General features: G+C 64.2%; 102 protein-coding genes, 1 tRNA gene and 2 pseudogenes (1 of these 105 running past the window's edge). 64 read left to right on the forward strand and 41 right to left on the reverse strand.

From position 1 onward, the window contains the following. Positions 1-23: 23 nt before the first annotated feature. Both QZM35_RS01855 and QZM35_RS01860 read right to left on the reverse strand, forming a co-directional pair. The gene (locus QZM35_RS01855) at positions 24-1,166 is read right to left on the reverse strand and encodes a slipin family protein (protein WP_301775293.1); all 1,143 of its coding nucleotides are present in this window, start codon (positions 1,164-1,166) and stop codon (positions 24-26) included. A gap of 258 nt (positions 1,167-1,424) precedes the next feature. Further along, positions 1,425-1,495, reverse strand: a tRNA-Cys gene (locus tag QZM35_RS01860). A 336-nt stretch (positions 1,496-1,831) separates the two neighbouring features. Between QZM35_RS01860 and rtcR the strand changes: the two genes are divergently transcribed. Next, positions 1,832-3,448, forward strand: coding sequence for an RNA repair transcriptional activator RtcR (rtcR, locus tag QZM35_RS01865; RefSeq protein WP_089432259.1), 1,617 nt, complete (start codon positions 1,832-1,834; stop codon positions 3,446-3,448). 67 nt (positions 3,449-3,515) lie between these two features. Here the strand turns inward: rtcR and QZM35_RS01870 are convergent, their stop codons facing one another. Continuing rightward, positions 3,516-4,103, reverse strand: coding sequence for a nuclear transport factor 2 family protein (locus QZM35_RS01870; protein WP_089428160.1), 588 nt, complete (start codon positions 4,101-4,103; stop codon positions 3,516-3,518). Positions 4,104-4,231: 128 nt separating this feature from the next. Between QZM35_RS01870 and QZM35_RS01875 the strand changes: the two genes are divergently transcribed. Next, positions 4,232-4,774 (forward strand): MarR family winged helix-turn-helix transcriptional regulator, encoded by a 543-nt coding sequence (locus QZM35_RS01875; RefSeq protein WP_069252868.1) that lies wholly within the window; start codon positions 4,232-4,234, stop codon positions 4,772-4,774. A 58-nt stretch (positions 4,775-4,832) separates the two neighbouring features. Here the strand turns inward: QZM35_RS01875 and QZM35_RS01880 are convergent, their stop codons facing one another. Beyond that, a complete protein-coding gene (locus QZM35_RS01880) occupies positions 4,833-6,026 on the reverse strand; it encodes an IscS subfamily cysteine desulfurase (protein WP_301775294.1) in 1,194 nt (397 codons plus the stop codon). Between the two features lie 255 nt (positions 6,027-6,281). Between QZM35_RS01880 and QZM35_RS01885 the strand changes: the two genes are divergently transcribed. The 4 genes from QZM35_RS01885 to QZM35_RS01900 all read left to right on the forward strand — a co-directional run bounded on the left by QZM35_RS01885 (position 6,282) and on the right by QZM35_RS01900 (position 9,542). Beyond that, entirely contained in the window at positions 6,282-6,830 is a 549-nt protein-coding gene (locus QZM35_RS01885) for a flavin reductase family protein (protein WP_089428158.1), read from the forward strand. Positions 6,831-6,866: 36 nt separating this feature from the next. Then, entirely contained in the window at positions 6,867-8,345 is a 1,479-nt protein-coding gene (locus QZM35_RS01890; RefSeq protein ID WP_089432263.1) for a 4-hydroxyphenylacetate 3-hydroxylase family protein, read from the forward strand. A gap of 48 nt (positions 8,346-8,393) precedes the next feature. After that, entirely contained in the window at positions 8,394-8,780 is a 387-nt protein-coding gene (locus tag QZM35_RS01895) for a hypothetical protein (protein WP_011356002.1), read from the forward strand. 72 nt (positions 8,781-8,852) lie between these two features. Next, positions 8,853-9,542 carry a DUF2848 domain-containing protein gene (locus tag QZM35_RS01900; protein WP_089428156.1) on the forward strand — a complete coding sequence of 230 codons (690 nt, stop codon included), beginning with the start codon at positions 8,853-8,855 and terminating at the stop codon, positions 9,540-9,542. Positions 9,543-9,562: 20 nt separating this feature from the next. Here QZM35_RS01900 and QZM35_RS01905 read toward each other — a convergent pair whose 3' ends face one another. Beyond that, a complete protein-coding gene (locus QZM35_RS01905; RefSeq protein WP_301775295.1) occupies positions 9,563-10,327 on the reverse strand; it encodes a bifunctional 2-polyprenyl-6-hydroxyphenol methylase/3-demethylubiquinol 3-O-methyltransferase UbiG in 765 nt (254 codons plus the stop codon). A gap of 13 nt (positions 10,328-10,340) precedes the next feature. Continuing rightward, a complete protein-coding gene (locus tag QZM35_RS01910; protein ID WP_069250940.1) occupies positions 10,341-10,967 on the reverse strand; it encodes a LysE family translocator in 627 nt (208 codons plus the stop codon). Between the two features lie 172 nt (positions 10,968-11,139). Here QZM35_RS01910 and QZM35_RS01915 point away from each other — a divergent pair, with 172 nt between their 5' ends. The 3 genes from QZM35_RS01915 (at position 11,140) to QZM35_RS01925 (ending at position 13,578) form a co-directional block, all read left to right on the forward strand. Then, positions 11,140-11,940 carry a helix-turn-helix domain-containing protein gene (locus tag QZM35_RS01915; RefSeq protein WP_089432265.1) on the forward strand — a complete coding sequence of 267 codons (801 nt, stop codon included), beginning with the start codon at positions 11,140-11,142 and terminating at the stop codon, positions 11,938-11,940. Positions 11,941-12,065: 125 nt separating this feature from the next. After that, positions 12,066-12,485 (forward strand): ATP--cob(I)alamin adenosyltransferase, encoded by a 420-nt coding sequence (locus QZM35_RS01920; protein ID WP_089428153.1) that lies wholly within the window; start codon positions 12,066-12,068, stop codon positions 12,483-12,485. A gap of 97 nt (positions 12,486-12,582) precedes the next feature. Beyond that, positions 12,583-13,578, forward strand: a complete 996-nt coding sequence (locus tag QZM35_RS01925; protein ID WP_256978367.1) for a LysR family transcriptional regulator — start codon at positions 12,583-12,585, stop codon at positions 13,576-13,578. A gap of 263 nt (positions 13,579-13,841) precedes the next feature. Here the strand turns inward: QZM35_RS01925 and QZM35_RS01930 are convergent, their stop codons facing one another. Beyond that, complete coding sequence (locus QZM35_RS01930) at positions 13,842-14,750, reverse strand: LysR substrate-binding domain-containing protein (RefSeq protein WP_089428152.1); 909 nt, start codon at positions 14,748-14,750, stop codon at positions 13,842-13,844. A 108-nt stretch (positions 14,751-14,858) separates the two neighbouring features. Here QZM35_RS01930 and QZM35_RS01935 point away from each other — a divergent pair, with 108 nt between their 5' ends. Further along, the gene (locus QZM35_RS01935; RefSeq protein WP_089497529.1) at positions 14,859-15,941 is read left to right on the forward strand and encodes a tartrate dehydrogenase; all 1,083 of its coding nucleotides are present in this window, start codon (positions 14,859-14,861) and stop codon (positions 15,939-15,941) included. 243 nt (positions 15,942-16,184) lie between these two features. Then, positions 16,185-17,495, forward strand: a complete 1,311-nt coding sequence (locus QZM35_RS01940) for an MFS transporter (protein ID WP_174975858.1) — start codon at positions 16,185-16,187, stop codon at positions 17,493-17,495. Positions 17,496-17,572: 77 nt separating this feature from the next. Here the strand turns inward: QZM35_RS01940 and QZM35_RS01945 are convergent, their stop codons facing one another. The 5 genes from QZM35_RS01945 to QZM35_RS01965 form a co-directional block, all read right to left on the reverse strand. Further along, entirely contained in the window at positions 17,573-18,367 is a 795-nt protein-coding gene (locus QZM35_RS01945; RefSeq protein WP_089428149.1) for a polysaccharide lyase family 7 protein, read from the reverse strand. A gap of 341 nt (positions 18,368-18,708) precedes the next feature. Next, positions 18,709-19,206, reverse strand: a complete 498-nt coding sequence (locus QZM35_RS01950) for a shikimate kinase (protein WP_301775296.1) — start codon at positions 19,204-19,206, stop codon at positions 18,709-18,711. 221 nt (positions 19,207-19,427) lie between these two features. Further along, positions 19,428-20,762 carry an argininosuccinate synthase gene (gene argG / locus QZM35_RS01955; protein ID WP_069250949.1) on the reverse strand — a complete coding sequence of 445 codons (1,335 nt, stop codon included), beginning with the start codon at positions 20,760-20,762 and terminating at the stop codon, positions 19,428-19,430. A gap of 329 nt (positions 20,763-21,091) precedes the next feature. Next, a complete protein-coding gene (locus QZM35_RS01960) occupies positions 21,092-22,162 on the reverse strand; it encodes an FUSC family protein (protein ID WP_089428147.1) in 1,071 nt (356 codons plus the stop codon). Between the two features lie 163 nt (positions 22,163-22,325). Beyond that, entirely contained in the window at positions 22,326-23,858 is a 1,533-nt protein-coding gene (locus QZM35_RS01965; RefSeq protein ID WP_174975855.1) for a sensor domain-containing diguanylate cyclase, read from the reverse strand. Here QZM35_RS01965 and QZM35_RS01970 point away from each other — a divergent pair. The 5 genes from QZM35_RS01970 to QZM35_RS01990 all read left to right on the forward strand — a co-directional run bounded on the left by QZM35_RS01970 (position 23,797) and on the right by QZM35_RS01990 (position 28,584). Continuing rightward, entirely contained in the window at positions 23,797-24,039 is a 243-nt protein-coding gene (locus QZM35_RS01970; RefSeq protein WP_179255076.1) for a hypothetical protein, read from the forward strand. The genes QZM35_RS01965 and QZM35_RS01970 overlap by 62 nt on opposite strands. Before the next feature lie 409 nt (positions 24,040-24,448). Beyond that, complete coding sequence (locus QZM35_RS01975) at positions 24,449-25,984, forward strand: amino acid permease (RefSeq protein ID WP_089433263.1); 1,536 nt, start codon at positions 24,449-24,451, stop codon at positions 25,982-25,984. Between the two features lie 264 nt (positions 25,985-26,248). Beyond that, positions 26,249-26,494 (forward strand): DUF3717 domain-containing protein, encoded by a 246-nt coding sequence (locus QZM35_RS01980; protein ID WP_043178075.1) that lies wholly within the window; start codon positions 26,249-26,251, stop codon positions 26,492-26,494. A gap of 250 nt (positions 26,495-26,744) precedes the next feature. Next, on the forward strand, positions 26,745-27,662 hold the full coding sequence (locus QZM35_RS01985; RefSeq protein ID WP_011355987.1) for a LysR family transcriptional regulator: 918 nt from the start codon (positions 26,745-26,747) through the stop codon (positions 27,660-27,662). Positions 27,663-27,771: 109 nt separating this feature from the next. Next, entirely contained in the window at positions 27,772-28,584 is an 813-nt protein-coding gene (locus QZM35_RS01990) for an alpha/beta fold hydrolase (protein ID WP_301775297.1), read from the forward strand. Between the two features lie 37 nt (positions 28,585-28,621). Here QZM35_RS01990 and QZM35_RS01995 read toward each other — a convergent pair whose 3' ends face one another. Both QZM35_RS01995 and QZM35_RS02000 read right to left on the reverse strand, forming a co-directional pair. Continuing rightward, entirely contained in the window at positions 28,622-28,975 is a 354-nt protein-coding gene (locus QZM35_RS01995) for a hypothetical protein (RefSeq protein ID WP_301775298.1), read from the reverse strand. A gap of 398 nt (positions 28,976-29,373) precedes the next feature. Beyond that, complete coding sequence (locus QZM35_RS02000; protein WP_301775299.1) at positions 29,374-29,994, reverse strand: TetR/AcrR family transcriptional regulator; 621 nt, start codon at positions 29,992-29,994, stop codon at positions 29,374-29,376. A gap of 93 nt (positions 29,995-30,087) precedes the next feature. Between QZM35_RS02000 and QZM35_RS02005 the strand changes: the two genes are divergently transcribed. Beyond that, positions 30,088-31,329, forward strand: coding sequence for a glycosyltransferase (locus tag QZM35_RS02005; protein ID WP_301775300.1), 1,242 nt, complete (start codon positions 30,088-30,090; stop codon positions 31,327-31,329). 20 nt (positions 31,330-31,349) lie between these two features. Here QZM35_RS02005 and hutC read toward each other — a convergent pair whose 3' ends face one another. From hutC to QZM35_RS02020, 3 genes are all read right to left on the reverse strand, one after another. Continuing rightward, on the reverse strand, positions 31,350-32,045 hold the full coding sequence (gene hutC / locus QZM35_RS02010; protein WP_089428141.1) for a histidine utilization repressor: 696 nt from the start codon (positions 32,043-32,045) through the stop codon (positions 31,350-31,352). 182 nt (positions 32,046-32,227) lie between these two features. Further along, positions 32,228-33,355, reverse strand: coding sequence for a porin (locus tag QZM35_RS02015; RefSeq protein WP_089428140.1), 1,128 nt, complete (start codon positions 33,353-33,355; stop codon positions 32,228-32,230). A gap of 186 nt (positions 33,356-33,541) precedes the next feature. Next, positions 33,542-33,856 carry a hypothetical protein gene (locus tag QZM35_RS02020; RefSeq protein ID WP_301775301.1) on the reverse strand — a complete coding sequence of 105 codons (315 nt, stop codon included), beginning with the start codon at positions 33,854-33,856 and terminating at the stop codon, positions 33,542-33,544. A 336-nt stretch (positions 33,857-34,192) separates the two neighbouring features. Between QZM35_RS02020 and kdpF the strand changes: the two genes are divergently transcribed. The 13 genes from kdpF to QZM35_RS02085 all read left to right on the forward strand — a co-directional run bounded on the left by kdpF (position 34,193) and on the right by QZM35_RS02085 (position 46,399). After that, positions 34,193-34,273 carry a K(+)-transporting ATPase subunit F gene (gene kdpF / locus QZM35_RS38130; RefSeq protein ID WP_076841383.1) on the forward strand — a complete coding sequence of 27 codons (81 nt, stop codon included), beginning with the start codon at positions 34,193-34,195 and terminating at the stop codon, positions 34,271-34,273. Between the two features lie 138 nt (positions 34,274-34,411). Then, positions 34,412-36,115 carry a potassium-transporting ATPase subunit KdpA gene (gene kdpA, locus QZM35_RS02030; protein WP_301775303.1) on the forward strand — a complete coding sequence of 568 codons (1,704 nt, stop codon included), beginning with the start codon at positions 34,412-34,414 and terminating at the stop codon, positions 36,113-36,115. 10 nt (positions 36,116-36,125) lie between these two features. Beyond that, complete coding sequence (gene kdpC / locus QZM35_RS02035) at positions 36,126-36,827, forward strand: potassium-transporting ATPase subunit KdpC (RefSeq protein WP_301775304.1); 702 nt, start codon at positions 36,126-36,128, stop codon at positions 36,825-36,827. 56 nt (positions 36,828-36,883) lie between these two features. Next, entirely contained in the window at positions 36,884-38,932 is a 2,049-nt protein-coding gene (gene kdpB, locus QZM35_RS02040; protein WP_301775807.1) for a potassium-transporting ATPase subunit KdpB, read from the forward strand. A gap of 80 nt (positions 38,933-39,012) precedes the next feature. Continuing rightward, complete coding sequence (locus QZM35_RS02045) at positions 39,013-40,719, forward strand: DUF4118 domain-containing protein (protein WP_301775305.1); 1,707 nt, start codon at positions 39,013-39,015, stop codon at positions 40,717-40,719. Continuing rightward, on the forward strand, positions 40,716-41,468 hold the full coding sequence (locus QZM35_RS02050; RefSeq protein WP_301775306.1) for a response regulator: 753 nt from the start codon (positions 40,716-40,718) through the stop codon (positions 41,466-41,468). The genes QZM35_RS02045 and QZM35_RS02050 overlap by 4 nt, the downstream gene beginning before the upstream one ends. A 273-nt stretch (positions 41,469-41,741) precedes the next feature. Continuing rightward, entirely contained in the window at positions 41,742-42,515 is a 774-nt protein-coding gene (locus QZM35_RS02055; protein WP_089428133.1) for an ABC transporter substrate-binding protein, read from the forward strand. A gap of 174 nt (positions 42,516-42,689) precedes the next feature. After that, positions 42,690-43,379, forward strand: a complete 690-nt coding sequence (locus QZM35_RS02060; RefSeq protein ID WP_089428132.1) for an ABC transporter permease — start codon at positions 42,690-42,692, stop codon at positions 43,377-43,379. After that, the gene (locus QZM35_RS02065) at positions 43,376-44,089 is read left to right on the forward strand and encodes an ABC transporter permease (RefSeq protein ID WP_301775307.1); all 714 of its coding nucleotides are present in this window, start codon (positions 43,376-43,378) and stop codon (positions 44,087-44,089) included. The genes QZM35_RS02060 and QZM35_RS02065 overlap by 4 nt, the downstream gene beginning before the upstream one ends. 33 nt (positions 44,090-44,122) lie before the next feature. Beyond that, positions 44,123-44,890 (forward strand): ABC transporter ATP-binding protein, encoded by a 768-nt coding sequence (locus QZM35_RS02070; RefSeq protein WP_301775308.1) that lies wholly within the window; start codon positions 44,123-44,125, stop codon positions 44,888-44,890. A gap of 93 nt (positions 44,891-44,983) precedes the next feature. After that, positions 44,984-45,418, forward strand: a complete 435-nt coding sequence (locus QZM35_RS02075; protein ID WP_089432283.1) for a cupin domain-containing protein — start codon at positions 44,984-44,986, stop codon at positions 45,416-45,418. Between the two features lie 314 nt (positions 45,419-45,732). After that, a complete protein-coding gene (locus tag QZM35_RS02080) occupies positions 45,733-45,870 on the forward strand; it encodes an HHHH-motif protein (RefSeq protein WP_167347852.1) in 138 nt (45 codons plus the stop codon). Between the two features lie 61 nt (positions 45,871-45,931). Next, positions 45,932-46,399: a DUF3761 domain-containing protein gene (locus tag QZM35_RS02085; protein ID WP_089432284.1), complete on the forward strand. Its 468-nt coding sequence runs from the start codon at positions 45,932-45,934 to the stop codon at positions 46,397-46,399. Positions 46,400-46,504: 105 nt separating this feature from the next. Here the strand turns inward: QZM35_RS02085 and QZM35_RS02090 are convergent, their stop codons facing one another. Continuing rightward, positions 46,505-47,860 carry a polyhydroxyalkanoate depolymerase gene (locus tag QZM35_RS02090; protein WP_301775309.1) on the reverse strand — a complete coding sequence of 452 codons (1,356 nt, stop codon included), beginning with the start codon at positions 47,858-47,860 and terminating at the stop codon, positions 46,505-46,507. 289 nt (positions 47,861-48,149) lie between these two features. Here QZM35_RS02090 and QZM35_RS02095 point away from each other — a divergent pair, with 289 nt between their 5' ends. From QZM35_RS02095 to QZM35_RS02125, 7 genes are all read left to right on the forward strand, one after another. After that, positions 48,150-48,815 (forward strand): glutathione S-transferase family protein, encoded by a 666-nt coding sequence (locus QZM35_RS02095; protein WP_089428127.1) that lies wholly within the window; start codon positions 48,150-48,152, stop codon positions 48,813-48,815. 237 nt (positions 48,816-49,052) lie between these two features. After that, positions 49,053-50,294, forward strand: coding sequence for a cyclic nucleotide-binding domain-containing protein (locus tag QZM35_RS02100; RefSeq protein ID WP_301775310.1), 1,242 nt, complete (start codon positions 49,053-49,055; stop codon positions 50,292-50,294). Positions 50,295-50,307: 13 nt separating this feature from the next. Then, complete coding sequence (locus QZM35_RS02105) at positions 50,308-51,072, forward strand: flagellar motor protein (RefSeq protein WP_174975841.1); 765 nt, start codon at positions 50,308-50,310, stop codon at positions 51,070-51,072. 39 nt (positions 51,073-51,111) lie between these two features. Beyond that, positions 51,112-51,786: an OmpA family protein gene (locus QZM35_RS02110; RefSeq protein ID WP_174975840.1), complete on the forward strand. Its 675-nt coding sequence runs from the start codon at positions 51,112-51,114 to the stop codon at positions 51,784-51,786. Between the two features lie 169 nt (positions 51,787-51,955). Then, positions 51,956-53,818, forward strand: a complete 1,863-nt coding sequence (locus QZM35_RS02115) for a methyl-accepting chemotaxis protein (protein WP_089497503.1) — start codon at positions 51,956-51,958, stop codon at positions 53,816-53,818. Positions 53,819-53,923: 105 nt separating this feature from the next. Continuing rightward, entirely contained in the window at positions 53,924-54,712 is a 789-nt protein-coding gene (locus QZM35_RS02120; protein ID WP_301775311.1) for a hypothetical protein, read from the forward strand. 385 nt (positions 54,713-55,097) lie between these two features. Beyond that, the gene (locus QZM35_RS02125; protein WP_301775312.1) at positions 55,098-58,190 is read left to right on the forward strand and encodes a TrlF family AAA-like ATPase; all 3,093 of its coding nucleotides are present in this window, start codon (positions 55,098-55,100) and stop codon (positions 58,188-58,190) included. Positions 58,191-58,548: 358 nt separating this feature from the next. Here the strand turns inward: QZM35_RS02125 and QZM35_RS02130 are convergent, their stop codons facing one another. After that, on the reverse strand, positions 58,549-59,508 hold the full coding sequence (locus tag QZM35_RS02130; RefSeq protein WP_301775313.1) for a helix-turn-helix domain-containing protein: 960 nt from the start codon (positions 59,506-59,508) through the stop codon (positions 58,549-58,551). Positions 59,509-59,612: 104 nt separating this feature from the next. Between QZM35_RS02130 and QZM35_RS38135 the strand changes: the two are divergent. Further along, positions 59,613-59,837 (forward strand): annotated as a pseudogene (locus QZM35_RS38135) (hypothetical protein); the annotation flags it as partial. Here the strand turns inward: QZM35_RS38135 and QZM35_RS02135 are convergent. Next, positions 59,784-60,545: a hypothetical protein gene (locus QZM35_RS02135; protein ID WP_301775314.1), complete on the reverse strand. Its 762-nt coding sequence runs from the start codon at positions 60,543-60,545 to the stop codon at positions 59,784-59,786. The pseudogene QZM35_RS38135 and the gene QZM35_RS02135 overlap by 54 nt on opposite strands. Beyond that, complete coding sequence (locus QZM35_RS02140) at positions 60,542-60,802, reverse strand: hypothetical protein (RefSeq protein ID WP_301775315.1); 261 nt, start codon at positions 60,800-60,802, stop codon at positions 60,542-60,544. Before QZM35_RS02140 ends, QZM35_RS02135 begins: the two co-directional genes overlap by 4 nt. 1,381 nt (positions 60,803-62,183) lie before the next feature. On the opposite strand from QZM35_RS02140, the gene QZM35_RS02145 reads away from it, so the two are divergent. Next, complete coding sequence (locus QZM35_RS02145; protein ID WP_301775316.1) at positions 62,184-62,471, forward strand: hypothetical protein; 288 nt, start codon at positions 62,184-62,186, stop codon at positions 62,469-62,471. A gap of 161 nt (positions 62,472-62,632) precedes the next feature. On the opposite strand, the gene QZM35_RS02150 is transcribed toward QZM35_RS02145, so the two are convergent. The 3 genes from QZM35_RS02150 to QZM35_RS02160 form a co-directional block, all read right to left on the reverse strand. After that, complete coding sequence (locus QZM35_RS02150) at positions 62,633-63,868, reverse strand: amidohydrolase family protein (protein WP_301775317.1); 1,236 nt, start codon at positions 63,866-63,868, stop codon at positions 62,633-62,635. Between the two features lie 12 nt (positions 63,869-63,880). After that, complete coding sequence (locus QZM35_RS02155) at positions 63,881-65,197, reverse strand: MFS transporter (RefSeq protein ID WP_301775318.1); 1,317 nt, start codon at positions 65,195-65,197, stop codon at positions 63,881-63,883. A gap of 128 nt (positions 65,198-65,325) precedes the next feature. Further along, the gene (locus QZM35_RS02160; protein WP_301775319.1) at positions 65,326-66,237 is read right to left on the reverse strand and encodes a LysR substrate-binding domain-containing protein; all 912 of its coding nucleotides are present in this window, start codon (positions 66,235-66,237) and stop codon (positions 65,326-65,328) included. A gap of 184 nt (positions 66,238-66,421) precedes the next feature. On the opposite strand from QZM35_RS02160, the gene QZM35_RS02165 reads away from it, so the two are divergent. The 3 genes from QZM35_RS02165 to QZM35_RS02175 all read left to right on the forward strand — a co-directional run bounded on the left by QZM35_RS02165 (position 66,422) and on the right by QZM35_RS02175 (position 68,243). Further along, entirely contained in the window at positions 66,422-66,832 is a 411-nt protein-coding gene (locus tag QZM35_RS02165) for a TIGR02594 family protein (protein WP_301775808.1), read from the forward strand. A gap of 143 nt (positions 66,833-66,975) precedes the next feature. Next, complete coding sequence (gene yfcF, locus QZM35_RS02170) at positions 66,976-67,608, forward strand: glutathione transferase (protein WP_301775320.1); 633 nt, start codon at positions 66,976-66,978, stop codon at positions 67,606-67,608. A 128-nt stretch (positions 67,609-67,736) separates the two neighbouring features. Then, positions 67,737-68,243 carry a hypothetical protein gene (locus QZM35_RS02175; protein WP_174975794.1) on the forward strand — a complete coding sequence of 169 codons (507 nt, stop codon included), beginning with the start codon at positions 67,737-67,739 and terminating at the stop codon, positions 68,241-68,243. Here the strand turns inward: QZM35_RS02175 and QZM35_RS02180 are convergent. Next, positions 68,238-68,412 (reverse strand): annotated as a pseudogene (locus QZM35_RS02180) (IS3 family transposase); the annotation flags it as partial. The gene QZM35_RS02175 and the pseudogene QZM35_RS02180 overlap by 6 nt on opposite strands. A 181-nt stretch (positions 68,413-68,593) precedes the next feature. On the opposite strand from QZM35_RS02180, the gene mauJ reads away from it, so the two are divergent. Further along, complete coding sequence (gene mauJ, locus QZM35_RS02185) at positions 68,594-69,817, forward strand: methylamine utilization protein MauJ (protein ID WP_301775321.1); 1,224 nt, start codon at positions 68,594-68,596, stop codon at positions 69,815-69,817. Between the two features lie 1,218 nt (positions 69,818-71,035). Here mauJ and QZM35_RS02190 read toward each other — a convergent pair. Continuing rightward, on the reverse strand, positions 71,036-71,227 hold the full coding sequence (locus QZM35_RS02190; protein WP_174975886.1) for an integrase core domain-containing protein: 192 nt from the start codon (positions 71,225-71,227) through the stop codon (positions 71,036-71,038). 178 nt (positions 71,228-71,405) lie between these two features. On the opposite strand from QZM35_RS02190, the gene QZM35_RS02195 reads away from it, so the two are divergent. Then, on the forward strand, positions 71,406-71,768 hold the full coding sequence (locus QZM35_RS02195; RefSeq protein ID WP_174975829.1) for a hypothetical protein: 363 nt from the start codon (positions 71,406-71,408) through the stop codon (positions 71,766-71,768). 177 nt (positions 71,769-71,945) lie between these two features. Here the strand turns inward: QZM35_RS02195 and QZM35_RS02200 are convergent, their stop codons facing one another. From QZM35_RS02200 to QZM35_RS02220, 5 genes are all read right to left on the reverse strand, one after another. Further along, entirely contained in the window at positions 71,946-73,382 is a 1,437-nt protein-coding gene (locus QZM35_RS02200) for an efflux transporter outer membrane subunit (RefSeq protein ID WP_301775322.1), read from the reverse strand. Between the two features lie 19 nt (positions 73,383-73,401). Then, positions 73,402-74,976 (reverse strand): DHA2 family efflux MFS transporter permease subunit, encoded by a 1,575-nt coding sequence (locus tag QZM35_RS02205; RefSeq protein WP_301775323.1) that lies wholly within the window; start codon positions 74,974-74,976, stop codon positions 73,402-73,404. A gap of 13 nt (positions 74,977-74,989) precedes the next feature. Further along, positions 74,990-76,084, reverse strand: coding sequence for an HlyD family secretion protein (locus tag QZM35_RS02210; RefSeq protein ID WP_089432304.1), 1,095 nt, complete (start codon positions 76,082-76,084; stop codon positions 74,990-74,992). 64 nt (positions 76,085-76,148) lie between these two features. Next, positions 76,149-76,580, reverse strand: a complete 432-nt coding sequence (locus tag QZM35_RS02215; RefSeq protein WP_069250988.1) for a MarR family winged helix-turn-helix transcriptional regulator — start codon at positions 76,578-76,580, stop codon at positions 76,149-76,151. 81 nt (positions 76,581-76,661) lie between these two features. Continuing rightward, positions 76,662-77,582, reverse strand: coding sequence for a LysR family transcriptional regulator (locus QZM35_RS02220; RefSeq protein ID WP_089428110.1), 921 nt, complete (start codon positions 77,580-77,582; stop codon positions 76,662-76,664). Positions 77,583-77,673: 91 nt separating this feature from the next. Here QZM35_RS02220 and QZM35_RS02225 point away from each other — a divergent pair, with 91 nt between their 5' ends. From QZM35_RS02225 to QZM35_RS02235, 3 genes are all read left to right on the forward strand, one after another. Continuing rightward, positions 77,674-78,102: a MarR family winged helix-turn-helix transcriptional regulator gene (locus QZM35_RS02225; protein WP_089428109.1), complete on the forward strand. Its 429-nt coding sequence runs from the start codon at positions 77,674-77,676 to the stop codon at positions 78,100-78,102. A gap of 189 nt (positions 78,103-78,291) precedes the next feature. Further along, positions 78,292-79,539 carry an aconitase X gene (locus QZM35_RS02230; protein ID WP_301775324.1) on the forward strand — a complete coding sequence of 416 codons (1,248 nt, stop codon included), beginning with the start codon at positions 78,292-78,294 and terminating at the stop codon, positions 79,537-79,539. Next, positions 79,532-79,996 carry a DUF126 domain-containing protein gene (locus tag QZM35_RS02235; RefSeq protein ID WP_301775325.1) on the forward strand — a complete coding sequence of 155 codons (465 nt, stop codon included), beginning with the start codon at positions 79,532-79,534 and terminating at the stop codon, positions 79,994-79,996. Before QZM35_RS02230 ends, QZM35_RS02235 begins: the two co-directional genes overlap by 8 nt. Before the next feature lie 49 nt (positions 79,997-80,045). Here the strand turns inward: QZM35_RS02235 and QZM35_RS02240 are convergent, their stop codons facing one another. Continuing rightward, positions 80,046-80,465 (reverse strand): ester cyclase, encoded by a 420-nt coding sequence (locus QZM35_RS02240; RefSeq protein ID WP_301775326.1) that lies wholly within the window; start codon positions 80,463-80,465, stop codon positions 80,046-80,048. A 170-nt stretch (positions 80,466-80,635) separates the two neighbouring features. Here QZM35_RS02240 and QZM35_RS02245 point away from each other — a divergent pair, with 170 nt between their 5' ends. Further along, positions 80,636-81,511 carry a LysR family transcriptional regulator gene (locus tag QZM35_RS02245; RefSeq protein ID WP_301775327.1) on the forward strand — a complete coding sequence of 292 codons (876 nt, stop codon included), beginning with the start codon at positions 80,636-80,638 and terminating at the stop codon, positions 81,509-81,511. Here QZM35_RS02245 and QZM35_RS02250 read toward each other — a convergent pair. Then, entirely contained in the window at positions 81,508-82,608 is a 1,101-nt protein-coding gene (locus tag QZM35_RS02250; RefSeq protein ID WP_301775328.1) for an AraC family transcriptional regulator, read from the reverse strand. The genes QZM35_RS02245 and QZM35_RS02250 overlap by 4 nt on opposite strands. A gap of 85 nt (positions 82,609-82,693) precedes the next feature. Here QZM35_RS02250 and QZM35_RS02255 point away from each other — a divergent pair, with 85 nt between their 5' ends. Beyond that, positions 82,694-84,727, forward strand: a complete 2,034-nt coding sequence (locus QZM35_RS02255; protein ID WP_301775329.1) for an NADPH-dependent 2,4-dienoyl-CoA reductase — start codon at positions 82,694-82,696, stop codon at positions 84,725-84,727. A gap of 195 nt (positions 84,728-84,922) precedes the next feature. Here QZM35_RS02255 and QZM35_RS02260 read toward each other — a convergent pair whose 3' ends face one another. Both QZM35_RS02260 and QZM35_RS02265 read right to left on the reverse strand, forming a co-directional pair. Further along, positions 84,923-85,327: a DUF2471 family protein gene (locus tag QZM35_RS02260; RefSeq protein WP_089428103.1), complete on the reverse strand. Its 405-nt coding sequence runs from the start codon at positions 85,325-85,327 to the stop codon at positions 84,923-84,925. A gap of 164 nt (positions 85,328-85,491) precedes the next feature. Further along, positions 85,492-86,385 carry a LysR family transcriptional regulator gene (locus tag QZM35_RS02265; protein WP_089432311.1) on the reverse strand — a complete coding sequence of 298 codons (894 nt, stop codon included), beginning with the start codon at positions 86,383-86,385 and terminating at the stop codon, positions 85,492-85,494. Between the two features lie 86 nt (positions 86,386-86,471). On the opposite strand from QZM35_RS02265, the gene QZM35_RS02270 reads away from it, so the two are divergent. Then, entirely contained in the window at positions 86,472-87,257 is a 786-nt protein-coding gene (locus QZM35_RS02270; RefSeq protein WP_089428101.1) for an NAD(P)H-dependent oxidoreductase, read from the forward strand. Between the two features lie 10 nt (positions 87,258-87,267). Here QZM35_RS02270 and tssE read toward each other — a convergent pair whose 3' ends face one another. The 6 genes from tssE to tssK all read right to left on the reverse strand — a co-directional run bounded on the left by tssE (position 87,268) and on the right by tssK (position 94,948). Next, positions 87,268-87,690, reverse strand: a complete 423-nt coding sequence (tssE, locus tag QZM35_RS02275) for a type VI secretion system baseplate subunit TssE (RefSeq protein ID WP_089428100.1) — start codon at positions 87,688-87,690, stop codon at positions 87,268-87,270. Beyond that, positions 87,687-90,395, reverse strand: coding sequence for a type VI secretion system ATPase TssH (gene tssH, locus QZM35_RS02280; RefSeq protein ID WP_301775330.1), 2,709 nt, complete (start codon positions 90,393-90,395; stop codon positions 87,687-87,689). The genes tssE and tssH overlap by 4 nt, the downstream gene beginning before the upstream one ends. Before the next feature lie 93 nt (positions 90,396-90,488). Beyond that, positions 90,489-90,974 (reverse strand): Hcp family type VI secretion system effector, encoded by a 486-nt coding sequence (locus QZM35_RS02285; RefSeq protein WP_006750272.1) that lies wholly within the window; start codon positions 90,972-90,974, stop codon positions 90,489-90,491. 94 nt (positions 90,975-91,068) lie between these two features. Then, on the reverse strand, positions 91,069-92,847 hold the full coding sequence (locus QZM35_RS02290; RefSeq protein ID WP_301775331.1) for an OmpA family protein: 1,779 nt from the start codon (positions 92,845-92,847) through the stop codon (positions 91,069-91,071). Next, positions 92,844-93,599 (reverse strand): DotU family type IV/VI secretion system protein, encoded by a 756-nt coding sequence (locus QZM35_RS02295; RefSeq protein WP_179255103.1) that lies wholly within the window; start codon positions 93,597-93,599, stop codon positions 92,844-92,846. The genes QZM35_RS02290 and QZM35_RS02295 overlap by 4 nt, the downstream gene beginning before the upstream one ends. Further along, entirely contained in the window at positions 93,599-94,948 is a 1,350-nt protein-coding gene (gene tssK, locus QZM35_RS02300) for a type VI secretion system baseplate subunit TssK (RefSeq protein ID WP_301775332.1), read from the reverse strand. The genes QZM35_RS02295 and tssK overlap by 1 nt, the downstream gene beginning before the upstream one ends. A gap of 577 nt (positions 94,949-95,525) precedes the next feature. On the opposite strand from tssK, the gene tssB reads away from it, so the two are divergent. The 14 genes from tssB to tssJ all read left to right on the forward strand — a co-directional run. Beyond that, the gene (gene tssB / locus QZM35_RS02305; protein WP_089428097.1) at positions 95,526-96,038 is read left to right on the forward strand and encodes a type VI secretion system contractile sheath small subunit; all 513 of its coding nucleotides are present in this window, start codon (positions 95,526-95,528) and stop codon (positions 96,036-96,038) included. A 73-nt stretch (positions 96,039-96,111) separates the two neighbouring features. Beyond that, positions 96,112-97,662 (forward strand): type VI secretion system contractile sheath large subunit, encoded by a 1,551-nt coding sequence (gene tssC, locus QZM35_RS02310; RefSeq protein WP_089432315.1) that lies wholly within the window; start codon positions 96,112-96,114, stop codon positions 97,660-97,662. Positions 97,663-97,741: 79 nt separating this feature from the next. Continuing rightward, positions 97,742-100,093: a type VI secretion system Vgr family protein gene (locus QZM35_RS02315; RefSeq protein WP_301775333.1), complete on the forward strand. Its 2,352-nt coding sequence runs from the start codon at positions 97,742-97,744 to the stop codon at positions 100,091-100,093. Beyond that, positions 100,093-101,085 (forward strand): DUF4123 domain-containing protein, encoded by a 993-nt coding sequence (locus QZM35_RS02320; protein ID WP_301775334.1) that lies wholly within the window; start codon positions 100,093-100,095, stop codon positions 101,083-101,085. Before QZM35_RS02315 ends, QZM35_RS02320 begins: the two co-directional genes overlap by 1 nt. Then, positions 101,060-101,842: a DUF3304 domain-containing protein gene (locus tag QZM35_RS02325; RefSeq protein ID WP_301775335.1), complete on the forward strand. Its 783-nt coding sequence runs from the start codon at positions 101,060-101,062 to the stop codon at positions 101,840-101,842. Before QZM35_RS02320 ends, QZM35_RS02325 begins: the two co-directional genes overlap by 26 nt. 123 nt (positions 101,843-101,965) lie before the next feature. After that, positions 101,966-102,757: a hypothetical protein gene (locus tag QZM35_RS02330; protein WP_301775336.1), complete on the forward strand. Its 792-nt coding sequence runs from the start codon at positions 101,966-101,968 to the stop codon at positions 102,755-102,757. A 322-nt stretch (positions 102,758-103,079) separates the two neighbouring features. Beyond that, positions 103,080-104,990: a DUF2235 domain-containing protein gene (locus QZM35_RS02335; RefSeq protein ID WP_301775337.1), complete on the forward strand. Its 1,911-nt coding sequence runs from the start codon at positions 103,080-103,082 to the stop codon at positions 104,988-104,990. Positions 104,991-105,054: 64 nt separating this feature from the next. Then, positions 105,055-105,312, forward strand: coding sequence for a PAAR domain-containing protein (locus QZM35_RS02340; RefSeq protein WP_301775338.1), 258 nt, complete (start codon positions 105,055-105,057; stop codon positions 105,310-105,312). A 3-nt stretch (positions 105,313-105,315) separates the two neighbouring features. Further along, entirely contained in the window at positions 105,316-106,617 is a 1,302-nt protein-coding gene (locus QZM35_RS02345; RefSeq protein WP_301775339.1) for a hypothetical protein, read from the forward strand. Continuing rightward, positions 106,595-110,383, forward strand: coding sequence for an ImcF-related family protein (locus QZM35_RS02350; protein WP_301775340.1), 3,789 nt, complete (start codon positions 106,595-106,597; stop codon positions 110,381-110,383). Before QZM35_RS02345 ends, QZM35_RS02350 begins: the two co-directional genes overlap by 23 nt. An 8-nt stretch (positions 110,384-110,391) precedes the next feature. Beyond that, positions 110,392-111,975, forward strand: a complete 1,584-nt coding sequence (tssA, locus tag QZM35_RS02355; protein ID WP_174975808.1) for a type VI secretion system protein TssA — start codon at positions 110,392-110,394, stop codon at positions 111,973-111,975. A 9-nt stretch (positions 111,976-111,984) separates the two neighbouring features. Further along, a complete protein-coding gene (gene tssF, locus QZM35_RS02360) occupies positions 111,985-113,799 on the forward strand; it encodes a type VI secretion system baseplate subunit TssF (protein ID WP_301775341.1) in 1,815 nt (604 codons plus the stop codon). Between the two features lie 17 nt (positions 113,800-113,816). After that, on the forward strand, positions 113,817-114,920 hold the full coding sequence (gene tssG / locus QZM35_RS02365; protein ID WP_089428089.1) for a type VI secretion system baseplate subunit TssG: 1,104 nt from the start codon (positions 113,817-113,819) through the stop codon (positions 114,918-114,920). 13 nt (positions 114,921-114,933) lie between these two features. Continuing rightward, on the forward strand, positions 114,934-115,343 hold the 5' portion of the coding sequence (gene tssJ, locus QZM35_RS02370; RefSeq protein ID WP_089432320.1) for a type VI secretion system lipoprotein TssJ. 109 nt of this gene lie beyond the right edge of the window; 410 of the gene's 519 nt are visible here — the first part of the coding sequence; it begins with the start codon at positions 114,934-114,936; its stop codon lies beyond the right edge, outside the window.

The following is a 115,343-nucleotide window of genomic DNA, read 5'->3' on the forward strand; positions in this document are numbered from 1 at the left end:
GCGCGTGCGCCGTGCCTGTCCATTCATTGCGCGCCCTTGATGCTGACGAGTCCGTTCAGCACCTGGTCGAGACCGCCGAACACCGAGATGCGGTCGATCCGTTCCGCGACGCGCTCGAGCGTTTCCAGCTCCTTGAGCCGCAGCGCGGTCGGGTTTTCTTCCATCACCTTCGCGGTGTTCAACAGCGAACGCGTGGCCGCCGTTTCCTCGCGGCGGCGAATCACGTTCGCCTGCGCGGATTTCTCCGCTTCGACCACCTGCGCGAGGATCGTCTTCATGTCGCCCGGCAGCACGATATCCTTCACGCCGACGCTGCGCACGTCCACGCCGGAATGCTCGAGACGGGCACGCACCTGCGTGATCACGACGTCGTCGATCGACTGCTTGTCTTCCAGCAGTTCGTCGAGCGAGCGCGTGCCGACGGCCGATCGCAGTGCGAACTGCAGCTCGCGATACAGGTGCTCGACCGGCTTCTGCAGCTGGCCGAACGCGTGCAGCACGTCCGCATAGCACCACGTCGCCGACAGGTTCAGCCGCAGCGCGACCTTGTCGCGCGTCAGGATTTCCTGTCCGCCGACTTCGATCGCCTGCAAACGCAGGTCGACGAGTTCGACCGCGACGTCGCGGTTGAAGCGCCAGAACGCCGCAACGCCCGCGTCCAGCAACCGTTCGATCTTGCCGTCGATCTTCAGCACGCCGACGTGGTACGCCGGCACCTGCGCCAGCAGCACGCCCGTCAGGCCCGCCACGCCGCGCGCACGCAGCGCCGGTTGCGCGATGCGCTTCACGAGCGCGGCCGGCAGCAGGCTGTCCTGCGCGAGATCGACGCGTTCGAGACGGTGCGCGGTCAGGCCGCGCCAGTACAGCCGGCGCGTGCCCGGCGCCAGGATCTCGACGAGCACGTCGTCTTCGTAGCGCAGGCCGGCTTCATCATCGGCGAGGTCCATCGCGACGAAGTGCTGCGCGAGCACGTCCGGCGCGTCGTGACGCAGGTAATCGGCCAGTGCCGCATCGGCGAGCGGCGCGTCGAGACGCGCGGTCTGCACCGACAGGCGCTTGAACGGATCGAAGGCCTTGAACACGCCCGGTTCCAGCACCTTCACGAAATCGCCCTCGTTCATCAGCAGCGCGCGTTCGTTCTTTTTCACAACATGTCGCATCCACATATTCTTGTCCTTTTCTTCAATGACCGCCGGGTGACACGCATCGTGCGGATCGCGGGGCGACGCAACCGGGCGGGCGGCGCGCTGGCCCGGCGTCGACGTGCACGGCGACGCATCCTGCATCGCGTCGTCGTGCGCGTTCGCGCGGGCCGTGCGGCCGTCCGGCCGATCGCGCGGAACCGCAACCGGTCCGACGCGCGGCGGGCCTTGCGGCCCGCACCGGCGGGTACTGCTTCTATCAAGAGACTGTCCTTGCGGACAGTGTTCGAGCGGGATTCGAACCCGCTACACACCGGCTTGCGCCGGCTGCTCTACCTATGAGCTTCCGAACGGAGGGCGCCCCGGGACTCGAACCCGGGCGAAGTTCCAGTACGCGCCCGTTTGCCTTCGTCTGCCCATGGCGACATGCGCTGCCGCGACGAACGAGGTTCGGCGGCGGCGCACCAGCAGGGCTTTGTGAACCCTGACTCGTGGGCCAGCGGGACATCCGGCGCTTTCTATTTAGCGAGGAGCGTGCCAGCGGGTGACTCGATGCTCGAGAAAAATCTCAAGCCATTGAAGTAAAAGGGAAAATTATTTCAAGCGGCAGGTGAGGCTTGAATCTCCGATGGTGGCTCGATCCGGAATATTCGATACAATCGGATCGCTTCTTATCCTATGAGATAAACATGCGAAAGACTGTTGCGATCGGTTTTCTCGGTACCGTGCTCGACCAGGGCGGCGGCTCGCAGCGCCGATGGCGCAACTGGCGGCCGACGATTTCGCTGTGCGAGCAGCGCGACACGCCGATCGACCGGCTCGAACTGTTGCACTCGCCAAACTACGCGCGGCTCGCGAACCGCGTGAAGCAGGATCTCGAGCGTGTGTCGCCGCACACCGACGTGCGGCTGATCCCGATGGAGATTCGCGATCCGTGGGATTTCGAGGAGGTCTACGCCACGCTGCACGATTTCGCGCGCGCGTACCCGTTCGATCTCGACCGCGAGGACTACCTGATCCACATCACGACGGGCACGCACGTCGCGCAGATCTGCTGGTTCCTGCTGGCGGAGGCGCGCTACCTGCCTGCGCGTCTCGCGCAGACGGCGCCGCCGCAGAAGACCGACGAAGGGCCGAGCGGGCCCGGCACGATGTCGGTGATCGATCTCGACCTGTCGCGCTACAACCGCATCGCGCAGCGCTTCACGCGCGAACGCGACGAAACGGTGTCGTTCCTGAAGGCCGGCATCGCGACGCGCAACGCGCGCTTCAACGCGCTGATCGAGCAACTGGAGCGCGTGGCCGTGCGTTCGCGCGCGCCGATGCTGCTGGTCGGGCCGACGGGTGCCGGCAAGTCGTTTCTCGCGAAGCGCGTGTACGAGCTGAAGCGCGGCCGTCATCGGCTCGCGGGGCCGTTCATCGAGATCAACTGCGCGACGCTGCGCGGCGACGCGGCGATGTCGACGTTGTTCGGTCACGTGAAGGGCGCGTTCACGGGCGCGCAGTCGGCGCGGGCCGGGCTGCTGCGCGCGGCGGACGGCGGGCTGCTGTTTCTCGACGAGATCGGCGAACTCGGGCTCGACGAACAGGCGATGCTGCTGAAGGCGATCGAGGAGAAGCGTTTCCTGCCGGTCGGCGCGGACGTCGAGGCGACCAGCGATTTCGAGCTGATCGCGGGCACGCACCGCGACCTGCGGCAGATGGTGGCGGCCGGCACGTTCCGCGAAGATCTCTACGCGCGGATCAACCTGTGGACGTACGAACTGCCGGGGCTGGCCGAGCGGCGCGAGGACATCGAGCCGAACCTCGAATTCGAACTCGACCGTTTCGGCCGCGAGCAGGGCGAGCAGGTGCGGTTCAACGTCGAGGCGAAGCGGCGCTATCTCGCGTTCGCCGCGTCGCCGCGCGCGGCGTGGGCCGGCAACTTCCGCGAGCTGTCCGCGTCGGTCACGCGGATGGCGACACTGGCCGATGCGGGGCGGATTACCGAAGCGCTCGCCGAGCAGGAAGTCGAACGGCTGACGCGCACGTGGTCGTCACCGGGCGGCGCGGAGGCGTCCGAGGCATGTGTCGACGCGGTGTTCGGTGCGCGTGCGGAAGAACTCGACCTGTTCGACCGTGCGCAGCTCGAACGCGTGCTGGACGTGTGCCGCATGTCGGCAAGCTTGTCGGAGGCGGGACGCACGCTGTTCGCGGTGTCGCGGCAGAGCAAGAAGCAGCCGAACGATGCGGACCGGCTGCGCAAGTATCTGGCGCGATTCGGGCTGGATTGGGACGGGGTGCGGCAGGCGCTCGACGGAGCGTGACGCGTACGGCGGCGAGGGTGCCGCGTGCAGCTGGAGCGCGCGGCACGCGGCCATCGATCGGGCAGGGTTACGCCGCCGCTGCCTCGTGAAACGGCGCCAGGAATGCCCACTCCGGCTGCGCAGCCGCCACATCCGCGAGCCCGCGCGCGAATGCGTGCGCCGGTAGCCACGGATAGCCGAACGCCGCATGCAGTGCATCGAGCTTCACCGACTGCGGATCATCGATCGTATCCATCCGTTCGATGTGAATATGCAGCGCGGCAATCCGCGCGGCGTGGTCGCTTTCGCCGTTGCCCGCGAACTGCCAGCGGTACGTGCCATGCCCGATCCGCAACGCGCCGTTGTCCTGCTGACGCATCACGACGAGCCACGACATCTCGCTGGCACTCTCTGAGTCGACTTCGGGCGCCGTGCAAACGTAATAGGTCCGGCACCGTTCGAACCGCTCGCCGAATTCCTCGACCAGCGTGCGCGCAATCGCAGCCGCGCCCGTCACGCGCGGCGGAAAATCGATGTCGTCGTTCGCGAGCGAAAAGCTCAGCTCGGCATCGGCCGCGAAGCAGTCGGCGATCAGCGCGGGGCGGTTCAGGTCTTTCGCGCGCAGATAGCACTCGAGCAGCGCGCGAACCGTTGCGGGATGAAGCGGAAAGGGCATGGACGCGCCTCCTGTATCGGGAAATCGGGACACATTCGCCGGCCGGGCCAGGCCAGGGACGGATGTGCCTTTGACGTATAATTTCGTTTCAAAGCTAAATTCGCATGACCGTACGGAGCGTCGAAGTCATGGCCAAGCAGCAAGAGGAGTCCGTTCTGACCATTACCAACCCGGCCTGCCTGATCGACGGCACGGACACGGAATTTCGCCATCTGATCAACGGGCTGCTGCCGTTCGCGGCCCGCCTGCTGTCGGTGCGCGACGGCTTCGGCTCGCTGATCGGCCTCACCGGCATCCAGTATTCGCTGCTCGTCTCGGTTTCGCATCTGTCGCACGACGATGTCGTGACCGTCAATCGCCTCGCCGATCACCTGCACCTGAGCGGCGCATTCGTCACGATCGAGACCGGCAAGCTGAAGAAGCTCGGCCTGATCGACAAACGCTCCGACCCCGACGACAAGCGCAAGATGCGGCTCACGGTCACGCCGGCCGGCTCGAAGCTGCTGAAGGCGTTCGCCGATACGCAGCAGCGCATCAACAACGTGCTGTTCGAGGGCGTGACGAAGACCGAATTCAAGGCGCTCTGCTCGGTGATCGACCGCCTCGTCACCAATGGCGACCGCGCGACGCTCGATCTCGCCCACCTGATCGCGCGCCAGGAGAAAGGCTGACGCGCGCGAGCCGCGGGCCCGCCCGCGCTCGCCGGCCGGCCTGACGCATCGACTGCGCTCAGTGCGCGGCCCACTCGATCGTATTCAGGTCGACCCCTTCGAGATGCATGTCCCACAGCGGGCTCAGCGCACGCAGCTTGCCGACCGTGTCGCGCACCTGCGCGATCACGCTGTCGACTTCGGCTTCGGTCGTGAAGCGGCCGAGCGTGAAGCGGATCGAGCTGTGCGCGAGCTCGTCGCTGCGGCCCAGCGCGCGCAGCACGTACGACGGCTCCAGCGATGCCGACGTGCACGCGGAGCCTGACGACACCGCGACGCCCTTGATTCCCATGATCAGCGACTCGCCTTCGACGAAATTGAAGCTGACGTTCAGGTTGTGCGGAATCCGGCGGGTGAGATCGCCGTTCACGTAAACCTCGTCGAGTGTCGACAGGCCGGCCAGCAACCGGTCGCGCAAGGCGCCGACACGACGGCTTTCTTCCGCCATCTCTTCCTTCGCGAGCCGGAACGCCTCGCCCATCCCGACGATCTGGTGCGTCGGCAGCGTGCCCGAACGCATCCCGCGCTCATGGCCGCCGCCGTGCATCTGCGCTTCGATCCGCACGCGCGGCTTGCGGCGCACGTACAGCGCGCCGATTCCCTTCGGGCCGTAGACCTTGTGTGCGGTCACCGTCAGCAGGTCGACGTTCAATGCATTCACGTCGACCGGAATCTTGCCGGCCGCCTGCACCGCGTCGCAATGGAACACGATGCCGCGCGCACGGCACAGCGCACCGATCTCCGCCACCGGCTGGATCACGCCCGTTTCATTGTTCGCGAGCATCACCGACACCAGGATCGTGTCGGCGCGCAGCGCCTGCTGCACGGCATCGAGATCGAGCAGGCCGTCTTCCCGCACGTCGAGATACGTGACGTCGAAGCCCTGGCGTTCGAGTTCGCGACACGTATCGAGTACGGCCTTGTGCTCGGTCTTCACCGTGACGAGGTGCTTGCCCTTGCCCTGGTAGAAGTGCGCGGCACCCTTGATCGCGAGGTTGTTGCCCTCGGTCGCGCCGGACGTCCACACGATTTCGCGCGGGTCGGCGCCGAGCAGTGCGGCGACGTGCGCGCGCGCTTCCTCGACGGCCTGCTCGGCCGCCCAGCCGTAGCTGTGGCTGCGTGACGCCGGGTTGCCGAACACCATTTTGTCGACCACGCGCGGATCGACGGGCGTCGTCGCGCTGTAGTCCATGTAGATCGGACGGGATTGCATCGATGCGGCTCCGGAAGACGGTGTCTCCCGCGGTGCCCGAAAGCACCGGGGAACAGGGTAGCCGCAGTGTACGTGGACATTCCCGGACGTCGCGCAACATCCATCCCGCCAGTAGGGTTGTCTTTCAAACAAAGCTTTCAAGTTCAGGGTTTACGACAACTTGAACCCGCCTTTGTGTTTGCATTTAATAAAAGCTAAATAACAAAGCTAAATAACGGTGCTTTGTTGGGCCGGATTCCACTGCGGAATCCGGCGATGCAACCCAAGGAGGACGAGATGAGCGAGAACCATGCCGGAACCGGCGCGGGCGCCGACGAGCAGCGGCGCTTTCGCACGGCGCTGTCGATGTTCGCGACGGGCGTCGCGGTGATTACCGCCCCGCGCAAGGAGGGGATGCCGATCGGCATCACGGTCGCGTCGTTCAATTCGGTGTCGCTGGATCCGCCTCTGATCCTGTTCTCGGTCGACCGTCGCAGCCTGAGCCTCGGCGACCTGGCCGGCGCGGAAGGCTATGCGGTCAACGTGCTCGACGAGACGCAGCAGCACCTGTCGAACTGCTTCGCGAAGGCGAACGGCGACAAGTGGGGCTGGCGTGCGGACGCAGCCGACGACGATGGCGCGGTGCTGCTGCCCGACGCTCTCGCGACATTCGAATGCGAACCCTATGCGCAGTACGACGGCGGCGATCACGTGATCTTCGTCGGCCGCGTGACGCGGCACTGCGCGCGTTCGGAAGGGCGACCGCTGATCTTCTTCGGCGGCCGCTACCGCACGCTCGACGGCATGCACGCGCCGTCTGCCTGAATGCAATCCACGTTTCATTCCACCCTGGAGGACACCATGATCAAGAACGGGACTCAGCACATCGCGTCGCTGCGTGACGGGCGGCAGGTCTACCTGAACGGCCAGCCGGTCGGCGACGTGACCGCGCACGCGGCATTCCGCAATTCGATCCGTAGCTACGCGAGCCTGTACGACTACCAGGCGCGCGACGAGAACGTCGAGAAGATGACGTTCGTCTCGCCCGACTCGGGCAACCGCGTCAGCCGGATCTGGCAACTGCCGACGTCCTATGACGAACTCGTCGAGCGCCGTGCCGCGCTGGAAGCGTGGTCGGAGCTGCACTATGGCTTCATGGGGCGTTCGCCGGATCACGTCGCATCCTGTCTTTCCGGCATGTTCATGGGCGCCGACGTGTTCGAGCAATACGATCCGGCGCGAGCGGGCGCGCTGCGCGACTACTACCGCCATGCGCGCGACAACGACCTGTTCCTGACCTACGTGATCGTGAATCCGCAGGCGAACCAGTCGAAGTCCGCACACGAGCAGGAGGACAAGTACCTCGCGGTCGGCATCGTCGATCAGGATGCCGAAGGCATCACGGTGCGCGGCGCGAAGATGCTCGCGACGAGCGGGATCATGGCGAACGAGGTGTTCTGCAGCTGCATCCAGCCGCTGCGCGAAGGCGACGAGATGTACGCGCTGTCGTTCGCGGTGCCGATGAACGCGAAGGGCATGAAGATCCTGTCGCGCAAGTCGTACGAGGAGAACGCGACGTCGGTGTTCGACAACCCGCTGTCGAGCCGCTTCGACGAGAACGACGCGGTGCTGTATTTCGACGACGTGAAGGTGCCGTGGGAACGGATCTTCGTCGCCGGCAATACGGCGATGTGCGCGAAGCAGTTCCATGCGACGCCCGCGCACGTGTACCAGAACTACCAATGCCAGGTGCGGCTGATGACGAAGCTGCGCTTCCTCGTCGGGCTCGGGTTGAAGATTTCCGAGGTCAACGGCACGAATACGTTCCCGCAGGTGCGCGAAACGCTGGGCCAGCTCGCGGCCGAAGCGTCGATGGTCGAGGCGTGGGTCTACGGGATGGAAGCGAAGGGCACCGTCGTCAACGGTTTCTACGTGCCCGACCGCAACATGCTGTACGGCTCGCAGGTCGTCACGCAGCAGCTCTATTCGAAGGTGCTCAACACGCTGCGCGAGCTCGCCGGCGGCGGAATGATCATGCTGCCGTCCAGCGTGCGCGATTTCGAGAATCCCGACCTGCTGCGCATCATCGAGAAAACACAGAAATCGCCCGTGTGTTCGTCGGAGGAGCGCGTGAAGTTCTTCAAGCTCGCGTGGGATGCGGTCGGCTCCGAATTCGCCTCGCGCCACAACCAGTACGAGCTGTTCTATGCGGGCGCGTCGTTCGTCACGAAGGGGCACGCGTATCGCACGTACGACTGGCAGCGCGCGTCGCATCTCGTCGATTCGATGCTCGGCAGCTATTCGCTGAACCAGGAACTGTCGACGCCGCGCGCCGCCTGACGCGTCGCCTTGCATCCGATTCATCCGCTATCGCCACAGGAGAGACAGATGGCCATCAACAAGCTTCACGACGAATTCCATACGCTGGACATGCAGCGCGACTGGCGGCTGCCGGAAGGCTATGACCCCGCGTCCGGCGCGCAGGAGCTGATCCTGTCCGGCGCGCTCGACACCGAGCGCAAGCGCGGCAGCCGCACGCGCCTGTTGCGCCTGCCGGCCGGGCTGCATACGAAGAAGCCGTTCGTGCACGACTACTGGGAAGAGGTGTTTCTCGTCGAGGGCGACCTGACCGTCGGCAACGACGAGCACGGCAACGGCGGTACGCCGTTCAAGGGCTACACGTACGCGGTGCGTCCGCCCGGCGCATGGCACGGCCCGTTCAAGTCGAACGGCGGCTGCGTGCTGCTGGAGATCCACTACTACGACCCGGCGTAAGCCCGGCCGATCCACGACACACGGCGGGCGGCAGCGCGCAGCGCGTGCGCTGCCCGCCACGAGGAGCATTCGATGAAAACCATCACGTTCGCGATCGACGGTCGCGACGGCCGCACCGAGCGCGCGATCGCGATCGACACGCTCGTGATCGCGGGCTGGACCGGCCGCGACACGGTCGCCATGGAGCAGCACATCCGCGAGCTGGAGGAACTCGGCGTCAAGCGCCCGGCGACGACGCCCGTGTTCTACCGCGTCGCGGCCGATCGCCTCGATCCGTCGCCCGCGATCCAGGTATCGGGCGGGCAGAGCAGCGGCGAAGCGGAATTCGTGCTGCTGCGCGACGGCGGCGAGACCTTCGTGGGCATCGCGTCCGACCATACCGACCGTGAAGTCGAGACCTACGGGATCACGGTGTCGAAGCAGATGTGCGGCAAGCCGTGCGCGAACACGCTGTGGAAGTTCGACGACGTGGCCGGGCACTGGGATCAGCTCGTGCTGCGCGCGTACGCGACGATCGACGGCGAGCGCGTGCTGTATCAGGAGGGCAAGGTGACCGCGATGCGCGCGCCCGACGACCTGCTCGCGCAGTTCGCACGCCACGACGGCCGCTTCGTCGACGGCACCGCGATGCTGTGCGGCACGCTTGCGGCGATCGGCGGTATCCGGCCGGCCGAGCGGTTCGAGGTCGAGCTGGAAGATCCGGTGCTGGGGCGCACATTGCGGCATGTGTATGTGGTGGACACGCTGCCCGTGGCGGGTTGACGCGGTAGCAGCGCACGCACTCAGGCGCGGCAGATCGCGATGATCTCCGCGCTGGTTGCATCATCGAACGGCGCGTGCTGCCAGTCGCCGCACCAGTCGGCCGACGAGAATCCGGCTGCGATCACGCGTGCCTGCAGGTCGGGTTGCGCGATGAAACGCAGCCGGCTCGTGTTCGTCAGCAACGTAGCGTCACGACGGAAGCGGTAGTGCGTGTCGAACGTCACGATCGCACCGTCCACCGAGCGCACCGCATGATGAAGATCGACGATGCCCGCTTCGCGGGACTCGACGCTGCGTGCCGAATGCTCAGGTGTCCATGCACGCCACGGCTGGATGCGCGGATTGCGGGTGTCGAACAGGAAGCGGCCGCCGTCCGCGAGCACGCGCCGCACGCCGCGCAGCGTCGCGTCGATTTCGGTGTCGGTCAGCAGGCACTGGAACGCATGCCCGGTCATCACGACCGCATCGAACGGTGGTGCGCCAGGCGGCAGGCTGTCGAGCCCGCATGCGAGCCAGTGGACGGTGTCGGCGCCTGGCTGGCGTCGCGCGTATTCGATCATCGCCGGCGCGGGATCGATCGCGACGACGTCGTGCCCGGCTGCCGCCAGCCGGCGCGCGAACGTGCCGGTGCCGCAGCCGAGATCGAGGATGCGTTGCCGCGCGGCACCGATCACGGAGGTGTAGAACGCGAAGTCCTGGTCGCCCGCATTGAACAGGTCGTAGAGCGCGACGAGGCGCGAGTCGGTGTAGAGGACTTCGCCGGCGGGCGCGGCGGAAGACGTCATGCGGCTGCGCGTATCAGCGCTGCTGCACCGCCACGCGCAGCCCGAGCGCGATGAAGATCGAGCCGATGATCTTCCCCTGCCAGCGCGTGAGCCACGTGAGCCGCTTCACGATGCGGCCGAGCGGGCGGATCGAGCACGCGATCAGCGTCGTGTAGAGCGAGCTGAGCACGACGAAGATCAGCCCGAGCACCGCGAACTGCACGAACGTCGAGCCGCGTTCCGGATGCACGAACTGCGGCATGAACGCGAGGAAGAACAGCGCGGTCTTCGGATTCAGCACTTCGGCGGGAATCGCCTGCAGGTACGCCTTGAGCGGCGTGACCGGCGACACGCTCGGCAGCGACGGATCGGACGGCTTCTCGATCAGCGCGCGCACGCCGAGATAGATCAGGTACGCGGCGCCGACCACCTTCACGACGTTGAACGCGAGCGCCGACGTCATCAGCAGCGCCGACAGGCCTACGGCTGCGAACAGCGTGTGCACGAAGTCGCCGCTGGCGACGCCGAGGCCGGTCAGGATGCCGGTCTTGCGGCCACCCTGCACGGTGCGGCTCAGCACGAGCAGCACGGCGGGGCCGGGAATCAGGAACAGGCCCAGGACGACGGCCGTGAAGGTGGTCAGCGTGGTCAGGTCGAACATGGCGGCTCCGGCAGGTGGGCACAGCGGCGGGGGATCGGGGCATTGTATTCGTTTCGGCGCGCGACCGCAGACGCCGCCCGGGCACCGGCACGGCCGGATCAACCCCTTTCTGGTATAAGCACGAAAAGGCGCGCGGGCAGCGCGTCCGGCTTCCTTCCTCATCTACCGTTTCATGCGCCAGCTTCCACCGACCACCGATCCCGCAGCGGATGACGCAGTCTTCCACGTGCCGCGTCCGCTCGTCGTGTTCGGCGGCTCGGTCGTCGAGCCCGAATGGCTGCACGAGCGGCACAGTCATCCGCAGGCACAACTGCTCTACACGCTGAGCGGCGTGATCTACTGCGAGATCGACGGCGGCGTATGGAGCGCGCCGCCGCAGTGCACGGTGTGGATTCCGGGCGATGTCCCGCATTCGGCGCGCGGCTCGGCCGGCGCGACGTTCTACGCGGTGCTGGTCGAACCCGACGCCGCGCTCGACCTCCCTGCGCGCTGCTGCACGCTGTCGGTGTCGCCGCTGCTGCGCGAGCTGCTGCTGAGGGCGGCGAGCTTCCCGAACCTGTATGACGTCGACGGGCCGCAGGGGCGGCTGATGGCGACGCTGCTCGACGAACTCGTCGCGGCGCCGGTCGAGGATCTGTACCTGCCGATGCCGGTCGACCGGCGGCTGCGCAAGCTGATTGACCATCTGCTCGACGATCCGGCCGACAAGTCGCCGCTGGCCGAACTCGCGCGGCGCGTGGGCATCAGCGAGCGCAGCCTGACGCGGCTCGCGGCGAAGGAGCTCGGGATGAGCGTCGGCGACTGGCGCCGTCGGCTGCACGTCGCGCTGTCGCTGCGAATGCTGACGGCGGGCCGCCGCGTGCACCAGATCGCGATCGATCTCGGCTACGAGAGCGCGAGCAGCTTCGTGACGATGTTCCGCAAGGCGACCGGCAAGTCGCCGACGCAATTCCTGACCGACCGGCAACGCTGAGCGATGACGGCCGTGCCGCCACGTGTGCGCGATTGGCCGGATTGAGCAAGCGGTTGGCCGGGACGATAAATGACGCCGCTGGCCTCGATCCATAAAATGAGAATCGCTCTCATCTGGAGGCCGACATGCAAATCTTCACGACTGAATTCCCGTTTGTCTGGTTGCGTTACACCGGTTCGACGCACACCGATCCCGCCCGCCTGATCGCCGAACTCGACGCGTTGCTGGCGCGTCGCGAACCGTTCGTTCTTCTGACCGACGATGCGCCGTCCGGCGACGATCGCGGCGGGGACGATCACGAGTTGCGCAAGCAGCTCGCGAAGTGGAGCAAGGCCAACCGCGCGCAGTCGCGCGAATGGATCCCCGCGATGATCGCGATCGAGCCCGACGCTGCGCGGCGCGTGGCGCTCAACGCATTCTCGGGTGCGTTCGAGAAGGTATGGGGCTATCCGTTGAACGCGGCAGCCACCCGCGACGACGCGCTCGCGCTGGCGCAGCAGCTGCTCGACGAACCGGCGCGCGGCGCCGTGGCGGCGAATGGCTGAAGCCACGCTGCCGCGCCGGCGGCGCGGCGTTCCTCGATACGCATGCACGGCGCGCAAGCGCGCGCCGTGGCATGCGGCAAACATGCAGGGGTGTCCGGTGGACAATCCGATCCGCGCGATGCGCATCTTCACGCGCATCGTCGAAATGAACAGCTTCACGCGTGCGGCGCAGGCGCTCGGCATTTCGCGCGCCACCGCGACGCGGACCGTGCAGGAGCTCGAAACGGCGCTCGGCATGCCTTTGCTGGTGCGCACCACGCGCGCGCTGCGGGCGACGCCCGAAGGCGACGCGTACTACCGGCGCTGCGTGCGCATCACGGCCGATGTCGACGAACTCGAAGCCAGCATTCGCGGCGCCGCGCTGCGTCCGAGCGGGCCGCTGCGCGTCGAGCTGCCGGCGGCGGTCGCGGACGCGATCGTGCTGCCGGCGCTCGGCGCGTTTCATGCGCGGCATCCCGATCTGGTGCTGACGCTGGGTGTATCCGGGCGCGCGGCCGATCGCGTCGGCGATGCGATCGACTGCAGTGTCCGGCTCGGCGAACTGCCCGATTCGTCGCTTGTCGCGCGCCGGCTCGGCACGCTCGAGCGCGTGACCTGCGCGAGCCCCGCGTATCTCGATCGCCACGGCGTGCCGCGTACGCTCGAAGACCTGGCCGTGCATCGCGCGGTCAGCATGTCGTCCGTTCAGGGCCAGCGCACGGCCGAACTCGATTTCGTCGTCGATGGCGCGGTGCGCAAGGTGCGGATGGACGGGATCGTCAGCGTGGACGACGAGCAGGCGTATCTGGCGTGCGGCATGCATGGCCTCGGGCTGATCCAGCCGCCGCGCGTCGCCGCGCAGCCGCTGATCGACGCGGGGCGGTTGCGGGAAGTGCTGCCGCGCTGGCGGCCCGACGCGATCGCGGTGTCGGCCGTCTACGTGAAGCGGCCGCATGTGTCGCCCGGCGTGCGCGCGTTCGTCGACTGGATCGGCGAGCGTTTCGAGGCGGCGGTGAGCGGCCATGCGGGCCTGATCACCGCACGGGTGTGGCGGCCGACGGTGGGCGCCGCGGACAGGGTTGACCAGGTGGACGCCCAGATGGCCGCAGCTTGATCAGCAAGTGTCGAGTCAGGCGCGGTCAACGGTTCGCAATCGTCGTGGGTGCGCGCGCTTGACCGACGAGATTGCGCAAGCGGATCGACGATCCCGCCGGGTTGCCGTGGCGAAGCGGACGGCGGCGGCCGGGCGCGGCCGACTCATATGGCAGTGTCAATATTTCGGCGATTTTTTGACGAAATAGCTGAAACATTGGTGCTTTTGACCGAGCCGCACGTTGGTCTCTGCTGAATCGACGGACGTCGTTTCGTGCGTCCCGATCACCGCCCCAGCTCGTCCGCCAGAAAATCGACGAACGCCCGGATCCGCGTGGACATCTGGTGACGCTGCGCATACACCGCATAGATGTCGGCGCTCGGCGTTTCGTGGTCGGGCAGCACGACGACCAGGCGGCCGTCGGCGAGATAGTCGCGCAGATCCCATTCCGCGCGCATCAGGATCCCGTGCCCGTCGAGCGCCCATTTCACGGCGATCTCGCCGTCGTTCGTCGTCAGGTTGCCGTTGATGCGCACGGCCTCCGTGTGGCGTGCCGCGCCGCGCCCGCTTGTCAGGCGCCAGATTCCGTAACCTTCGTCCCCCTGCCGGATGCCGATGCAGTTGTGCCGCGTCAGGTCGTGCGGCGTCGCCGGTGTGCCGTGCCGCGCGAGATACGCGGGCGCCGCGCACAGCAGCCGGCGGTTCGGCGCGAGCCGTCGCGCGACGACCCGCGTATCGGGCGGCTCGCCGAACCGGATGCACACGTCGAACGCGTCGTCGGTGAGCGGCGGCGGCATCACCGACAACTGCAGTTGCACCGACACCTCCGGATAACGCGCGACGAAGCGCGAGATCGCGGGGCCGACCTGGTTGCGTCCGAAGCCGAGCGTCGCGTTCACGCGCAGCAGCCCCTTCGGGCGCTGCTTCGCGCTGCCGAGCAGTTCGCCGAGTTCGTCCATCTGGTCGAGGATCCGGCGCGCGTAGTCGAGATACACGTCGCCTTCGGGCGTCAGCATCATTCGCCGCGTCGTGCGGTTCACGAGCGTCACGCCCGCGCGCCGCTCCATCTGCGTGAGCCGCTTGCTGACGGCCGCCGCGGTCAGCCCGAGTTCGCGTGCGGCCGCGCTCAGGCTGCCCGACGCGGCCAGCGTCGAGAAGAAGCCGAGATCAGCCGGCTGAACGGTATCCGCCATGTCGGGATTCGTGAATTCAAGTTAAAGATGCTTTGAGTCTAGCACCGGTTCCCGCACTCTTGGTTCGGTAAAGTGCCTCCACGCTGACGATCAATCGAGGATGTGCGCATGAAGACCTACCGTATCGCAACGATTCCCGGCGACGGGATCGGCAAGGAAGTGGTGCCCGCTGGCAAGCAGGTGCTGGAAGCGCTGGCCCGCGGCAGCGACCGCTTTGCGTTCGAGTTCGAGGATTTCGACTGGGGCGCCGACTACTACCGCCGGCACGGCGCGATGATGCCGGCCGACGGCCTCGATGCGCTGCGCGGCAAGGACGCGATCCTGTTCGGCTCGGCGGGCGACCCCGACGTGCCTGATCACGTGACGCTGTGGGGGCTGCGCCTGAAGATCTGCCAGGGCTTCGACCAGTACGCGAACGTGCGCCCGACGCGCATCCTGCCCGGCATCGACGCGCCGCTGAAGCGCTGCGGGCCCGACGACCTGAACTGGGTGATCGTCCGCGAGAACTCCGAGGGCGAATATGCGGGCGTCGGCGGCCGCGTGCACCAGGGCCATCCGATCGAGGCCGCGACCGACGTGTCGATCCTCACGCGTGCGGGCGTCGAACGCATCATGCGCTTCGCGTTCCGGCTCGCGCAGTCGCGCCCGCGCAAGCTGCTGACGGTGATCACGAAGAGCAACGCGCAGCGCCACGCGATGGTGATGTGGGACGAGATCGCGAAGCAGATCGCGCAGGAATTCCCCGACGTGACGTGGGACAAGGAGCTCGTCGATGCGGCGACCGCGCGCATGGTCAACCGGCCGGCGTCGCTCGACACGATCGTCGCGACCAACCTGCATGCGGACATCCTCAGCGATCTCGCGGCCGCGCTCGCCGGCAGCCTCGGCATCGCGCCGACCGGCAACATCGATCCCGAGCGCCGCTATCCGTCGATGTTCGAGCCGATCCACGGCTCCGCGTTCGACATCATGGGCAAGGGGCTCGCGAATCCGGTCGGCACGTTCTGGTCGGTCGTGATGCTGCTCGAGCACCTCGGCGAAACGGCCGCCGCCGCGCGGGTGATGCAGGCGATCGAGGCCGTGACGGCCGACCCGTCGCTGCATACGCGCGACCTCGGCGGCAGCGCGACGACCGCGCAGGTGACGGCGGCTGTGTGCGAGCGCGTCGCGAACGCGGCGGTCGCCGCCTGACGACAAGCGCGGCGATGGGCCGGCGGGCCGCGACAGGGCGGCCAGCGACCAGCGGCGGCGCGCGAGCGCAACCGGTTACCGTTCGTCGCCCGTTCATCGTCCCCGGATTTTCCTGTCCCGAGACTCGCGCGCCCGACGCGAGCGGGGCGCGCCGGCCCACGCGCTTCGTCGCGGTGCCGGCGAGCATTCATACACCGAGCACGACTCGACAACTAGCCGGCTCGACCTCGAAGGAGGAGACACATGCAAGCGGATCTGGAAACCCGCGTCGCGCGGAAACTGATGTGGCGCATCATTCCGTTCGTGATGCTGCTTTACTTCGTCAGCTTTCTCGATCGCGTCAACGTCGGCTTCGCCGCGATGACGATGAACAAGGCGATCGGCCTGTCGCCGACCGCGTTCGGGTTCGGCGGCGGCCTGTTCTTCATCGGCTACTTCCTGTTCGAGGTGCCGTCCAACCTGATTCTTCATCGCGTCGGCGCGCGCATCTGGATCGCGCGCGTGATGATCACGTGGGGGATCGTGTCGGCCGTGTCCGCATTCGCGGCCGGGCCGACGAGCTTCTACGTGCTGCGCTTCCTGCTCGGCATGGCCGAAGCCGGGTTCTTCCCCGGCATCATCCTGTACCTGAGTCTGTGGTTTCCCGCGAAGCAGCGCGCGGTGGCCGCCGCGTGGTTCATGGCGGCCGCGCCGATCTCGACCGCGATCGGCTCGCCGCTGTCGGGCGCGATCATGCAGATGCCGCCGATGTTCGGGCTCGCCGACTGGCAGATGCTGTACATCGTCGAAGCGCTGCCGGCGGTCGTGCTCGGCTTCGTCGTGCTCAGGTGCCTGACCGATGCACCGTCGAAGGCGGCGTGGCTGCGCGCGGACGAGCGCGACTGGCTGGTCGCGAAGCTGAAAGCCGAAGCCGATGCGCGCCACACGCATGCCGGGCATACGGCCGGCGCGTGGCAGGCCCTGCGCGACCCACGCGTGCTGGCGCTCGCGCTGATCTACTTCGGCACGTCGGCGGGGCTGTACACGCTCGGCCTGTGGGCGCCGCTGATGGTCAAGCAGTTCGGCTTCACCGCGCTGCAGACGGGCCTGCTCACCGGAATTCCGAGCATCGCCGCCGTCGTCGCGATGATCGCGTGGGCGCGGCATTCGGATCGTACCGGCGAGCGCACGTGGCACGTCGTGATTCCGTGCGTGCTTGCCTGCATCGGCTTCGTGTTCGCGGGGCAGGCGAGCACCGCGCTGCTGACCGTGCTTGCGCTGGTCGTCGTCAACATCGGGATCAGCGCCGCGAAGGCGCCGCTGTGGGCGATGCCGAGCGCGTTCCTGTCCGGCGCCGGCGCGGCGGCGGGCATCGCGATGATCAACTCGATCGGCAATCTCGGCGGGTTCGTCGGGCCGTTCGCGATCGGCTGGCTGAAGCACGTGACGGGCGGGTATGCGGCGGGGCTCTACGTGGTGGCGGGCACGCTCGCGGTGTCGGCGGTCGTCACGCTGATGTTGAGCCGCAAGGGCGCGAGGCAAGCCGCCGTGTCGGGGGTGCGGCATCACTCGTAAGCGCGACGTATGCATCGAAACGCCGGACGGTCGCGCATGACGTGTGCCCGTCCGGCTTCATGCGTCGTGCCGCGCGATCAGCTATGCGTGAGCGTCAGCGCATAGAACTTCACGACGGTGCCGGGCGTCGTCAGCGGCGTGCCGGACACGGCCGTCTGGTCGTAGTCGCCGGCCTTGAAGTAGAAGCTTTCGCCGTTGAAGCTCGAATCCATCGTGAAGGTCTTGGTCGTGCCGTTCGCCGTGACGGTGATCGTCGTGCCGCTCAGGCTCAGCGCGTAGCTGAACTTCTTGCCGACGCCGACCGTGGTGATCGGCGTGGTCGTCGACTTGCCGCCCTGGTTGGTGCTTTCGAGCAGCAGCTGCACGACGCCGCCCGACGTGAACTGCAGCTCGCACAGCGGCTTGCTCGGGCCGGTGCCCTGGAAGATCTGGCCGATCGTCGTGTGATCGGGCACCTGCGTGACGGCCACCGTCGCATTCAGCCGGTTCGTGCCGGAAGTTGGCCAGATCGCGTTCTCGCGCAGTTCGGTGCGCGGATGCAGCGAGCCGGACGTTGTCCAGCCCTGTGTGGGGTCCATCATCACCATCGATCCGTCGCTGCCGTCCGTGTAGAAATACGTCGGGTTCACGTAGCCGCCCGCGAGCGACGAACCGCTCACGGTGTCGACCTTGCCGGACGCGCCGGTCGGCAATTGCAGCGTGAACGGCGCGAGGTTGAAGTTCGAGCCGGGCGGGTTCGACGGGCTGAGCGCCATCACGGTGGCCTGCTGGCGGGCGGCGGCGGCCGGGCTGGCCGGATCGTCGCCGCCGCACGCGGACAGGCACGCAACGGACAGAACGGCGACGACGCACGGGATGATCCTGTTCTTCATGGTGTCTCTCTCTGATGGTCCGTGGCTGGGCGCCACGTTGTGGATAACGTTTTCCTATTCTGGCGCCTGATCGTCGAAACGAGATCGGTCGCCCGCAGGATTCACTCCAAAATACAGAAAGCAGATGAGGCTCGAAGGCTGAAACAGTGATGCCGGGAATTGCGGGATTTTCAAGGCTTGCAATCGGCTTTCCGTGAATGCGCTCAAGCCGATGGAGGACGATGCTAGCAAGAAGTGCCGGAAGAGTAAACGTTTTCCTATTTGGGCCGGAGAAGCTGTCTTTCGCCGGCTGCTGCGAGGTATCCGCGTGCCGGCGTGAAGGGCGCGGTCAGGTGTGCCGGTTACGGCTCAGTCGCCGCGACTTGTTGTGCGATACGCGCCGCACAAGCATCAGGCGTCGCATCGGATGTATCGAGCACCATCTGGCTGAACGGCCGCGACGCATAGCCTTCGCGATACATCTCGGCGATCCGGTTGCGCTCCCAGTCCGTCAGCGCACGCGAGCCGCGATTCGACGATGCGACCGCTTCGGGCGGTGCGAGCGTCACGATGAACAGCCGCGCATCGCGCGCGTCGCAGGCGGTGCGCAGCCGCTCGAATTCCGTTTCGCCGATCGGATAGGCGATGACCAGATGACGCTCACGTGCGTGCGTGATCTGCGTGACGAGACGTTCGAGCGCGATCGCCCACTGCACGTCGAAGGGTGCGTCTTCGGGCGCATTGTGATCGTCGCCGTCGATGAAGCGTGCGTCGGGCAGCAAGCGTGCGAGCGCAAGGCCGATCGTCGTCTTGCCGCTGTTGATCGGGCCGTTCAGGTGGATGACGGTCAGGGCGGTCATGAGTCAGCGCAGGAATTGGAAGACTCGCAGCTTGCCATGTCGGGTGTGGCGATGCCGTGCCGTTGGTACGTCACGCGAGGTGATGCGATTGCGGAGGGGAAAGCAGACAGGCGGGGGAGAGGCGGAAGGAGCGGCAGGCCGAGTGCGCGAAGAGGATGCGCCCCCCAGCCTGCCCAACCGTACCGCATCCAGCGATGCGGCACGGCGTCGAGCGAAGCGACTTACTTCTCGTCGCCCTTGATCTGCGGCAGCGCCGACGCTTCACCCGGCGTCAGCAGCCCGACTTGCGAGTACACGCGCAGCTTGTCGCGCGTATCGGTGATGTCGAGGTTGCGCATCGTCAGCTGGCCGATCCGGTCGCGCGGCGAGAACGTCGATGCGACCTTCTCCATCGACAGGCGTTCCGGCTGGTACGTGAGGTTCGGCGACTTCGTGCTCAGGATCGAGTAGTCGTTGCCGCGGCGCAGTTCGATCTTCACTTCGCCGGTGATCGCGCGCGCGACCCAGCGTTGTGCCGTTTCGCGCAGCATGATCGCCTGCGGGTCGAACCAGCGGCCCTGGTACAGCAGGCGGCCGAGGCGGCGGCCGTTCTCGCGGTACTGCTCGATCGTGTCTTCGTTGTGGATGCCGGTGACGAGACGCTCGTACGCGATGTACAGCAGCGCGAGGCCCGGAGCTTCGTAGATGCCGCGGCTCTTCGCTTCGATGATCCGGTTCTCGATCTGGTCGCTCATGCCGAGGCCGTGGCGGCCGCCGATGCGGTTCGCTTCCAGCAGCAGCTCGACCGGGTCGGTGAACTCGACGCCGTTCAGCGCGACCGGCTGGCCGGCTTCGAAGCGCACCGTCACTTCTTCGGCGGCGATCTTCACGTCGTCGCGCCAGAACGCAACGCCCATGATCGGGTTCACGATCTTGATGCCGCTTTCGAGGCTTTCGAGATCCTTCGCTTCGTGCGTCGCGCCGAGCAGGTTCGAATCGGTCGAGTAGGCCTTCTCGGCCGACATCTTGTACGCGAAACCGGCCTGGTTCATGAATTCGGACATTTCGGCACGGCCGCCGAGCTCGTCGATGAACGTCTGGTCGAGCCACGGCTTGTAGATCTTCAGATCCGGGTTCACGAGCAGGCCGTAGCGGTAGAAGCGCTCGATGTCGTTGCCCTTGTACGTGCTGCCGTCGCCCCAGATGTTGACGCCGTCTTCCTTCATCGCGGCGACGAGCATCGTGCCCGTCACGGCGCGGCCGATCGGCGTGGTGTTGAAGTACGTGACGCCGGCCGTCGTGATGTGGAACGCGCCGCTTTGCAGCGCCGCGATGCCTTCGGCGACGAGCTGCGCGCGGCAGTCGATCAGGCGGGCACCGGCTGCGCCGTATTCGATCGCGCGTTTCGGGATCGCGTCGTAATCGTCTTCGTCGGGCTGGCCGAGGTTCGCCGTGTATGCGTACGGGACGGCGCCCTTGAGTTTCATCCAGTGCAATGCAGCGCTGGTGTCCAGGCCGCCGGAGAAGGCGATACCGACCTTCTGGCCGGTCGGGAGGCTTTCGAGAATCGTGCTCATAGGAATTACCGTGGATTGAAGCCGGTGGGATCGTATTTCGCGGAATATGCGAGTATCGGCTGTCCGGGAGGTTGGGGCAAGGGCTGATTTTCGCGCGGAACGGTCGTCGAGCCTGTCGCGGCGGGCCTGGCGGGCGGTGAGCCGGGTGGAGAACATCGCGCTCACCGGTGCGAAATCGCGGCAGAAACAGGCATCGACGCGCGCGGCGCGGGCCGTGTTTCCGGGGCCGGATCGGCTGACGGGTGGGGCGGCCCGCCGTCAGGATGTCGATATGTCAAGATGAAAGGTATATGAAAGGCGGGCGCGCGAAGCCCGGATCCCCGCCGACGTCAGATGTTCCACGACTGCGCGGTGTCGAGCAGCTTCTCGCGCAGCTGATCGACTTCCGCGGCCAGCTTGGCCGTGATCGACACGTAGCCGGACAACTGCGGCGGCGGCGCGTCGTGCGGCGGGTCGACCGGCCGGCGGCGCGGCGAGAGCCGGCTCGGCGTGCCGAACTTGAGCGCGCGGCTCGCGCCGACCAGTGTGTCGCGGATGCGTCGGTTCACGGCCTTCATGTCGACGCGCATGTACTCGCGGGCCGCGATGTCGTCGCGGGCCGGCAGCGCGCTCGACAGGATCTCCAGATAACCGATGCACAGGCGCAGGCTGCGCTGGATCGCCTCGAGCTGCATCATCGACGTCTCGCATTCCTTCGACACCGACGGCATCAGCGAGCGCAGCTGGACGAGCAGCGCGCTCAGCGCGGCCATTTCCTTCAGGTGCGCGTCGTCGCTGACCTGGCGATCGCCCGCGAGCCGCGCATGCACGGCCGCGCACGCGCGCAGCGCATCGGCGAGCTTGTAGCGCCACGAATAGGTCGCGTAGAGCGGCAGCGCGAACGAGAACGCCAGCGCGATCGCGATGCCGACCAGCACGTTCACCGCGCGCCACAGGCCGTCGACGATCTCGTTGTCGCCGTGCCCGGCGACGATCACCATCGTGATCGCCGACAGCAGCGCGATGTAGCCGGCCTTGCCGATCGCGTGATACGCGCAGATTCCGCACCCAATGGCCATCAGCAGGTAGATCGCGAACGGCGCGTGCAGGAACGAGTAGAGGAGGATCAGCCCGAGCCCCGCGAGCGCGCCGATCGACGTGCCGAGCGCGCGCTCGGCCGCCTTCTTGCGGATGTTGCCGTGGTGCTGCAGCCCGCCGACGACGATCAGCACGGTGATCGTCGACCACTCGCCGTGCGGCACGTTCAGGCCGGTGGACAGCGCGATCGACACGAGAATCGCGAGCGAGACGCGCGCCGCATGGATCAGCTTCGCGTGCCGGTAGCGGCGATACGGGTCGAGCAGCGGGCGGAGCGCGTGGCGCAGGAACGGCGGCAGCCGGGCAGGGAACGGGGTGGTCATGGCGGAACGGGAGTGGCCGGAACGCGCACGGCGGCCTGCGCGGGCCGGCGCCGCGCCGCATGCGCAGCAGGTGTCACGCTAACCGAACGCGGGAGGACTGTCCACGGTGCGGTCATCCGGCCCGGCCGGCCGACGTGCGACTTCACGCCACGTCACGGCGATGTCATGCGCCGGCGGCGCTCGGCTGCGCCTCCAGCACGCGGTTGCGGCCGCCGGACTTCGCGCGGTAAAGCGCCTCGTCGGCCCGCTGCAGCAGCGTCGCGGCGTTCACGCGGCCGTCGGTGGCGGTCGCCGCGCCGATGCTCGCCGTGACGCGCCCGTACGGGCTTTTCGCGTGCTCGATGTCGAGCGCCGCGATCGCGCGCCGGATGCCTTCGGCGACGGTCAACGCGCCTGGCGCATCGGTGTCGGGCAACGTGACGACGAATTCCTCGCCGCCGTAGCGCGCGACGTGATCGCTGTCGCGGCGCAGGCAGCGCGACGCGGTTTGCGCGACGCGCCGCAGCACGTCGTCGCCGGCGGGATGGCCGTAATAGTCGTTGAAGGCCTTGAAGTGATCGACGTCGACGAACAGCACCGACAGCGGGCGGCCGCTGCGCGACGCACGCTGCGCCTCCTTCGCGAGCACCGTGTCGAACGTGCCGCGGTTGTCGAGGCCCGTCAGCGCATCGGTGTGCGCGAGCCGGTACAGCTTCGATTCGGCGACCTGGCGGCGCTTCAGTTCGCGCGACAGCGCCAGCGACCCCCACGCGATGAACCCGGTGAACAGGCACATCAGCACGACGGTCCAGATCGCGCGGTGGTGCCACGACGCGTAGATGTCGATCTCGGCGGGCGCGACGTCGACGATCAGCGGCAGGGCGGCGAGATGCTTGTAAACGTAGATGCGCCGGATGCCGTCGATCGCGCCGACTCCGGTCAGCGCGCCGTCGCGGGCGCGCTGCGATTCGATGAACAGCGGCGAGCTGTGCAGGTCGAGGCCGACCACGTGCGGGTCGAATGGCAGGCGCGACACGAGCGTGCCGTTGTCCTCGACGATCGCCGCGCTGCCGTGCTTGCCGACCGCCAGGCCGTCGAGCAGCGCGCGGAAGTAGTCGATGCTGAGCGTGCCGACGACGATGCCGGCGAACGCGCCGTCGGGTCGGTTGATCCGGCGGCTGAGGGCGATCGTCAAGGCGCCGCCGCGCAGCCGGGACGCATACGGCCGGCTGATGTAGAGGCCCTGGGCGAGCTGGTCGCGATGCACGGCGAAATAGTCGCGGTCGCCGAAATTGCCTTGCCGGGCGGGCGATGCGCTCGAATCGATCACGATATTGCCGTGCGCGTCCATCACGAAGATCGACCCGAGATACTCGCCGGTCGCCGCGCGGTCGAACAGCAGCCGGTGGCGCTGGCGCGGGGGCAGCGTCGCCAGTTCAGGATCGGTAATGCCGTCGACGACGTTCTGCAGCGACAAATCGTAGAGCTCGATATTGCGCGCGATATCGCGTTCGATCAGCAGCATCAGGTTGCGTGCATTTTCGACCGCATGGTCGTATGCATCGCGCCGCGCCTCGATTAAAAGCGACGTGGAAAGCCCCCAGCTGAACATCAGCAGCACGATCCCCGCCACGAGTACGCCGCGCGGCGACAGAATGCGTGCCACGATCGACGCGGTATGGCGGCGCAGCGCGGCGGGCAGCGTGAATGACTTCATCCTCGATGGGGGCGGGCGGCGGATTTTCGCGTCGTTGGCGATTCCGTACGCTGTTTATTTTGAATCGGGCCGCATTATCTCGCGAATTCCGGAGATTCGTGTGCACATGCAAAACATGCATGCGGATACGGCGATTCCCAACGATTACGCATCGTTACCGCTTTACACGCGGGTGATTTGATTTGAATCAATCGTCGATATCGGTTGTATTGTCTGAATAATCCCGTGATTACCCGGCGATTATGCGTGCCGGTGCGGTATCGGGCGGACGGCGACGGGGCGGTTGCGAAACATCGATGGGATCGGAGAACCGGATAACCATCCAGGACGCGGGGTTTTTGAGCCGACCTGCGACGGCGGCCCGGTTCGACGCGGCCAACCCCTTGATTCTGCGAAGTCTCCACGGCGGCGGCGGGCGGCGGCACCTGAGCTGTCCCCGTGACGAATCAGGTAGAATCCGCGCTTCGCCGCAGGCGCCCGCCGCGCAACGCGTATCGGGGCCGCATCGAATGCATCGCAGGACGCGCACCGCGCTCCGATTTCGCATGCGCCGGCTACGGATGCCGGCCCGCTCAACGTTCGTCTCGTTTATGTCCGCACTTCCGAAATCCGACCCATCCGGTTCGTCAGCGAACCCACCCAAGCTTCATCGCGCGCTGAAGGCGCGCCACCTGACGATGATCGCCATCGGCGGCTCGATCGGCACGGGCCTGTTCGTCGCGTCCGGCGCGTCGATCTCGCAGGCCGGCCCCGGCGGCGCGATGGTCGCGTACATGGCGATCGGCCTAATGGTCTATTTCCTGATGACGAGCCTCGGCGAGATGGCCGCGTTCATGCCGGTGTCGGGCTCGTTCGCGACTTACGGCGCGAAATACGTGGACGAGGGCTTCGGTTTCGCGCTCGGCTGGAACTACTGGTACAACTGGGCCGTGACGATCGCGGTGGAGCTGGTCGCCGCGCAGCTCGTGATGCATTACTGGTTCCCGAACGTGCCGGGCGTGTGGTGGAGCGCGGCGTTCCTCGGCGTGATGTTCCTGCTCAACGCGCTGACCGTGCGCGGCTTCGGCGAAGCCGAATACTGGTTCGCGCTGATCAAGGTCGTCACCGTGGTCGCGTTCATCGGCGTCGGCCTGCTGATGATCTTCGGCATTCTGAAGGGCGCGCCGAGCAACGGCTGGGGCAACCTGACGATCGGCGATGCACCGTTCGCGGGCGGCCTGCCGGCGCTGATGGGCGTCGCGATGATCGCGGGCTTCTCGTTCCAGGGCACCGAGCTGATCGGCGTCGCGGCCGGCGAATCGGAAAACCCGCGCACGACGATCCCGCGCGCGGTGCGCCAGGTGTTCTGGCGGATCCTGCTGTTCTACGTGTTCGCGATCTTCGTGATCGGCGTGCTGATTCCCTATACCGACCCGAACCTGCTGAAGACGGACGTGACCGACATCGGCGTGAGCCCGTTCACGCTCGTGTTCCGCCACGCGGGCCTTGCGTTCGCGGCCGGCGTGATGAACGCGGTGATCCTGACGGCCGTGCTGTCGGCCGGCAACTCGGGCATGTACGCGTCCACGCGGATGCTCTACAACCTCGCGACCGAAGGCCGCGCGCCGAAGATCTTCGCGAAGCTGTCGGCGGGCGGCGTGCCGCGCAACGCGTTGTATGCGACGACGGCCGTCGGCGCGTTGTGCTTCTTCACGTCGCTGTACGGCGACAAGACCGTGTATCTGTGGCTGCTGAACACGTCGGGGATGACCGGTTTCATCGCATGGCTCGGCATCGCGGTCAGCCACTACCGGTTCCGCAAGGGCTACGTGAAGCAGGGCTACGCGCTCGACCAGCTGCCGTACCAGTCGAAGTGGTTCCCGTTCGGTCCGCTGTTCGCGTTCGTGCTGTGCCTCGTGATCGCGCTCGGCCAGGACTATCAGGCGTTCCTCGCGAACCGGATCGACTGGGCGGGCGTCGCCGCGACCTACGTCGGCATTCCGCTGTTCCTGGTCGTGTGGCTCGGCTTCCGGTTCCTGAAGAAGAGCCGCTTCGTGCGCTACGAAGACATGGAAATCGCGCCGTGGATCGCCGCGAGCCGTGGCGCGCAGCGGCAGCCGGTGGCGAACCGCGAAACCGCGGGCTGACGCGGGCGCGGCACGTGGCCGCGTGACGTACGACGAAACGGGAAGCCTCGCGCTTCCCGTTTTTTTTGCCCGGCTTTTGCCTGCACGGGGTCAAAGCCGGTTATATTGCCCGACCCTACCGGGCCACGGCCCGGCCGGCGCGAGGCGCGCCGCGCGGATCGGCATCCGGCGCGCGCGACACGCGGCGGCCGGCGAAACGCCCGGCGTTTTCATCGTTCCATCCGGGCCGATACGGCCCGCGGAGCGCGCAACCCAGAGGAATCCATGAGCGCATCACCCGCCGAGCGGAAGGCCGGACCCGTTTCCATCGTGCGACTCGAAGCCGCGATCAACGCGTGGCGCGAAGTGTACCCGCCGGCGCCGGACGGCGAGGACGGCTACGCACTCGACGCCGGCAGCAATTGCCTCGCCGAGCTGTACGGCACGATGATCTGCTACCAATTGCCGGACGTGCCGCTCGACTCGCTGAGCGACGCGCAGCGCGACGCGCTCTACGCGACCGAGGTGTGATGCTCGGCCCACACGGTGCCGCGGCGCGGTATCGGTGAACGAACGGGAAGCGTTGTCGCTTCCCGTTTTGCATTGCGCGGCGCCGGCCGCCGCCGCGCGCGCAATGCGGTTCGCGCCGGGATCGGTGCCGGCTGAGGTATCGTGACGGGATCGGGAAGCAGGTGACCGGCAGGGCCGGTGTGGACGGTCGGCGCCCGCGCCGTGCGCGGTGCCGAATGAACATCCGTCGCCTGCCCGGGAGGATTCGAACATGGAGTTGAGACACCTCCGCTACTTCGTCGCGGTCGCCGAAGAGCGGAATTTCACGCGGGCGGCCGAACGGCTGCATATCGCGCAGCCGCCGCTGAGCCGGCAGATCCAGCAGCTCGAGGAAGCGCTCGGCGTGCCGCTGTTCGAGCGCAACGCGCGGCCGCTGAAGCTGACCGATGCGGGCCGCTTCTTCTATTCGCACGCGGTGCAGCTGCTCGCGCAGACGACCGAGCTCGAATCGATGACGAAGCGGGTCGGCAAGATCGAGCGCAGCATGTCGGTCGGCTTCGTCGGTTCGACGCTGTACGGGATGCTGCCGAAGATCATCCGGCGCTTTCGCAGCGAGTATCCGGCGGTCGAACTGAGCCTGCACGAGATGTCGACGATGGACCAGATCAAGGCGCTGAAGGAAGGGCGCATCGACGTCGGGTTCGGGCGCATCCGCCACGAGGATCCGAGCGTGCGGCGCGTCGTGCTGCGCGAGGAGCGGATGATCGTTGCGCTGCCGGTCGGCCATCCGCTCGACAGCGCGAAGCCGGTGCTGTCGCTGCACGATCTTGTGAACGACACGCTGATCATCTTTCCGAAGGCGCCGCGCCCGAGCTATGCGGACCAGGTGCTCGCGGCGTTTCACGATCGCGCGTTGCAGCCGCGCAAGATCTACGAGACGCGCGAACTGCAGATCGCGCTCGGCCTCGTCGCGATGGGCGAGGGCGTGTCGGTCGTGCCGCACAGCGTGTACGGGCTGAAGCGCGACGACATCAGCTACAAGCCGCTCGACGATCCGAATCTCGTGTCGCCGATCATCATGAGCATGCGGATGCTCGACGAATCGGAGGATCTCCGCGCGATGCAGGCGCTGATCTACCGGCTGTACGACGAGGCGCAGATGGAGTATCTGCCGCCGCAGCCCGAATGAACGCGCGGACGGTGGGGGCTTGCTTGACGCTGCGTGCGGGCGCGGGCCAACATCGCAGGATCCGGTACGGCCGCCGAGGGGCGGCCGCTTTCATGCAGACGACACACACATGACCGATATCCCGTTTGAGGAGAAAACCGTCGAGACGCCGCAAGGGCGCCTCTTTGCGAAACGCTGGCGCGGTGGTCTTGCGCAACAGACGGGTGCGTCGAAGGCGGTCGCTCCAATCGTCCTGCTGCACGATTCGCTGGGCTGCGTCGAACTGTGGCGCGACTTCCCCGTGCAGCTCGCGCGCGCCACGCAGCGCGACGTGATCGCCTACGATCGCCTCGGCTTCGGTCGGTCCGATCGCCATCCGGGGACACTCGGCACGACGTTCGTTCGCGACGAGGCCGATCACGCGTTCGCGGCGCTGCTCGAACACCTGGGCGTCGACGCGTTCGTCGCGCTCGGGCACAGCGTCGGCGGCGGGATGGCGGTCGGGTGTGCGGCCGCGCATCCGAATCGTTGCCGCGCGCTCGTGACGATCGCCGCGCAGGCATTCGTCGAGGATCGCACGCTGGCCGGCATCCGCGACGCGGGGCAGCAGTTCGACGAACCGGGTCAGCTCGACCGGCTCGCGCGCTATCACGGCGACAAGGCCGAATGGGTGCTGCGCGCGTGGGTCGACACGTGGCTGTCGCCGGCTTTTCGCGACTGGAATCTCGACGACGTCTTGCCGCGCGTGCAATGCGCGACGCTCGCGATTCACGGCGAAGACGACGAATATGGGTCCGACGTGCATCCGAAGCGGATCGCCGCGCGCGTCGCGGGGCCATCGTCGTATCTGTTGCTCGGCCAGTGCGGGCACATGCCGCACCGCGAGCGAACCGGCGACGTGCTGGCCGCCGTGACGACGTTCCTGCGCGACGCGCTCGCCTGAGCGCTGCTGCCACCGGCGGGCAGGTGCCCGCCGGCCGTCAGAACGCGAGCTGGATCGCGAGGTCGATCGCGAGCACGGCGATCGAGAGGCCGATCCCGAGGACCACGTTCGGCAGCCGGTGCTCGAAGTCGCGATTGTCGCGACGCATCGCGGCGCCGAGCAGGAAGATCGCCTCGACGACGATCTGCAGTCCGACGAACAGCAGCATCAGCAGATACTCGTAACCCATCTGCTTGAACGCGACGAATTGCATCCCGTGATCGCGGATCCATTGGCCGACGCGCAGCAGTTCGTATACGAACAGCAAGGCGGGAAACAGGTAGCTGATGAAATAGGTCGGCGCGGTGGCGTGCCGTAGTTCGAGGTGGAAATGCTGATGCGTGGTTGCCATCACGAATCCCTCCTTGCAACGCATGATTGCGGTCGCGACGGCGGCGCGACAACGTGCAAACGAAGGGATTACCCGAAGCGTCGCGCGCGGCCGTACGACATCAGCATACTGCTGCACGGGAAATTTGGCATGCGATGCGTGCGGCCGTCGTAAAAATGCATCTGCGTCGCGCGACGCGTTTATCGTGCCGTATTCGCCGTATTCGCCGTATTCGCCGTATTCGCCGTATTCGCCGTATTCGCCGTATTCGCCGTATTCGCCGTATTCGCCGTATTCGCCGTATTCGCCGGATGCGCGGCACCGGCCGCCTCAGTGGCGTTCGCTCCTCGCGGTCGTGCCGGGGCGCTTGCACCCGGCGAGCGGCCGACTGGCCACCGACCATCGCTTACCGGCGCCGCTCACCCTTTCGCTTGAGCACCTTCGACGAACAGCTTCGCGACCGCCTGGAACTCCCGTTTCAGCGACAGCCCCGGCAGGCTCAGCCACCGCAGCATCGCCGCGAGATACAGGTGATGGAACCACGTCGCGAGCTGGTCGGCCCGCAGCGTGCCGTTCAGTTCGCCGGATTGCTGCCCAGCCGCGATCAATTGCTGCCACACGAGCGCGATATCGCTGCCGTTCTCTCCACCGCTTGCCGCTTCAACCGCGCCGATGCTCAGGAAGCGATGGCGCAAATACGCGAGTAGATACGCGGGATGCTGCTCGCACCACGCAGCCGACGCATCGAGCACGCAGCCGATGCGTGACGCGAAGGTCTTGCGCCGCGCGACGTCACGCTGCAGATGCGCGAGATCGCGTGCGAGTTCATCCTCCAGCCAGTGCGCGAGCACGGCTTCCTTCGTTGCAAAGTGGTTGTACAGCGTGCGTTTCGCGACATCGGCTTGCGCGGCGATCTGTTCCATCGTGACCGCTTCATAGCCGTGCGCGTCGAACAGGCGTGCACCGGTGGCGGCGAGATGCGCGAGCATCTGGATGCGCTTGCGAGCGCGGCGGCCCGGATCGTCGGTCGGAGTCGGCATGGCGGGGATTGACTGAAAGTGCACGAGTTGCATTAGTATACGACGTGCATTTTTATGAATCCACCCATTGCCGCCGTGCACGAGGAGTCACGCATGAAGCTCGTCATCGCCACCTACGGCACCGAAGGCGACACGCGCCCGCTCGCGGCGCTCGGTCGTGCGCTGATCGAAGCCGGCCACGATATCCGGCTGCTGGCCGATGCGGCGACGCTCGGGTCGGCAGTGGCGCTTGGCGTGCCGTCGGCGTCGTTGTCCGGCGATATCCGCCGCGCGATTGCGCCGGATGGCGCATTGGCCGATGCGGTGCGCGGGCGCGGCGGCTTCAATGACACGTCGAAGGCGCTCGCGGCGATCGCCAATGCGAACACGGCTGCGTGGATGCGCGAAATCGCGGATGCGTCGGAAGGCTGCGACGCGATCCTCGTGTCCGGGCTCGCATCGTTCGTCGGCTTGTCGGTCGCCGAGTATCGCGGCGTGCCGGCGATCGGCACCGGCATGATCCCGATCACGCCCACTGCGGAATTCGCGTCGCCGTTCCTGCCGCCGGGGAAGCTCCCGCGCTGGCTGAACCGTGCGAGCCACCGGTTCGTGAACGCGCTGCTGTGGCAGGCGTTCAGGAAGACAACGAATGCGGCACGAGCGAGCGTGTGCCGGTTGCCGCCGCGCAAGCAGGTGTGGACCGATCATCCGATGCTGTACGGCGTGTCGCCGGCGCTGCTGTCGGGCCCGGGTGACTGGCCGTCGAATGTGCAGGCATGCGGCCAGTGGCGGATCGATGCGCATGCCTGGGCGCCATCGTCCGATCTCTCGACATTTCTCGAAGCGGGCGATCGCCCCGTGTACATCGGTTTTGGCAGTATGGCCGGCTTCGATCGCACCGCGATGGTCGGAGCGCTGACGCACGCGCTCGCCGGTCGCCGCGCGTTGTTCTATCCGGGCTGGAGCGGCATCGACGCGTCGATGCTGCCGAAGAACGTTCACGTGATCGGCGATACGCCGCATGACTGGCTGTTCCCGCAGGTATCGATGGCAATCCATCACGGCGGATCGGGCACCACGCATACGGCTGCGCGGGCCGGCATTCCGTCGGTCGTCGTGCCGTTTGCGGGCGATCAGTTCTTCTGGGCGAACCGGCTTCAGCGACTCGGCGTGGCGGGTGCGCCGGTCGCGGGGCGGCGCATGGACGCTGCTGCACTGGCGCAGGCCATCGCATTCGCCGAACGGGACGAAACGAAAGCGCGCGCGATAGAACTCGGCGCGCGCATCGCACAAGAGGAAGGCTTGAAACGGGCCGTCAGTGCGATCGAGAGATGGGGGCCGCCGGGCGCGCGGTAAGCCCGGGCATCCACCTCAGCTCAGAAATGCCCGGTGAACCGGTACCGGCTGCCCGGGTGCCACAGATTGGCGACCGACGCGACCATCCCCTGCGACCACGTGCGCCGATGCAGCAGTAGGCACGGCTCGCGGTCGTCCATCGTCAGGTGACGGCGCGTTTCGGCGTCGGGCATCGCGGCCTCGATCCGGTATTCGACGCGCTGCAGCGGCGCGACGCGCGTCAGGTACTGGTTCGGCGTCGTGGTCGTGAAGTCCTGCAACGCATACTCGGGCGCGCAGGCCGGATTGACCCAGCGTTCCTCGAGCTGCACCGGCGTGTCGTTCTCGAAGTGCAGCACGCGCGAATGGAAGATCGGGCTGCCCGTGTCGATCTGCAACTCGTCGGCGAGCTTCGCATCGGCGACGGCCGCGCCCACCTGCAGCACCTGCGCGCGATAGCCGTGGCCGCGCGCGGCGACTTCGTCCGAGATGCTGCGGATCGCGACGAGCGTCGATTCGTACTTCGGCGACGCGACGTACGTGCCGGAGCCGCGCGTGCGCGTGAGCACCTGCTCGGCGGTCAGCTCGCGCAGCGCGCGGTTGACGGTCATCCGCGCGACGTTGAATTCGCGCGCGAGCTCGTTCTCCGACGGCACCTGGTCGCCTTCCGCCCATTCGCCGGCATGAATGCGCGCGAGGATGAAGTCCTTGATTTCCTGATAGATCGGTGTGGTCATGGGATCACGATTCCAGAGTCGGCAGCGGCCCGCCGCCGAATGCCGATCCGGCGCGCGCCCGGCGCCGAGTGTACCGGTTTCGCAGGCGCGCGGGCCCGGATTCCCCGAATGATCCCGGTTCGGCCGGCCCGCGTCCATGCGGGATTGCACAGAGCGGCCGGCTTTCGGCGGCGGGCGTGCGGTCAGAACCGATGCCGGATGCCGACCGTCCCGACCACCTGCGTGTTGTTCGACGAAGGCGCGAGCCCCGTGACGTTCGCGAACCCGAGCGTCGCGCCCGCCGGCACGCCGAACTGGTGCTGGTAGACGGTTTCCGCGTACACGTCGGTGCGCTTGCTCAGCGCGTAGTCGGCCATCAGCGTCACCTGGTGCCATTTCGGCCGATGGCTGCCGGTTGCGTCGTCGTAGCGGCCGTTGGTGAACGTATAGGCGCCCGCGAACGAAACGGCCGGCGTCAGCGCATAGCGCGCGTTGACCTCGAAGTTGTCGAAGCGCAGCGCGTTCAGCGCGCCGGGCAGCGACGACGCGGCCGTTTCGTCGAACATCGAATGCGTCCACAGCGCGCCGACCGTCAGCCGGTCGAATGCGTAGCTGCCGCCCGCGCCCATCACGCGCTGGCGCACGGCCGGGAAGTTCGGCCCGTCGTTGGTCGACAGCGCACCGCCGGCCGTCAGCCCGCCGCGGTTGAGCTGCAGGTACGCGGCGCCGAGGCTGACCGGCCCGTTCGCATACGACACGCCCGCGCTGTATGCGCGGTTGTTCGCGAAGCCGCCGGCCGCGTTGCTGAACCCGTACAGGCCGCCGAACTGCCAGCCGGCGAGCGTCGGGCTCGTGTATTTCACCGCGTTGTCGATGTAGAACGAATCGTCGAGGTTGTCGTTGTCGAAGGGATGCGACGCGAGGTTGTTGCCGTCGCCGTTGTTCGCCATCGCGAGCGGGCCGAGATAATCGACCACGGCATCGTACTGGCGGCCGAGCGTCAGCGTGCCGTACGGGTCGCTCTGCAGGCCGACGTACGCGCGGCGGCCGAACATCGTGTTCTTGTAGGACTGCGTGCCGTTGTTCAGGTTGAAGCCGTTTTCGAGGCGAAACAGCGCATGCAGGCCGCCGCCGAGATCCTCGTTGCCGCTCAGGCCGAAGACCGTATTCGACAGCAGGCCGCTGCCTTGCTGCCACGCGCTTTTACCCGACTGGTTGTTCGTATAGACGATACCCGCATCGAGCATCCCGTAGAGCGTGACGCTGCTTTGCGCCTGCGCGGCGGCGCTGAGGAACGCGACGGAGAGGGTACCGGCGACTGCTTTTTTCATTGAGTGTGCTTCCTGGAAAGGCCCGTAGCGACGGGAACGACGATCCGGCGCGCATGCCGGCGGCGAACGAGCGCGGCTCGTGACGAAGACGAACCGCACGCGTTCGCGTCGGCAACGCGCGTTCGAATCGATGAAAGGGGGAGCGGGCGCGTGACGCGTGTCACGCGCGGCCGCATCGGAGGCCGGCTAGTGCTGCAGCAGGCGGATCGTGCCGAACTCGGCGGCCGGCAGCAGGCGGAGGATCGACAGGATCGCGGGTGACGCCTGCGACCGCGCGACTTCGAGCTCGATGCACGCGCGCCCGGTGCGGTTGTCGATCGCGGCCGTATAGAAATTGAGCGCGGTGCCGACCGCCTGGTGCAGCAGGCGCCGCACGACGGCGAGGTTGTCCGATTCGACGCGGATCGACAGCAGCACGAGCGCGTCGGCAGGGCACCGGCGCCGTGAACGAACGGGCGGCAGGTCGCGTGAGGCGGCGGTTTCGGTTCTGGTCGGTTTCATGCTGGCATCCCCGGGTCGCATCGTGCTCCGCACCGCGGAGATCTCGTCTTGGACATGTCGCCCATTCTAGGAATCGCGGTGAAGATACGGTGTATAGACTCGTATTGGCCCTGAAAAGAACGCATAAAAAACGCCATCGCCGCCGGCTTTCGTCTTTACAGCTTTTTTACTCCGCGTAAAGAAATTGAACACCGCTTTGATACGCGGATTTCTACACTGTCGCATCCCATTCGCCAACTGAGCATGGGGGCGTCACGCGGGCTTGCGCCGACACGGCAAGGCCCGATGCGCCGACGATCGCGCGGCGTTGCCGCGCATAGGAAAAAGGGGAAAGCCATGTTGTGGATCACCGGCGCGTTGTCGCTCGCGCTCTTCATCTATCTGTTTCATGCGTTGATCCAACCCGAGCGGTATTGATCGGCGCGATTCAACAGGAATTCGAAAATATCGGTGAATGTCATGAGCGATCTGCTTTTCATCTTGTTCACGCTCGCGTTCTTTGCCTTGACGGCCGGTTTCATCACCGGCCTTGACCGGATCTGAGCGAGCGTCGACATGTTCAACAATCTCATTCAATTCGCGATCGTTCTCGCGATCATGCTGGCGCTGGTGCCCATCGTCGGGAAATGGCTCGCGCATGCCTTGACGAGCCCGCGCCACGCGTGGGTCGAACGCCGGACCTATGCGCTGCTCGGCGTGAATCCCGACGAAGCGATGTCGTGGCAGCGCTACGGCATGGTGCTGCTGCTCAGCAATGCCGGGATGATGCTGCTCGGCTACCTGCTGCTGCGCATCCAGGACACGCTGCCGTTCGACGCGCTGCAGCGCGCGTCGCAAAGCCCCGACCTCGCGTTCAACACCGCCGCGTCGTTCATCACGAACACGAACTGGCAGGCGTATGCAGGCGAGAGCAGCCTGTCGAACTTCTCGCAGATGGCCGTCATCACGTTCCTGATGGTGGTCAGCGCGGCCACCGGCGTCGCGGCCGCGGGAGGCTTCATCCGCGGGCTGAGCCGCAAGAGCGCGGCGGACCTCGGCAACTACTGGGTCGATTTCACGCGCGTGACCTATCGCGTGCTGCTGCCGCTCAGCTTCGTGATGGCGCTCGTGTACGTGTGGCAGGGTATGCCGCAGACGCTCGCGTCCGACGCGTGGGCGACCACGCTGGAAGGCGCGCGCCAGCAGATCGTGATGGGGCCCGTCGCCAGCCTCGAATCGATCAAGCATATCGGCACGAACGGCGGCGGCTTCTTCAGCATGAACGCCGCGCATCCGTTCGAGAACCCGACGCCGCTCACCAACACGCTGCACATGCTGTCGATGCTGCTGATTCCGTCCGCACTGACCTATGCGCTCGGCACGATGATCGGCCGGCGCCGTCAGGGCTGGGTGATCCTCGCTGCGTTCGTGGTGATGTTCGTCGGCTTCCTGGCCGTGATCTATTCGGCCGAGCAGCACGGCAATCCGCTCGTGACCGGGCTCGGCGTCGACCCGCAGCCGAGCGCCACGCAGCCGGGCGGCAACATGGAAGGCAAGGAGATGCGCTTCGGCATCGCGCAGACGAGCCTGTTCGCCACCGTCACGACGGCCGCGACCACCGGGTCGGTCGACGCGATGCATGACTCGCTGACGCCGCTCGGCGGGCTCGTGCCGATCGCGCAGATGATGCTGAACAACGTGTTCGGCGGCGACGGCGTCGGGCTGATCAACCTGTTCACGTTCGCGATCCTCACGGTGTTCCTGGTCGGGATGATGATCGGGCGCACGCCGGAGTTCCTCGGCAAGAAGATCGAGGCGCGCGAGATGAAGCTCGTGATGCTCGCGGTGCTCGCGCATCCGTTCAGCATCCTCGGCTTCACCGCGGTGGCGGCGATGCTGCATTCGACGATGGACAGCCTCGCGAACCTCGGCCCGCACGGCTTCAGCGAAGTGCTGTACGCATACACGTCGGGCACGGCCAACAACGGCTCCGCGTTCGCGGGCCTGAATGCGAACACGCCGTTCTTCAACACGACGATCGGCTTCGCGATGCTGATCGGCCGCTACCTGACGCTGCTGCCGATGCTCGCGGTCGCGGGCAGCCTCGCCGCGAAGAAGCGCGTGCCGGAAAGCGCCGGCACGCTGTCGACGTCGACGGGCCTGTTCGCCGGCCTGCTGGTCTTCGTGATCCTGGTCGTCGGTGGCCTCACGTTCCTGCCGGCGCTTGCGCTCGGCCCGATCGTCGAGCACCTGATGATGTCGGGCGGCCAACTGTTCTGAGGAAAACATCATGATGCAAGGCAATCGCCAGGCAGCGGCCGCCGCCGCGCCGGCACCCGGTTCCTCGTTCGGCGCGGCGACGCGCGGCCTCGTGCGGCCCGTGATCGCGTCGTCGGTGCTGTTCATGCTCGTCACGGGCGTCGCGTATCCGCTGCTCGCCACCGGCGTCGCGAACGTGCTGTTCCCGTCGCAGGCGCGCGGCAGTCTCGTGCAGCAGCACGGCACGACGGTCGGCTCGGCGGTGATCGGGCAGCAGTTCACGCGTGCGGGCTACTTCCACGGGCGGCCGAGCGCGACGGTCGGCACCGATCCGGCCGATCCGTCGAAGACGGTCGACCAGCCATACAACGCGGCCGGCAGCGGCGCCAGCAACCAGGGCGCCACCAGCAAGAAGCTGCTCGCGGATATCGCGCAGCGGGTGCGTACCTACCGGCAGGAGAACGCGCTCGCCGTCGGCACGCCGGTGCCGGCGGATGCGGTGACCGCATCGGCGTCCGGGCTCGATCCCGAGATCTCGGTCGCGAACGCGCGGCTGCAGGCGGCGCGGGTCGCGCAGGCGCGCGGCGTCGATGCCGCACAGGTCACGGCGCTGGTCGACCGGATCGCGTTGCCGCGCCAGCTCGGCGTGCTCGGCGAACCGCGCGTGCGCGTGCTCGACCTGAACCTCGCGCTGGACCGCGCATTCGGCCACGCGGCCGGCGCGAAGCAATAGCAGGAACCACGGAGTCACTCATGTCCCATATCGAAACCCCGATCAATCCAGCGGCGATGCCGGTCGGCGGCGTGCCGCCGATGCGCTGGACAGCCGTGCTGCGCGAGGCGTTCCGCAAGCTCGCGCCGCGCGTGCAGTTGAAGAACCCCGTGATGTTCGTCGTGTATCTCGGCAGCATCGTCACGACCGTGCTGTGGCTGCAGGCGCTGGCCGGCACGGGCGACGCGCCGGCCGGTTTCATCTTCGCGGTCGCGTGCTGGCTGTGGTTCACCGTGCTGTTCGCGAATGCGGCCGAGGCGCTGGCCGAAGGGCGCGGCAAGGCGCAGGCCGATGCGCTGCGCGCGGCGCGCAAGCGCGTGTACGCGAAGGTGCTCGACGAGCCGAAGCAATTCGGCAGCACCAGCCATCGCGTGCCGAGCGACGAGCTTGCGGCCGGCAGCATCGTGCTCGTCGAAGCCGGCGACACGATTCCCGCCGACGGCGAAGTGATCGACGGCGTCGCGTCGGTCGACGAATCGGCGATCACCGGCGAATCCGCGCCGGTGATCCGCGAGTCGGGCGGCGATTTTTCGTCGGTGACGGGCGGCACGCGCGTGCTGTCCGACTGGATCATCGTGAAGATCACCGCGCAACCGGGCGAAGCGTTCCTCGACCGGATGATCGCGATGGTCGAAGGCGCGAAGCGCGGCAAGACGCCGAACGAGGTCGCGCTGACGATCCTGCTCGTCGCGCTGACGATCATCTTCCTGCTCGTGTGCGTGACGCTGCTGCCGTTCTCGCAGTTCAGCGTGCTGCTGAACGCGTCGGGCACGGCGGTGAGCCTGACCGTGCTGATCGCGTTGCTCGTGTGTCTGATTCCGACGACGATCGGCGCGCTGCTGTCGGCGATCGGCATCGCGGGGATGAGCCGGATGATGCGGGCAAACGTGCTCGCGACGTCGGGCCGCGCGATCGAGGCGGCCGGTGACGTCGACGTGCTGCTGCTCGACAAGACCGGCACGATCACGCTCGGCAACCGCGAGGCCGTGCAGTTCCGGCCGGCGCCGGGCGTGGACGAGCGTGCGCTGGCCGAGGCCGCGCAACTGTCGTCGCTGGCCGACGAAACGCCCGAGGGGCGCTCGATCGTCGCGCTCGCGAAGCAGCGCTTTTCGCTGGACGTGGCCGCGACGGCCGGCAGCATCACCGTGCCGTTCAGCGCACGCACGCGCATGAGCGGCCTCGACATCGGCGAGCGTCAGGTGCGCAAGGGCGCGGCGTCGGCGATCCGCGCACACGTCGATGCGCTCGGCGGTGTGTTTCCTCAAGCGGTCGAGACGGCGGTCAACGACATCGCGCGACGCGGCGGTACGCCGCTCGTCGTGGCCGACGGTGCCCGCGTGCTCGGTGCGATCGAGCTGAAGGACATCGTCAAGCACGGGATCGGCGCGCGTTTCGCCGAGTTGCGCAAGGTCGGCGTGAAGACGGTGATGATCACCGGCGACAACCGGCTCACCGCGGCCGCGATCGCGGCGGAGGCCGGCGTCGACGACTACCTCGCCGAGGCGACGCCCGAGGACAAGCTGCGGCTGATCCGCGAGCACCAGGCGAAGGGCCATCTCGTCGCGATGACGGGCGACGGCACCAACGACGCGCCCGCGCTCGCGCAGGCCGACGTGGCCGTCGCGATGCACAGCGGCACGCAGGCGGCGAAGGAGGCGGCCAACATGGTCGACCTCGACAGCAACCCGACGAAGCTGATGCAGGTGGTCGAGGTCGGCAAGCAGATGATCATGACGCGCGGCGCGCTGACCACGTTCAGCGTCGCCAACGATCTCGCGAAGTATTTCGCGATCATTCCGGCCGCGTTCGTCGCGACGTATCCGGCGCTCGGCGCGCTGAACGTGATGGGGCTGCACAGCCCGACGTCGGCGATCCTGTCGGCCGTGATCTTCAATGCGCTGATCATCGTTGCGTTGATCCCGCTCGCGCTGAAAGGCGTGAAGTATCGCGCGGAGCCGGCCGAGAAGCTGCTGGGGCGCAACCTGCTGATCTATGGCGTGGGCGGCATCATCGCGCCGTTCATCGGCATCAAGCTGATCGACATGTTGTTGACGCCGTTTATCTGACCGAACGCGCCGTCGCGGCCCCGCTCACGCCTTCGCGGCGTGCGCGGGGCCGTTCGGCGTTTCAATTGCCGGAAGCGATCATGGATGTGAATGTGAACGTGAGCGAAGCGAATCGACGGGCAACGGGGCCGCGGGACACCGCCGCCCGCGGCGGCGGGGACGGCGTGCGCCGCGACCGCTGGCGCGGCGTGCTGCGCGCATGCGCGATGCTGGCCGACCGCATCGCGGGCGCCGGGCCCGACACGCAGCCGACGCTGGCCGTGCGCGAAGCGCGACCGCGCATGCATGCGTGGATGTCGCAGTACGCGGTGCCGCTGCTGCTCGCCACGCTCGTGTGCGCGCTGGCAACACTCGCGGCCAGCGCGCTGCTGCGCGTGTTCGATCTGTCGAACGTCGTGATGCTGTTCCTGATGACCGTCGTGCTGATCGCGCTGCGGCTCGGCCGGTTGGCCGGCGCGTGGGCCGCGTTCGTATGCGTCGGCTGCTTTGACTTCTTCTTCGTCGAGCCGAGATTGTCGTTCGCGGTGTCCGATACGCAGTACGTGTTCACGTTCGCGCTGATGCTGGCCGTCGCGCTCGCGATCGGCCAGCTCGCAGCGCGCCTGCGTGCGGAGGCGCGGGCCGCGCGCGCGAACGAGAAGCGCTCCGCGGCGCTGGCCCGGGTCGCGCATGACCTGTCGGCGGCGATCGAGACCGAGCAGATCGCATCGATCTGCACCGGCACGATCGCGCCGCTGCTGGGCGTGCGCGTCGCGCTCGTATTGCCGGATGCGGATGATCACCTGATGCCGGCGCAGCACGCCCGGTTCGTCGAAGCACCGATTGCCCGCTGGGTCTACGAGAATGCACGTGGCGCGGGGGGCGGGCTGCCGCCGTTCGAGCGCGCGGCCGCGCAGTACCTGCCGCTGAAGGCGCCGATGCGCGTGCGCGGCGTGCTCGTGCTGTTCGGCGACGCACAGCCGGTCCCCCCCGACCCCGACGATCGCCGCCTGATCGACGCATTGTGCTCGTCGATCGCGATGGCGCTCGAACGCGTGCACTACGTCGGCGTCGCGCAGCACACGCTGGTCCGCATCGAAGGCGAGCGGCTGCGCAACGCGCTGCTCGCCGCGGTGTCGCACGACCTGAAGACGCCGCTGACCGCGATCCGCGGGCTCGCCGAGACGCTGGAGCGGCCCGAGCGGCTCGCCGACGGGCAGCCGGCGGCGCTCGCGCACGGCATCCGCAACCAGGCCGAGGCGTTGCACGGGCTCGTCGTGAACCTGCTCGATCTCGCGCGCATGCAGAGCGAGGGCGTGCGGCTGAATCGCGAATGGCACATGCTCGACGAGATCGTCGGCAGCGCGCTCGCGCATTCGGCCGGCGTGCTGGCCGGCCGCGACGTGAGCACCGACTTGCCGGCCGACCTGCCGCTGATCGACGTCGACGCGCTGCTGATCGAGCGCGTGCTGATGAACCTGCTCGACAACGCGTCGAAATATGCGGGCACGGACGCGGCCGTGGCGGTGCGGGCGCGCGTGTTCGGCGAAACGCTGTACGTGTTCGTCGAGGACGACGGCCCCGGCTTCATCGCGCGCAACACCGAGCCGCTGTTCGAGCCGTTCGAGCGTGAACGCAAGGAATCGTCGATCAGCGGCGTGGGGCTCGGGCTCGCGCTGTGCCGCAGCATCGTCAATGCGCACGGCGGCTCGATCCGCGCGGTGCCGCTCGATCCGCACGGCGCGCGGTTCGAGATTCGCCTGCCACTGGGCGCGCCGCCCGATATCGAACACGAGAGCCGGACATGATCAGATCGCGCGTACTTATCGTCGAGGACGAATCGGACATCCGCCGTTTCGTGCGGATGGCGCTGGAACAGGAGGGGCTCGACACCTGCGAGGCATCGACGGCCCGCGAGGCGCGGATGTATGCGTCGAGCAGCAAGCCCGATCTCGTGATCGTCGATCTCGGGCTGCCGGACGACGACGGCAAGACCTTCATCCGCGAGTTGCGCAAGTGGTCGACGGTGCCGGTGATCGTGCTGTCGGCGCGGCAGCAGGAAGTGGAGAAGGTCGCGGCGCTCGACGCGGGCGCGGACGACTACCTGCCGAAGCCGTTCGGCGTGCCCGAACTGCTCGCGCGGGCACGCGCGCAGTTGCGGCGCGCGGCGTTCGTATCGGCCGACGGGCAATCGTCGTCGATCGTGCGGTTCGGCGACGTGACCGTCGATCTCGGCAAGCACGAAGTCGCGCGCGGCGGCACGCCGGTTCACCTGACGCGTCTCGAATTCCGGCTGCTCGCCGCGCTGATTCGCGCGCGGGGCGGCGTGATCGCCGCGCGGCAATTGCTGGCGGAGGTGTGGGGCATCCATGATGCGGACCGCGCGCATTACGTGCGCGTGTACATGACGAACCTGCGGCAGAAGCTCGAACCGGTGCCGGCGCGCCCGCGGCACCTGCTGACGGAGTTGCAGTTCGGCTACCGGCTGGTCGGTCTGGAAACGGTCGGCATGGCGGACGGGCCACGTGGTGCGGTATCGGCAGGTCTAGACAACTGAAATCCCGCTCCCGGTCGTGCGCCGGCGCGCGGAGAAAGCGGTTGTTTAGCTCGATGTAATTCGCAATTAATTGAAATATAAGGAAATTTGCGGCACACGATCCTATTTATCCGACAATTAGAGATAAACACGGATTGCTGGCGCACCCTCCGAAAAGGCAAAGTTGTATGTACAACTTGGAGCGTCGCCGGAACGGGCGGCCTCCGGGTTGGAAGGGTTCACGGCGGCGCTGCCCGACGGAACCCGGCCCCGTTCGCCTCTGACAGGAACGCCATGAAGAAACTCGCGCTCAGTATTGCCCTTGCCTGCATCGCGGTCGGTGCCCACGCCAAGGATTGGTCGACGATCCGGTTCGGCGTCGACGCCAGCTATCCGCCGTTCGAATCGAAGGACGCAAGCGGCAAGGTCGTCGGCTTCGACGTCGATCTCGGCAACGAGATCTGCGCCCGCCTGAAGGCGAAATGCGTGTGGATCGAGAACGACTTCGACGGGATGATTCCCGCGCTGAAGGCGAAGAAGTTCGATGGCGTGCTGTCGTCGATGTCGATGACGCCGGCGCGTGCCGAGCAGATCGCGTTCTCCGACAAGCTGTTCAACACGCCGACGCGCCTCGTCACGAAGAAGGGCGCGAACCTGCAGCCGACGGCCGAATCGCTGAAGGGCAAGTCGGTGGGTGTCGAGCAGGGCACCATCCAGGAAACCTACGCGAAGGCCTACTGGGCGCCGAAGGGCGTGCAGGTCGTGCCGTACCAGAACCAGGACGGCGTGTACCAGGACCTGATGTCGGGCCGCCTCGACGCGGCGCTGCAGGACGCGGTGCAGGCCGACATCGGCTTCCTGAAGACGCCGCGCGGCGCGAACTTCGCATTCGCCGGCAAGGACATCGACGATCCGAAGACGCTCGGCAACGGCGCCGGCATCGGGCTGCGCAAGGACGACGCCGACCTGAAGGCGAAGATCGACCACGCGATCGCCGACATCATCAAGGACGGCACGTACAAGAAGCTCGAGAAGAAGTACTTCGCGTTCGACGTCTACGGCGGCTGATCTTCCATGCGGCGCGCATCGGTTGCGGTGCGTGCCGCGTCTGTCGTGGGTGCAGCCCGCTTCGCGTGATGCGTCCGACTTGATGAGCAGGCTGCATCAGGTAGTGCGTAGATATCGTTTGATGCCCGGGTAATGGCTATTGACAATCCAGCCACATCGTTCTGGATCCCTCATATGATCTTCCAAGGATTTGGCCCGCTGTTGTGGGCCGGCACGGTGGAAACCGTGAAGCTCGCGGTGCTGTCGCTCGCTGCGTCGCTCGTGCTGGGCCTCATCGGCGCGAGCGCCAAACTGTCGACGAACCGCATGCTCAAGTCGATCGGCACCTTCTACACGACGCTGATCCGCGCGGTGCCGGACCTCGTGCTGATGCTGCTGCTGTTCTACGGGATCCAGATCCTGCTGAACAACGTCACCGACATGCTCGGCTGGGACCAGATCGACATCGACCCGTTCGTGGCCGGCGTCATCACGCTCGGCTTCATCTACGGCGCGTACTTCACCGAGACGTTCCGCGGCGCGTTCCTCGCGGTGCCGCGCGGCCAGCTCGAAGCGGGCTTCGCGTACGGGATGAGCGGCTGGCGCGTGTTTCACCGCATCCTGTTCCCGCAGATGATGCGCTTCGCGCTGCCCGGCATCGGCAACAACTGGCAGGTGCTCGTGAAGGCCACCGCGCTCGTGTCGATCATCGGCCTCGCCGACGTCGTCAAGGCGTCGCAGGACGCCGGCAAGAGCACGCTCGATTTCTTCTTCTTCACGCTGGCTGCAGGCGCGATCTACCTCGCGATCACGACGGTCTCCAACGTCGTGCTGCATCACCTCGAGAAGCGTTATTCCGTCGGCGTCCGGAGGCTCGCACTGTGATCGAACTCGTCAGCCAGTACTGGCAAAGCTATCTCTACACCGACGGCTACCGCTTCAGCGGCCTCGCGATCACGCTGTGGCTGCTGGTCGTGTCGATCGCGCTGGGCTTCGCGCTCGCCGTGCCGCTCGCGATCGCGCGCGCATCGTCGAACCGCTGGATCGCCGGCCCGGTGTGGCTCTATACGTACGTGTTCCGCGGCACGCCGCTCTACGTGCAGCTGCTGATGTGCTACACGGGCATCTACAGCTTGCAGGTCGTGCACAACCACGTGCTGCTCGACACGTTCTTCCGCAACGCGATGAACTGCACGCTGCTCGCGTTCGTGCTGAACGAGTGCGCGTATGCCACCGAGATCTTCGCGGGCGCGATCAAGGCGACGTCGGCCGGCGAGATCGAGGCCGGCATGGCCTACGGGATGTCGCGCTTCAAGCTCTATACGCGGATCATTCTGCCGTCCGCGCTGCGCCGCTCGCTGCCGAGCTACAGCAACGAAGTGATCCTGATGCTGCACGCGACGACGCTCGCGTTCACCGCGACCGTGCCCGACATCCTGAAGATCACGCGCGACGTCAATTCGGCGACCTACATGTCGTTCCAGGCCTACGGCATCGCGGCCGTGCTGTACGCCGCCGTCGTGTTCACGCTCATCTGGGCGTTCCGCAAGCTCGAGACGCGCTGGCTCGCGTACCTCTCGCCGCGCGGCCATTAACGCATTCGCAAGATTCGCAAGGAAGGACCCAGCATGTACAAGCTTACCGTTGACAACCTGCACAAGAAATTCGGCGACAACGAGGTGTTGAAGGGCGTGTCGATGAAGGCGAAGGCCGGCGACGTGATCAGCATCATCGGCTCGAGCGGCTCCGGCAAGAGCACGTTCCTGCGCTGCATCAACTTCCTCGAGCAGCCGTGCTCCGGGCAGATCACGATCGGCAGCGAGCCGATCCAGACCACGCGCGACCGCAACGGCTCGCTGCGCGTGGCCGACCAGAAGCAGCTGCAGCGGATGCGCACGAAGCTGTCGATGGTGTTCCAGCACTTCAACCTGTGGGCCCACATGACGGTGCTCGAGAACATCATCGAAGCGCCGATGGCCGTGCTCGGCGTCAGCAAGGACGAAGCGATCGCGCGGGCGCGCACGTACCTGGAGAAGGTCGGCCTCGCGCCGCGCGTCGAGGGCATGTATCCGTCGCACCTGTCGGGCGGCCAGCAGCAGCGCGTGGCGATTGCACGCGCGCTCGCGATGGAGCCGGAAGTGATGCTGTTCGACGAGCCGACGTCGGCGCTCGATCCGGAGCTGGTGGGCGAAGTGCTGAAGGTGATGCAGAAGCTCGCCGAGGAAGGCCGCACGATGGTCGTCGTCACGCACGAGATGGGTTTCGCACGCAACGTGTCGAATCACGTGATCTTCCTGCATCAGGGGAAGATCGAGGAGGAAGGGAATCCGCAGGAGATTCTCGTGAATCCGAAGAGCGAACGGCTCGGGCAGTTTCTGTCGGGGCGGTTGAAGTAAGCCGGCAGGCGGCGTCGCGCATCATCCGCGACGCCGCATACTGGAACGCTAAATGCTTGTCACGCGGGATCCTTTCGATGAAGGAGCACCGCGATGAGCACACCGATCACCACCGCCTTTTCCCATGTGAAGCCGCAGGACACCGCGTATCGCGGCGAAGGCCTGCGCGACTTCTTCCTGTATCGCGATCTCGGTATCGCGGCCGCGACGAACGGCAAGGTCGTCGCGCAACTCGTCAGGGCGAATCATGCACCGGAGGCGGGCACCGGCTGGCACCGTCACGAGGCCGAGTTCCATATCGTGATCATGCTGAAGGGCTGGGCGCGCTTCATGTACGGCGACCAGGAAACGCTGGTGGCGGCCGGTGACTGCGTGCACCAGGCGCCGGGGATCGTCCACTATCTGTTCGACTACTCGCCGGACATGGAGTATCTCGAGATCGTCGGGCCCGCCGATTTCAAGTCGATCGACGTCGAAGGGCCGTGCGCGGTGCCGCCGCCGACACCGTGGGGCGAGGCGGGGGCGTAGCTGCCGCCGTGCATTCGCGTGCATCGTCCTTACGTCTGTTTGTGACAAACCGCCTTCGTGGCGGTTTTTTCTTGCGCGTTCCACGGAGGTTTCCGTGCGATCCGCTTTCCCTGCTTCACATTCTTTCGAATTCCGAATGGTCGCGAAGCTGAAGATTCGGTAAAAAAAGAAAGACATTCGTCAGCTTCGCTGCGTTGACGGCGCCGCGATGTCAAAGATCGTCAATTGCGCGTGGATGCGGTGCACGGCTAGTCGACGACCGGCGTTAAGGAAGTACCAGCCGGATCACCGGTTGAGTTACCCGGGAGAGTTTCATGAAGCGCATCGCGAAGATCCTGACGGCCACCGCAGTGGCATGTGCCGTCCTTGCTCCGGCACTGGCCGAAGCGCATTCGCACCGTGTGTGTCATTTCGATCATCACCACCATCGCGTGTGCCGCTGGGTGCGGTAACCGCGACTTTCCCGGGACTACCCGGAACGCAGGCTTCATTCAGGCAAATCAGGAGAGGACTATGAAAAAGACGATGTTGATCGCCGCGCTGGTCGCCGGCATGGGTATGTCGATCGGTGCGTTCGCGCAGGTTCCGGCCAGCGCGCCGGCCGGCACGACCGGTCTGTGCAAGGACGGCTCGTTCTACTCGGGCGCATCGAAGAAGGGCGCATGCGCGGGCCACAAGGGTGTGAAGACCTGGTACGGCGCATCGTCGGCGGCAGCCGCGAGCGCACCGGCCGCCGCACCGGCAACGGCAGCCTCGGCAGCCCCGGCATCGGGCACCGCGCCGGCGAAGAGCGCGGCAGCAACGACGGCGGCGGCAGCGCCGGGCGGCGGCGCGGGCAAGGTATGGGCCAATGACAGCACGAAGGTCTATCACTGCTCGACCGACAAGTACTACGGCAAGACGAAGCACGGCAGCTACATGTCGGAAGCCGACGCGAAGGCGAAGGGCTACCACGCATCGCACGGCAAGGCCTGTTCGTAACGCAGGCTGACGCGCGAGCCGCTCCCTCGCGCGTCGTCCGCACGCTGCAGCACCTCACGCCCCGCCCCCCCCGGCGGGGCGTTTCATTTTCAGCGCCGTCCGGCTTCAGTGGGCGAGCTGCGATTGCGTGTCGGTCGCTGCATCGTGCGCGGTTGCGCGGGCGTCGAGCAGCGCGCGCAGCGTCACGTAGTGTGTGCTGTCCGCGTTGCCGTCTGCATCGGCAGTGCGATCGTATGGCTCGTTGTCGTGGATCGTCGCGCGCACGATCGGATAGATCTGCTTTTCCCAGCGGCTGCCGTTGAACACGCCGTAGTGACCTGCGCCCGTCTGCACGTGATGCGTCTTCAGGTACGGCGGCAACCCCGAGCACAGCTCCTGCGCGGCCACCGTCTGGCCGACCGCGCAGATATCGTCCTTCTCGCCTTCGATCGTCAACAACGCGGTGCGATGAATCGCCGCCGGTTCGACGAGCCGGTCGCCGACCGTCAGCTCGCCGCGCGCGAGCGCGTATTGCTGGAACACCTTCTCGACCGTTTCCAGATAGAACTCCGCGGTGAGATCGGCGGTCGCGAAGTATTCGTCGTAGAAGTGCCGCAGCGTGTCGGCTTTTGCCGGGTCGCCTTTCGCGCGTTCGTAATACAGATCGGCGAACGATGCCGCATGGCGATCGGGATTCATCGACATGAACGCGCCGACCTGCACGAAGCCCGGATACACGCAGCGCTGCGCACCGACGAAGCCCGCCGGCACGACGCTGATCAGGTTGCGCGCGAACCATTCGATCGGCTGGCTCGTCGCGAGCGCGTTGACCTTCGTCGGATTCACGCGGCAATCGATCGGGCCCGCCATCAGCGTCAGGCTCGCGGGCTGCGCCGGATCGCCGCCGGCAGCCATCAACGCGACTGCCGCGAGCGCGGCGACGGTCGGCTGGCAGATCGCGAGCACATGCGCGTCCGGGCCGATCTGGTGGATGAAGTCGATCACGTGCGCGACGTATTCGTCGAAGCCGAACCGTCCGGCCGTCAGCGGGATATCGCGCGGGTTGTGCCAATCGGTGATGTACACGTCGTGGTCGGCGAGCATCGTGTGCACGGTGCCGCGCAGCAGCGTCGCGAAATGCCCGGACATGGGTGCGACGATCAGCACGCGCGGCTGGCGCGCCACCGGCAATGCCTTGCGGAAATGCAGCAGCGTGCCGAACGGTGTGCCCGCGGCAGCTTCCTCGACGATCGGCACCGCGTCGCCGTCGACGACGATCGACGCGATGCCGAACGGCGGACGCCGATGCGAGAACGCGCAGCATTCGAGCAGTTCGCACAGCGCGTCGAGCATGCGGCCGGTCGGCGTCGCGGTGGCGGGCGGCCACAGCGACATCGTCGCGCGTGCGGCGGCGGCCCATGCGCGCGCCGGGCGCGTGCATTCTGCAGACCATTGATAGAACGGATAGGCAAGCAGATTCATGGCTGTCGCTCGTTGTGCCGCGTTGCATGGAACGAGGCAAGCGATGTGCCAGCCTGCGGCTGGCACGCGCGTTGCACGCGGTTCGGAAACGCGGCGACGCAGGCGGCACGCGACACACGGCAGCCGCACGTGATGCGTTGCCCGGCCGACCTGTCGTGCGGCACGTGACGCGACAGCGTGCTGCGCTGCGCCAGTTCGGCGAATGCGCGGCACCGGCATGGTGCGGGCGGCACCACGCAGCGTCTGTTTTCGGTGCAGGGGCACGAACGGTTTTGAACAGGGGAACGACATGGACGTCACCGGAAGACAGACGACGCTGACCATCAGCAGCCGCAATTACTCGTCGTGGTCGATGCGCGGCTGGCTGCTCGCGAAGCTGAGCGGCCTCGTGTTCGAGACGGTCAGCGTACCGATCGACGCCGCGTCGCGCGCGGAGTTGCTGTTGCTGTCGCCGTCGATTCTCGTGCCGTGCCTCACCCACGACGGCAATACGGTGTGGGACACGCTCGCGATCGCCGAATACCTGAATGAAATCCGGCCGCAGGCGCGGCTGCTGCCTGAAGACCGGCGAGCCCGCGCGCATTGCCGGTCGATCTGCGGCGAGATGCATTCCGGTTTCAGCGCGTTGCGCTCCGCGTTGCCGATGAACCTGCGCGCGCATTTCCCCGGCTTCCGCATCTGGTCGCGTGCGCAGCACGACATCGAGCGGATCGTGACGATCTGGCGCGAGTGCCTGGCCGCGTACGGCGGCCCCTGGCTGTTCGGCGCGGAGATCGGCATCGCCGACGCGATGTATGCGCCGGTCGTCACGCGCTTCCTGACCTACGACGTGAAACTGGAACCCGATATCGCCGAGTACTGCATGCAGGTGCTCGCGCATCCGTTCGTGACGGAATGGATCGATGCGGCGAAGGCGGAGCACGAAGACATCGACGAACTCGACATGGAGTTCTGACGCGCGGGTTCGCCCGGCGCTTTCAATTGCACTACACGCGCAGGCATCGAAATGAACTTTCCGCTGTGGCGGCGCGACTCGCAAACGTTTTACCTTGATTTCGGTTCGAAACGAGGACGAATTCCCTAAAGGATGTTGAGCCCGCTGACGTAAACGAGTCACGGGGATGACTCGCGATCACATGCTTTCGACGTGTGACGCGCAGTCCGAAAAAATCAGCGCAGCAGGGGAATCGACGTGAATCGTCAGCAATCGTGGACGCGTACAGCGGCGCCCGGGGAAATCATTTACTCCGAGGGTTTTGCGGGCGAGCCCGTCATCTTCTTGATCACCGACGGCAAGGTCGAGCTGTCGACGCGATGCGAGGACAAGCGCGTCGTCGTCGCGACACTCGGCCGCGGCGAGTTCTTCGGTGAATCGGCGCTGCTCGCAGCCGAGCCGCGTGCTCATACCGCGAAGGCACTTTCATTCTGTCAGCTGACGGTCGTGCCGGCCGGCATGCTCGACGAGGAAATCGAGCGTGTATCGGCGCTGCTGCGTCACATCGTGCGAACGATGATCCGCCGCGTGAAGCGCAAGGACGACCAACTCGCCACCTACACCCATGCCGACTTCATGCCGGGCGTGCTGTCGTATGCGCATGTGCTGTCGTTGATGGCGGGCGCCGAAGCGCGCGATGGCGGCGACGCTTGGGCGCGCCGGCCGATGCAGGCCCATGCGGCCGAAACCTCGGTGCCGCTCGCCGACGTGATCCGCAAATGCCGCGCGATTGCCGGCCACTCGCGGCCGCACGTGCTCGCGATGCTGCGACGCATGGAGAAGCTCAATCTCGTCACGATCGAGGCCGCGCAGGCGGACCATGCGGGCGGAGCGGTCGATTATTCTGCGTCGTCGGATGCGCGCCAAGTCGTCACGTTCGACGCCGCGCGCGTGATCGATCGCGCGCAGCAGGTGGCCGATCACGATCTCGACCTGTCGATCAACAGCGAACTCGAACTCATCGAACTGGCCGATCTCGAAGCGCTGATCGGTGTCGAGAAGACGATGCTGCTCAACAAACTGTCGAACGGCGAGATCGCAGACGAGTTGTTCGCGTTCCGCAAATCGAAGGTGCTCAGTTACGTCGAACAGAAGGGCGTGACGTACTTCTCGCGACGCAACGCGCGACGTGGAGAGGTGCGCGCGCTGGAGGATCTCGTGTCGATCGACCAGCGCACGCTGTTCGACGTCATCAGCGCGTTCGATACCTACGATCTCGCGAAGCTGATCGCGAATCTCGACGATCGCGCGGTGGCCGACAAGCTGTTCTCCGTGATGACCGAGGCGCGGCGCAACGAGGTGTCGTGGGTGATGCGCCGCGAGCTCAAGCTCGATCCGGTCGAGATCGAGGACATCGAGCGGCGCGTGCTGGATGCCGTGCGCGCGGCGAAGTCGCCGGCGGCGGGCACGGTGCCGGTCGCATCGGCATCGGACGCATGACGAGGAGGCACGCATGGACCTGTTGACCCTGGCCGGTGTGCTGTTGGGCGGTGCGGCGATCGTGTTCGGTTTCGCGCTGGAAGGCGGGCATTTCTCGATGCTGTTCCAGTTCGAGGCGCTTGTCATCGTGCTCGGCGGCACGCTCGGCGCGGTGATGATCCAGAACACCTGGGCGCGCTTCTTCGACGCGGTGAAGCAATTGCGGCTCGCGTTCGTGCGGGCGCGCGAGGTCGATCGCAAGAACCTGTCCGACCTGCTCGAATGGGGCGACCGCGCGAAGCTCGACGGGCTGCTCGCGTTCGAGTCGATGGACGTGAGCGGCATCCATCCGTTTGCGCGCCGCGGGCTCGAACTGCTGGCGAACGGTGTGTCGACCGCCGTGCTCGAAGATGCGTTGCAGCGCGAACTCGATGCCTACGAACGCAGCCGCCTCGCCGCCGCGCGCGTGTGGCAGCAGGCCGGCGGGTATGCGCCGACGTTCGGCATTCTCGGATCGGTGCTCGGGCTCGTGCAGGTGACGAGCCATATTCTCGAACCGGCACAGCTCGGGCCGGGCATCGCGGTCGCGTTCATCGCGACGCTGTACGGGCTGGCATTCGCGAACCTCGTGTTCCTGCCGCTTTACGGCAAGCTGCGCGCGCAGATCGACAGCGAGCTGCGGTTTCGCAAGCTGTATCTCGACGGCTTGCTCGCGATCTCACGCAAGGAATCGCCGCATACGATCGAGACGCGCCTGACCGGCGACGTGCGCGGGCGCGCGGTTGAATCGCTCGCGTGATGCGCGGGTGTCGTATGACGAACCCGGAATTCCATCCGCATGACTGCTCGAACTGACGGTGCATCCGCTGCCGATCGCGACGACGACGAACTCGAAGGCGCGCAATCCGGCCGCTGGCTGATTTCGTACGCGGATCTCATCACGACGCTGATGGTGCTGTTTCTCGCGTTGTACGTGCTCCAGCTCGCGAAATACAACGCGCTCGATGCGCGATACCAGACGCTCGCGCGGCATGCTGAAAGTGCGGCGAGTGCATCCACTGCTGCTGGCGTGCCGCCGGAGCACGCGCCGCCGTGGCTCGCGTTGCTCGAGTCGTTGAAGTCGAACGGCCGAATCTCGCTGGTGAAAGCGCCGCATGGCGTGGAGATTGGCATTGACGCGAAGATCCTGTTCAACGTCGGCGATGCGCGCCTGCTGCCCGATTCGTCGCCCGTGCTGAACCAGATCGCGCGGGCGCTAAGCGATCACGCGACCGGCGACATTCTCGTCGAAGGGCACACCGACAGCGTGCCGATCGCGAACGCGAAATACGAATCGAACTGGGAGCTGTCGTCGGCGCGCGCGGGGAGCGTCGTGCGCTACCTGACCGAGCGCGGCGTCGCCCCGCACCGGCTCGCGGCGATCGGGCGGGCCGATACGCAGCCGCTCGTCGCGGGGGAAGATGCGTCCGCGCGGGCGCGCAACCGGCGTGTCACGATCTTCGTTGCATACTGATTCGCGCTGAATTTTCGTTGTTCGCGCATCTATAAGCGGCCTCATATGTCCGCCTGACAACAACATAACGAATCTCGCATGATGAACATGTGAAATAAGCGATGCGGTTCTGCGCTTGCATGCCGATAACCCAAACTGGCTCAGACCGAGCGGTTATCGAGGGTTCCCCATGCATTTCTGGCGCAAGCTTTCCATACAGAACAAGCTGATTCTCAGCATGACGAGTTGCCTGCTCGTGTTCGTCGCGATTTCTAGCGGACTCAGCATCCGCCTGATCGGCAACGCGGTGCGCGATCGCGTCGTGCGCGAAGAGCTGCCGACGGCCGTGAACGGTATTCGCGCCGACGTGCAGCGGCAGATGGCCGGGCCGATCGCCGCGTCGCGGATTCTCGCGCGCGATGCGTTCCTGCTGCAATGGGAAGCCGACGGCGAACCCGACGCCGGCACGCGCAACTGGATCCAGCTCGCGAAGAATGTGAAGGACGAGCAGAAGGCGGCGTCGGTGCAGTGGGTGTCCGTGAAGAGCGGCAACTACTACAACGAATCCGGCCTGCAGCGGAAGGTGACCGACAAGGATCAGTGGCTGACCGGCTTCCTGTCGTCCGGCAAGGCGTTCGACGTGAACATGGACCGCGAGGTGACGGTCGGCGGTTACATGATGTTCATCAACAGCCGTGTTGAACTTGATGGTGTGCCGATTGGTGCGGCCTGTATGAGCTTGTCCGTCGATGCGCTCGCGAAGGGTATTGCTGCTTACCGGATCGGCGAGACCGGGTTCGCGTATCTCGTGCGTCCCGACGGCGCGATCATGATGCATCGCGATACGGCGCTGATCGACGGCAAGCATTTCATGAAGGATCAGCAGGGGTTGCCGGGTGATGCGTCGGCGACGCTGCTGGCTGGTCAACCTTATGCGTATCTGAGCTACAACGGTGATGGCGGTGCGCGCTTCATCGCGACGTCGTTCATTCCGGAGTTGAATGCGTATGTGGTCGTCGAGGTGCCGCAGGCCGAGCTGCTCGGGCCGGTGACGCGTGCGATTCGTAGCGCGGCGCTGGTTGCGGCGGTGGTGGGGCTGGGTGTCGCGCTGCTCGTGATCTGGCTGGTGGGGCGTGCGATTGCCGCGCCGATCCGCCGCGCGGCGACGCTGCTGTCGGAGATCGCCAGCGGGCAGGGTGACCTCACGCGCCGGATGACGGTCGAGAGCCAGGACGAGATCGGGCAGTTGTCGGATGCGTTCAACCGGTTCGTGTCGTCGCTGTCGACGCTGGTGCACAGCATTCGGGCGGCTTCCTCGTCGATTGCGACCGGGTCGGCGCAGATTGCGACGGGGAATGCGGACCTCAGCGAACGCACCGAAGGGCAGTCGAGCAACCTGGAGCGCACGGCTTCGTCGATGGAAGAGATCACGGCCGTGGTGCGGAACAACACCGAGACGGCGACGACGGCCGCGAAGATGATCAACGGCGCTGCCGATACGGCGGCGCGCGGGGGGCAGGTGGTGGGTGAAGTCGTGACCACGATGCAGGAGATCAGCGACGCGTCGCAGCGGATCTCCGAGATCATCGTGATGATCGACAGTATTTCGTTTCAGACGAATATTCTTGCGCTGAATGCGGCTGTTGAAGCGGCGCGGGCCGGGGAGCAGGGGCGTGGGTTTGCGGTCGTGGCTTCTGAGGTGCGGAATCTGGCGCAGCGCAGCGCGCAGGCAGCGAAGGAGATCAAGACGCTGATCGAGCATAGCGCGGGCACGGTGAATACCGGGTCGCGGCTGGTGAGTGAGGCCGGGAAGGTGATGCGCGATGTGGTGTCGCAGGTTCAAGGTGTGAGCGCGATGATGAGCGAGATCGCTGAAGCGAGCCTGGAGCAGAGCGCCGGTATCGACCAGATCGGGGATGCAGTGCAGTCGCTCGATCAGATGACGCAACAGAATGCGGCGCTGGTGGAAGAAAGCGCGGCGGCTGCAGCGAGCTTGAAGCAGCAGGCGGCGGAATTGACCCGGCTGGTGTCGGCTTTCAAGGTGGATGAGTAAAGTCTGATTCGCGATTTAGAATAAGGCGTTTCTGAGGGACGGCTGCCGTGGGGTTACGGCAGCCGTTTTTGCATGTTTGCGCGGGATTTGGTGACGTCTATAAAAATGAAACGCATTTCCAAATGGAAGATCGGGGTGGGGGCGGCGGTGCTCGTCGCGGTTGCGGCTGCAGTGGGGGCGAAGGTGATTGCGTCGCCTACCGATTCTTATCTCGCCTATCGGAAGAAAGCCGTCGACGCGATTACAGCGGCACGGATGGAAGATCAGGCGGATCTGGACAAGAAATACACCGCTGAGGTAAATGCGCGGTTGGTTAAGCTTGTCGGGACGGTTAGGGCGAGAGGCTTTTCCGCGAAGGCGGGGGGTAACGTGCAAAGCGTTGTCCCCGATGATGGGATGGCGCCCGGGCCGAATGGGCTGTTCTTGAAGTCGGATGACGGGAAGGTGAGTCTTCTGGTCACGACGGTTCCGCTTTTGAGGGATTGGGCGAAGAGGACGGATGCGGGGATCAAGTCCACGGATGATGTTGCCGTTATCTTCGACAACGAGACTTTCTATACTGATGTGTTCGCAGATGATGCCGCGGCGTTTCGGTTTGCCGAGTTGCCGGTGAAGCGGAAGCCGGCCGATGCGGTGGTGAAGGCGATGCTGCTCGGGGAAAGCCAGGATGGGGTGCCGGAGGGGCCGAATATGCTGGCGGTCTCTGTCAAGCAAGGGGAGAGGGTTTATGTCCTCTGGCGGGAGGTAAAGGTGCCGGGGATTGCGGCTTGTGGGGTGGGGCGGATGGATGAGGAGAAGCGACAGGAATGTTTCGCGAAGCGTTTGCCTGTGCAGAGGCGATATTCGCAGCTTGTGTCCGCGGCGCAAGTAATGCTGAATGACGTTGTTCAATAGGAAGCATCTGTCTCTGTCCAGCTTTGTTGAACGACCGTCCGGTTTTGGATGCGGATGTTGGAAAGGCGGGGTCGATTGTCCGCGTTGGACTGCTTGCTGCCGCTCGCTGCGAGGATGCTGAGCTGAGGCTTTTGATTCTGATCGATCGGTCGTTTGTCTTGGTTGGGCCAATGGAACCGGTCGCTCAACGTTGAGCGTGAACCACTGACGTATCAGCGGGGAATCGTAGGTTAGGACCTGATGCCGTCGGTCTTCACGTGTCCGGCTCCGAAGTCTTCTTGCTCAGGTTCATCAAATTGCTATTCAATTGACGCAGGCACCTTAAAGAACAGCTGCATTAGGAAGAAGCCACAGCTTGCATCGGCCAACAATTCAGGGGGTTCCAATGACGAATGATCCTGCCGGCTCGACTTGGAAAAAGTGGGACTTGCACGTCCACACTCCGTCGTCGGTCGTCCACAACTACCCCGGCGCCAGCCAAGACGATGCGTGGGAGGCTTTTCTTCAAGACCTCGAGGCCCTGCCGCCCGAGTTCAAGGCCATCGGCATCAACGACTACATCTTCATAGACGGCTACGAGCGGGCACGCAAAGCCAAGCTTGAGCAAAACCGGCTCAAAAACATCGACCTGCTGCTGCCCGTCATCGAGCTGCGCTTGGACAAGTTCGCCGGGGTGGTCAAGAAGGAGAAGGATGGTACCTACTCGCAGTCCGGCTGGAACCGCATCAACCTGCACGTCATCTTCGACGCGATGGACCCCGAGGTCATCCAGCAGCAGTTCCTCAATTCGCTGACCCCAAGCTACCAACTGATCCCCGACTCAAGCGACTGGAAGGGAAAATGGAAAGGCGTCATCACCCGCGACAGCTTGTCCGAGCTTGGAACGATGATCATAGAATCGGCGCCGCCTGACAAACGAGGGGGTTACGCCCCGCCTATGCAGGAGGGCTTTAACAACTTGTGCGTGAGCCTGGAAAAGGTGCTTGAGGCGCTCGACAAGCACTACTTCGCAGGCAAATACCTGATCGCAGTTGGCAAGACGGAATGGGACAACCTCAAATGGGATGACCAGTCCATCGCAGAGAAGCGCAACATTATCAACCAGGCCGACTTGGTTTTCACGGCCTCCGCCAATCCGGCCGCATACGACGCGGCCCGCAAGAAGCTCTCAGAGTCCAACGTGAAGGCCACGCTGCTCGATTGCTCCGACGCTCATGCGCCAAGCAGCTCAGAGAACAAGGATCGCGTCGGCAACTGCTTCACCTGGATCAAGGCTGACGCTACCTTCGACGGACTCGTTCAAGCCATCACGGAGTTCGAGGACCGCGTCTTCATCGGCGACGTGCCGCCCAAGCGCCTACTGGTCGAGGCCAACCGCACCAAATACGCCTCCAAAATCCGTATCGGCCGCAAGGCCGGCTCCACGCTCGCCGACACTTGGTTCAACGTGGACATGCCGCTGAGCTACGACCTGGTAGCCATCATTGGCAACAAGGGCAGCGGCAAGAGCGCGATGGCAGACATCGCCGCGTTGGCCGGCGATACCAAGAACTTCAAGAGCTTCTCGTTCCTTAAAGACACGCGCTTTCGCAATCCGAGAAACAAGCTCGCGCAGCACTTCCTCGGCGCGCTGGGCTGGTGCGACGGCACCGAGTCCGAGCGTCCGCTAGACCAAGACCCGTCCGAGACCAGCGTGGAGCGGGTGAAGTATTTGCCTCAAAGCTACCTTGAGACGCTGTGCAATGAGCTCGGCGACGGCGGCTCGGCGACGTTTGACACCGAATTGCGCAAGATCATCTACACGCACGTCCCAGAAGAAGTCCGCCTGGGATACGCCTCCATGGACGAACTACTAGACTTCAAGGTCGCTGAGTTCGACAGTGCTCGCGAGCAAGTCATCAAGGAAATCTCGAAAGCAAACGCGGAGATTTTGCAGGCGGAGCGCAGGCTCACGCCGGAGTTCAAGCAGACGCTGCAAGAGCAACTTGACGCCAAGGTCGCCGAGTTCAACTCCCTCGTGGCCTCGAAACCTGCCCAGGTAGAAGACCCCACGGCGTCAGAGGTCGCGCAGGAAGAGTCGAAGGCGGCCACGGAGCAGATTCAGGTGCTCGAGGACGAGCTCAAAAAGCTGCGGGAAGAGGAGAGGTTGCTCCGTGACAAGAAGGCCTCCGACGCCAAGCGTCAAGCAGTCCTGAGCCGGGTCGCCCAGGCGATCACAAACCACAAGAAGGTCTACGATCAATTCGTGGCTGAGCTGGTTCCCATGCTGGCTGAAGTCAGCGCGGACTTGAACGCATCCGAGGTGGTCGAGTTGAAGATCGACACCACGAAAATCGACGCGTTGGTCAAGGCTACCAAAGAGTCGATTGCCAACGTGGACGCGGCGCTTGCCAATCAGGAGCCCACGGGACTATCCAAGCGACGCGAGGCGGTCGAGACGGCGATGGCTGAAATCAAGAGCAAGCTCGGCGAGAAGCAGCGCTTGTTCATCATCTTCAAGGATCAGGTCGCCAAGTGGGAACAGACCAAAGAGGAGCTTGTCGGCAACAAGGACAAGCCGCAGTCGATTGAGTGGTTCAAGGCCGAGATTGAATCCTTGGGAGCCTTACCCGACAAGCTCGCCGCTCTGCGCGCGGGTCGGGTGGATCTGGCTAGGGCGGTCCATGAGCAGATCGACAAGACCGTCGAGGAATACCGGCGGCTGTATGAACCGGTGCAGCAGTTCGTCAAATCCGCAGCCCAGATGGAGATGCACCTGCCATTGGACTTCAACGTGCGCATTGAAGAGTCAAACTTCCAAGAGCAGTTCTTCCCTCGCATCAATCGGCAGTCGCGGGGCAGCTTCTCAGGCGTGGAAGAGAGTAATCAGCTCATGCGCGGGCTGCTCAAGGAGGTCAACTTCGGAAATGTGGACTCGACGCTGCAATTCCTCGAGACCGTCGACGACATGCTGCACTTCGACCGGCGAGAGCCCGGCGCTGGTCGCGAGACGCGGATCGTCGATCAACTCCGGAAGGGCGGCGAGCCCCAAGACATCCTCGACTACCTTTACGGCATGAGCTATTTGGCGCCGAGGTATTCGCTGACATTCGACCAGCAAGAGATCAGCCAGCTCTCGCCCGGCGAGCGTGGGCTGCTCTTACTGGTTTTCTACCTGCTTGTAGACAAGGACGACATCCCGATCATCATTGACCAGCCCGAGGAGAACCTGGACAACCAGACTATTTTCAAGGTGCTGGTCAAATGCATCAAGGCAGCCAAGCAGCGACGCCAAGTCATCATGGTGACGCACAACCCGAACTTGGCCGTGGTCTGTGATGCCGAGCAGATCATATGCGCCACCTGCGACAAGACGACCAACACGTTTAACTATGTTTCTGGCGGCATCGAGTCACCAGTGATCAAGAGAACAGTCGTTGAAATTCTTGAAGGTACCGAGCCAGCTTTTAAGAATCGGAAGCGTAAGTATGGTCTTTGATGGCGATGTGCTGGTGTGCTAAGCCTTGGAGTCACCGTCATTGGTCACTCTAAACGACTGTTTGATGTCGGTTGTCGGTCGCAGTTTAAGCAACTGCGCCTGATGGCTTCCGCTGCACTATAGACCTTGATCAGCCGAACTTCCGCTTAGGGCCGGAAGTGGCCAGTCCGGGGGCTACTCTGGTGCTGACTGATCGGGTTCGGCCATGAGCAGTCTTTCGTGCTTCGATGGAAGTAGACGGTCGAACGACTACAGCTGTCAGATAATTGCCACTGAGGCAGCTTGCTATGACGTCTCGCAATGCGTGAATAGATCAATCCGGTGAAGACCTGTTTCGCGCGCAGCGCGTTACATGCGCCTATTCGGTCGTTGACCAGTTCAGGTCATCACCTTCCTCACGAGAAAACCAGGTGTTGAAGTCATAAGAGTGGTGTTGAGGCGGTGCGTCATCGGTGTATAACGTCCAATGAATAGCGGGCTTCTCATCCTGATAGTACCGTGCGGTTTCACTGTCGATTTTAAGATGAAGAGAGGCGAATGCGTTTCGATTGTCGAGAACAATCTCCTGCCCAGGCATCAACTGCCCTGATTGCGGGTAACTCCCTGTTCCTGCGGAGTTATATTCAATTCGATTAAATAGAAATTTGCTTCTCTTTATGGCTGAATCCATTTTCCGCATCGGAATTCCAGCATGAATGCGCCCACACTCCACGCCATACGGAACATCGAGGTGCAAAAGCCACTGCCGCGCGGTAACTGCACCCTCGTTTTTCAGGTATGGTCGTATGTAGTAGTAGCGTGTGCCATTTGTATCGCTGCGCCTTATCGCGACATGTGCTTCGACGATGGGGTGCGTCCGGCGATTCATCACGTCACGAATCGCAAAATCGTACATCTTGTCAACCGTCGCGCCGATTCGCTGATAGTAAGCCCGATCAAAGCGATTCTGATGCGCTGTGTGACCTTGCATGATTTCGATGACAAACACGCGACCATCGACGTGTTGGATTTCGTGAATCTCAAACCCACGAAAAACCGGATCGGTGTTCGCTCTGATGATTGAGGTAAGTTGATCGACAGATAAACGCGACTCCATACTGACTGGTTCAAAATGAGAAGCCAAGCCGTTCTGTTGCACAACGCCGATGATGAGCGTGCCTCCGCCAGCATTGGCAAATCCTGTGACGTCCTTCACGAACTCACGTCTTTGTTCCTGCTTCGTCATATCGGCATAGGCTCGACCGGATTTGAATTCAAGGTCCAAGGACTCACCCGCAACCCCGAAAAGCGCAGAAATTTTATCGATGGTTTCGTACACGTTACCTCTCACATGGAAATATGGCTCAGGCGGAACATCCACATGAACGTTCGCCCGGCTACCTATTCACATAAGCTCGTACGCCGGCAGAACCTAAGCTTAACGAAGTATTGCGCCTGGTCGCACCTATAGGCAAACTCCGCGGGCGCGGGTGCAACGGCGAACACGGCGCGGAAAGTATGTGGAAAGGACTGGCGAAAGTCCATATCGCAGCAGAAACAATGCGTTTGTTGCGCGATGAGATGGTAACAACACTCTTGTGTAACGAGTTGCCCTCAGAGGTCGGCTCGGATCCCCTGGGAAGTCATTCTCGCGAATGTTTCCAGTAGCTTGGTTTCCAACTCCCTCTCATCTTTGAAAAATACAATGCGTCTAGATTGCAGATCAAAAGCGGGCTTGAAGTCTGCCTTTGAAATCAGAACTGTCGTCTTGTCCAGTGCCTGTGCGATTCCCAGTTCGTAGTAGACGTTCGGGTTTCTTGATCCAATATTAGCTATAATCACATTTGCACGAACCATCGTGCGCATGATATGTGGGAGGATGTCTCCAAAAACCTGCTCTTCGTCACCGCGAACGCAATTGAACCCTACGCGTGCACAAATATCTTTTATGGTCTGAAATTCACGTGCGTGCGCTTCGTCGAAAGGTGTAAGCACAAAAACAAGGCGTGGATCAGTGACCAAGTCATTATCGGTAATGCCAAGGCTCTGGAGGAATTTCGTAAGCTGCGGGCGCGTCCGGGTGAGGGACTCGTCTTGAGCTGTTTGCGCAGACAACTGCAAATGGTTGACGTCCCTCCATCTTGTTTCGGTCGCGAGCAATTGTGCCGTCAGTTCGGACAGTTTTTTGTCGTAGGCTTCGCGCATCATCGACAATTGGGCCCTCTGCGCATCCGTGTCGTACTTTGACTTAGATCGATCACGGGTCGCCACCATAAGGGCAATAAGCGCAGACATCATGACTGCAGTTATCGAAACCACAGTAGATACGATGGCAAGCAGATTGCTTGAGGTGAATAGCGGTTCTAGAGACTTCATAAAAGAATCACCGCGAAAATGAGAGCCAGGCTGGCGAGAACGTAACTGGGAAAAGCAAACCAGAACGCTTTCCTACTTTTGTCGGCGATGTAGGCGCGATCTGACTCTTTAGAGAGCGCCAAAGTCAGAATTATTATGGCGATGTACACGATTGCGGCGGTAAGAACCATATAGGTTGAGGCGGGGTAGTGGTTCGCCGCCTGCCATTTGCTGCAGGCCGCAGCGAGAAATGAGAGTGACAGAAATGTCACGTCCACAGGAAACACGACGAGCGCCCTAACGATGTCGACCTTGCTCGACTCTTGATTAGTCCACAACTTAAGAAGGAACTTGAGGACGACTACTGCGCCCGGAAAAATATATCTAGGGTCTAGAAGCATCAGCGTTTACTTACAGTTTTACCAATGCCCTGGTTCCGCCCCCGCAAGCTAGTGGGCTTAGGAAGACTCAGTGCCGTTTGTCTATTCGATCCGCAGCTGCAATATCGCTTCAGCTTTATGGCTTCATCTTACCAGCAGGCCTTCGCTGGCGTGCCTAGGAAGTCAGCGATAACGGAGTATAGCAAAGACGTTAAAGCCAAAAACACAGTGCAGGCTTGCGGCCAGGCCTCCCGCTTGGCGCAGAAGGAACCGCAGAATATGGTCGGTGCGGAAACTGCGCTACCTCAGAACAGTGAGCATGCGGAATCGCGCATGCAAGCGACGAACTTTAGGCTGAGAGTTACTAGAGCGCTCTTCGACCTGGGAGTCGTTCTTCAGGACGTTGGGCGAGGTCTCGATTTCCGAACGCGCTCGATACCATCGATCAGGTCAGTTACGCTAACGACGACGTAAGCCGTCCAAAATTGAACCAGTCGGTTCGATGGATCGGTGGAGCTAGCGCTAGCGTTGACCAGCAGGCACGCTGATACCGAGTTCCCGCTTCTTCGTTGCTAGCACCGCGCGGAGACTGACACGCAACCCATTGCCAGGCTGCGGTGCTCCTGCTTCGACGTGACATAAGCAAGCCATAGCGGACTGAGCAGTAATGCCATCGTTCGATTGGATTGACGCGCGCTTCAGTTGCGATAATCGCCGTTACCATCATGACGAACGACAGCCCCGTCTCTGGGTGGCCGCTGCCCGCTTACCGACATTGGTATTGGCGGCAACCGCGCACGATTGGTGTCCCGACTCAGTCCTTAAGGCTACGGCCACAAGCGGCCGTTCGCCATCCGCGCGTCGAGCATCAAAGATCTGGTGCCATACGGCTTAAGAAGAGTTGCGGTCGAGGTATTTCCCGCAATTGAAATAGTTCGGGATCGATCCTTAGCGATCCGTAGAGTACAAGTCTTCTAAGTCACTGACCTGAAGCATCAGGCACGGCACGCACCTCCCTATACCTAACGGCCAATCCCCTTCAATCCTCCATTTCTGAGATGCCATCCCGACTACACTGGTCTTGAAGCCTTGCTTCTCGTCATCGGGAGTAGAAGCAGTCCCCTTCGCACCGATGGTCGACCGTAAGTCGTCTTGCCCAACAAGACACAGCGAAGAAGGAGAAAGAAGGGGAAACCCAAGGCATCAAAGAAGCGCGGGCCGCATGGGCGGCAACCCATACGACCCGCTGACCACCACCAACTCGTCCAAGGAGTCGGCAATGGCTAAGGCCAATAGTAAGTCACGTCCCAAGAAGCTCAAACAGTATCCCGAGGTTGCGCTGATCCTCGACAACAAGCCTGACCTTCCGCAGGAGGGCCAGCCGTACATGCCATGGATGCGCGCCATCGACTTGCATTTCGAGATGTTCGGATTCAAGCCGGGTGATGTCGTCTATCTTGAGTTCAACTTTGATTTCCGAAAGGTCATCATCACGCCCGACTACAGCGCGCTGAACTGGCGAGAGCAGCCTTACGGTGCGGCAGCCCAGGAAGAGGAACAGGCATAAGCAGCAGGGGCCGCTTCGCGCGGCCCTTGCTGTTGGATTGCTGTTTCCGCGCGAACACAACTGAGAGCGGGCGCTATTGTGTGCGCCGTGTCCGTGTCGATGCTCACCTTTAACGATTGTCACGACCGCTGTATGCGGAGGGACCCGCGCAACCGCGAACCCTAACTCGCCCGCACCTTCACGACCTTCCCCCGCTGCAACACATATTCAACACGCTCCCCCCGACCGGCCACCACCTCAATATCCTCAAGCGGATTCCCATCGAGCACGACCAGATCCGCGATCGCTCCCGCCGCCACCACCCCCAGCTGTCCCGGCATATTGACGATCTCCGCCGCCACGGTCGTCGCCGACCTAAGCGCTTCCAGATTCCCCAGCACCTCCGCCCGAATCCGAAACTCTCCGCTTTGAAACGCGTGCATTTCCCCGAGCAGATCCGACCCGAACCCCATCTTCACGCCGGCGTTCGCATAGATTTCCAGAGATTCTCGTCCTTTCTGCTGAACGGAAGCCACCTTTGCCACCGAATCCGGCGGCATCCCGAACTCCGCGCCGTGTTTGGCCAGCGCGTCATAAGTGACAAGCGTGGGCACGACAAACGCGCCATGCTCGTGCATCAGCTTCGCCGCAGCCTCATCCACAAGATTCCCATGCTCGATCGTCCTAACCCCACAGCGCACCGCCCGCGCAATTGCCCGCGCCGTATACGCGTGCGCCATCACATAAGTATTCGCGGCCTCGGCTTCATCCACGATGGCCCGAATCTCGTCCTCGGAATACTGCGTGTTCGCAATCGGGTCGGTCGGCGACGCCACGCCGCCTGACGCCATGATCTTGATCTGCGTCGCGCCTTTCTGAATCTCTTCACGCACGGCGAGCCGCACACCTTCGACCCCATCCACCACCCGCGCAATCGCCCCCGTCCTGAAGCAGCAAGAACAAGGCTCCAGCAAGTCCCCGCGAGGCCGAAAGTCCCCATGCCCGCCGGTCTGCGACAACGCCTTTCCCGACGGAAAAATCCGCGGCCCCGACACCAGCCCGGTTTCGACCGCCTGCATCAAGCTCCAGTCCGCGCCCCCAGCATCCCGCACGCTGGTAAACCCACGCGACAACATCGCATCGAGAATCGGCAACGACCGAATTGCCGCAAGAATATTCGGCTGCGTCGCGTTCACACCGAGATTCGCATTCGAAGCCAGCACATGCACATGGCAATCGATGAACCCCGGCATCACGGTCTTGCCGCGCACGTCGATCACCTGCGCATTCGGCAAATCCACCGGCCGATCGGTGATTTCGACGATCCGGTCGCCGTCGATCACGACATGATGATGTTCGAGCAGCACGCCCCGTTCGAGATCGAGTACGTTGCCGCCTTGAAGCACGGTAATGGTCATGGATAGAGATCCTTATCGATTGACGGCAGCGCCACGCTTGGCGTCCTTCACGAAGCGCGTGCCGATGAAGCTGACAGCCGCCGCGAGCGTCACGTAGAAAGCCGGCGCCATGTTGCTGCCGGTGCGGGCGATGAGCCACGTGATCAGGAACGGCGCGAAGCCGCCGAAGATCGTGACCGCGAAGTTGTACGCGACGGACAGCCCGGTCGACAGCACCTTGGTCGGGAACAGTTCGGCGAACGCCGCGAGGATCGGCCCCGTGTAGGTCGCGATCAGCACGCCGAACACGGCCTGGAACACGATCAGCGACGTGAACCCGGGCGCATGGTTGATCCACGCGAACATCGGCCACGCGAGCACGAAGATGGCCAGCGCCGATCCGGACAGGAACACGCGCCGTCCCCACACGTCGGCGAGCCGGCCGACGATCGGCGAGCAGCACATGATCATCAGCCCGCCGACCATGCCGGCCACGAAGCCGGTCGATTGCGGCAGGTGCAGCGTGCGCACGGAATACGTCGGCATATAGAAGAGCAGCACGTAGGTGCAGACGGTCCACAGAATGACCATCGAAAAGCTCGCGAACGTCTCGCGCGGGTAGGTGGACAGCACTTCCTTCAGCGGCGAGCTTTCTTTCGCCTGCGCTTCGACGGCGCTGAATGCGGGCGTCTCGTCGATATGGCTGCGGATGTAGTAGCCGACGGGCCCGACGATGATCCCCAGCAGGAACGGCAGACGCCAGCCCCAGCTATGCAGCGCCTGCGCGTCGAGCGACGTCGTGACGAAGGTGCCGGTCGCGGCGCCGATCAGCACGGCGAAGCCGATGCTCGACTGGATCCAGCTCGAGTAGTACGCGCGCTTCTCCGGCGGCGCGTATTCGGTGAGGAACGCGGTGGCGCCGCCCATCTCGCCGCCGGCCGAGAAACCTTGCAGCAGCCGCGCGACGACGATCAGCAGCGGTGCGGCGATGCCGGCCTGTTCGTAGGTCGGCGCGAGGCCGATGAGCGCGGTGCCGGCGGCCATCATGAGAATGGTGAGCGACAGCGCGGCCTTGCGCCCGACCTTGTCGGCGTAGATGCCGAGCACGATGCCGCCGACGGGCCGCATGAAGAAGCCGACGCCGAACGTCGCGACGGTCAGCAGCACGGACGTCAGTTCGTTGCCGGTCGGAAAGAACAGTTTCGCGGTGATGACCGCGAAGAAGCTGTAGACGGTGAAATCGAACCATTCGAGACCATTGCCGATCACGGTCGCGACGATGGCGCGGCGGCGCTGCTGCACTGCCGCATCGACGGCAGGCGCGGCGCGCGGGGAAAGCGTTCCTTGCATGGTCTCTTCCTCTATCGGAATCAGAAGACGGGACGGCTGCCCCGCGTGAACCCATGCTAAGGACAGCGCGATTTTTTTCTGAAACGAAAGATTTGCATGCACGCATGCGCTGGGCGCATGCATCGCGATCAGGGCGCGGTCTGTTTCTCCGCCTGTTCGAACAGCCAGCGTGTGAACAGGCGCGCGGCCTGGTTCTGCGCGCGGTCGTTCGGCGAGATCACGTAGTAGCCACCGCCGTGGCTCGCAGATGCTTCCGTCACGCGCACGAGTAGCCCGGCCTCGATGCAGGCGTCGATCATGTAGCGCCAGCCGAGCGACACGCCCTGGCCGAGAATCGTCATCTGCACGATCTGCGGATACGAGTTGATGGTGATGTCCTGCGGCTGTGCCTTCTGCCGGTCGATGTCGTTCTGGTCGAACCATTCGGACCACGACATCCACTGACGCTGCCCGTCCTCGAGGCGCAGCAGCGTCTCGTTCGCGAGGTCGGCCGCGGCGAGCGTGCGGCCCGCCAGGTAACCCGGCGCGCAGACAGGAAACACTTCCTCGTCGAACAGGCGACGCGCGGTGTATTCGGCCGGCGCCTGCTGACGCACGTAGTACACACCCACGTCGAACTCCGCCGGCGACATCGACGCGAGCCCGTCGCGCACGATCAGCCGCAGCTTGATGTCCGGATAGTTGGCGCGAAACTCGGGCAGGCGTGGCGTGAGCCACAGCAACGCCACACCGGACGAGCACGCAATCGTCAGTTCGAGATCGCCGTAGGGCTTCATCACATCGTGCGTGGCTTCCGCGCATTGCGTGAGGAGATGGTGCACCTGCGCTGCGTATTGCTCGCCGGCGATCGTCAGCCGCAGTGAACGATGTTCGCGCACGAACAGCGAGCGGCCGAGGAATTCCTCGAGCTGCTGGATCTGCCGGCTGATCGCGCTTTGGGTCAGGTGCAGCTCGGCGGCCGCACGCGTGAAGCTCGCATGCCGCACGGCGGCTTCGAACGCGATGAGGCACTGAAGGGGCGGCAGGGGCGTGATGCGCATGGCAGCTTGGGAGGTCGAGGAGGCTGCCGATATGATACGAGCGGATCGAAAGGAAATCACAAGGAAGCAGGGCGCCGCCAGCCGCCGTATTCATGCGAAGATTGACCGCACAACACACTCGCCCGAGAACGACGTGACCCCATTCAACCCTGAGAGCAAACCGGACGCCGCCCATCCGCCGTGGATGCCCGTCGCGATGGCCGAACTCGGCATCCGCCGCCATCCGCCCGGCAGCATCAACCCGCGCATCGTCGAGTACAACAACCAGACGAACCTGGTCGGTTACGACGACAAGATTTCCTGGTGCTCGTCCTTCGTGAACTGGTGCATGACGTACGCCGGCATTCGTGGCACGGGCTCCGCGCTTGCGCGTTCGTGGCTCGAATGGGGGAGGCCGTTGGAACGCCCCGTCTACGGGTGCATTGCGATCCTGACCCGCGACGATCCCGCGAGCTGGAAAGGGCATGTCGGGTTCTACCTGCGCCACGACGACGAACAGGTATATCTCTTCGGCGGCAATCAGTTGGAAGAAGTACGCGAACTCGCGTACCCGTTGAACGAGGTGATCGGCTACCGCTGGCCCGACGCCGCGTGACGACGCAGCAACAGCCCATACAAAACCACAAGCGCCGCGTAACCGGCCGCTGCTAACCTGTCACGCAACCGCATCGACCCACCCGGAGCCCGTCGGCGCACCGATGTACAGCCACCGACCTCCGCACCCACAAGGAGCCAGCAGTGCAAAACGGTCATCTCCGCCTCTACGCGGATACGCAATACACGAGCCCATACGCGATGTCGGTCTTCGTTGCGCTCGAGGAAAAGGCGCTGCCGTACGAACTGGTCACCGTCGATCTCGGCAACCGCGCGCATTTCGCGCCCGACTACGCGGCGACCTCGCTGACGCAACGCGTGCCGACGCTCGTGCACGACGATTTCGCGCTGTCGGAATCGTCGGCGATTACCGAGTATCTCGATGAGATATTCCCGGGCACGCGGCTCTATCCGGTCGAACCGCGCCAGCGTGCACGGGCGCGGCAGGTGCAGGCGTGGCTGCGCAGCGACCTGATGCCGGTTCGGACGGAGCGGTCGACCGAAGTGCTGTTCTACGGGCCGTCGAGCGAGCCGCTGTCGAGTCTGGCGCAGGCTGCCGCTCAGAAGCTGTTCGTGGCCGCCGACAAGCTGCTCGCGCCAGGCGCGTCGAACCTGTTCGGCGAGTGGAGCATCGCGGATGTCGACCTGGCGGTGATGCTGAACCGTCTGGTGCTGAATGACGATCCGGTGCCGCAGCGCCTTTCCGACTATGCGCGATCGCAATGGGAGCGGCCGACGGTGCAGCGCTGGGTGAAGCTGAAGCGGCCACCGCTGTAAATCGTGGAGGCAGGGCGTCTGCGCTGCACGTCGATGAGTTGCAGGTCACTCGGTCCCGCACGCATCGAGAAGCGGTATGTCGGCGCGACTTCATGTAACCCGTCGAATCGGCGTGAGAACGAATATCGATGAAGAAGATCGGTTTGTCGGTTGCGATCATGGCCGCCTCCTGTATCGGATGGGCAGCGCCTCCGGGCGACGGGCTGGTTAAAAGCTGCTTGATGGCGCAGTCCGTCTCGTCGTCCATTGCGATCCAGGAGATCAACACGCAAGAGGTGTCGCAAGAGGACGACTACGCAGACGGTTTCAACGTCAGTTACGTCGTCAAACATGAGGGTGTCGACGTCGGCTACGCCGAAGGAAAGTCGACGCAGGCGCTGATCTACGCTGGCAAGCTCTACCGATTGTCCACAGCGATACCCGTTGGAAATAACAGTGGAATCAAGCCGACTGCATTCAATCCCGCGCTGGCCGAGTGGAGCATGGCAACGGTTGGCCGTCAGCGCTATCTATGCGTGAGCTTCAATTTTGACGGACTTGGACGCAGCGGGACGTTTCAACATGTTCACGGCGGATACTTGCTGAACGCGAAAACCGGAGACCTGTACTTCGTTGTCCGCGACGTCGGGAAGTAAGTTCACTGGTCGTCCTCCGGCAACGAGGGCGAGTGCGTTATCCATTTTTTTCCCGGCCGTACTCAACTGCTTCGGGGAGAATCTCGTTCTCCATCGTCTTCTTGCCGAGCATCTTTCGATGGACGCGGAGTGTCTTGAGTCGATTTCCCAGCTTCGCCTCCATTTCCTCCGCCGTTTGATTCCTTTGCGTCTGGCTCGGTCTTGGCGTCAGTTTGTCCATGATATGGGGCTGTAGTCATTCGCAATTACAGGCAATACTTTGCCGATAAAGTGGGAGATTGGCTATAACAGGCACAATTTTGCCGCTTGTTTCGAGGCCTACCTATAGGCGAGGCGTATTATCGCGAGTCATGAAGACACCCTACGTACCTCACCTTTTTGGAGCCGACGCGCTAGCGAAGGTGGCAGGCCGTTTGGGCTGGGTCACGGTCGGTGTCGCCTCGTCCATTGCCTGGCCCCAAGACGACGTCTGGGTTGAGTATGACGGCGTCGAGTATCTGTTCCACGGAGCCAGGCAGCAAGGCGAGCATCGCATTGCTCCGTGCATCAGCACGCCGGCGGACCAGGACCATATCGATGAGGCGCTGTCCCGTCTGTATCGCTTCACCTCCGTGCTCGGCTTCTACAAGCAAGGCTACGTCGACATCACTGGCCAGAATTGGGGTACACACATGATTCGGTACTCCAATCCTCGGGACACCATCACGACCATATTGCAGGGGGGCGAGAGGGGCTTCAGCTGCAATCACATGCCAGTCATCGAGGACGACCAGGTGCGAAAGGCGCTCGCATTCCTGCGCGAGGGTCGTCGGTTGGAGCGCGTGCACGAACCGTACTCATTCCTATCGTTCTTTAAGGTCATTGAGAGCCAGTTTCAGCCAAAGGACCGGGTTGCATGGGTTGAACAAAACTTGGCCCTCATCACGGACGAGCGGGCGGTAAAGCGCATAAATGAGCTGCGCAGCCAAGGTGTCAACGTTAACAAGCACCTGTTCGAATCGGGGCGCTGCGCCGTGGCACACGCGAGCGTGGGTGGCAACATCGTTGACCCAGACATCCCGGCTGACCGCAAGCGCATTGCCGCGGACCTGGACATCATCGCGGCTCTGGCAAATCGCTACATCAAATTTGACGCCGGGGTTCCTGACGAGATGAACCTCCACAAGACGCGGGACCGTGTAGCGCCTTGGCACGCGTTTATGCCCCCCGACGCGGTGGTCGCATTGAAGGCTGGCGGCCATCTGGAGAACCCGGAAGACCTGGGCGAACTCAACGGTGCAACGGTTTCAGTGCGGCTCTGGCCAGATCCGCCTGCAAAGCAGTTCGATGTCATGACGCTATTGCCGACGGAAAGCGGTGAGGGGGGGGGTGAAATTCATCGCTCTGAGCGCGCGGGGCACCATCGTGCTGTCCTTCGCGATGGACGTAGTCAGGGGGCGCATGCACACGCTACTCAACGAAGGAGGTATGCGCGCCGGGGTGGAGATTGGAGAGGAAGATGTCGAGGACTACACGCGCTATTTCCACAGCGTCGTCGGCAATCGCATCGTCGAACTGGCCATCGAAGGTGCTGAACCGGTCGACTGCGAGGTAGTCATACCGGTCAATATCATTCCCCGGGCGCCCGAGGAGGCTGTGGCGCAGGCACTCGACCAATTCAGGCGGTCCAGGGACCGGGGCGCCTAGAATAGTCGAATGCTCTCCTCAGTGAGTGCCTGGGTGGTGAGTTCTTTTTCGCAACCGCTGAAAATGGTGGTTTGGCACGATTCTCGGCCCGGTAAGCCTTGCGCGCCGGAGCTTTCCAGCCTTCGCTCGTAGCCAGACTGGAAGCGGCCAACGTGCTTCCGGTTTAACGCGTTAACGTACTCGTACGCTACGTGGCTTGCGAGGTTTGCGAGGCACCGGAGTCCCGAGTATCTGCGCGACTTTCTTGTCGTACTCCCAGCGAAGCAGGTCGTATTCATATATTGTTCGGTTACTCCTGTACCTCGTGACATATGAGTATCCCACTTCCAGCCTCTGGAGTTGATGCCATTGGTCCAACGTCTTGCAGGGCATGAGCTTAATCATTTCATACGCGGACTTCCTGGCAGACGGGGAACAACCAAAAGCTGAGTACGACAAGGCTGCATAGACCCTACGGCCCTTATCTTCGTGACTTAGAAACGGCAGAAGGCGAGCGGCAAGCTCGGTATGCGGCGCGCGCGCCGACCCATTGGAATCAAAATAGATAGGTCTACGCGTCGTAAGCGCTAGCGTTCCTACCAAATCGCACCAATTGATACAGCCCAGAGCCTTAGCAATGACCTCTTGCGTCCGTTGGAGGCCCACAGGGCGTGCCTCGGTGTCGTTTGCCGCCGACGCGTAGCTCAAGCAATAGAACTGAGAGGCCTTATGTAGTGCAAGGGCGTTCTCTTTTGCTTCGGCGATGCCGAAAAAGGGGAGTATGTGCACGTCGAACCTCTTGTCTTGATGCGGGTCGACGGTTGCTCGCTCACCTGGGACCCGCTACAAGAAGCTGGTGCAATGGTATGGAAATGCTGCAGAGCCCGACTGGGTTTCTCCATTCGCGAGCGGAACGCTATCTGCGAAGCGTTGGCCTCCATTGTGAGCGAATGAACCTGCTTAACGCAAGGGCAACCAATCCAATCGCATTTGGTGGCCACTGGCTCGCTGCTCGCAAGGCGCACCTCGGTATCTGCGCAGTTTTGAGCAGATACTCCCGGACATCAGAGGTGGCCTCGCTCATTCGGACAGATTTCTGAGATTATTAAGTGGGCCATCCGAGGCAATCATGCTGCCGATTTGATCGCAGGCAGCGTCGCGAAGTATGCCTCATCCGGCGTCTGATCCGCCAGGCTCGAATGGGGTTGTTTTCGGTTGTACAGCTTATTGTATTCGCCGATGGAACGTAGGGCGTGGCTGACCGACTCGTATGCTTTCGGATTCTGTGATCTTTTCTTGCGCGGAGTCGTATCCTGCAGGGCAGTGGTGCGCCAACCGGATGCTCAGTTGTATAAGGCTGGACTAGACCAAACAGACAGCGTCAGATCATCTGACTCAATTCGGCCACAACCGGACATTCGACACGCCGACGCGAATCGTCGACAATCGCGCTCACCGCGCCCTGCCGAATCGCCATCTAAAAAACTATCGCGAACCATGCACGCTTCATACAACATATTTCTTGCGGTAGGAATTTTATTGGTTGCGGTGCTTCGAGCGATGCGCTGGCGAAGTGCAAAGGCGCGGGGTCTGAGTCCTGCCCAGTTCGCGCGTGAGAACGGTACCTCACCGCAGAAGCTGCGAGCGACAGGCGAGCAGATGCGCTGGCTTGGCAGGATATTGTTTATCGTTCCGTTCGTTCTGGGATTGGGATTAGCAATTCACCCCAAATCACCGGGGAGTGTTCTTGCAGCAGAATTCATAGCCTGTGTGATCATCTTTGGCGGTCTTGGGCTTCTTTTCCTGTGGGTCGCAAGAAAGAACGAAGCGCTTGCACGAGACATAGAAATGCTTCCCTGAGCGCTGGCGCCTGATGCACTTTTGGTGCGGTGCACGCGCAGGCTACCCTTGGATGTCCGTTGGGGAACGCATTCATCGTCCGCAATGGGTCGATCACGGCCCTTGATGAAGTGACGGCTAAGCAATCTCCGACCTGATCTGACGCTGACTGACAGATCAGGTCTCGACTTATGCAGCTCAGTTCTTCGCCACCGCCTCCACCTCCGGCCCACCCGCCGCGTCAGTCCTGCTCCACCCACCCCCAAGCGACCGATAAAGCGCCACCGCCGCCAGTGCATGCTCGCGCTTGACTTGGTTGAGCGAATCCGAATCCCGCAGATAAACCTCCTGCGCGGACAGTACATCCAGAAAATCCGTCGCACCGCCCTTATAAAGCTGATTCGCCAACCCAAGCGCCTTGTCCGACGCAGCCAGCGCACTACCCAGCCTGCGCGTCGCCTCATCGGAGCTGACGAGATTCGCCCGCGCATCCTCGACCTCCCGCAACGCCTGCAGCATCGTCTGCCGCAACCCGAGTTCCGACTCGCGCATCCGGCTTTCGCTCTGCGAGATATCGGCCGTAATCCGCCCCGCATTGAAAATCGGACTCGTCGCGCTCAACGCCGCACTGAACAGGTTATCGGTCAACGTTGGCAACCCGAGATAAGAAGCCGCCAGAATCCCGTCCGTCAGGTTCAACGAAAACTTTGGATACCGTTCGGCCTTCGCCACGCCGACTTGTGCCGCCCGCCGCTCGACCTGCGCATACGCCGTCAGCACATCCGGCCGCCGCAGCAACGCCTGCGAAGGCAGCGTCCCCGGTGCGCCAACCGGCGGCGCAGGAATCTCCCCGGCCTGTACCAGCAAGAGCCGATCAACCGACTCCGGCGTCCTCCCCGAATACACCGCAATCAGATTGAGCTGATGCGTAATCTGCGCCTGCGTCGGCGGAATCCGCGCTTCGAGCGCATCGAGCTGGTTCTGCGCACGCGTGACGTCGAGCTCGGTCGACAGCCCGAACGCCTGCCGCTTGCGCGTGAGTTCGAGCGCATGCTGCCGGATCTTCGCGTTGTCCTGCAGGATCTTCAGTTCCTGCTGAGCCCAGCGCAGATCGACATACGCGGAAGCCGCATCGGCCGCGAGTGCGAGCCGCATCGCATCCTCCGCATGCTTCTGCCCGACGAGCTCGGCTTGAGCGGCAAGCAGGTCGAGCCGTTCACCGCCGAACACATCGGGCGACCAGCTCAACGCGAGCCCGGCACCCGCCTGCCGCACATAGCCGAGCGGCGGCGGCGTGTTCTGCCGTGCGTCGGCCGCATGCGCGGTCGCGTCGAGTTCGGGCAGCAGCACCGCGCGCTTCTGCACGGTCAGCGCCTGCGCCTGCTTCACGCGTTCGGCTGCTGCCTGCAGATCGAGGTTGCCGTCGAGCACGGTGGCGATCAGCCGGTCGAGCGCGGGATCGTGGAATTGCGCCCACCACGCGGCGGCGTCGATGTCCGCGCGCGGCACATCGGTGTCCCATGCTTCCGGCGCGAGCGTCCGAACCGAATCCTGAAGCGCCGGATGCTGCGCGGGCTGCACCGCACAACCTGCGGCGAGTGCGCTGACGGCGAGGGCGACGAGAAGTTTTTTCATGATGGTGATGACCTCAACCTCAGTGCGCGTCCGGCGGCGGCGCGTTCAGGGAAATGGGTTTGGAGAAGACGACCGCGAGCAGCGCGACGACGAAGCACAGCGACAGCGCGTAGTACGCATCGGCATAGGTGAGCGTCAGCGCCTCGCGGTAGATCAGGTGATGCAGGTTCGCGAGCCCGGCTTGCGCGGTGTCCAGCGTGTTGCCGGCCACCGACGTCCAGTACGCGGTCTGCCGATCGAGCAGCGACGCGATCTGCGGCTGGCCGGCGCTCACGTGCTCGTTCAGGCGCAGGTAGTGAAAATTCAGCCGGTCGTTGAGCATCGTCGCGCTCACCGCGATGCCGATCGCCCCGCCGAGATTGCGCATCAGGTTGAACAGGCCGCTCGCCGATTTGAGGCGCGACTGCGGCAGCGAGCCGAGCGCCATCGTCACGATCGGCGGCACGCTGAACTGCTGGCCGATGCCGCGCAGCGCCTGCGGCAGCAGCAGTTCGCGCCAGCCCCAGTCGTGCGTGATCGGCGTGTACAGGTAGCAGCCGAGCCCGAAACAGATCAGCCCGAACACGAGCAGCGCGCGCAGGCTGAAGTAGCGCGCGGCGAACGCATACGCACAAAGCGCAATCAGCTGGAACGCGCCGACCGACAGCAGCGCCATGCCGATCTGCAGCGAGCTGAACGCGCGCACCTGCGCCAGAAACAGCGGCGTGAGGAACACGGTCACGAAGATCCCGATGCCGGTGACGAACGACAGCAGGCTGCCGATCCCGAAGTTGCGCACGACGAGCGCGCGCAGGTCGACGATCGGGTCCTTCGCGGTCAGCGCATGCACGATGAACAGGAAACCGCAGATGCCGGAGATCCATGCGCAGATCACGATCGCATCGTCGCCGAACCAGTTCTTGCGCGGGCCTTCCTCCAGCACGTATTCGAGGCAGCCGAGGAAGCCCGACATCAGCACGATGCCGAGATAGTCGCCGCGCTTGATGAGGCTGAGGTCGGGTTCGTCGATGTGCACGTAGCGCGGCACGAGTGCGGCCACCGCGATGCCCGGCACGAGGTTCAGGTAGAACAGCCAGTGCCACGACCATTGATCGGTGATCCAGCCGCCTATCACGGGGCCGATCGCCGGCGCGAGCGACGCGAGCGCGCCGATGGTCGTCGATGCGATCAGCCGCTGCTTGCCGGGGAACAGCACGAACGCGGTGGTGAACACGGTCGGGATCATCGCGGCGCCGAGCGCACCCTGCAGCCCGCGGAACAGGATCATCGAGTTGATGTCCCACGCGACGCCGCACAGCATGCTGGTGATCGTGAAGCCGACCGCCGATGCGGCGAACAGCCAGCGCGTCGACATCACCTTCGACAGCCAGCCCGACATCGGGATCACGATGATCTCGGCGATCAGGTAGGCGGTTTGCACCCACGACAGTTCGTCCTGGCTGGCGGAAAGTCCGCCGCCGATGTCGCGCAGCGACGACGCGACGATCTGGATGTCGAGCGTCGCCATGAAGAAGCCGACGCACATCAGCGCGAACGCGAACACGCGCTGTTTGGTCGGTTGCGACGCCGGGTCGCCGGAAAACGCGGTGGTCATCGTCGTCTCCCGCTCAGTTCGCGTGGTCAGTATGCACGGTCACGACCGCGGACAGGCCGGGGCGCAGCACATGGTCGAGGCCCGGCTGCGGATCGAGATGCACGCGCACGGGCACGCGCTGGACGATCTTCGTGAAGTTGCCGGTCGCGTTCTCGGGCGGCAGCACGCTGAAGGTCGCGCCGGTGGCGGGCGCGAGGCTGTCGACGCGGCCGTGCAGTTTCGTGTTCGACGCATCGAGCGACACGTCGACGCGATCGCCCGCGCGCATCTTGCGCAGCTGGTCTTCCTTGAAGTTCGCGTCGACCCACAGCCCGGATGCCGGCACGACCGTCAGCAGCGGCACGCCGACGTTCGCGAGCATCCCGACGCGGCCCGTGCGGTTGCCGACGTAGCCGTCGACCGGCGAGCGGATCGTCGTGTATTCGACGTTGAGCGCGGCGACGCGCTGCGCGGCAAGCGCGGTGTTCACGCGGGCCCGCGCGTCGGCGAGCTGCGCGCCGAGCACGTCGAGCTGCCGCTTCGACGCGAGCAGCGCGGCGTCGCTGCGGTCGACGGCGGCGCCGGCCTTCGAATAGTCGGCGTCGGCGCGTTCGACGATCTGGTTCGACACGGCGTCGGATTTCACGAGCTCACGGTAGCGCACGCGATCCGACGCGGCACGCGTCAGCTCGGCCGACGACGCATTCTTCTCGGCCGCCTGCTGGCCGATCACCGCGAATTGCAGTTGCTGCTTCGCCTCGAGTTCGGTCACCGCGGAGCGGGCGCTGTCGACTGCGGCGCTGGCCTGCGCGAGCTTCGCGTCGTAGTCGCGCGCATCGAGCTGCACGAGCACGTCGCCGGCTTTCACGCGCTGGTTGTCGGTCACGAGGATCTTGTCGACGAAGCCGTTGACCTTCGGCGCGAGCACGGTCACGTCGCCGCCGACATACGCATCGTCGGTGCTTTCCTGAAAGCGCAGCACGAACAGCCAGTCGAGCGCGGCGGCGACGACGACGATGACGACGGCACCCACCGCGATGCGCATCCACGGCACGCGGCGCTGTTGCTTCGCGGGCTGGTCGAGTGTGGCTGCTTCACGGGATGAGGCAGCGGCTTGGGTCGTTTCCATCGATTCACCTATGTATATGCACTTATCAAGTCGATCGACGACATGTCGTCGATCGGGGAAGGGGCTAGCGTTCCGGCAGGTTGTGCGTGATCCGGAACAATTCGTCTCTCAGGCGGGCCGCCTGCGCCGACCCGAACCGCTGCTCGAACGCTTCCTGCGCGGCGAGCCAGTGCACGTGCGCGTCGGCGATCTTCGTTTCGCCGTGCGCGGTCAGCGCGAACGTCTGGCGGCGGCATCGCGGCTCGATCCGGCCGGCCACCAGCGCCGCACCGACGAGCGGCTTGAGCGCGCGCAGCAGCGCGGTGCGTTCGATCACCAGCACGGTCGACAGCGTCGCCATCGTCAAGCCGGGCCGGTCGCGCAGCAGCGCGAGAATGCTGTACTGCGACGGCGTCACGCCCGCCCGCGACAGATAACGCTCGTAGAACTGTGAGATCCGGCGGGCGGCTTGCCGGACCGCGAAGCAATCGTCATCGGTGAGCGTCATCTTGTGCATGTACACATGTTAGGAGGCAATGCGGCGCGAAGCGAGCGGCGGGGCACGATCAGATTGTTGTCGCGGCTGTACCAATCGGCGTCAGGCTGCCGCCGGAACGATCCAGCCTTCGCGGTCGCAATAGGCGGCCGTGTAGTCGATGAACGTCTTGACCTTCGCGGGCAGCAGCGCGCGGTTCGCGTAGGCGAGCTTGATCTCGACGGACGCATCGACGAGATCGGCGTCGGCCAGCAACTGCACGAGCGCGCCCGACGCAAGCTGGGCCTCGACGAGCGTCTTCGGCACGACGCCGATGCCGAAGTCGTGCATCACCATTTCACGGTTGAAGACGGGGCTGTTCGACGAGATGTCGAAGCGGAACGGCACGGTCAGCGTGTTGCCGTCGACGCGGAACGACAGCGCGGGCCGGCGCAGCGACGGTGACATCGGCACGAACGGGTGGTCGGCGAGATCGGCCGGCGCGACCGGGCGCGAATGGGCGCGCAGGTACGCGGGTGTCGCGACGATCACGAGCGGAATCCGCTCGATCAGCCGCACGACGGTCGATTCGTTCGTCAGCATGTACGGTACGACGATACCGATGTCGTAGCCTTCACCGACGAGATCGATGGGGCGCTCGGTCAGCGTCACGTCGAGGCGCACCTTCGGGTGCGCGGCCTTGAAGCCGGCGATCAGCGGCACCAGCCGGTTCAGCGTGGCCGTCGTGTGCGCGACGAGCCGCAGCAGGCCTTCGGGCTCGCGCGTCGGCGACTGCGCTTCCGCTTCGAGCGAGTCGAGTTCGTCGAGCACGGCCGCGCAGCGCTCGTAGATGCGCTCGGCCGTTTCGGTCAGCGACACCTGGCGCGTGGTCCGGTGCAGCAGCCGGCTGCCGAAGCGCGCTTCCAGATCCGCGACCGCGCGCGACACGACCGGCCGTGCGAGGCCGTGCATGTCGGCGGCGCGCGTGAAGCTGCGCATCTCCACCACCGACCGGAAAATCCGCAGCTTGTCGATGTAGTCCATGTCCGTCTCCTTGACGCGAGGGCCGGCCGCCGGCCTTGTTACGGCGGAGTGTACATTGACTTTATGCATATGCACATATAAATTGCGAAACATGAACGACACCTCGATTGCCCAGGCGTGCAACTGTCTCGCGCTGCGTCAGGCGGCGCGCTTCGTCACGCAACTGTACGAGCGCCATCTGGCCCCGGTCGGCGTCACGCCCGCCCAGTTCTCGATCATGGCGAACCTGACGCGCCAGCCCGGCCTGCTGATGAGCGAACTCGCCGATACGCTCGTGATGGATCGCACGACGTTGCTGCGCGCGCTGAAGCCGCTGCAGCGCGACGGCTTCGTCGCGACGGCCGCGTCCGAGCACGACACGCGCGCGCATGCGCTGAGCCTCACGAAGCTGGGCGAGCGCACGTTCGCTGAAGCGAAAGTCGCATGGCAGGCTGCACAGGACGAATTCGAGACGCAGTTCGGCCGCGACCGCGCGAAGGCGCTGCGCGACGAACTGTTCAGTGTGACCGCGGAACGCTAGGCGGCGGGCTGGCGGAAAACTGGAGCGGAATTCTAGCCATTGGTCGCTTCGGGGGCGCTCATTGGTTGAAATTGGTTTTTTAAACTGTCCGGATCGATGGCGATCTGGACAGTTTTTATTTCCAGTTGTAGAGTCCCCCTGACGGATTTCACGAGCCGGCGCCGCCGGCACGCGTCAGAGGAGCGATCGATGCTGCAGTTGAGTGACCGCGACAGCGCCATGCTGCGCGGGGATTTCGGCGAGGGCGTCGCGCGTGCGATGCGGATCGTCGCGCGCACGGCGCACGTGATGTCCGCGCCGCACCTGATCGACATTACGTCTGCCCATATCGACGGCTGCCTGTACCACGGCCAGACCAGCCTCGACTTCGTCGAGTATTTCGTCGACACGGGCGCGAAGGTCGCGGTGCCGACCACGCTGAACGTCGGGTCGCTCGACCTGATCCATCCCGAGCTGTACCACGGCGATCGCACGATTCAGCGCGACGCGCAGCGCCTGATGGATGCGCATCTGCAGCTCGGCTGCGAATCGAGCTTCACGTGCGCGCCCTATCAACTGAAGAACCGTCCCGCGAAAGGCGAGCAGATCGCGTGGGCCGAATCGAACGCGATCGTGTTCGCGAACTCGGTGCTCGGCGCGCGGACGAGCCGGTACGGCGATTTTCTCGACCTGGCCGCGGCGATCACCGGGCGTGCGCCGTATGCGGGGCTGCATGTCGAAGCGAATCGCGCCGCGCGGATCGTGTTCAACGCACCGGATTTCAGTCGCCTGGCCTCGCGCGACATCTATTTCGCCGCGCTCGGGCTGCTGATCGGCCGGATCGCGGGCGCGGTCGTGCCGGCGATCGTCGGGCTGCCGGCGGACACCACGGAAGACGAACTCAAGGCACTTGGCGCGGCCGCCGCGTCGAGCGGTGCTGTCGCGCTGTTCCATGCGGTCGGCGTGACACCGGAAGCGCCCACGCTCGACGCCGCGTTGCACGGACAAGCGGCGCCACGGACGGTCGATGTCGCGATGGCCGATCTCGACGAGATTCGCCGCACGCTGAACCACGGCATGGCCGGCGATGCGCTCGTCGCGGTGGCGCTCGGCACGCCGCATTTCTCGCTGGCCGAATTCCGCACGCTCGATACGTTGCTCGACGCGTTCGACGGCAAGCCGGCCTGCGATTTCTACGTGAACACGAGCCGGTTCATCCTGTGGGAACTGGACGAGGCCGGCCTCGCGGAGAAATTCGCTGCACGCGGCATCCAGATCGTCGTCGATACCTGCACCTACATCACGCCGGTGATGAAGCAACTGTCGGGGCTCGTGATGACCAATTCGGGGAAATGGGCGTCGTATGCGCCCGCGAACATCGGCGTGACGGTCGCGTACGGCAGCATGCGCGAATGCGTGCGTTCGGCGTACGAAGGAAAGGTGCGATTCGATGACTGATGCCACGCGCAAGGGGTTGACGGGCGACACGCTCGTGCCGGGCAGCGCATGCGCGCGCCCGTTCGTGCTCGACAAGCCGCTCAGCTTCTGGGGCGGCTACGACTCGGGCGCGGGAAAGATCGTCGATCGCGGGCATCCGCGGGCCGGTGCGAGCCTCGCCGGCAAGGTGATGGTGATGCCGCACGCGAAGGGCTCGAGTTCGAGCAGCAGCGTGCTCGCGGAAGCCGTGCGCAACGGCACGGGGCCGGTCGCGATCGTGCTGAAGGAGCGCGACCTGATCATCTCGATCGGCGCGATCGTGGCGGCCGAGCTGTATGCGATCGCGGTGCCGGTGGTGTGCGTGACCGATGACGTGTACGACGCGATCGTCGCCGCGACGGGGGAGGTGCGGATCGAAGCGGAAGAGGGTGACGGCGGCGCGCGGATCGATCTGGGCGGCGCGGCGCGTTCGGCCTGATCGATCCGCGTACGGCACGGCGAGCGCGCTTGCTCGCCTCGCCCGGGCGTTACAACTGCGCCCCCTTCAGGCTCCGGTGCACCTCGAGCGCATTGCGTTCGACCCAGTTGTGCTGAAGCAGCCCGTCGTCGCGCACGTGCCAGACGGCCGTGCCCGTCATGTCGATGGGCGACCCGCACGGCGCCGATCCCATGAACCCGTTGTTCTTCCCCGTCACGCGCCAGCGGCTCGCGACGCGGTCGCCCGCTTCGTTCTGGAACGTTTCGACGACGTCGAACCGGAAGTCGTCGATGCTCGCGAGGAACGCCGCGACCCACGCCTTGAATGCCGCGCGCGAGCGGATGACCACGCCGCCCGACGTGATCGCGAAATCCTCGGCGACGAGTGCGTCCACCGCGTCGGGGTTGCGCGCCTGCCAGACTTCCCGCCAGAAGTGCTCGACGATCTCGACCGAATTGCGTTTGCTCATCTTCCTGCTCCGTTGATACGACGACGTTGATCCGTTGCCTGCCGCGGCTCGCGATCGAGTCCGGCTGACACGCAGTCATTGTGTGAACTTGCGAACAAGAAGACAAACGAATAATCTTTCTTGGATCTAGAAGATTATCGAATGGATGGGGCACGATGCTGGATCTGGATTTGCTGCACGCGTTCGTCGCCGTGGCCGAGACGGGCAGCTTCACGGCGGCTGCCGACGTCGTCGGCCGTTCGCAATCGGCCGTCAGCCAGAAAGTGTTGCGGCTCGAGGAGGCGCTGGGCGTGCGCGTGTTCGAGCGCACGAGCCGCTCGCTGAGGCTGACGCAGGAAGGTGAGCGCGTGCTCGCCGGCGGGCGGCGGTTGCTGGCGCAGTATGACGCGTTCATGCGCGAATGGCGGGAGCCGCAGCGAGTCGAGCGGTTGCGGCTCGGCGTCTCCGAAAATCTGGTGCACGCGCAATTGCCGCTCATCCTGGCGCGTTTCGGCGAGCGCTTCCCGGCCGTTCAGCTGGAACTCGTCACCGGATCGAGCCCGGAACTCGCCGACGCGCATCGGGCCGGCCTGCTCGACGTGGTCTTCGCCCGGCAGAAGCAGGAAGGCGCGCCACTGCGCGGCCGCGTGATCTGGCGCGAGCCGCTGGTGTGGCTGGCCGCGAAAAACTACCGGAACGACCCGGGCCGCCCTGCGCGCCTCGTCATGATGCCGCCGCCTTGCGCCTATCGCGAAGTGATGACCGAAAGCCTGGATGCGGCACGCCGCGAATGGTCGGTGGGCTGCACGGCCAGCAATCTCGCCGGCGTGCAGGCCGCGGTGGCGGGTGGGTTGGGGGTCACCGCGCTGGGCAAGTCGTTCCTGCAGCCCGGCATGAAGATCCTGCCGACGTCCGCGCAATGGCCGGCGCTGCCCGCGTCCGAAGTCGCCGTGATCGGTGAGGGCCCGGCCACGCAGCCCGTCGTCGAGCCGCTCGTCGGAATGTTCGTCGAGGTCCTGACGGCGCGTGCGTCGACGAGCCTGGATGCGACGATCGAATCGGATTAGCGTGCGCTGTCCGGCTTCTGTCCGGTCAACCCGGCAGCCGCTTCACGATATGCACTCGGCGTCTGCCCGGCCCAGCGCCGGAACGCGCGCGTGAAATTGGCCGGGTCGGTGAATTGCAGCCGCTCGGCGATCGTCTTCAGGTCGAGATCCGACGCGGCGAGCAACTGCTTCGCGTCACGAAACCGCGCTTCATCGAGCAATTGCCGATAGCTCGAACCGGCTTCCTCGAGCCGGCGCCGCAGCGTGCGGGTCGACACGAGCAGTGCGTCGGCGAGCGTCTCCGGCCCCGGGTAGTCGCCGGCCCCGCGTGCCAGCTCCGCGCGCACCCGTTCGACCAGATCGCCTTCCTCCTGGCGCACCTGCGCATACTCGCGCTCCACCTGCACGAGCGCCTGCCGGTGCGCGACTTCGTCGGCGAGCGGCAGCGGCCAGTCGAGCACGTCGCGCGCGATCCACAGCGCGTTGGCGGCGCAGCCGAATTCGACGGGTGGCAATTGATCGCGATAGCGCGCGAAATAAGGCGGCTCCGGCCACGCGAATTGCAGCTTGATCGGCGGCGACTCGCGTCCGGCCCATTGCGAAATGTTCTGCGCAAGCCCGGTCAGCACGAATTCGAACATCACGTGATGCTGCAGCACGGGGCTGGCCTGTACGCCGTGCAGTTCGAGCGTCGCGCCGCGTTCGTCTTCTGCATAGGTCAGGCGATATTGGCGATTGCGCATCCGGAAGTAGCGCTGCGTGACGGCGAGCGCTTCCCGGATGTCCCGCGCGGTCAGCGTCGCATAGCCGAGAAAACCGTGCACGGTCGGCTTCAGCAGCAGCCCGAACGCGAGCCCGATGCCCGGATCGCCGCCGATCTCGATCGCATTGAGCACGAGCCGCCCCCATTGCGACGGCGCGACGCGCGCGTCCGGTTCGGCCAATACCGCATCGCGCAGGCCCGTGCCGGCGCGTACGGCGGCCAGATCGACGCCGCGCGCGGCCAGCGCCTGCAGCAGCAGGCGCGTATAGGCGACCGGAATCGTCGGCCGGCGCAGCCCGAGGCGGTCCTTGGCGAGAGGGGAAGTCATGTCGTCTTGGCCGGAAATGACAAGCATTATGGCTGTTTGCCCCCTCACGTTCAAGGCGGCGCGCGCCTACGATGTCACGCATCGCTTACTGGCACGAATCGGCACGCTCATCATGACCACGACCTTTCCCCACCTGCTCGCCCCGCTCGATCTCGGCTTCACGACGCTGAAGAACCGCGTGCTGATGGGCTCGATGCACACGGGCCTCGAGGACAGCCGCAAGACGCTGCCGCGGCTCGCCGAATATTTCGCCGAACGCGCCCGCGGCGGCGTCGGACTGATCGTGACGGGCGGCTTCGCGCCGAACGTGGCCGGCTGGACCAAGCCGTTCGGCGGCACGCTGATGACGTCGGCCGCCGCGCGGCGGCATCGCGAGATCACGGAGGCCGTGCACGCGGAGGACGGCAAGATCGCGCTGCAGATCCTGCATACGGGACGCTACGGCTATCACCCGTTCGCGGTCGCGCCGTCGAAGATCAAGTCGCCGATCTCGCCGTTCGCGCCGCACGAACTGAGCGCGCGCGGCGTCGAGCGGCAAATCCGCGCGTTCGTCCGCTGCGCGAAGCTCGCGCGTGAAGCCGGGTACGACGGCGTCGAGATCATGGGCTCCGAAGGCTACCTGATCAATCAGTTCATCTCGATGCATACGAACAAGCGCACCGACCAGTGGGGCGGTTCGTACGAGAACCGGATCCGGCTGCCGATCGAGATCATCGAGCGCACGCGCGAAGCGGTCGGCCGCGATTTCATCCTGATCTACCGGCTGTCGATGCTCGACCTGATTCCGGACGGCAGTGACTGGAGCGAAACCGTGCAACTCGCGAAGGCCGTCGAGCGCGCGGGCGCGACCATCATCAACACGGGGATCGGCTGGCACGAGGCGCGGGTGCCGACGATCGCGACGTCGGTGCCGCGCGGCGCGTTCGCGTGGGTGACGAAGAAGATGAAGGGCGAGGTCGGCATTCCGCTCGTGACCACCAACCGCATCAACCGTCCCGAAGTGGCCGAGCAGATCCTCGCGGACGGCTGCGCGGACATGGTGTCGATGGCGCGTCCGCTGCTCGCGGATGCCGAGTTCGTGGTCAAGGCCGCGCAGGGCCGTGCCGACGAGATCAATACGTGCATCGGCTGCAACCAGGCGTGCCTCGATCACGCGTTCAGGAACCAGATCGCGTCGTGCCTGCTGAACCCGCGCGCGTGCCACGAGACGGAACTGAAATACACGCCCACCGCGCAGCCAAAGCGCATCGCGGTGGTCGGCGCGGGGCCGGCCGGGCTCGCATGCTCGACCGTGCTTGCGCAGCGCGGCCATCAGGTCGATTTGTTCGACGGCGCGGCCGAGATCGGCGGCCAGTTCAACATGGCGAAGCGGATTCCGGGCAAGGAAGAGTTTCACGAAGCGCTGAGCTACTTCGGCCGCCAGGTCGAACTGACCGGTGTGAACCTGCACCTGAACCGCCGCGTCGACGCGAGCGACCTGATCGCGGGCGGCTACGACGAGATCGTGCTCGCGACCGGCGTCGCGCCGCGCGACCCGAAGATCCCGGGGCAGGACGGGCCGAACGTGCTCAGCTACATCGACGTGCTCGCGGGCCGGCAGCCGGTCGGCCGGCGTGTCGCGGTGGTCGGGGCGGGCGGGATCGGCTTCGATGTCGCCGAGTACCTGGTGCAGGAGGGCGAATCGCCGGCGCTCGACCTGGAAGAGTGGAAGGCCGAGTGGGGCGTGACCGACCCGGCCGCGACGCGCGGCGGCGTGACGCGTGCGCAGGTGACGGCGCCGGCGCGTGAAGTGACGCTGCTGCAGCGCAAGGCCGCGCCGCTCGGCAAGGGGCTCGGCAAGACGACCGGCTGGATTCACCGCGCGACGCTGAAGATGAAGCAGGTGAAGATGATCGGCGGCGTGAACTATGAACAGATCGACGCGCGCGGGCTGCATGTGTCATACGGCGAGCAGCGCACCGATCACGAAGTGATCGAGGCCGACACGATCGTGCTCTGCACGGGGCAGGAGCCGCAGCGCGCGTTGCTCGAGCCGCTGCAGGCGGCCGGGCGCTCGGTGCACCTGATCGGCGGCGCGGAACTGGCCGCCGAACTCGACGCGAAGCGCGCGATCGATCAGGGCTCGCGGCTCGCCGCGCGGCTGTAACGAGCGGTCGCTGCGACGGCCCCTTTAAGGTACGCCGCGTGGCGGTGATCCGCTTGCGCGGCGATTCGTGGCTCGCCGTCTGCCGCCCCGATTCGCTCGCGCAGAACTGACATGAGCCGCAGCGCCGGCCGCGTCGCCACGTAATGTGGCGGCGCTACCCTGACAGACCGTGACGGCGACTGGCCATCACACGGCTCAGGCCGCTTCGGCCCGTTCTTCCTCTTCCGCTTCCAGCATCGCCTTGACGATGAGGTAGATGGCCGGCAGGTCGTCATCGTCGCGGCGCCAGTCGACCGGCTCCTCGACATCCGCGGCGAGCAGGCGGCTGTCGCGCAGCCGGATGAACGCGTCGACGACGGCCGGATCGTTGCGGCTCAGGAAGCCGGCATTCGAGAATGCCAGCTCTTCGACGTTCAGCAGTGCCTGCCAGCTCATCGTGCGCACGGCCGCGGGATGGGTGCGGCGCCGCAGGCCGAGCGCCCGCTGCGCGGGGCCGCCCGCGACACGCTGCAGATCGACGACCGCCCGCTGCGCGGCGCGCTCGAAGTGGACGGGGTTGAAGCCGGGTTGCTCGGGATCGAATGCGGATGCCTGGAACATGGTCGCCTCACAAAAGTCCGTTCGTCTGTGAATGACGGAATTCGGGTCAAATGGTGCAAAAGCACTGTAAATATATACAGTGTTTGGCGCGGTTTCAACCCCCGGATGAAGGATTTCGTGCGATGGCGAGCGAAGCGGGCGGCCGCCCCGGGCACGCGACCGATCTACACCGCTGCCGCGATCGTCTCCCGCAACCACCGATGCGCCGGATCGCGATGCACGCGTTCGTGCCACAGCATCGACATTTCATAGCCGGGCACGTCGACGGGCGCGGCCACGACACGCAGCGCGGGCACGTCGCGCACCAGCCGCTCGGGCACCATCGCGACGAGATTGGTACTCGCCACGGCCGACAGCACGAACAGGAAATGCGGCACCGACAGCACGACGCGCCGCGTGGCGCCCACCTTCGCGAGCGCTTCGTCCGTCACGCCGAAGAAGCCACCGCCGTCGGGCGACACGATCACGTGCTCGAGCGTGCCGAACTGCGCGAGCGTCGGGCGCCGCTTCAGCTTCGGGTGCCCGGCACGGCCGATGAGCACGTAACGCTCGGCGAACAGCGGCAAGCGCCGCATGCCGGGCGGCGACGCTTCGGTCATATGGAAGACGAGGTCGATGCCGTTTCGTTCGGTATCCTGCTCGATGCGCGGCGGTACCAGCTCGACCACGGCGAGGCGCGTGGCGGGCGCGGCCGAACGCAGCGTGTTCAGCGCGGGCAGCACGATCGTCGATTCGCCGTAGTCGGTCGCGGCCACGCGCCACGTGTTCGTCGCGGTCGCGGGATCGAACGGCGTGGCTGGAATGACCGCGCGCTCGACCGCTTCGAGCGCATCGCGCAACGGTTCGCGCAGCGCTTCCGCGCGCGCGGTCGGCCGCATTCCACGCGGCCCCGGCAGCAGCAGCGGATCGCCGAACACGTCGCGCAGCTTCTGCAATTGCACGCTCACCGACGGCTGCGACATGTTCAGTTTCTCGGCCGCGCGCGTGACGTTGTGCTCGGCGAGCAGCACGTCGAGCGTGACGAGCAGATTGAGATCGAGTCGTCTGAAATTATTCATGGCTATACCTGGAATATCAGGAATTCATTTCAAATATACCGTTGACGGCGGCATCCTGCAGTCATTCAATCAACGGAGTACCGAACATGAATGTGCTGATCGTCTATGCCCATCCCGAACCACGTTCGCTGAACGGCGCATTGCGCGACTTCTCCGTCGCGCATCTCGAAGCGGCCGGCCACACGGTGCAGGTGACCGACCTGTATGCGATGAACTGGAAGGCGGCGTTCGACGCGGACGACTTGACCGGGCGTGAGCCGGACGCGCGCTTCGATCCGTCGAACGACTCGAAGCACGCGTTTGCAACCGGCACGCAGCGCGAAGACATCGTGCGCGAGCAGGACAAGCTGCGGTGGGCCGATGCGGTGATCTTGCAGTTCCCGCTGTGGTGGTTCTCGATGCCGGCGATCATGAAGGGCTGGTTCGAGCGCGTGTATGCGTGCGGCTTCGCTTACGGCGTGGGCGAGCATTCCGACACGCACTGGGGTAATCGTTATGGAGAAGGTTCGCTTGCCGGCAAGCGCGCGATGGTGATCGTCACGGCGGGCGGGTGGGAGTCGCATTACAGCCCGCGTGGCATCAACGGACCGATCGACGACGTGCTGTTCCCGATCCAGCACGGGATGCTGTATTACCCGGGCTTCGCGGTGCTGCCGCCGTTCGTGATCTACCGGACGGGGAAGATGAACGACGCGCGCTTCGACGAAACGCGTGCGGCGCTCGGCAAGCGCCTGGACGAACTGTGGACCACGCAGCCGATCCCGTTCCGCCGGCAGAACGCGGGCGATTACGAGATTCCGGCGTTGACGCTAAAGGACGGGATCGTGCCGGGGAAGGTGGGGTATGCGGTGCATCTGGCGCACGAGGGCTGATCGCGCGTGGTCATGAGCGGGCGACGTACCGTTCGATGCGCAGACGACCGGGCGGCTCGAAGTAAGTGCCGAAACGCACGAGCCCCGCGTTCTTCAGGTGGCAGGTCATCTCGAAGCTGACGAGGATGCCAGGATCGCGGTCATCGACGATTCCGACGTCGATCGAGCGGATGCGCGGCTCATACTTCAACAGCGTTGCTTCCATTTGCTGCTTGAGCAAATGCGCCGACGCGGGCAGAGCCTTGTAGATGTTCGTCAAGTCGGGTAGGCCATAGTCGGGCAGGTGTTTCAGCGCGCCTGCCCGCGTGTTGAGAATGCGGCGCACGTTCTGCTGAACGCTCAGGCATTCGAGTGTGCGGTCGTCGTAAGCGCCGATCGGTTCGCCGCCGATCTGGCCGAGCAGCATGTCGTAGAGGGACGGGCCAGCGGTCATCGATGGCTCCGTTGGCCTGCGCCTTCGTTGACGGCCCGCGGTACGTCGATGAAATCGATTGTCATCGTACCGTCGGGCGCTGCCGACAGCAGGATTTCACTCGGCGTGACACCTTCGGCTATCCGGGCAAGCAGTTCGTGCGAGACAACGGGCAGCACGCGTTGATTGAGGAACGCGTCGACGCTGCGTGCGCCGGATTCCCGCGACACGCAGCGTTGCGCGATCGATTCGATCAGGTCGTCGGCGTACGTCAGTGTCACGGCATGTTGCCGATGGAGGCGCCGGGCAATCTTGCCCAGTTTGATGCGCACGATCGACGCGAGCGCGGCGGCGTCGAGCGGCCGGTAGACGAGTGTCTGGAAGCGTGCGAGCAGCGCCGGCTGGAAGTGCGCGACCAGTTGTGAGTGAATGGCTTCTCGCAGGCCTGCCTGCGTAATCGACGCGCCGTCGGCTGTCGCGTCGTCGATTTCTGCACTGCCGAGATTGGTCGTCATCACGATCACGCAGTTGCGGAAATCGATCTCGCGCCCCTCGCCGTCGCGCATCGTGCCACGGTCGAACACTTGATAGAAGATGTCGAGCACGTCGCGATGCGCCTTCTCGACTTCGTCCAGCAGGACGACGCTGTACGGGCGCTGACGTACCGCTTCGGTCAGCACGCCGCCGCGTCCATAGCCGACGTAGCCGGGCGGCGAGCCCTTGAGTTGCGACACCGTGTGCGCTTCCTGGTACTCGGACAGATTGATCGTCGTCAGTGCGGCTTCTCCGCCGAACAGCAGGTCGGCGAGCGCCAGTGCGGTTTCAGTCTTGCCGATGCCGGATGGTCCGGCCAGCAGGAACACGCCGAGCGGTGCGTGTTCGCTTTTCAGGCCCGCCTTGGCGGTGCGCAGGCTCTCGGCCAGTGCAGCGATCGCGTCGTCTTGTGCAATGACGCGGGCAGCGAGCGTCGCCTCGAGCGCGAGCAGGCTGCGCAATTCGTCCTCGACGAGATTGCCGACCGGCACGCCCGTCCATTCGGCGACGACACGCGCGATGGATTGTGCGTCGACGTCGGGCGAAATCATCGGTGCTTTACCCTGAACGGTCGATAACGCATCGATCGTGTTGGAGACGGCGGCCGGATCGGGCGCCCGCTCGGACGCGCTGCGCAGCGTACGTAATATCCCGACGAGCTTGCGTTCCCGTGTGTACTGGCCGAGCAGCGCATCGGCAGTGTCGCGCAGGGTGTTGTGATCGATGTCGATGGCGGCGCGCCGTCCGGCGATATCGGCAATCCCGGCGCCGGCGTCCGCATCGAGTGCGGCGCGCTCCAGTTCGAGCGCCGCCAGCGTTGCGCGAGCCTGTTGCAGTTCCGTCGGCGGGACGTCGAGCGCCATCCGCACGCGTGCCGCCGCCGTGTCGATCAGGTCGACCGCCTTGTCCGGGAGCAACCGGGCCGGGATGTAGCGGCGCGACAGCCGCACGGCCGCGACGATCGCTTCGTCTCGGATGTGGACGTCGTGATGCTTCGCGTATCGGCTCGCAAGCCCGCGCAGCATCACGCAGGCCGTATCGTCGTCCGGTTCGTCGACCTTGATCACCTGGAAACGTCGTTCGAGCGCGGCATCGCGTTCGAAGTATTCCTTGTATTCGGCCCACGTGGTGGCCGCGATCGTGCGCAATTCGCCGCGCGCGAGCGCCGGCTTCAGCAGGTTGGCCGCGTCGGCGCCGCCGGCGGCGTTGCCTGCGCCGATCAACGTGTGCGCTTCGTCGATGAACAGCAGGATCGGCGTGGCCGAAGCCCGCACTTCGTCGATGACGTTCTTCAGCCGTTGTTCGAATTCGCCTTTCACGCCCGCACCGGCTTGCAGCAAGCCGAGATCGAGCGTCAGGATGCGCGTATCCCGGATCGTTTCCGGCACGCTGCCTTCGACGACGCGCAATGCGAGCCCTTCGACCAGCGCGGTCTTGCCTACGCCGGGCTCGCCGACGAGGATCGGATTGTTCTTGCGGCGCCGTGCGAGCACGTCGATCATCTGCCTGATCTCCCGGTCGCGGCCGAAGACAGGATCGATCTCGCCACGACGCGCTTTTTCGGTCAGGTCGAGTGCGAAGCGCGCGAGCGCGTCAGGTTCGACCGTGCGCGCTGGGGTGTGTTGCGGGGAGGTGGCCGACGGCGTCGTGCCGTCGGCGGGCAGATCGCCGGCCGAGTCGGTTTCGCGCGCTCGTATGGGGTCGTCGCCGGCGTTTTCGCACGACCGTCGTCCAAGCCGCGGCAGCACGCGCTGGATCTGCACGCTGGAGACCGACAGCAGTGGCCACGCACGCTGCGTTCGCAGCACGTGCGGCGCATCGACGATGGCCTGCAGCAGATGTCCGGAGCGAATGGTGCCGGCGCGATCGTCGGCCATCGCATGCACCCACGCATCCTCGATCACGGTGGCGAGCTGTCGCGACAGCGCCGGCATGCCGCGCAACGTGCGTGGCATGCGGTCGATCACCTCGATCATTGCCTCCCAGACGGCATCGATGTCGAGATCGTAGTGGCGCAGCAGCGCGGGAATGTCGCCATCGTCCGCCTCGATCAGCTTCAATACCCAGTGTTCGACCGCGATTTCGTCGGCGAGCCGGGTCTGGCAAAGACTCGCGGCGGCTTCGAGCGCACGCGTGCAGTGGGGATTGAGGCAGCGAATGAGATGGGAAGCGTCCCGGAGCGGCGGCGTCATGTCGGTAGCGGGTCAGGAGGGGAGGAGGGCGGTTGCCGGGAGCGGCGGAATTCCCGTCGCGCGAGCGACGGAATCCGCCAGCTGTTCAGTCCATCAGGAACGTTCGTTCCAGGTGTCCTTGTGGATGATGTTGCCGTCCTTGTAGGACCACGTGATCGTCTCGTAACGCAGTTCAACGTCTTCGAGATGGTTGTGCTTCTCGTAGTCGGGGTTCTTGATGTCGAGCATCTTTGGCTTCACCGCGACGATCTTCACGTTGTCGAGTTTCGTGTTGAAGTATTCCTTCTCCTTGCCCGCGTCGTCGATCCGGTACCACTTGATCTCGACCGACTTCAGCGTCTGGCCGCTCGTCACAGCCTTGTACAGATAGGGCGTCGATGCGTCCGTCTCCTTCGTCAGCGTGATCGGCTTGTGCACGCGCGTGCCGGTCAGCTTGCCCGTATTGCCGTCGGTTGGAATGTGCACGCCATGATCGAACGCAACCAGTTCGACGCTGCCCTCGCGATCCTGGACGGTCACCGAACCCTTGATGTCCGCACCGCCGTCGTCCTTGAGCCACATGTAGGCCGGAATTGCCATTTGTTCACTCCTTCTTCTTCGTACTACGAATCGCCGGAATCGGATTCCGGCGTTGACAAACCCGAGGCGGCCGCCTCGGGAACCCAAACGCGTATTACTTCGCGGCACCGGTTGGGACGGCAGGCACCGGTGTATCGGGCACGAGCGTGATCTCGACCCGACGATTCTTTGCTCGCCCCTCCGGTGTGGCGTTATCCGCGACCGGTCGCGTATCGCCATAGCCCTGGATCGCGAACTGTGTCGGTGCGATGCCGGATGCCTCGACGAGCCAGTCGCGCACGGCCGACGCTCGCTCGATCGACAGCTTCAGGTTGCGATCGGGCCGGCCCTGATCGTCTGCATAGCCGGCGACGAGCACGCGCTTGCCGGGATGTGCCTTGATCAGTGCGAGCGCATCGACCATCGCGCGCGTGGTGCCCGTCTTGAGCTGCGCTTTGCCACTGTCGAACAGCGACATGCTGTCCAGCGTGACGACGGCGGGCGGCGGTGGGGGCGGTTCATACGAGGCGATGGCTTCGTTGAGGACCGGCAGCAGCGGTGCACCGTGATAAGTGCCGAACGACAGCCGGAGCGGAACGCCGACACGCGCGTACCGGTCGAGCTGATCGCGATCCGACGCAAGGACCCGGAGCGCGTCGCGTTTTGCCGCGTCCTGCGTGGCAGGGATACCGTTGTAGCGTTCGAGGTGCTCGCCGATGCGAGCCATCAGCGCCTCGTTGTTCTTCGCGGCGCAGCAGATGGCGGCGATCGCAGCACAGGCAACGATCGCAATGACGTGCGCGACGGCGGTGATGCGCGGCGATCGCCACGACCGGCGTGGCGTCGCGTCGATCAGCGGCTGCGGCAAGGGCCAGGGCAGCGGCGACGCAGGCAGTGCAGAGGGAGCGATACCCGTCTGGCCGCGTACTTCACGTTCCCACGGTTTGCCGGGGCCCGTTGCCGGGCCATGGTCGATCCAGCCGGCGCCGAACAGCGGCCAGGGCGAGGCGGGCTGGCGTCGATCCGTCAGCGGGTCGAACACGATACGGCGGCTCCATCCGATCATCGACGCGATTCCGGCGGCACGCGCCGCGACCGCCTGGCTTCCTTCGGCATGGAACGCATCCGACTCGGCTGCGTCGATTGCGGCGTCGAAGCGGTGCAGATCGACGATTGCCGATCCCGTCGACATGCCATACCACTGGGCCGCCGATTCACCGGCCGCCGGCATCGTCGCGGCATCTGCGTTCGAGAGTCGCTGATAGAGGGCGACGTAGCCCGGCAGCGACGTGCCGAGCATGCGAGACGCATCCGCAACGGCCTGACGGATCACGCGCAACGACTGCGACAGCGTATCGTCGTTCGCATGAAGGCCCGGCGCGACCGACAGCACGACGCAATCCGGCGCATGGCCGTCGCGCCACTGGCGGACCGCGACAGCGAGCCGGGGGAGATCCTGGGGCCGATCTGCGCGTAACCAGATTGCACCGTCGCCAACATGGACGAAGCGCGAGCGTGCCGTATCGCGATCGAACAAGGCCGGCAGGCCGTCACCGATGACGAGGGCGAGCGGCATTCTCGTGCGCAGAGCGACGGGCAGGTCGGCGGTCGCTGCGCCGAGCTGCGCGATCACGTGTACGTTCCGTTCGCGAGCCCGCGTCAATCTGCGCGAATGCCGCCAGAGGATCAGCACGGAGAGTGCGACGATGAATGCCACCCATCCCCACATGACGCCGCGATCGACGGGCATCACCCCTCCGATGACGGCCAGCGTCAGCGCCGCGGACAGCGTCACGACCGAGCGTAGCGGATAGCCCAGGCCCGACAGGGCCGCGCGTGCCGCATCGGAATCGGTGTGGGTGGCGGCAGGTGGGTGCGTGGTGTCCGAAGTCACGGCCGTTTCACTTTCTGAACGAGTTGTGCCAGTTCCGCATCGAGGATGCGATCCCACGCGAACCAGACGAGTATCGCGATCACGCAGGCCGTTCCCGCGATCGCCCATGGCGACAGGCTTCTGAGACGGTCGATCAGACGCGTGTTCGAGCGATCGGTGACGAAGCCCGGCCGCGTGGCCGGCCGCAACTGATCTATCTGCGCCACCAGTGCGGCGATCAGTGCCTGACGTTTCGCTTCGCCGTCGTGCGCGTCTGCCGATGCGCCCGAGCGGGCGGCGTAGCGGCCGCGGAATCCCAGGCCGAGAACGGCCGCATAGCATTCGAGCAAGTCGACGTTCGGTGCGGGTTCGCGCATCCGGAATTCGAGCCGTTCGTAAATGCGCGTGCCGGCGTCGTGCGTGCCGAATCGGTCGACCTGCAACGGTCGGGACTCCCAGTCCCCCTTGCTGGCGGCCGGCAGATACCGCAGGGCGGCTTCGTCGATCAGCCCGCACTGGGCGATGACGGCATCGTCCCGTACGTCAGCGGCAATCCCTTGCGCATCGAGCGCTGTCGAGAACTGGGCGACGAGCCGGAGGCATTGCCGACGCAGGTTTTCCTGGTTGTCGACCTGACCGCCGTTCGACAGATGAGAGACGAGCAGCGCCGTATCGCGCAGCAGCGCACGTATCGACGCTCGAGGCGAGTGACCGGACGACGGCTCCCGCGCAAGCAGTGCGGCTTCGTGACGTGTGGAGACGAGGGTGTTCATCAGCGCAGCACCGCATAGAGTTCGATCGACGCGTCGGGAACCGACGCCGGCAGATAGATCTGGCAGGCGCGTGCGGCGAGCATCCTCGCATGCGCGGCGTCGCGCGCATCGAGCGCGAAATAGTGGTTGTCCAGCCGGACCGGAATGGCGCCGGGCACCCGCTGCACAGCCTTGAGCGGAATTCCCGCAACGGCGGAATTGACGATATGTTCGACGTCGTCCGGTGCGCCGATCTTGCACAGGCGCGGGAACTGTTCGACGAGCTCGAATGCCGGCAGTGCGGCGTTGACGGACAGATACCAGTCCGCGGCCCCTTCGACGATGCGTTCGTCGCGGAACTGGCCGACCCAGGTGGTCGGCGTCGTATGCGAGAGCCCGATCGAGACGACCCGTGACGGGATGATCGCGTCGAGCAGATCGCGAATCAGCGATTCGAGCGTCGTGAACACGTCATGGGAGCTCGCATGATCGTAAGGGGGAATATCGGTCAGCGAGACGCGCGTCGAGAACGTGGTCAGCGAGCCGGCCAACTGGGTGAGTACCTGGTACAGGCGATCGGTCGGCTGCCCCGGGTGCGACGCCAGGAAGCGCAGTTGCGGCCAGGCCTGATGAATGCAGTTCAGGAGCCAGAAAAGCTGGACGTCGGCGACGCCGTATTCGGCCACCTGCTCGATGCGCTCGCTGCGGCGCGCACCGAGGATCGCGCTTTTGGCGGCGAGGATATCGGCGATCCGTTGGACGCGCTCGATATGCAGCGCGTGACCGGATAACGTCAGGCAAGGCGGGACATATCGGCGATCGACCTGGAACTGTCCGCTTGTCGTCCGTATCAGTCGTGCGATAGCGCATGCCGTGTCGTCCGCGTGCGACTCGAAGCCGAACAGCAACCGGACGGCGTGGCGCTCGGCGGCGATTTCGGTTTCGCTTGCGCCGTTCAGGTCTGTCACCTTGACGAATTCGCGATACGCGCGCCGCGGGCGGGCCAGCGCCGTTTCGTCGAAGCGGCAGTTGTTGCCGTTCGCATCGGGCAGCGCGAGCGCGGCCAGCACGTCGATGGTCTGGGCATCGACAGGAATTTCGCTGGTCAGGTCGCGCGCGGGCGGCAACGCATCGGCGACGGTCGTGTCGATCGGCGTGCCGTCGGGGAAGCGCAATTGCAGCCGGGTGAGCTTCAGGCGACCGGCGGCAAGAGCCTCTTCGTCGACGTCGACGTTCAGCGTCCCCCACGGCTCAACGGCAATCGCCGAAGCCAGTTGTTGCAGCGCGAACCCGTTCCAGCGTTCCTGCTGCTGGAAATGCTGCTGCGTAAGAATCAGCCCTTCATGCCAGAGCGGTTTGTCGATCCGCATGGTTTGGTTGTAATGATCCAGGAATTATGAGGCGCCGATTCTATACATCGTTTTGCGATTTCGTATACCCCGGTTTATTCGAATTTGTTGAAAATCGTGTCGATTAATTTGAGATAAATGGGTATTTATTGTGAGATTGATTCGGTGGGTTTGGTTTTCATGTGTCGAATCATGAGGTGCAGTTTTTTTATTAAGATTATGCCTAGCCTTTGTGTGAAATTTATCACATAAAAATCATATAGATAGGGGGAATTTAAGGAATATTTTGATATCGTTTGCGGGTGGCGTCATGGCGCCGTAGCGTGCGTCGAGAGATCGCGTGAAAGTAGGACAAGTCTTATGCTCGAAAAATTGCCGTGTCGTTAATTTCCGATTTTTTTGTGTTTCGGGTTTACTCGTTGATAAAGGCCGTGATATTTTCTGCCGCCTGAGTCGGATATCGGGCCGCGAATATCCGACTCGGTCGTCCGTCGATGCACGTTGCGGGGTTCGGCATGGGCGATGCGGACGACGGAGCATCCGTGGTCGTGGGTGCGTGTCGCGGAGTCTTCAAGCTTCCTGAGATAAGGAGAACGAATTGGATAGCTTTCAGCGAGAGATCCCGAAGAGCCGGGTGTCGATCACCCTCGATCTGCATACGGGCGGGGCGCAGAAGAAGGTCGAGCTGCCCCTGAAGCTGCTGGTGGCGGGCGACTTCAGCGCCGGGCGCGAACAGGCGCCGCTGGCCGAGCGCAAGAAGGTAAACATCGACAAGAACAACTTCGATGCGGTGCTGGCCGACTACGCGCCGGATCTCAAGATCGCCGCGGACAACACGCTGGCCGGCGACGGTTCGGAACTGCCCGTCAACCTGTCGTTCCGGTCGATCAAGGATTTCGAGCCCGAGCAGGTGGCGCGCCAGATTCCCGAACTCCAGGCGCTTCTCGCGATGCGCAATCTGCTGCGCGACCTGAAATCGAATCTGCTCGACAACGGCATGTTCCGCCGCGAGTTCGAGAAGGTGCTGAAGGACGATCGCCTGTCCGCGAAGCTGCGCGGCGAGCTCGCGCAGATCGCGACCGCCGCGACGCAGCCGGAAGGGCATGCGTGAACGCCGCTGGGCAAAACGCGCGTTCAGCGCATTCCGCAACATCGTAGCGATTCGATCGCAGACAGGACCCGAGATGAAACCCACTGAAACCCAGCAGAGCGGCGCGACCGAGACCGTCGTGCTGGACGCCCCGCACGGGGATATCGACAGCGTCTATGCGTCGCTGTGCAGCAAGATCAACCTGAAACCGATCAGTGAAGCGCGACCGCTCGAGGCGTTCCGCGACAACGACATGCTGTCCGAGGCATCGGCCGACGAACGGATCGCACGCGGCATGGGCGCGTTCCTCGAACTCGTCGCAAAGGCGAGCCAGCCGGTGGACCGCCTCGACAAATCGCTGCTCGACTTCCATATCGGCCAGATCGACCGGCAGATCGGCCGCCAGCTCGACGCCGTGATGCATACGTCGGAATTCCAGGCGCTCGAAGCGCGCTGGCGCGGCCTGAAGATGCTCGTGAGCCGTACCGATTTCCGCAAGAACGCGCGCATCGAAGTGCTGGACGTATCGAAGGATGCGCTGCAGCGCGACTTCGAGGATACGCCGGAACTGATCCAGAGCGGCTTGTACCGCCTGACGTACATCGAGGAATACGACACGCCGGGGGGCCAGCCGATCAGCGCGATGATCAGCGACTTCGAGTTCGCGAATTCGCCGATGGACGTCGCACTGCTGCGCAACATTTCGAAGGTGGCGGCCGCGGCGCACATGCCGTTCATCGGCTCGGTCGGTCCGGCGTTCTTCGGCAAGCAGTCGATGGAGGAAGTCGCGGCGATCCAGGACATCGGCAACTACTTCGATCGCGCCGAATACATCAAGTGGAAGAGCTTCCGCGATACCGACGACGCCCGTTACGTGGGCCTGACGATGCCGCGCGTGCTCGGCCGTCTGCCGTACGGCAAGGACACGGCACCGGTGCGGGCGTTCAATTACGAGGAGGCCGTCAAGGGCCCCGATCACGACAAGTACCTGTGGATGAATGCGTCGTTCGCGTTCGCGGCGAACATGGTGCGCAGCTTCGTGAGCAACGGCTGGTGCGTGCAGATCCGCGGGCCGCAGGCGGGCGGCAAGGTCGAGGATCTGCCGGTCCACCTGTACGACCTCGGCACCGGCTACCAGCCGAAGATCCCGACCGAAGTGCTGATCCCGGAAACCCGTGAATTCGAGTTCGCGAATCTCGGTTTCATCCCGCTGTCGTTCTACAAGAACCACGACTTTGCGTGTTTCTTCTCCGCGAACTCGGCGCAGAAGCCTGCGTTGTACGAGACCAAGGAAGCGACCGCGAACAGTCGCATCAATGCACGGCTGCCGTACATCTTCCTGCTGTCGCGCATCGCGCACTACCTGAAGCTGATCCAGCGCGAGAACATCGGCACGACCAAGGATCGTCGTCTGCTCGAACTCGAGTTGAACAACTGGATCAAGGGGCTCGTGACCGAGATGAAGGATCCGGGCGACGAGTTGCAGGCGTCGCATCCGCTGCGCGAGGCGAAGGTCACGGTCGAGGATATCGAGGACAACCCGGGCTTCTTCCGGATCAAGCTGTTCATCGTCCCGCACTTCCAGGTCGAAGGGATGGATATTGGGCTGTCGCTCGTGTCGCAGATGCCGAAGGCCAAGAACTGATCCGACGTTTGATCGCGAGCCGCCGGGGTGACGAGGGTTGCCCCGGCAGTGTCGTGTGGTTGCGCAACCGAGAGAGTCGATGTCGATGATTTTGCCTACGCAGGCTTATGAATTGAAGCTGGCGCCGCATCCGGCGCCTTTCTCGATCCTGAAGTTCACCGGGCTGGACCGCGTGAGCCAGCTCTATCGATACGAGATCGAATTCACAAGCCCGGCGGCCGGGATTCCGATGGACCAGGTGCTGGGCCGGCCGGCGAAGTTCGTTGCCGATCCGATCGATCCGGACATGGATTACCTGCGGAAGATGTTCGGGGAGAACGCGGCGCAGTTCAGCGTGAAGCCGGCGGCGTATGCGGTTCATGGCGTGATCACGCAGTTCGACGAGCTTGGGACGTCGGCGGACGAGACGCGCTACCGGGTCGTGCTGGAACCGACGCTGGCGGATCTCGATCGTGGCGTGATCAGCCGGCTGTTTCAGAAGCAGTCGGTCGAGGAGATCGTGACCGACACGCTGCGGCATTACGGGTATCGCGCGGGTGTCGATTTCCAGTTTCAGTTGCGTGGGCAGTACAAGCGTCGGGAGTACGTGACGCAGTATCACGAGACGACGTTCGCCTTCATTCAGCGTATTTGTGCGGAAGAGGGGATCTGGTTTCGCTGGGAGCAGAAGAAGGATCGCGCGGTGGTCGTGTTCGGCGACGATCTGGATGCGTATGCGCGCAAGCAGCGCACGGTGCCGTATCGGCGCGACTCGGGGCTCGAGAGTGTCGGCGCCGATGCGATCAAGACGCTCGGGCGCGAGATGAAGCGCGTGCCGGAGGCCGTGCGGCTGCATGACTACAACCATCGGCAGGCCGGGGTATCGCTGCTGGTCGAGGAAAACACGGCAAGCGACGACAAGACGACGAATGCCGTCGATTATCGCTGGGGCGAGCATTACGAGACGCCCGAAGAGGGGAAGCGGGTTGCTCGGTTGAGGCATGAAGCGTATCTGGCCGAGCAGATTATGTTCAAGGGGACGGGCAATCCGTTCTGGCTCGAAGCCGGCGAGGTGATGCGGGTCGAGCCGAATCCGGCCGACGCGAAGCACGGGGTTTTCGTTACATCGGTCGAGTCGCACGGCGGGCGGAACGAGTCGTACTGGGTGGCGTTCGAGGGGATTCCGTCGGATCGTGTGTGGCGCACGTCGGTGGCTTCGGTTTCGCGGCCGGTGGTCGACGGGATTTTGCCGGCGCGGATTACGTCGCCGGGTAACTACAAATATGCGTATCTGACCGAACAGGGCTGGTACGTGATCAAGCTGCCGTTCGATCTCGATGAATGGAGCCCGGGTGGGACGAGCCGGCCGGTGCGGTTTGCGAAGCCTTATAGCGGTGACAACTACGGGCATCACTTTCCGTTGATCGACGGGGCAGAGGTGGCGATTGTCCATACGGACGGTGATCCGAACCGGCCGGTGATCATCGGGGCGATGCATGACAGCGTGCATCCGGATCTGGTCAACAACCTGAACCATACGCGGAACCTTATTCGGACGGCTGCGCAGAATGAGTTGCGGATGGAGGATAAGGAGGGTGTCGAGCATATTCATCTCACGACGCCGACTCAGACCAGTGAACTGAATCTGGGGCACATGGTTGACGATGCCCGTAACGAACGAGGTCAAGGGGCCGAGCTGCGTACCGACGGGCATCTTGCGGCGCGCGGCCCGAAGGGCATGTTGTTGAGTACCGAGGCGCAGATTGGAGCCTCGGGGCACCAGCTCGACATGAAGGACGCGCAGGCGCAGTTGCAGCGGGCGATCGATCGCATGGAGTCGCTTTCCGAGGCGGTACGAGCGGCAGAGGCGACCGTCGCCGAGTTGCAGCAGCAGAAGTCGTTATATGCGGAAGCGCTGGATGGTTTGAAGCGTGCCGCTATTCTGGCGAGCGCACCGTCAGGTATCGGCCTCACGTCTGGCGAGCATTTGCAGGTCAATGCGGACCGGAATCTGATCGCGACGGCCGGCGGAAATTTCGACGTCGGAATCATGCGGAACTTCACCGTTGCGGCGGGAAGACAGGTATCGCTCTTCGCACAGGCGCAGGGGGTACGGGTCACCGCAGCCAAACAGGATGTCGTCGTCCAGGCCCGCACGGGTGCGATGGCGCTGTCGGCATCGAAGGACATGAACTTCACGAGCAGCGATGGTGCGATCCTCGCGGCTTCGCGCGGTGCGCTGACCCTGACAAGTGGTGGTGCCTATCTCAAGATCGATGGCGGCAACATCGAACTCGGATGCCCGGGGGATATCACGCTCAAGTGCGGAAATTTCCACTGGACCGGCCCTGCGTCGCATTCGGCCCGTTTGCCGAATATGCCCATTGGGCCATGCAAGGAGTGTTTGCTGGATGCGCACCGTGGTGTCGAAGCGATGACGGAGGTCGCTTGATGGCCGGAACCGGACGTGCGGCCCCAACCCGAGAGTCGGACGCGCCGTGGGAGGCATGGCGTGATCGATTGGTCGCGCAATTCGACACGTTCGATGCGGACGGCGTTGCGGCGTACCTGTATATGCTCGCCGATGCGCGCGCCAATCCGGGGCTCGACAAACTGCTTGCCCAGGTGCCGCGGCTCGAATGGGAGTCGCTCTGGGGCGGCAGCGTTCTCGAGTCCTATACGGACATCGCCCCGTATCTGATCGGGATCGGTCGCTTTGCATTCGATGATTCGTGCGACCTCGGCAGCCGGCTAGTCCGGCGACTTTGGAGAGAGTCGAGCGGACGGCACATGCTGACGTGGATATGGTCGCCATTTCCCATTCGGTCTCTGGTCGCGCATTTTCGCTCGTTCTGCCGTTACTCGACGCCCGACAAGCGCGCGTACTTTCTGCATTTCTACGATAACCGGATTCTTGTCCGGTTACGAGAAGTCTGGAGCGCAGAACAGGCTCAGGCGTTTCTGTCGCCATGTGTCGAGATATGGCATCGCGATCGTGAGTCGAACGAGATCGTCTGGCGCAACGATGCCGGTGTCGCCGATGCAGTCGTCGACGCAGAGCAGGTGATGACGAGCGAGCAGCACATGACGTTGCTGCATCTCGGCCGTGCCGACAAGCTTGCGATGCAGTTGCGCGCGATGTATGGCGCGATGCTCGACGATTTTACGGATCGGGCGCTCTACGAGCGTATTTCGGAACAGCTCGAACGTGCTGGTCGATACCGTATAGCCGACGATGACGATCTCTTGAACTACGTTTCAAAGGGCGTCGTTATTTCGCCGCGGTTCGATGAGCATCCGGTGATCCGGGGGAGGTTGGAGCGCGCGATGAACGGTGAGCAGACGTTTCGGGACGCATTGAGTGATATCGACGCGGAGGTATTGCGGGAGACGGCTCGCATCGCGTCGGACTCGGAGGATGCTGGAGGAACGTCGCGTGATTAGTCGGCTTTTCATCCTATTGGTTCTGGCGCTGGCGCTAACCGGTTGCGATGCATTTTCGTCCGAGCCGACCTACCGTGGTGTCAGCATCATGGGGCTCAACTACACGCCGTTCAATCTGAGCGAGTTCACGATTCGCGACAAGTATGGCAACAGGGCGGGTGGAGGGGGAGATTTGCCGCCGGGTACGGGCGCGGGAAGCCTCAGTTGTTGCTACAAGCTGAAGGGGACGGAATTCACGGTCGAGTGGGAGATATATGACCAGGATGAGTTCATGAAAGACCCGTACGCGCCCATCAAGAAGATCCACAAGACGACCGAGGTGAAGTTTCCGCCGACAAAAGTCAAAGGCGGGGCGGGGGAAGACGTGCTGGCCGTGCACTTTTATCCGGATGATCACATCGAGTTCGAGATTCGGAACGACATGAGCGGAACGAGGATCGCCTATACAAAGGTGGACCACTTGTTTCAGACCAAATATGGGAAGGCGGCGAACCCTGACGATGCCGACATGGCCGTCGCCTATCGACGCACGGCACGAATTGCGGCCCAGGGTTGGCTGAAGTATCGCCTGACCGACACGACAGATCTCGTGCAGTACGTGTACTACAGACAGATCGTCAATCCGAAATTCGATGAGCATCCAGCGGTGCAACGGATTCTGAAGGAAACGAGAGGTACGCCAGGCGCCTTTGGTGCTGCGATGCAGAGGTTGCCGGACACCGTCGTGCAAGAGATCAAGCGAGGTCGCTTTGATTAGACATCGACACGACTCGAAATTCGCTATTCGACCACACACCGTTCTTGATCGTCAGACCGTGTTTGTGCGTCGAAATCCGCGTTTTACGTCGGATTGTGTCTTTGAATTTTAGGTGTTTAAGCAATGATTAAACGGGTTGTCGTCTTCCTCGCTGCCGCATTGACATTGGCCGGCTGCGACGCATTTTCTTCCGAGCCGACCTACCGTGGTGTCAGCATCATGGGGCTCAACTACACGCCGTTCAATCTGAGCGGGTTCACGATTCGCGACAAGTATGGCAACAGAGCGAGTGGAGGGGGAGATTTGCCGCCGGGTACGGGCGCGGGAAGACTGAGTTGCTGCTACAAGCTGAAGGGGACGGAATTCACGGTCGAGTGGGAGATATATGACCAGGACGAGTTCATGAAGGATCCGTACGCGCCGATCAAGAAGATCCACAAGACGACCGAGGTGAAGTTTCCACCGACAGAAGTCAAGGGTGGGGCGGGGGAGGACGTATTGGCCGTGCACTTTTATCCGGACGATCACATCGAGTTCGAGATTCGGAACGACATGAGCGGGACGAGGATCGACTACACGGAAATCGATTACTGGCTTCAAACCAAATACGGGAAGTCGGCCAATCCGGACGACGCCGACATGGCCGTCGCCTATCGACGAACGGCGCGTATCGCGGCGCAGGGCTGGTTGAAGTATCGCCTGGCCGATACGACGGATTTGGAGCAGTACGTGTACTACTGGCAGATCGTTAATCCGAAATTCGATGAGCATCCAGCGGTGCAACGGATTCTGAAGGAGACGAGCGGCAAACCGGGTGCCTTCGGCGCCGCGATGCAGCGATTGCCGGATCCGGTTGTGCAAGAGATCAAGAAGGGGCGCTTTGAACGAGATACCTTGAGAGGGCAACATGGTTGACAAACACATGCTTGATCCGGCGGACCGGACTCCGCTTGAGGTGCGTGCAGCAATTGGAGAGAAAAGGAAGGCGTATCCGCAAGATGACTGCATTCCGTGCGGTGCCGTTATACACGTGGGCTTTTTCTTCGATGGATTCGGCCGCCATCACGATTACGACGATAAGAATACGTCCCGGTACTCAAATATTTGTCGACTCTGGGAAGCTCATAGCGATAACAAGGATCGCCGGCGGAGGCAGGAGCCCAACCATTTTTGGTACCCCCTCTACTACTCTGGACTCGGAACGGAGCTGAATAAGGAGGCTAGAGAGGGGCAAATCGTGTCCGCAGCATTCAAGCTCGGAAAGCAGGGTGCCGATGCAGCCGCGTCGATCGCGGTTAGTGTCGGCGAGAGCGTAACCGGCGTGAAACGGCTTCCTATCAACCCGCAAGACACTATCACCGAGGGATTCAAGAAGGGTCTCAAGGAGTTTTCGTTTCGGCCGGTCGTGCAGTCTTTCAAAGACCTGGTCAACTCCGTCGAATCCGTGCCCCGCAATATCGGCCGAGTGTTGCAACTGCAGCGTGACAACCGCTGGGTTCGACGCGGTCGTGCTGCCACGCGCGCGGTTCTTTACGATGCGAAGAAGAATTTTCCGTCCATCGCGCAAAGCGCCGCCAAGTCGGTGTTCTTCGGCGTGATGATCGATTCGATTCCGTGGTTTCGTGACAACCGCGCTATCGCGCGAGTTTTCGGAACGGGCGTCGATGATCGGCTGGCGGCCGCGATGAAGCAGTTCGAGATCTCAATCGACGACGTCAGGCAGAAAATGCCTAAGGTCCAGCGGATCCAGGTTTCCATCTTCGGCGCCGATCGCGGTTGTGTTCTCGCCCGGGCGCTGGCGAACGAGCTGACCCAGCGCTACAAGCGCCCGAGCGAGGCGACGCTGGCCTTTGTCGATCCGAAGGATTCGAACCAGACGGCGATTCCGATCGAAATCAAGTTCATGGGGCTGCTCGACGCCGTATCGTCGTTGATGGAGGAGAACAAGCTGCTGGGGATCGTGCCGATTCTCGGCCTGCTCAAACAGAACTACGGAGATCGCGCTCTGGCGGTACCGGCGTCCGTGCAGCGATGCGTGCATTTTGCGGCGGCCCACGAGCTGCGCTTCTATCAGCGGCTCGATAGCCTCGAGAACACGCGCGGCCTTCAATATCTCTATCCGGGGACGAGCGAAGACATCACCGGCGGAGCGCCGCTAGGATCGCTTGGAGCGCGCGCAGAACTTCAGCGGGTCGCGTTGCGCGACATGCTCAATGAAGCAATCGCGCACGGCGTAGTGCTCGATACGATGGAAGATCTATTCAAGTTCAAGGGTGAGACGTTTGCGAAATTCACCCTCGCAAACCCCATCCCCGATGGAAAATCCACCTACAAAATCGGAGAATTGATCGACGCCTACCGTCAGATGGTCCCCTACGTCGCACGTTTGAATTTCGTCGAACACATGCAGGTATTCCTGCGCTGGATGGCGGTTCGCTACCAGTCCCCCGAGTTTCGCGCAACCGTAACGAGCCGCTTCGACGATCTCGCGTCCCGGCACCGGGAGCGGCTGAAGGAGCGCAACGAAGCCGAGGCGGCCTACGTTGCATTACGCAACCAGCGACCACCGGCAGATAGCGTGACGCTCAACAAAGCTTTGGCTCGCTGGCAGGATTCGGTCCTGCCTGAGATGCTTTCCAATCGCGAAGCAGGTGTCGAGAAGAATCGCCCCTCGGTAGGCGTCTGGGATCGCATCCAAAGCGAATCCGAAGAGTTGATGCGACGCGAATCGCGACAAGCCGGACTGCAAAAATCGGCAGATCTTATCCGTGAAAAGGCTCAAGACGGTTCATTACCGTGGGACGCGGACCCGGAGTTCAGCGCATCGATGATCGAGGCCTGGATGATGACGCCGGAAGAGGAGACGCTGATCCAGGCATGGAAGATGGGCCTGAGCGGCAAGAACCCGCTGCCGCCCAAGGTCATGGCGCTGTTTGACCTGCTGGTTCACGACACGATGCTGACGAGCTGGCACGACCATGTGCTGTCTTCGAATCTGTATTTTCAGACACGCGCTGTCGACACATTCGGAACCAGCGACTACGTCGACGAGGACAAGAAGCGCAAGCGCGACGAAAAGCATGGCGAGCGCGTCAGGCAGGCGAGCGAGGCGATGAAGCCCGCTCCCCGGGTGCCGGGTCGCTTGTAACCCAATATCAATCTCGTTCACTGTCGAATTGCAGTGGCGACGTCAGTTCATTTCGGGGGTACATATGGCGGGCATCATTCGCGTCGGAGACAGCCATACCGGCGGAGGCCACGTAACGGCTGGCTCGGCGACGCGCTTTTTCATGGGGCGTCCGCTTGCTCGGCTGCACGATCCGGTGACCTGCCCACGGCACGGCGACAACCGTATCGCAACCGCGACCTCGGGGGCAGTCGATGACGGTCGCGAAGTCGCTCAGCACGACGACTTGTGTGCGTGCGGTTGCCGTTTGATTTCTTCTCTTCCGAATAGCGGGCGCCGTTAAGCAATGGCACTGGATTTCTCGTCCCTCCCGCCGGAGAAGCCGGTTCCTGATGAATCGCCGTCGCGGGTTCTCTGGGCTGCGGTGTTCATCGTGCTCACGGCGGTCGGGGTATTGGCTGTGCTGTTGCTCTGGCCGAAGGATGAGCCGACTCGCACGCCGTGGTTCTGGATATGCGTGTCCGTATATCCAATGGTTTTTTCCGCCTTCATCGTCTCCCGGCGCTATCGGGCATACGAACTTGAGCGCGCGAAAGTCCAGGCCTGGAACGATGCAAGCAGGAAGTACAACGCGCAGGCTTTTGCGCGAGAGAGCGTGCCGATGCTTGTCCTGGCAGCGGCTGCACGTGTAACCGCAGACGATACGGACAATGGTATCGACCCGATCGTCGACGGAGCGATGAAGTTGCGTGCCAAGGCTTCGGCGCAGCAAGCAAACGAATCGGTTTCCGCAAGATGGTTCGAGCCGATTGAGGCCCGCCTGGCCGCTGACGATGCGCAACGTCAGGATGAGGTTCTTGAATGGCTGTACGAGCGACTCATTGACGACTTGCAGGAAACCTTGAACGCGCTTCCTGCGGATCTGCCGCTGCGCGTGTTGCTCGACATTTCCGGCTATGTCGGAGAGTCCGACGTGGTCGAGCAATTGCGGAAGGAACGGAGGCGTCACAAGTTGCGCTTCGCCCGAACGGACCGTGCGCCCGAATCGCTCGATCTGATGACGGTCGATTCCTGGCTTGACGATCGGAACGGGCCGTTGCATCAGCATGCGGTGTTACTCGTATCCATAGCGCTCAGCACAGTGATTGGCGAGTCGCCGGCATCCGGTTCAGCCGAGGCCGGGGTGGGATTGCTGCTGGTTTCCGAGGCGCTTGCATCGCGCTTCGAATTGCGACCGATCGCTGCATTCCACCGTCCCCGGCGAGCCGGCAATGACGATCCTGGCCATGCACTGACCTATGGGCTTCGTTGGGGCGGTACCGCGCCGGATGACATCGGAGCGCTGTGGACGAGCGGATTCGACAGCCGGACGGCCGGTTCCTTGCGCACGGCGTTACGCGCGGGCAGTCCGGAAGGGGAAAACGACGAAGCGGGGCCGGAGTTTGATCTCGATCGAATCGTCGGCAAGGCGGGAGCCTCGGCCGGATGGCTTGCCGCCGCTTGCGCAACGTACGTCGCCGGCCAATCGTCAAAGCCGCAACTGGTCGCACAGCGCGACGAAAACCATGTGTTCATCGCTGTCGTGACGAACATGGATAACGCATCAACAACACACGTACTTCCGCATGAACCGGATATTCAAACTTGACCTGTTCGGGGCCTTTGTTTTTGTCGTCCTTCCTAGGCTGCTCGTATGGATGCGACCGCACTGGGTATGGTTATCCGAGGCGGATCGAGGATTGGCGCTCGTCATTTTGTGCGCCATATTCGTGGCACTCTTATTGATTTTCAGCTTCAGCGATTCGTCTCGGCCGGCCAATGGCTGGCGCGCGGTGAAGAAGTGGGTCAAGGATCACACGCATCGCACGGCGGCTCCGTCGGGAAGCGGTCCGACGGTCAATGCCGCGACGCGAGCCGAATCGTTGAAGCAGGTCCAGATCGAGAGGCATGGCTGGCGATGGCGTTATCGCGATCGCTGGGTGCTTGTCGCCGGCGACCATCCGCTCGTCCGGCGGCTCGCGCCTGGATTGGCCGAGACCGGCTACGCGATTCTCGGCAATACGGTCGTGTTGTATGCGCGGCAAATCGACGACAAACTCGACACGGAATGGCTCGATCAGATTCGTCGTGTGCGCCGTCGTCGTCCGATCGACGCGATTGTCGCCGTCACTCGTCACCGGAGTTCCGGCGATGCGTCGTTTGACGTGGACGAACTCGCTGCACGGCTTGCTCGCCACGCGCGCACGTTGCGCTGGGCTGCACCAGCCTATCTTCTGGACGTGACGGATTTCGGTAGCGAACGGATAGGCCCGGACGAAGCGATGGGCTTCACATGGGCCAACACGCGCGTGAGCGAGGAAGCGATTGACGAGTCGCTGCGAAATCTCGTCGACAATCTCTCTGACGCGGGTGTCGTGCGCCTCGCTGTGAATGCCGATGATCGTTATCCTGCCGAGCTGGCGCAGCATGTTTGGAGATTGCGCGAAGCGTTATCCGACCTGCTGTGTCGAACTGCTGAATCCACCGTTTCGAGACACACGCTTCACGGGTTGATGTTTGCGCCACTGTTCAAAGAGCGGGCGCTGAAGTCTCCGGATTCCGATCTGCCGAGTGGCGACTCGAATGATGGCGACACGACGATCGATCCTCAACACCGAACCATCTGGCAAACCATCGCCGACCACAGCCGCAAGGTTCACGGTCGCCGTAACGGCTTTTCTTTGTCGACCACGGCAGCCTGGCTGACGACTGCCCTGATCGGGTGCTGGTTTGCCGGCACGATGCTATCCGGCTTCGCCAACCGCGCAACGATCGGAAGCGCAACGGATACGGTCGCGAAGCTCACCGGGCCCCTAAACCCGACGCAGTCGCTGCAAACGCTCGTCGATCTCGACCGGCAAATGGACACGCTCGAAATCCATCAGCGTAGCGGTGCGCCTTTGACTACCCGTTTCGGCCTGAACCGCGACCACGCGCTACTCGGCGCCCTTTGGCCTTACTACGCCGAAGCCGTAACCCGCGTCCTCGTCGGCCCGATTCGCCAAAAGCTTGAAGCGAGGCTGCATCAGCTTGCGTCCCTGTCCGACGCGGAAATCGCCAGCGGCGGCGATGCTCAGGTACAGGCCGCTTACGACACGCTCAAGTCTTACATGATGCTCGCCAAACCCGAGCGGGCGGCAGTTGCATTCCTGATACCGCAACTCGCTGCGACGTCGGCACCCGAACGCCCAACCAACTCACAACTGTCGAAGGGCAGCTGGGAAGATCTGCGTCAGCAAGCGATTGCGTTCTTCGCCAATCACGTTGGGCGTGGCGGCACATCCGGTCAAGCCGCGCTTGCGATTGTCCCGGACGTCAACCTGATCGCTTCGACCCGCCAGACGATCATCGGTGTCCGAGGTATTCAGAACTCCGGCGACGCGATCTACCAGCAGATCATCGACGAAGCATCACCGAAATACCCACCGCTATCACTCGCGACGCTGCTCGGCGACGCGGCAACGCAATCCTCTGCAGGCAGCGCAACGAGCCGCGGCCTGTTCGGCACGACCGCGACCGTACCGGGCGTATTCACGCGCGCGGCGTGGGAGGAGCGAATCTCGAAGGCAATCGACGAAGTCGGCGAGCAACGTGATGTGGCAAGCGACTGGGTGCTTTCCGACAGCAAGGTTGCCAACGCCTCACCCTCGACATTGAAGGCCGAACTGCGCCAGCGCTATTTCGACGACTATGCGCGGGCATGGGCGCTCTTCCTCAACAGCCTGCGCTGGCAACCCGCCCCGACGCTGTCGGCCACGGCCGACCAGTTGACGCTGCTGGGCGATCCGCAACGCTCGCCGCTCGTCGCGTTGATGAATGCGATCGTCTATCAGGCTGGCACGGGAGCCAACGCGCAGTCGCTGTCCGATACGCTGATCAGCAAGGCACAGCAACTGGTCGGCACGGACGAAAAGGATCCCTCGAAGCAGGCAAAACCTCAGCTTGCACCGCTTGCCGCCGCATTCGGCCCGATCCTGCGTTTGACCGGTAGCGATCTCGCTTCCGGAGGGTCATCCGGCGGCAAGGGGAACGCACCGCCGGCAGCAACCGGCGACCTGAGCCTGGCACGTTATCTGGAGCGGATCACGGCGATGCGCCTGAAGACATCGCAGATCGTCTCCAGTCCGGACCCGGACGCGATCGCGCGTCTGGCCGCGCAATCCGTGCTGCAGGGCAAGACGTCCGATATCGCCGACAGCCGCGATTACGCGAGCCGTGTCGCCGCGAGCCTCGGTGAGCAGTGGTCCGGATTCGGCGCACTGTTCCGCGCACCGTTCGACCAGTCCTGGCAAGTCATCGTGCAGCCGGCCGCTTCCAGTCTGAACGAAATCTGGCGTACCGCGATCCTCGCCGACTGGAACAAGACGTTCGGTGGCCGCTATCCGTTTGCGGATTCCGACAACGACGCATCGCTGCCCGAGATGGCGCGCTTCATGCGTCCGGATAGTGGCGTGATCGCGCAGTTCGTGACGTCGCAACTGGCCGGTGTCGTCGAACGGCACGGCGACCGATGGGTCGCTTCGCAAGGTACCGATTCCGGGGCATTGACGATCGATCCGGCGTTCCTCAACGGGTTGAACAAGCTCACGCGCACGTCGACGGTCCTGTTCCCGTCCGGCGATGCACGCGTGCGTTACGAACTGCGGGCCGAGCCGACGCCGGGTGTCACAGATATGCGATTCGTGCTGTCCGGTCGCGAACTGCATTACTTCAACCAGAAGCAGGAGTGGACACCGTTCGAATGGCCGGGACAATCGCTCGAGAACCTGTCGCATATCGAATGGCAGACGGAGCAGGGCGGGTTGCGCACCGCACTCGATTCGCAGGGGCGCTTCGGTCTCGTTCGGTTGCTGGAGCGCGCCAAGGTCGTACAGCAGGACAACGCGCGCTATCTGCTGACCTGGACGCCCGACACGAGCCAGGGCATTCCGCTCAAGGTGCAATTGCGCAGCGAGGCCGGCGGCGGTCCGCTCGACGTTCTGCAGTTGCGAAATTTCACGTTGCCGACACGCGTCTTCGTAACGGGCTCGCAGAACACGGGGCCGCGGGTTTCGGCGATCAGCCCGCCGCCGTTGCCTGCATCGGCGATCGCGGCCGCGAAGCATGCGGCTGTGCCGTTGCCGCCGGGGCTTCCGGGCGGGCGCCCTTTGCCGGACGAGGCCATGCCGGCGACGACAGCGCAGGCATCCGGTCAACGCGCCACGCTCGAACTTGCTCAGGCGAAAACGCGAACCGCTGAACCTGGGTCGGCGAAACAGACGGCCGCGCCGAAGGCCGCGATTTCGCCATTGGCGACCACGTCGGGACTTGCCGATTCCCCCTCCGGTCCGTTCGGGCATGCCCTCAGGCTGCTGGGCGACGCATTCGTTTTTTGAGGCCTGCCATGACGCTTGCCAATTTTGTGAAGACACTCGTCGGCGGTCCCCGCATCGATTCGCTTCAGCGGGCACGGACGGATACCTGGGCCACATGGATTGCACCGATACCGGGCGAGCATGCATACGGACGCGATCCCGGCTACGAAGACGCATTCTTTGAACTGAAGGACGAAGCCGGCAAGCTGTCGGGAATCGATGACGGGTTGATCGTCCGCGCATGCGAACACCTGCTCAAGGAGACCGGCAAGGATTTACGCCTCGCCGGCTACTACGCGTTTGCACGCCTGCGGCAGGACGGCCCAGCCGGGTTCGCCGACGGACTTGAGTTGGCCGCTGCACTCGTCGACCGGTTTGGCGAAGCGGCTTTGCCCGTCCGTCACGAAGCCAAGAAGGCCGCGCTTGAAATGCTGGCGACTGCGCGTGTGATCGAGACGCTGGATAGTCGTGGCGACTTTGTGCCCGCTGATCTCGAACGCACGTTAGCCGCGCTCGACGTGCTCGTGACGCATACGGCCGCGTGGCCCGATGCTGCCCGTCCGAATCTGCAGCCACTCGTTTCTCGCTTCGAGAAAAAGGAAGCGCCGGCACGCAGCGTCGATTCCGGCAAGGCGATGCCGGCAGCGACCGTTCCGGGCAAAACGTCGGCCGGTTCAATTGCGTCAACACGCGATTTACTCGATCAGGCACGCGCGATGTCGGCGTGGCTCCGCGATCAGGAAAACGGCTACTTGCCTTCGGTACGCCTCGTGCGAAGCATTCGGTGGGACACGCTTCATGACGTGCCGCCGTCGGATGCGGCGTCGCATACGCGTCTGGCGCCACCACGCGCTGAGTTGCGTCAGCAGATGAAGCGCCTCGTGCTGCAGAAGCACTGGCACGAGTTGCTGGAGCGTGTCGAAGGGGCGTTCATGGAAGGCGTGAATCACTTGTGGTTCGATCTGCAGTACTTCCAGCACGCGGCGCTCGATCACGTCGGTACGCCGTACAGCGCGTGGCGAGAATTGCTGCGTGCCGACTTTGCACTGTTTCTCGAACGATTGCCGGGCATCGAACGGCTGGCGTTCAGCGACGGCACGCCGTTCGCCGACGACACCACACTCGAATGGATTGCCCGGCATGCGGTCGTACGTGATCTGGAGGCCGGCGAGACGGTTGCGCCGCTGCCAGTTTCCGCGGATAGCGAGAGCGATGCAGCCGGCGACTGGCCGGAGATCGAAACCCAGGCGCGTGAACTGGCTGCCCGCGAGGGTATCGAGACGGCTTTTGCCTGGCTCGAAGCGTTGCCCGGCATGAAAACCGATCGACATCGCTACTTGCAGCGGCTCGTGATGGCCCGGTTGGCCGATCATGCCGGCCGTCACGATGCGGCGCTCGCCCTGCTTGCCGAACTCGACGGAACGTCCCGCTCGTTGCCGCTGATGCGCTGGGAGCCGGCGCTGACGTTCGAGGTCAAGCAACAACTGGTCAAGGCGCTGAAAGCGATGAGCAGCCGCAAGGACGCCGACAAGCCGGCGCTTTTCCGCCGTATCAGCGAGCTGCAGGCGGAGCTCACGGTACTCGATCCCGTGCGCGCATTGACCCTTTCGTAACGGATTCCCATGGACAACAACGATCCCATCCTGCGCTACTACGAAGCGGAAATGCGTTACCTGCGCGAGTCCGGCAAGGAATTCGCGAAGGCGCATCCCGACCGCGCGCGCCTGCTCAATCTCGACCGCGTCGGCGATCGCGATCCGTACGTTGAACGTCTTTTCGAGGGCTTTGCTTTCCTGACGGGCCGGCTCAGGCAGAAACTAGACGACGAATTGCCCGAACTGACTGAAGGGCTCGTCAGCCTGCTGTGGCCGCATTATCTTCGGATGATTCCGTCGCTGTCGATCGTCGAGTTGACGCCGTTCGCGGAGAAACTGCAGAAGTCGGAAGTCGTACCAGCCGGCGTGCCGGTGCGGTCCGCGCCGATCAACGTGCCGTCGCCCGGCGGCGCGGAAGGTATGACGCCGCGGACGGTGCAATGTCTGTATCGGACGACGCAGGCCGTTGCGCTGCAGCCCGTGTCGATCACGCATGCTGGGCCGACCGTGCGCCACGACGGTCGCTCGGTGATCCGTCTCGGCTTCTCGCTGCAAGGGTCGGCGCTGCGTAGCGAAACGAACCTGTCGCGGCTTCGGCTGCATCTGAATGCGGATCTGCCGACCGCATTCGCTATGCATCTTGCGCTGACGCGGCAGGTCGATGCGATTTATTGGCGTGTCCCGGAAGTCCGCGACGGCGAACCAGGGGCGCTTACGGGCGTGACGATCGAGCCGGCGGGTTTTTCGACGGAAGAACGGCTGTGGCCCAAGGCCGATGCGGCGTTCTCCGGATATCAGCTGCTGCTCGAATACTTCACGTTCCGTGAGAAATTCCTGTTCGTCGATCTATGCGGACTGGATATCTCGACACTGCCCGAGAAATCGACTCGCTTCGAGCTGGAGATCCTTCTGAAGGAAGCGTATCCGTCGGATCAGCGTTTCAACGCGGAGAACGTCCGGTTGTTCTGTTCGCCGGTCATCAACCTGTTCGAACTGGATGCCGAGCCGATCGAAATCGACCATCACGAAACCGAATATCGCGTGGTGCCGGCCGGCCATCAGGGCGAGCATGTCGAGACGTATTCGGTCGATGCGATCGCGACGTTCGATCACGACTCGGCCGAGCGCTACGAATACGTGCCGTTCGCGACGTTCCGGCATCGCGGCGGCATGCTGCGGCACGAGGCGCCAGAGCGCTATTTCCACACGCGCGTGCGTTCGGGCGTATCGGGGCTGCACGAAATGTGGGTGATACTCGGCGGCCACGCGTGGGAAACGATGGACACGCTGCCCGAGGAAAGCCTGTCGCTGCGTGTGACGGGCACGAACGGGCTGCTGCCGCGCAAGGGGCTGCGCGAAGCGAGCCTCGACGAACTGGCGGCCAGCACGCCCAATGTCGCGGGCGTGCGCAATCTCGCATCGCCGACGTTACCGCTGTATCCGCCGACCGAAGATCGCTTCCAGTGGCGCGTGCTGTCGCATCTCGCACCGAATTTCCTGTCGATGATGAACGCGGAGGTGTTGCGCGGCGCTTTGGCGCTGTACGACTGGACGCACGAGGAACTGAACCGGCGGCGGCTCGCCGGCATCCTGCATGTGTCGCAGGAAATGATCGAGGAGGTGTCGGGAGGAGCGGTCGAGAGAGGTGTCTTGATCGAAGTCACGCTCGATGCGCATGCGTTTTCCGGTGAAGGCGACGTGATGCTGTTCGGCGAACTGCTGCACCGGTTCTTTGGCGCATACGCGGAGATCAATCTGTTCACGAAGCTGGCGATCGTCAGCCTGCCGTCCCGCTCGCGGACGGAGTGGCCGCGCAGCAAGGCTCAGCGGGCGCCGCTATGAGTCTTTCGATCGATCGGATGAGTGCTGAAGCCGGTGAGCCGAAAAGCCTGCCGGCTGTGGCCGTGAAGTTGTTCGAGCGGGCGCCGAGGATGACATTCATGCAGTTCTGTCGTCTGCTGGAGGCATGTGCGCCCGGACGCCCCGGCCTCGGCACATGTGATACGCCGGAGCATGAGCCGGTGCGATTCCGGCCGCGTCCCCGGTTGGGTTTTCCGGCGGGCGAGGTGGCCGCAGTAGAGTTCGACGACGAGCACCTCGATGCGCCGCCGACTGTGCGCACGACTTTCATGGGTCTCTATGGCGTCGATGCGGCCATGCCGTCGCACATGATCGACGAGATCGTGTTGCGGGAGGAGGGACATGAAGCGGTCGAGGCGTTTCTCGAACCGTTCAACCACCGGATGGCGACGCTGCTTTATCGCGCGTGGAAGAAATATCGTTATCCGGAGCGCTTCCGGGCCGGCGGTGTCGACGATTATTCGCAAAACCTGTTGTGTCTGGCGGGATTCGGGTGGGGCGACAAGCCTTCGCGGGCAGGCCTGCCGAACTCGCGGATGCTTGCGTTGCTGGGGCTGTTGATTCAGCGGACGCGCACGTCGGAAGGGCTGGCCGGCGTGGTGGCGCTCGCCGCGCCGGGGGCCGATGTTCGCGTCGACGAATTCTGGGCTGTGACGACGAGTAGCGGGCGACCGACACCGTTGACGTCGGCGAAGCCGGATGCCGGCGTGTTGTCGAACGGGCAGCGTAGCGGGCTCGGCGGCGGCTACGTGCTCGGCAGGCGTCTCGCGTATCGCAGTCGAGCCGTGCGTTTGACGTTGTGGCCCGTTGATGCGCAGCAGGCTCAGGACCTGCTGCCGGGTGCGTGGCTGCATCGGGAGGTGATGGCATTCATCCAGCTGTATGTCGGCATCAAGGCCGACGTGCATTTGCGGATGAAGGTGTCGACACGGTTCGTTCCGAAGCCGGCCGTTGGAGTCGAACGTGCCGCCCCCGCGCCACGTCTCGGCTGGACGACTGTGTTGCCGTCAGTCGATGAACGACTGATCGATATCGCCTTGGGTGTCTATGAGGCGTTGCCCGCGCCGCGACCCAATCCGCATCTCGTGCCGCGCACGATCTGACTCCGGAGTGTTTATGTTCTATCGAATGAGTGCGGCCACTGCCGCTGCCGTATTGCTGCTGTCGGGTTGCGGTGCGTGGCAATCCGTGTCGGATGCCTCGTCGAATGCGTATCGTGCGGTGTTTTTCAAGCAGGTGAAGGTGCTTGATGTCGATTTGACTGCGCGCGCCGCATTGAATCCGGACGACGTAGGACGGCCCACGTCGGTTGCCGTGCGCGTCTATCAACTGAAGGATCGCAAGGCGTTCGATGCGGCGTCGTACGACGATCTGCTGAAGAACGATCGGACCGTGCTGGCCCAGGATTTGCGAGCGGATATGTCGACCGTCGTGAACCCCGGCGCTTCGTCGAGCTTGTCTCAACCGATGCAACGCGAGACGGAGTATGTGGCGATCGTCGCGTTGTACCGCGTCCCCGGAGCTGC

Origin of the sequence: Burkholderia sp. AU45274 (genome assembly GCF_030482505.1) — a bacterium.
Lineage (GTDB): Bacteria > Pseudomonadota > Gammaproteobacteria > Burkholderiales > Burkholderiaceae > Burkholderia.

Coding starts and splice junctions, on each gene's coding strand:
- QZM35_RS01855 (WP_301775293.1), bottom strand. CDS start 1,166: ATGTGGATGCGACATGTTGTGAAAAAGAACGAACGCGCGCTGCTGATG.
- rtcR (WP_089432259.1), top strand. CDS start 1,832: ATGCGAAAGACTGTTGCGATCGGTTTTCTCGGTACCGTGCTCGACCAG.
- QZM35_RS01870 (WP_089428160.1), bottom strand. CDS start 4,103: ATGCCCTTTCCGCTTCATCCCGCAACGGTTCGCGCGCTGCTCGAGTGC.
- QZM35_RS01875 (WP_069252868.1), top strand. CDS start 4,232: ATGGCCAAGCAGCAAGAGGAGTCCGTTCTGACCATTACCAACCCGGCC.
- QZM35_RS01880 (WP_301775294.1), bottom strand. CDS start 6,026: ATGCAATCCCGTCCGATCTACATGGACTACAGCGCGACGACGCCCGTC.
- QZM35_RS01885 (WP_089428158.1), top strand. CDS start 6,282: ATGCAACCCAAGGAGGACGAGATGAGCGAGAACCATGCCGGAACCGGC.
- QZM35_RS01890 (WP_089432263.1), top strand. CDS start 6,867: ATGATCAAGAACGGGACTCAGCACATCGCGTCGCTGCGTGACGGGCGG.
- QZM35_RS01895 (WP_011356002.1), top strand. CDS start 8,394: ATGGCCATCAACAAGCTTCACGACGAATTCCATACGCTGGACATGCAG.
- QZM35_RS01900 (WP_089428156.1), top strand. CDS start 8,853: ATGAAAACCATCACGTTCGCGATCGACGGTCGCGACGGCCGCACCGAG.
- QZM35_RS01905 (WP_301775295.1), bottom strand. CDS start 10,327: ATGACGTCTTCCGCCGCGCCCGCCGGCGAAGTCCTCTACACCGACTCG.
- QZM35_RS01910 (WP_069250940.1), bottom strand. CDS start 10,967: ATGTTCGACCTGACCACGCTGACCACCTTCACGGCCGTCGTCCTGGGC.
- QZM35_RS01915 (WP_089432265.1), top strand. CDS start 11,140: ATGCGCCAGCTTCCACCGACCACCGATCCCGCAGCGGATGACGCAGTC.
- QZM35_RS01920 (WP_089428153.1), top strand. CDS start 12,066: ATGCAAATCTTCACGACTGAATTCCCGTTTGTCTGGTTGCGTTACACC.
- QZM35_RS01930 (WP_089428152.1), bottom strand. CDS start 14,750: ATGGCGGATACCGTTCAGCCGGCTGATCTCGGCTTCTTCTCGACGCTG.
- QZM35_RS01935 (WP_089497529.1), top strand. CDS start 14,859: ATGAAGACCTACCGTATCGCAACGATTCCCGGCGACGGGATCGGCAAG.
- QZM35_RS01940 (WP_174975858.1), top strand. CDS start 16,185: ATGCAAGCGGATCTGGAAACCCGCGTCGCGCGGAAACTGATGTGGCGC.
- QZM35_RS01945 (WP_089428149.1), bottom strand. CDS start 18,367: ATGAAGAACAGGATCATCCCGTGCGTCGTCGCCGTTCTGTCCGTTGCG.
- QZM35_RS01950 (WP_301775296.1), bottom strand. CDS start 19,206: ATGACCGCCCTGACCGTCATCCACCTGAACGGCCCGATCAACAGCGGC.
- argG (WP_069250949.1), bottom strand. CDS start 20,762: ATGAGCACGATTCTCGAAAGCCTCCCGACCGGCCAGAAGGTCGGTATC.
- QZM35_RS01960 (WP_089428147.1), bottom strand. CDS start 22,162: ATGACCACCCCGTTCCCTGCCCGGCTGCCGCCGTTCCTGCGCCACGCG.
- QZM35_RS01970 (WP_179255076.1), top strand. CDS start 23,797: ATGCGTGCCACGATCGACGCGGTATGGCGGCGCAGCGCGGCGGGCAGC.
- QZM35_RS01965 (WP_174975855.1), bottom strand. CDS start 23,858: ATGAAGTCATTCACGCTGCCCGCCGCGCTGCGCCGCCATACCGCGTCG.
- QZM35_RS01975 (WP_089433263.1), top strand. CDS start 24,449: ATGTCCGCACTTCCGAAATCCGACCCATCCGGTTCGTCAGCGAACCCA.
- QZM35_RS01980 (WP_043178075.1), top strand. CDS start 26,249: ATGAGCGCATCACCCGCCGAGCGGAAGGCCGGACCCGTTTCCATCGTG.
- QZM35_RS01985 (WP_011355987.1), top strand. CDS start 26,745: ATGGAGTTGAGACACCTCCGCTACTTCGTCGCGGTCGCCGAAGAGCGG.
- QZM35_RS01990 (WP_301775297.1), top strand. CDS start 27,772: ATGACCGATATCCCGTTTGAGGAGAAAACCGTCGAGACGCCGCAAGGG.
- QZM35_RS01995 (WP_301775298.1), bottom strand. CDS start 28,975: ATGGCAACCACGCATCAGCATTTCCACCTCGAACTACGGCACGCCACC.
- QZM35_RS02000 (WP_301775299.1), bottom strand. CDS start 29,994: ATGCCGACTCCGACCGACGATCCGGGCCGCCGCGCTCGCAAGCGCATC.
- QZM35_RS02005 (WP_301775300.1), top strand. CDS start 30,088: ATGAAGCTCGTCATCGCCACCTACGGCACCGAAGGCGACACGCGCCCG.
- hutC (WP_089428141.1), bottom strand. CDS start 32,045: ATGACCACACCGATCTATCAGGAAATCAAGGACTTCATCCTCGCGCGC.
- QZM35_RS02015 (WP_089428140.1), bottom strand. CDS start 33,355: ATGAAAAAAGCAGTCGCCGGTACCCTCTCCGTCGCGTTCCTCAGCGCC.
- QZM35_RS02020 (WP_301775301.1), bottom strand. CDS start 33,856: ATGAAACCGACCAGAACCGAAACCGCCGCCTCACGCGACCTGCCGCCC.
- kdpF (WP_076841383.1), top strand. CDS start 34,193: ATGTTGTGGATCACCGGCGCGTTGTCGCTCGCGCTCTTCATCTATCTG.
- kdpA (WP_301775303.1), top strand. CDS start 34,412: ATGTTCAACAATCTCATTCAATTCGCGATCGTTCTCGCGATCATGCTG.
- kdpC (WP_301775304.1), top strand. CDS start 36,126: ATGATGCAAGGCAATCGCCAGGCAGCGGCCGCCGCCGCGCCGGCACCC.
- kdpB (WP_301775807.1), top strand. CDS start 36,884: ATGCCGGTCGGCGGCGTGCCGCCGATGCGCTGGACAGCCGTGCTGCGC.
- QZM35_RS02045 (WP_301775305.1), top strand. CDS start 39,013: ATGGATGTGAATGTGAACGTGAGCGAAGCGAATCGACGGGCAACGGGG.
- QZM35_RS02050 (WP_301775306.1), top strand. CDS start 40,716: ATGATCAGATCGCGCGTACTTATCGTCGAGGACGAATCGGACATCCGC.
- QZM35_RS02055 (WP_089428133.1), top strand. CDS start 41,742: ATGAAGAAACTCGCGCTCAGTATTGCCCTTGCCTGCATCGCGGTCGGT.
- QZM35_RS02060 (WP_089428132.1), top strand. CDS start 42,690: ATGATCTTCCAAGGATTTGGCCCGCTGTTGTGGGCCGGCACGGTGGAA.
- QZM35_RS02070 (WP_301775308.1), top strand. CDS start 44,123: ATGTACAAGCTTACCGTTGACAACCTGCACAAGAAATTCGGCGACAAC.
- QZM35_RS02075 (WP_089432283.1), top strand. CDS start 44,984: ATGAGCACACCGATCACCACCGCCTTTTCCCATGTGAAGCCGCAGGAC.
- QZM35_RS02080 (WP_167347852.1), top strand. CDS start 45,733: ATGAAGCGCATCGCGAAGATCCTGACGGCCACCGCAGTGGCATGTGCC.
- QZM35_RS02085 (WP_089432284.1), top strand. CDS start 45,932: ATGAAAAAGACGATGTTGATCGCCGCGCTGGTCGCCGGCATGGGTATG.
- QZM35_RS02090 (WP_301775309.1), bottom strand. CDS start 47,860: ATGAATCTGCTTGCCTATCCGTTCTATCAATGGTCTGCAGAATGCACG.
- QZM35_RS02095 (WP_089428127.1), top strand. CDS start 48,150: ATGGACGTCACCGGAAGACAGACGACGCTGACCATCAGCAGCCGCAAT.
- QZM35_RS02105 (WP_174975841.1), top strand. CDS start 50,308: ATGGACCTGTTGACCCTGGCCGGTGTGCTGTTGGGCGGTGCGGCGATC.
- QZM35_RS02110 (WP_174975840.1), top strand. CDS start 51,112: ATGACTGCTCGAACTGACGGTGCATCCGCTGCCGATCGCGACGACGAC.
- QZM35_RS02115 (WP_089497503.1), top strand. CDS start 51,956: ATGCATTTCTGGCGCAAGCTTTCCATACAGAACAAGCTGATTCTCAGC.
- QZM35_RS02120 (WP_301775311.1), top strand. CDS start 53,924: ATGAAACGCATTTCCAAATGGAAGATCGGGGTGGGGGCGGCGGTGCTC.
- QZM35_RS02125 (WP_301775312.1), top strand. CDS start 55,098: ATGACGAATGATCCTGCCGGCTCGACTTGGAAAAAGTGGGACTTGCAC.
- QZM35_RS02135 (WP_301775314.1), bottom strand. CDS start 60,545: ATGAAGTCTCTAGAACCGCTATTCACCTCAAGCAATCTGCTTGCCATC.
- QZM35_RS02145 (WP_301775316.1), top strand. CDS start 62,184: ATGGCTAAGGCCAATAGTAAGTCACGTCCCAAGAAGCTCAAACAGTAT.
- QZM35_RS02150 (WP_301775317.1), bottom strand. CDS start 63,868: ATGACCATTACCGTGCTTCAAGGCGGCAACGTACTCGATCTCGAACGG.
- QZM35_RS02155 (WP_301775318.1), bottom strand. CDS start 65,197: ATGCAAGGAACGCTTTCCCCGCGCGCCGCGCCTGCCGTCGATGCGGCA.
- QZM35_RS02160 (WP_301775319.1), bottom strand. CDS start 66,237: ATGCGCATCACGCCCCTGCCGCCCCTTCAGTGCCTCATCGCGTTCGAA.
- QZM35_RS02165 (WP_301775808.1), top strand. CDS start 66,422: ATGCCCGTCGCGATGGCCGAACTCGGCATCCGCCGCCATCCGCCCGGC.
- QZM35_RS02175 (WP_174975794.1), top strand. CDS start 67,737: ATGAAGAAGATCGGTTTGTCGGTTGCGATCATGGCCGCCTCCTGTATC.
- mauJ (WP_301775321.1), top strand. CDS start 68,594: ATGAAGACACCCTACGTACCTCACCTTTTTGGAGCCGACGCGCTAGCG.
- QZM35_RS02195 (WP_174975829.1), top strand. CDS start 71,406: ATGCACGCTTCATACAACATATTTCTTGCGGTAGGAATTTTATTGGTT.
- QZM35_RS02200 (WP_301775322.1), bottom strand. CDS start 73,382: ATGAAAAAACTTCTCGTCGCCCTCGCCGTCAGCGCACTCGCCGCAGGT.
- QZM35_RS02205 (WP_301775323.1), bottom strand. CDS start 74,976: ATGACCACCGCGTTTTCCGGCGACCCGGCGTCGCAACCGACCAAACAG.
- QZM35_RS02210 (WP_089432304.1), bottom strand. CDS start 76,084: ATGGAAACGACCCAAGCCGCTGCCTCATCCCGTGAAGCAGCCACACTC.
- QZM35_RS02215 (WP_069250988.1), bottom strand. CDS start 76,580: ATGCACAAGATGACGCTCACCGATGACGATTGCTTCGCGGTCCGGCAA.
- QZM35_RS02220 (WP_089428110.1), bottom strand. CDS start 77,582: ATGGACTACATCGACAAGCTGCGGATTTTCCGGTCGGTGGTGGAGATG.
- QZM35_RS02225 (WP_089428109.1), top strand. CDS start 77,674: ATGAACGACACCTCGATTGCCCAGGCGTGCAACTGTCTCGCGCTGCGT.
- QZM35_RS02230 (WP_301775324.1), top strand. CDS start 78,292: ATGCTGCAGTTGAGTGACCGCGACAGCGCCATGCTGCGCGGGGATTTC.
- QZM35_RS02235 (WP_301775325.1), top strand. CDS start 79,532: ATGACTGATGCCACGCGCAAGGGGTTGACGGGCGACACGCTCGTGCCG.
- QZM35_RS02240 (WP_301775326.1), bottom strand. CDS start 80,465: ATGAGCAAACGCAATTCGGTCGAGATCGTCGAGCACTTCTGGCGGGAA.
- QZM35_RS02250 (WP_301775328.1), bottom strand. CDS start 82,608: ATGCTTGTCATTTCCGGCCAAGACGACATGACTTCCCCTCTCGCCAAG.
- QZM35_RS02255 (WP_301775329.1), top strand. CDS start 82,694: ATGACCACGACCTTTCCCCACCTGCTCGCCCCGCTCGATCTCGGCTTC.
- QZM35_RS02260 (WP_089428103.1), bottom strand. CDS start 85,327: ATGTTCCAGGCATCCGCATTCGATCCCGAGCAACCCGGCTTCAACCCC.
- QZM35_RS02265 (WP_089432311.1), bottom strand. CDS start 86,385: ATGAATAATTTCAGACGACTCGATCTCAATCTGCTCGTCACGCTCGAC.
- QZM35_RS02270 (WP_089428101.1), top strand. CDS start 86,472: ATGAATGTGCTGATCGTCTATGCCCATCCCGAACCACGTTCGCTGAAC.
- tssE (WP_089428100.1), bottom strand. CDS start 87,690: ATGACCGCTGGCCCGTCCCTCTACGACATGCTGCTCGGCCAGATCGGC.
- tssH (WP_301775330.1), bottom strand. CDS start 90,395: ATGACGCCGCCGCTCCGGGACGCTTCCCATCTCATTCGCTGCCTCAAT.
- QZM35_RS02285 (WP_006750272.1), bottom strand. CDS start 90,974: ATGGCAATTCCGGCCTACATGTGGCTCAAGGACGACGGCGGTGCGGAC.
- QZM35_RS02295 (WP_179255103.1), bottom strand. CDS start 93,599: ATGAACACCCTCGTCTCCACACGTCACGAAGCCGCACTGCTTGCGCGG.
- tssK (WP_301775332.1), bottom strand. CDS start 94,948: ATGCGGATCGACAAACCGCTCTGGCATGAAGGGCTGATTCTTACGCAG.
- tssC (WP_089432315.1), top strand. CDS start 96,112: ATGAAACCCACTGAAACCCAGCAGAGCGGCGCGACCGAGACCGTCGTG.
- QZM35_RS02315 (WP_301775333.1), top strand. CDS start 97,742: ATGTCGATGATTTTGCCTACGCAGGCTTATGAATTGAAGCTGGCGCCG.
- QZM35_RS02320 (WP_301775334.1), top strand. CDS start 100,093: ATGGCCGGAACCGGACGTGCGGCCCCAACCCGAGAGTCGGACGCGCCG.
- QZM35_RS02325 (WP_301775335.1), top strand. CDS start 101,060: ATGCTGGAGGAACGTCGCGTGATTAGTCGGCTTTTCATCCTATTGGTT.
- QZM35_RS02330 (WP_301775336.1), top strand. CDS start 101,966: ATGATTAAACGGGTTGTCGTCTTCCTCGCTGCCGCATTGACATTGGCC.
- QZM35_RS02340 (WP_301775338.1), top strand. CDS start 105,055: ATGGCGGGCATCATTCGCGTCGGAGACAGCCATACCGGCGGAGGCCAC.
- QZM35_RS02345 (WP_301775339.1), top strand. CDS start 105,316: ATGGCACTGGATTTCTCGTCCCTCCCGCCGGAGAAGCCGGTTCCTGAT.
- QZM35_RS02350 (WP_301775340.1), top strand. CDS start 106,595: ATGAACCGGATATTCAAACTTGACCTGTTCGGGGCCTTTGTTTTTGTC.
- tssA (WP_174975808.1), top strand. CDS start 110,392: ATGACGCTTGCCAATTTTGTGAAGACACTCGTCGGCGGTCCCCGCATC.
- tssF (WP_301775341.1), top strand. CDS start 111,985: ATGGACAACAACGATCCCATCCTGCGCTACTACGAAGCGGAAATGCGT.
- tssG (WP_089428089.1), top strand. CDS start 113,817: ATGAGTGCTGAAGCCGGTGAGCCGAAAAGCCTGCCGGCTGTGGCCGTG.